Raw genomic sequence first — 111105 nt, forward strand, 5'->3', positions numbered from 1 at the left:
CAGACGCCCTTTTGTGCTCCTTCACACCGACATCCACGGCGGAAACCTCATCGTCGGGACGGACGGCGGTCTCTCGCTGATCGACTGGGAGCTCGCCCTGTTCGGGGATCCGGTGTACGAGATCGCCTCCCACCTGGCCCGGATGCGGTACGCCAGGCGTGCGGAACGGCGGGCGGCGCTGCACGCCTGGGGCGCCGCCCTCGCCCGCAGCCGCCCCGAGGCGCTGCCGGGGCATCGCCGGGCGCTGCGGATCTATCTCGACTTCGAGCGCCTTCAGTCGGTCTACATCGACGTCATCCGGCTCGCGCAGGGTTTCGCCCGCCGCCCCGACCGGGCCGGCCGGGAAAGGGCGGCCGAGGGGATCGAGACGGTCCTGCGGGCCGCACGCGGGCCGCTCGGGGTGCTGCGGACACCGCACCGGCGGCGCATAGAGGAGGCCCTGACGCGGGCGGCGCCCACACTGCAGGGCGGCGGTCCCGTGGCCTGACGCGCGGCCGTGCTGGTTAGGCTGATCGACATGAACTCCCTTCAGGTGAACGGCATTTCCCTCGGTTACGACGACCGCGGCCCGGCGGACGGCCTGCCCGTCGTCCTCGTCCACGGGCACCCGTTCAACCGCAGCATGTGGGACCACCAGGCCGCCGCGCTCACACGCGCGGGCCACCGCGTCATCACCGCGGACCTGCGCGGCTACGGCGCCAGCGAGGTCGTCCCCGGTACGACACTGTTCTCCGTCTTCGCGCAGGACACCGCCGCGCTGCTGGACCGGCTCGGTGTCGAACGGGCCGTGATCGGCGGCCTGTCGATGGGCGGGCAGATCACCATGGAGTTCAACCGGCTGTTCCCCGAGCGGGTCCGCGCCCTGATCCTCGCGGACACCTCGCCGGCCCCCGAGACGCACGAGGGCAAGGCGTTCCGCAACGCCCTGGCCGACCGGCTGCTGGCCGAGGGGATCGGCGGGTACGCCGACGAGGTGATCGACAAGATGGTCGCCCCGTACAACGTCACCGGCCTGCCCGACGTCGCCCGGCACGTCCTCGCGATGATGCGCGCGACCTCCCCGGAAGGCGCCGCGGCCGCTCTGCGGGGCCGGGCCGAACGCCCCGACTACCGCCCCTCGCTGGCCGCGGCACAGGTGCCCGCACTGGTCGTGGTCGGCGTGGACGACACGTACACCCCGGTCGCCGAGGCCCGCGCCCTGCACGCCCTGCTGCCCGACGCGACACTGGCGATCGTCGAAGGCGCCGCGCACATGCCCAACCTGGAGCGTCCGGCGGACTTCGACGCGGCGGTCCTGGACTTCCTGGGGCGCGTCGCGCCCTAGGGGGTGTCTTGTCGATCAGGCCGGATGAGGGAGTGGGGGTCCCCCCACGCCCGCAGGGCGTAGGGGGAGGGTCTGGTGCCGTGGCTCGCAAGGCGGAGGAGGGAGGCGACGTGGAGCGTCGGCGACCGACGACAACGCGGCGAGGCGCGGTGCCAGGCGTCGGGAGCCCGGCAAGATCGGCGAGACACCCCCTAGGTAGCGTCTTGGCGATCATGGGTCGAGCCAGATGAGTGTGCTGGCCAGGGTGATGGCGGCGAGGTAGCGGCCGGGCTGTTTCTCATAACGGGTGGCGATGCCGCGCCACTGCTTGAGGCGGTGGAAGCAGCGTTCGACGACGTTGCGGCGGCGGTAGACGGCCTTGTCGAAGCCGCATGGCCGTTCACGGCGTCGGCGCCGGCCCGCGAGTTGGTCCACGCGTTCGGGGATGGCCGCCTTGATTCCGCGTCTGCGCAGGTAGGCGCGGAAGGAGCGGGCCGAGTAGCCCTTGTCCGCCACCACCTGATCCGGCCGGACGCGGGGCCGTCCCGGCCCGGGCCGCGTGACGCGGATGCGGCCGATGACCGCCTCGGCCTGCGTGCAGTCGTTGCGGGTACCGGCCGTGACCGTGAAGGACAGCGGTCGCCCCCGCCCGTCGCAGGCCAGGTGGATCTTGCTGGTCAGCCCGCCGCGGGAGCGCCCGAGTCCTCGTTCCTCAAGCCCCCTTTGGCCGCGGTGTGCTGATGGGCCCGCACGATGGTGGAGTCCAGCGCGACCAGCCAGTCCACCTCCGCCCGGCTCTGGGCTTCGGCCAGGAGCCGGTCGAAGGTGCCGTCGGCCGCCCAGCGGGCGAAGCGTCCGTGCACCGTCTGCCAGGGCCCGAACCGCTCGGGCAGATCCCTCCAAGGCACACCGGTCCGGAACTTGAACACGATGCCCTCCAGCACCTGGCGGTGATCGCGCCACCTGCCTCGGGCACGACCCGCAGGCGGCAGCAGCGGCTCGACCACCGCCCATGCGGCGTCAGACATCTCCCGATCCCTCACAGCCAGCCCAACGATCAGATGATCGGAAAGACACTCCCTAGGGGCTGTCTCGCCGATCTTGCCGGGCTCGCGACGCCTGGCACCGCGCCTCTCCCCCGTAGCCGGACCACGACGCGGCGGTCCAGGACTACAGGGCCACGACCGACCCCCAGTTGACCGCCCGCCTGGTCGGCGAGATCCATGAACTGCTGGCCCTGGATCTGGAGGAGCACGAGTACGTGATCGGCGCCGCCGAACTCGGCATGGAGATGGAGCCGCCCGCGCCGCTCTCGGTCAGCCGCTGGCTGGAGACGCTGGCGGACGGCCTCGCCACACCGCGGCCCGACTACGGACAGGGCGGCTGAGGGGGCGCGCCCGGAGGAGCGGGACCTCCAGGCGGACGGGCGTTGCGGCGGGGACGCCGCCGAGCGCGGCGGAACAGGCGACAAGACCGGTCAGGAATCGAGGGCCGCATCGCCGGCACCCACGCCGTGAGGCGTCACTGCTCCGCCCTGCCCGGTCGGACCTCCGTGCTCTCAGCCGGAGTGAAGGATCCGAAAGCGATCGGGTTCCGCCGGATCTCGATCGACGACTTGGATCGGCGTCGAAGTTCATTGCCACACGCCGATGCCCGGCGTGCGGGAGAACCGGATCTTCCCGCGGGTGCCTTCGACTGCGACGTGCGGCCAGGATGCGGCAGTGCCCGCCCGGTCCGTGCCGTGAGAACGCAGCACATCGGCGAGGACAGCGACCGTGTCGTAGCCCTCGAAGGCGACGAAGGACGGCGCTTCGGCCAGCCGCTCGCGGAGGGCCGTCTCGACTCGCGCACCGAGTGGGCTGAGGCGCTCGGGCAGGTAGCGCAGGAACGGGATCGCGGCGCCGTCGTCGCCCAGCAGCGCCGCCCATTCGGCGAACTCCGGTTGCCCGGCCGGAGCACCGATCATGATCTCGGCGAGGCGCCGGTCGCGGCGGACGGACTTGACGATCGGCACTGCCGGCTCCGGGTGGCCGACCAGAAGCAGGAGGGCTGTCGCGCGATGGCCGACCAGTTCGCCGCACACGGCCGTGGGGGTGAGCGCGCCCATGTCGAGCTCGATGACGGTGCCGCCGCGTGGAGCGAGGTAGTCGCGCAGAATGCGCACCCCGGACGCCCAGTAGACACTCGACTGGGCCGCTACGGCGATTCGGCTGTGGCCCGCGCCGAGGAGGAGGTCCGCGTAGATCTGCCAGCCGCGGGACTGCGGCGGGCAGAGGCGCGCGACCCATTTGGTCGGCCGTTCGGTGAGCGCGTCGAGAACCGCTGACGAGCAGAGGAACGGCAGGCCGAGGGCGTCGGCCCTGGCGGCAGCGGCGCGAGCGACGACGCTGTGATACTCCCCGGCCAAGGCAGCCACGCCCAGGCGAGCCAATTCGTCCACGGCCGCCGCGGCTCTCTGTGGATCAGCCGCGGTGTCCCGGACCACCAGTTCGAGTGGTCTTCCGCCGATCCCGCCGGCGTCATTGACGTCGCGCACGGCCAGCTCGAGTCCGGCGAGCAAGTGGTGGCCTGCCTCGACCCAGCCGGGCCGGGTCAGCGGAACGAGAGCACCGATCCGGACGGATGATCCGTCAGTCCGCTCCGCAGTCCGCTCCGCTCCAGGTGGCGATGGTGGCGTATTCATGCGTGAGCGTCTCCCGAATCCGCGGTCGTCTCATCTCGCCGTGGCGGGCGCACCTGGGTGACCATGCCGGACATTGCATCCCTCACCATCGCCGACAGGCAACCGATTATGTGTTCGCCGAGCTGCCGGGCTTCGAGAAGCCTTCACCGGCGTGCACGGGCCGACAGCGCCCGGGCGTGGCGTGGAACACTCTTGCAAGCAGTTGCTTGCAATTGTTAGCGCTCGTGGGGCACCATCGAACCATGGCATCGCTCAACGTCGGCAACCTCGGTGACTACCTCCGCGAGCAGCGGCGCAACGCGCAGCTCTCGCTGCGGCAGCTCGCCGACGCCGCCGGGGTGTCCAATCCGTACCTGAGCCAGATCGAGCGCGGACTGCGCAAGCCGAGCGCGGAAGTGCTCCAGCAGGTCGCCAAGGCCCTGCGGATCTCCGCCGAGACCCTCTACGTCCGGGCGGGGATCCTCGACGAGCAGGAACGGGACGAGCTGGAGACGCGCGCCGTCATTCTGGCCGACCCCTCGATCAACGAGCGGCAGAAGCAGGTGCTGCTGCAGATCTACGAGTCCTTCCGCAAGGAGAACGGGCTCGAGAGCGGCAATGGATCCGCGAGCACCTCCGAGGACACCACCGCTGACGGCCCCCGCACGGCCGGCGCGAGCGATGCCGATCCGAAGAACGACTGAGACATACCGATCTGCCTTCCGGGAGGACGACAGTCATGGCCATCACCGATGACCTGCGCAAGACCTTCAGCGACCCGACTCCCCTCTACTTCGCCGCCGGCACCGCGGACCTCGCCGTGCAGCAGGCCAAGAAGGTGCCGGCGCTGATCGAGCAGCTCGCCGCCGAGGCGCCCGGCCGCTTCGAGGCCGTGCGCAACACCGACCCCAAGACCGTGCAGGAGAAGGTGACCGCGCAGGCCAAGGAGGCGCAGGCCACCGTGCAGGCCAAGGTCACCGAGGTGCTCGGCAACATCGACACCGACCTGAAGAAGCTCGGGGAGAGCGCCCAGGACCTCGCCCTGCGCAGTGTGGGTGTCGCGGCCGAGTACGTCGTCAAGGCGCGTGAGACGTACGAGAAGGTGGCCGAGCACGGCGAGCAGACCGTGCGGTCCTGGCGCGGCGAGGCCGCCGAGGAGCTCACCGAGATCGCCGTGGCTGTCGAGCCGGAGCCCGCCGGTGCCGCCGGCACCGCGCAGGACACGAAGCCCGCCGAGGCCGAGGCGGAGACGAAGAAGCCCGCCCCGGCGCGCAAGCAGCCCGTCGCCCGCAAGACCGCGGCCAAGAAGGCGACGCCTTCGGCCGAGTGACGCCAGGAGCGGGGGCGCCGCGGTGATGCGGCGCCCCGCCCCGGTCACGCTCATCGCCTCGGGGGCGTTCCCGGAGGTACCTTGGCCGCTAGGCGCCACAACCACTGACTAGGCGGTGTTCGGGATGCTGGCAGACAACTTCGACTTCGGGCTGTGGATGATCACCAGGCTCGTCTTCCTCGTGACGTCCGTGACCGCGCTTGTCATGGCCGCCGTGGCCCGTGAGGACGCCTACCGGGCGGCGGACAAGAAGACGAAGTCCTTCTGGCTGATCATCCTCGGTGTCGCGGTCGCGGTGAACCTCTTCATCCCGATGCTGTTCCTGTCGATCGCCGGTCTCATCGCGGCCATCGTCTTCTTCGTCGACGTGCGCCCGGCGCTGGCGCAGGTGTCCGGCGGCGGCCGCCGCCGCGGCGGATCCAGCAGTGACGGGCCGTACGGGCCGTACAACGGCGGCCGGTAGCCCGCAGCTCGCAGCTCTCAGCCAGGACCTGGCGCCGCCCGGTCCTGGCCGTTTCGCGCGCCGGGTCCCTTACGGCCGGCCGGCATGCCCCCGACCCTGCGGTGGGCCGTCCCCGCCCGTCAGCCGGGGGTAGCTGTCGCGCCCGCGTCCCCGAGCCGCCCCGCCCGGGAGCCCTCCCGCGCGTCAGGCGCGCGTGCCGCGGCTCAGCAGCAGCACCGCCACGTCGTCCGTCAGCTCGCCGCCGTTCAGCTCGCGCACCTCGCCGACGGCCGCCTCCAGCAGCGACTCGCCGTCCAGGCCCGCCGTCAGCTGCCGGTTGATCATCGCGACCATGCCGTCCTGGCCGAGGCGCTGCTTGGTGCCCGGGCCCTGGCGGCCCTCGATCAGCCCGTCCGTGTACATCATCAGGCTCCACGCGCCGCCGAGCTCCACCTGGCGGCGCGGCCAGCGGGCGCGCGGCAGCAGGCCGAGCGCCGGGCCGCCGTCGTCGTACGGCAGGAGCTGGGCGGCCCGCCCGTGCCGGGCGATCAGCGGGGTCGGGTGGCCCGCCAGGCAGAGCCCGGCCCGCCGGCCGTCCGGCGCTATGTCCACCGTGCAGAGCGTCGCGAAGATCTCGTCGCTCTCCCGCTCGTGCTCCAGCACCTGCTGGAGCGTCGACAGCAGCTCGTCGCCGCACAGCCCGGCGAAGGTCAGGGCCCGCCAGGCGATGCGCAGCTCCACGCCGAGCGCCGCCTCGTCCGGGCCGTGGCCGCAGACGTCGCCGATCATGGCGTGGACGGTGCCGTCGGGGGTGCGGACGGTGTCGTAGAAGTCGCCGCCGAGCAGCGCGCGTGAGCGCCCGGGGCGGTAGCGCGCGGCGAACCGCAGGTCCGAGCCCTCCAGCAGGGGAGTGGGCAGCAGGCCGCGCTCCAGGCGGGCGTTCTCCTGCGCGCGCAGGCGGGACTCGGCGAGCTTCACCTGCGCGGTGTCGGCGCGCTTGCGCTCGACCGCGTAGCGCACGGCGCGGCTCAGCAGCCGGCCGTCGAGCTCCTCGCGGACGAGGTGGTCCTGGGCGCCGATCCGTACGGCCTCGGAGGCCAGCTCGCTGTCGCCGGAGGCGGTCAGGGCCAGCACGGCCTGGCGCGGGGCGAGACGCAGCACGTGGGTGAGGGTGCTCAGCTCGTCGCCCGCGGCGCGGCCGGGCGCGAGGTCGACGAGCACGCAGTGCACGTCGTCGGTGAGCAGCCGCTCGGCCTCGGTGAGATTCCGGGCCGTACGGATACGGACCCCGGTACCGGCCGCGTCGAGCAGCTGGGGGACGCTGATGGTGCCCGCCGGGTCGTCCTCGATGATCAGGAGCGTGAGGTCGCCGCCGCTGATCGTCCCGCCGGGGGCGGTCTCCGCGACGGGGACGTTCCTCTGTCGCGGTACGGGTACGGGCATCGGTTCTGTTTCCTTCCCTCCCCCCGAGGGCGGCAGGGCGCCGATCGACGTCCCGCCAGACGGGGACCATAGCGGTAGGCGGTGGCCGAACGGAATGCCGATCAGCGAAGAGCCGGTGGCATATGCCGCGCATGGGGAGGTAGTTGCCCGCCGGGCCATGACGAACGTCACGCCGACATCGCCCCGGCCATCCCTTTCGCCCCATGTGCCAGGTGGCGCACGTCACTTGCGTCGCGGGACGGGTGTGCGGCCCGCGCGCGGGCGGACGCGGGCATGGGACGCACATCACGCGCCGCCGGTTCGTGCGCGGGGCGCACGTCGCAGCGCCCCTGCCAGTGGGGCCTCCGTGCGCCGGGCGCGCATGAGGCCCATGAGGCGCCGCCGGTCCCGCGGGACGCCCGTGCGCGGTGCTCCCGGTGCGGCCTACGTCACTTGTCGGGGCGTACGACTCCCAGGATGCTCATCGATCCGGCGCCCGCGACCGTGACATTCCGCCCCGGACGGGGGGCGTGGATGATCGCGCCGTCGCCGACGTACATCCCGACGTGGCTCGCGTCGGCGTGGTAGATGATCAGGTCGCCGGGGCGCATGTCCTTGATGGCGATCCGGGGCAGCAGCCGCCACTGCTCCTGCGAGGTGCGCGGGATTCCGCGCCCGGCGGCCGCCCAGGCCTGCGACGTCAGCCCCGAGCAGTCGTACGATCCCGGGCCCTCGGCGCCCCAGACGTACGGCTTGCCGAGCTGCGCGGTGGCGAACTCGATTGCCTTCCGGCCCTGTTCGCTCGCGCGGCCGTCGATCTCGTCGAGTATGCCCGAGTCGAGCCACTGGCTCTGGGCCTTGTACTGCGCCTGCTGCTCCAGCCGGAGGAGGTGCTGCAACTCCTCCTTCTCCAGCTTGTCCTCGAGCTTCTTGGCCGCGGCGATCTTGGCCTTGATCTCCTTCTTGGCCTTCTCCTGCTTGAGTCTGTTCGCCTCCAGCCTCTCCCAGTGGGCGCTGGCGTCCTTGCTGTAGGCGGCCAAATCGGCCTGCGTCTGCGTCAGTTCGGCGAGCAGGTCCTTGGTGGCCTTCTGGCCCTGCTGCATGCGGCCGACGCCGTCCAGGAACAGCTGCGGGTCGTCCACGAGCGCCAGCTGCGCCTCGGGGGGCAGGCCGCCGCCCCGGTACTGCGCACGGGCGGCGGCGCCGGCGCGGTTCTTCAGGTCCTCGATGCGGGCCTGGCCCTTCGCCATCTGCTGGGCCAGCTTCACGATTTCGGCCGACTGCTGCTCGGTCCGCTCCTCGGCCAGGTTGTACGCGTCGGTGGCGGACGCGGCCTGGCGGTAGAGCGCGTCGATCTGCAGGCGCACCGCTTCCAGCGAAGCGCTCGGCGGGGGAGGGGCCATCGGCCCGGGCACGGTGACCGAGGCGGGCGCCTGCGGCTGCGGATCCGGGGCCGCGAGGGCCTGGCCCGGGAGCGCGAGCACAGTCAGCCCGCAGACCAGGCTGATCGCTGCGGCAGTGGCACAGCGGCGTCGGTTCACGACTCCCCCTCCGGACGAACACCGGTCGATCTGTATGTGATTAACCGTCAGTAACTTGGGCGCAACGTCGTGATGGTGTCATGGAGACCGCCAAAACGACAGGGTTGACCGGCAGTTTGTCCCCCGTTGAGTCCCCACCCCGGTGAATGTCTGCCCCTCGTCCCCACCGTCACTGACGAGCGGGCCCGTCCTGATGTTCCCATGCCGCAGCTGTTCACCCGTCACGGTGTCCCGTTCACCGCAAACCAGAAGAATTTCCCCGTGCTGCTGGTTTGCCTCAGCCGGCGGCGGGTGCCAGCGCCTCCCACGCCACCGTGACCTCGCCCTGCCGCCACCGCCGCCGGTCGTCCCTCAGCGGCCACTCGCCCGCCAGATCGCCCACCGCCCTGATCCAGCGCTGGCGCGCCCCCAGCGAGGCGTACGGCGCGGCCGCCGCCCAGGCGCGGTCGAAGTCCCGCAGGAACGCGTACACCGGCTCGCCCGGCACATTGCGGTGGATGAGCGCCTTCGGCAGCCGTTCCGCCAGGTCGGAGGGGCGCTCCAGCGAGCCGAGCCGGGTCGCGAACGTCACCGTCCGCGGCCCCTCGGGCCCGAGCGCCACCCATACGTGCCGCCGCCCGATCTCGTCGCACGTGCCCTCGACGAGCAGGCCGCCGGGCGCCAGTCGCCCGCACAGCCGCGACCAGACCGCCGCGACCTCGTCCTCGTCGTACTGGCGCAGCACATTGGCCGCCCTGATCAGCAGCGGCCGGTCCGGTGTCGGAACCTCGAACCCGCCGTGCCGGAAGGTGAGTCCGTTCCGCTCGTACGGCGTCGCGGCGGTCACGCGGGCCGGGTCGATCTCGATGCCGACGACCTCGCACCGCGGTTCGGCGGTGCGCAGCCGCTGGAGGAGTTCGACGGCGGTCCAGGGGGCCGCCCCGTACCCGAGGTCGACGGCGACCGGGGCCGCGGCGCTGCGGCGCAGGGCTGGGCCGTGCGCCGCGGCGATCCAGCGGTCCATGCGGCGGAGCCGGTTGGGGTTGGTCGTCCCGCGGGTCGCGGTCCCGACGGGGCGATTCATGTCACCGAGGGTAAGCGCTCGGGGCGCGTGCCCCGGAGGACGGCCTGGAGTCCGGATCCCGGCGGCCCCGCGGGAGGGCGCGCGGCTCCAGGGGACGGCCCTGGAGTACGGGCCCGTCGGGAGGCGTGCGGCCCCAGGGGGCGCACTGGGGTACGGGGCCAGGCAGCCGGCTCGGGCCGTACGCGCTGTGATCCCGGTCGAGCCGAGGGTAATGATTTGGCAAAGTGGCATGAGCGGGGAAATGGAAGTGTCCGCTCCGCTGTTGTGCAGGCGTGCGGGACCCCAGCCCCGCATTTCGCCCTGCCCGCAGCGAGAGGACCGCCGACGTGAGCCAATATGTCTCCCGCCTCGGCAGCGCACGGATGGCACCCCGCCTCCGGTTCCCCGGCGCTCACCGCAAGCCGCGCAGGATTGCGATGCTCAGCGTCCACACCTCCCCGCTGCACCAGCCCGGCACGGGCGACGCGGGCGGCATGAACGTGTACATCGTCGAGCTCGCCAAGCGGCTCGCGGCCATCAACATCGAGGTGGAGATCTTCACCCGGGCCACCGCCGGCGGTCTGCGTCCGGTCGTCGAGCTCGCCCCGGGCGTCCTCGTCCGGCACGTCGACGCGGGCCCCTACGAGGGGCTGGCCAAGGAGGACCTGCCGCCCCAGCTGTGCGCCTTCACGCACGGCGTGATGCAGGCGTGGGCGGGCCACCGGCCCGGGCACTACGACCTCGTCCACTCCCACTACTGGCTCTCCGGGCACGTCGGCTGGCTCGCCGCCGAACGCTGGGGCGTCCCCCTCGTCCACGCCATGCACACCATGGCCAAGGTCAAGAACGCCGCGCTCGCCGAGGGCGACACCCCCGAGCCGGCCTCCCGCGTCATCGGCGAGACCCAGATAGTGGGCGCCGCCGACCGGCTGATCGCCAACACGGCGGAGGAGGCCGACGAACTCGCCCGCTTCTACGACGCCGACCCGGCGAAGGTCGCCGTCGTCCACCCGGGCGTCAACCTCGACGTCTTCCGGCCGCACGACGGGCGCGCCGCGGCGCGGTCCCGCCTCGGGCTGCCGCAGGACGCGTTCATCCCCCTGTTCGCGGGCCGCATACAGCCCTTGAAGGCCCCTGACATCCTGCTGCGCGCCGTCGCGCTGCTGCTGGAGCGGGACCCGGCCCTGCGCCACCGCATCCATGTGCCGGTGGTCGGCGGCCCCAGCGGCAGCGGCCTGGCCAAGCCCGAGGGGCTGCAGAAGCTCGCCGCCCGGCTCGGTATCGCGGACGTCGTGCACTTCCGGCCCCCGGTCCGGCAGGCCCAGCTCGCGGACTGGTTCCGGGCCGCGTCCGTGCTGGTCATGCCCTCGTACAGCGAGTCCTTCGGGCTGGTGGCGGTCGAGGCCCAGGCGACCGGCACGCCGGTGGTGGCCGCCGCGGTCGGCGGGCTCCCGGTCGCGGTGCGCGACGAGGAGACGGGCTTCCTCGTCCCCGGCCACGACCCCGCCCATTACGCGGACGTCCTGGCGAGCTTCGTGCGGAACCCGTCGCTGACCGACCGCATGGGCGCGGCCGCCGCCCGGCACGCCCAGTCCTTCGGCTGGGGCACGGCGGCGTCGGCGACGGCGGACGTGTACACGGCGGCGATGCACGACCACCGGCACCGCACGCGGGCCCACCACCTCTGACGTACGCTCCCTGCATGGCTGACGCAGAGCGCGCGACGCAGGTCATCGAGCAGACCCTGAAGGACGCGGAACTCGAATGGGAGAGCCCGGACAAGGGCTCGTACGTCGTCAAACTTCCCGGCACCCGCAAGCTGTCGACGACCTGCTCCCTGCTGGTCGGCAGGCACTCGCTCTCCGTCAACGCCTTCGTCATCCGCCACCCCGACGAGAACGACGCGGCAGTCCACCGTTGGCTCCTGGAGCGCAACCTCAAGCTGTACGGGGTCAGTTACGCCGTCGACCGGCTCGGCGACATCTATCTCGTCGGCAAACTCCCGCTGTCCGTGGTCACTCCCGAGGAACTGGACCGGCTGCTCGGCACGATCCTGGAAGCGGCGGACGGCTCGTTCAACACGCTCCTCGAACTGGGCTTCGCGAGCGCGATCCGCCGGGAGTACGCGTGGCGCGTGTCGCGCGGCGAATCGACGCGCAACCTGGACGCGTTCACCAACCTGACCCAGCGCCCCGCCGACTGACCCGCCGGGCCGCGGCCGACCGTCCTGCCGCACCGCTCTCCTCTTCCGTGCCTCCTCACCCGTGACCCGTGCGCGACCCCTTCCGCGCCCCGGGACGCCGTGGCATGCTCACCGCCGACGCAGACATGAACGTCGTTCACATGCATGAAAGGTGGGCTCATGGGGACCGACCGGCACTCCCTCAGCAGACGCACCCTGCTGGGCGGTGCGACAGCCGTTGCCGCGGCCTGGGCCGCGGGCGGCATCGCCGCACCCCCGGCGGCGGCCGCCGCACACGCCACGTCCCCCCTCTGGCGCGAGTACCGCCGCGCTCCCTGCACCCACCCGCAGATCCCGTACGTCGGACGGGCCGGACAGCGCGCCGGCGCCGAACGTCCGCCGCGCCTCCCCGTGAGGGCCGACGTCCGCGACCACGGGGCCCGCGGCGACGGGTCCACCGACGCCGCCCCCGCCATCAACCGCGCCATAGCCGAAGTGGGGGAGCGAGGCGGAGGCACGGTCGTCGTCCCGCCCGGCACCTACCGCGTCGACGACGTCATCCGCATCGGCCACAGCAACGTCGTCCTGCGCGGCGCCGGCAGCGGCCGCACCACGCTCCTCGCCACCAGGAACCTCACCGAACTCATCGGCGCCTACGGGTCCCGCTACGGCGGCGACAAGTCGTCCTGGTCCTGGGCGGGCGGCCTCATCTGGCTCTGTCCGCAGGGCCGTTGGGACTCCCTCACCGAGGCCATCAGGTCGAAGGCATGGCCCTTCGAGGGCTGGACCGGCAACAGGCGCGACGAGTGGACCACGCTCACCACCGTCGCCCCCGCCCGCCGCGGCGACCGGTCGATCACCGTCCACGACACCTCGAAGCTGCGCCGCGGACAGCTCGTGCTGCTGCGTGTGGCCGACGACGCCGGCCACACGCTGCTGGCGCACATGGCGGGCGACGGCGAGGGCGCGGCGTCCTATGTCTGGGACGACAAGACCAAGTTGACCTCGTACGTCCCCTACGAGTGGCCTGTGCGCATCACGGCCGTCGCGCGCGACCGCGTGACCCTCGAACGCCCGCTGCCGCTGGACGTACGCCCCGAGTGGGACCCCCGGCTGACGACCCTTGTCTCCCCGCTCACCGGCTCCGGCGTCGAGGGACTGACCCTGGAGGCCGTCCTGACCCCGCAGGCCCCGCACCTGCTGGACAAGGGCTACAACGGCGTCATCTTCCAGTGTGCGTACGACTGCTGGGCCGACGACGTCATCGTCCGCCACGTCGACAACGGCTTCGGCCTCGTCGCCGCCTCCGCGTGCACCCTGCGGCGCACCCGGGTCGAGGGCCGCGGCAGCCACCACCCGTACTTCTGCCGCGAGGGCTCGCACGACAACCTGACCGAGGACTTCACGATCGCGCAGCGCACGGTCCCCGCGCCCGCCGGGACCCAGTTGCACGGCATCAACGTGGAAGGGCTGTCGAGTCACAACGTCTGGTCCCGCGGCGTGATGGAGATGGGCACCTTCGACACCCACCGCGGGATGCCGTTCGCCAACGTCCGCACCGAGATCACGGTGAACAACAACGGCAGGCACGGCGGCGACGCCGGCGCGGGACCGCTGTACGGGGCGCGCTTCACCCACTGGAACGTGACCGTCACCAACGAGCGCGCCGGTCTGATCAGGATCGACGGGATCGCCCCGTACAGCGCGACCGTCGCGATCAGCACCGTGCGCGAGTTCGACCAGATCGACGTGCCGGACTTCACCGGGGATCTCCGTACCCGGCTGGAGGCGTACGGCTGCCCGGGCGGCGTGCGCCCCGCGAACCTCTACGAGGCCCAGCGCGAGCTGACCAGGTAGCCCGTGCAGGGCGCGGCGCCCGGGCCGCGCCCTGCACGGACGCGCGGCGGTCAGCCGGCGACGGGCTCGGTCTTCTCCGGGGCGGCGCCGGCCGGCTCGGGCTCTGTGCCGTTCTCGGCCAGCGCCCGGCGCAGCAGGAGCGTGTAGCCCGCCGCGGCGACACAGCCCACGATCGCGCAGCCGATCCACAGGACGTCCGGGCCGGGGCCGTCGACCACCCAGCCGGCCAGGATCGGGGCGACGAAACCGGCGACCGCCCACGACATGCCCATCACCCCCTGGTACCGGCCGCGGGCGTGCTCGGGGGCGAGGCGGGCCGTCGCGGCCGCGTTCGTCGGCACGTGCACCATCTCGCCGATCGTCCACACCACCACGGTGACCGCGAACACCACAGGCGTGCCGGCCAGTGCCGTCGCTCCCGTACCGGCGGCGAAGAGCAGCGAGGAGACGGTGAGCAGCGCGGCCGGCGAACGCTTCTCGGTGATCCGGTTGACCAGCAGCTGGAACGCGACGATCACCACGCCGTTGACCGCGATGACCATGCCGTACGCGTTGGCCGAGAGGCCCTCGTCCGCCATGGTCAGGGGAAGGCCCACCCACGGGGCCGTGAAGATCAGGCAGACGAGCAGGTTGAGCAGGACCAGGGTCCGGAAGGGCGCGTCCTTCAGCACGTCGAGCACGGTGAGCTGCTTGTCGTCCGAGGGGCCCGTGGCGGCGTCGGACCGCTTCTCGGGACGGGTCTCGGGCAGCCGCAGGAAGACGATCAGCGCACACAGGGCGGTGGCGAAGGCGTCGACCACGAACAGTGTCCGGTAGCCGAGGAAGACGGCGGCGCCGCCGCCGAGGGCGGCGATGGCGAAGCCGAGGTTGAGCGCCCAGTAGTTCAGCGCGTAGGCCCGGCGCAGCCCGGACTCCGGCACCAGATCGGCGATGGTGGCGCTGATCGCGGGCCGTACGGCCTGCATCGCCACGCCCATCAGCAGCACCACGACCGCGATGCCCCAGGCGCTGGTCACCACGGCGAGGCCGGCGGCGCACGCGCCACCGGCCAGGTGCATCGAGATCATCGTGGGCCGCCGGCCCCACCGGTCGGTGAGCATGCCGCCCAGCGGCGACCCGGCGATGCCGCCGAGTCCGTGCAGCGCGACGACGAGGCCCGCGTACCAGGCGGAGTAGCCCAGTTCCTGCGTCAGATACAGCGACAGGAAGGTGAGGACGAACGCGCCCGTACGGTTCACCAGCGTCGAGGTCCACAGCCACCAGAAGCCCCCGGGCAGCCCCGAGACGGTCCCGCGCAAGGCGCGTCTGAACGAGGCGACGGACATGGCGGGACCCCCGGTGTGTAAGCGGCTGAGGCTGCGTCCGTAACTTACTGAGACGCGGCTCCCGGGCGCCATCGAATTGACGGCGACCGTCAATCGACCGTCGGTCGAGTCCGCTCCTCGGGCACCCGCGCGGGGTACGAGCGGTGTCGATTAGGCTCGGGCCCATGGCCGACGCACCGTACAAGCTGATCCTCCTCCGCCACGGCGAGAGCGAATGGAACGCGAAGAACCTGTTCACCGGCTGGGTGGACGTCAACCTCACGGAGAAGGGCGAGAAGGAGGCAGTCCGCGGCGGTGAGCTGCTCAAGGACGCCGGCCTGCTCCCCGACGTCCTCCACACCTCGCTCCAGAAGCGCGCCATCCGCACCGCCCAGCTCGCGCTGGAGGCCGCGGACCGCCACTGGATCCCGGTCCACCGCACCTGGCGTCTGAACGAGCGCCACTACGGCGCCCTTCAGGGCAAGGACAAGGCGCAGACGCTGGCCGAGTTCGGCGAGGAGCAGTTCATGCTCTGGCGCCGCTCGTACGACACCCCGCCGCCGGCCCTGGCCGACGACAGCGAGTTCTCCCAGGCGAACGACGCCCGCTACGCGACGATCCCCAGCGAGCTGCGCCCGCGCACCGAGTGCCTCAAGGACGTCGTCGAGCGCATGCTGCCGTACTGGTACGACGGCATCGTCCCCGACCTGCTGACCGGCCGCACGGTCCTGATCGCCGCCCACGGCAACAGCCTGCGCGCGCTGGTCAAGCACCTGGACGGCATCTCGGACGCCGACATCGCGGGCCTGAACATCCCGACGGGCATCCCGCTGGTCTACGAGCTCGACGCCGACTTCAACCCGGTCACCAAGGGCGGCACCTACCTCGACCCGGACGCGGCGGCGGCGGCGATCGAGGCCGTGAAGAACCAGGGCAAGAAGAAGTAGCACGACCGAACAAGCCCCCTGCCTGCGGTTTCTCCGCGGGCAGGGGGCTTGTTGCTGTCCTGGGCCGTCGCTGGGCCGTCAGGTCAAGCCCCGAAATGTCGTGACCTGACGTGCTTCGCGAGCAGTGGGCTTACTGAAATCGCCCGATTCGCCCGATCCCACTCAAGGGGAACTCTCATGCCTCGCACCTCTCGGAAGCAGCGCCTCGTGATGCTTGCCCTTTCGACCGCACTCGTCGGAGGAGGCGCGCTGCTGCCCTCGAGCGCATTCGCTGCTCCGGCAACGCCGCACCCCAACGACGTAACGTCAAGCGCAGCCAGTCACGTCGACTGCGCCAAGGGCGATCGCGACGGCAAGGGCAAGAAAGTCAAGAAGGACAAGCGGGGCAACAAGGGCAAGAAGAGCAGGGACAGTGAGCCTCGGGACGTGGAGAACATGCCAGGGTGCAAGTTCTACAAGGGCAAGGTGTACTGCGAGCACAAGCCCGACAAGCCGGAGCCGAAGCCGGAGCCGAACCCCAAACCGGAGCCGAACCCGAAGCCGAAGCCGGGCAGCATAAAGATCGGCGTCATCAAGCCCGAGCTCTGCAAGTCCTGAAAGTGAGCTCTCGTGACGGTCCGTCGGATACTCCGGCGGACCGTTTCGGCTGTTTGGGCCGCTCAGCGTAAACGCAGGTCGCCTGACACCGCCGCACCGGCCGCTGCAGCTCCGGCCGCGGCCGTACGGCGCAGGCGGCTCATGCGCTGGGACATGGGGACTCCCTCGACATCGACTCGTGAAACGCGGTCGACAAGGGGACGGCCGCCGCGCCGCCGCCGTATGAGTGCCCGGGCCGCGCCGGCCGGGGAGAACGAAAGAGGCCCCGCCCCCCTTCCCCGGGGACGGGCCTCGTCCGTGTGCCGTCGCCGGTCGCTACCCGCAGCAGCTGCCGCACTGGCAGGGCGCGCCCTGCTGGCAGCCGCAGCCGCAGCCCGAGCCGCAGCCGCAGGCGCCGAGGACGGGCAGGAAGACCACTTCGACGGAGCTCGCTTCCTGCGGGGAGTCGGTCATGGGGGACTCGGCCATGGGTGCCTCCTCATGGGCGCGCGCAGCAGGGCGCACGCATCACCGGCATACGGAAATGCCGCCTTCGCCCATTGCATGCCCGGCAGGCCCGGCGCATCAACGGCGCACACGCGCAAGCGCCCCCCAGTGCGCCGCCGGATGCCGCAACGCGCCCTCGACTACGCCCCTTCGACGGCAGTCGGGTGCTGGAGCTCGTCCGCGTGCTCACCCGTCACCAGGTACACCACGCGCTTGGCCACCGACACCGCGTGGTCCGCGAAACGCTCGTAGTAGCGGCCGAGCAGCGTCACGTCGACGGCCGTCTCGATGCCGTGCTTCCAGCGGTCGTCCATCAGGTGCTGGAAGAGCGCGCGGTGCAGCAGGTCCATCTCGTCGTCGTCCTGCTCCAGCTGGAGCGCCAGGTCGACGTCCTTGGTGATGATGACCTCCGCCGCCTTCGCCATCAGGCGCTGCGCCAGCTGACCCATCTGCAGGATCGTCGCGTGCAGGTCGTCCGGCACCGCGCGGTCCGGGAAGCGCAGCCGCGCCAGCTTCGCCACGTGCTGCGCGAGGTCTCCCGAGCGCTCCAGGTCGGCGCTCATCCGCAGCGAGGTCACCACGATCCGCAGATCCGTCGCAACCGGCTGCTGCCGGGCCAGCAGGGCGATCGCACGCGCCTCCAGGTCGTGCTGGAGGTCGTCGACCTTCTGGTCGGCGGCGATCACATTCTCGGCCAGCTTCAGGTCGGCGTCGAGCATGGCCGTCGTGGCGCGCCCGATCGCCGACCCGACCAGCCGGGCCATCTCGACCAGGCCCTCGCCGATCGAGTCCAGTTCCTCGTGGTACGCGTCCCGCATTGGGTGTCCCTCTCTTGATGCGACCGGGGTCCGGGTGGGGCTCCGAACCCCCACGCTCCCACGTTCGGTCCTTTAGTGGTCCGAACGCTCCCCCGCAAATGAACCACCACTTTCCCCTTGGTGAACTCTGGGCGACGACTGTTCGAGGTGCCACCCGTTTGGCTGGGAGAGTGTCCGCGACCCCGCATAACCTGGGATGCATGGACGTGAACGCGGCGGTCGCCGCAGCGGCAGCGATCGCCGGTCTTTGCACCGGCGTCATCGCGGTGCTGGCGTTCCGCTGGAGCGAGCGGGAACAGAAGCGCCCCACCCGCACCTCGCTCCACACCGATGCCGTGCTGCCGCCCGGCGTCGACACCGTGCTGTCCGTGCTCCGCTCCTCCGCGGTCGTCCTCGACGAGTCCGACTCGGTCGTCAAGGCCAGCTCCGCGGCGTACGCGCTCGGTCTGGTCCGCGGCGGGAAGCTCGCCGTCGAACCGATGCTGCACATGGCCCGCGACACCCGGCGGGACGGCGAGATACGGCAGGTCGAGCTCGACCTGCCCCGCCGCGGCACCGGCCGCGGCGACGCCCTGGCCGTCTCCGCCCGCGTCGCCCCGCTCGGCTCGCGCCTCGTCCTCCTGCTCGTCGAGGACCTCACCGAGGCCCGCCGCATAGAGGCGGTACGGCGCGACTTCGTCGCCAATGTCAGCCATGAGCTCAAGACCCCGGTCGGTGCGCTCTCCCTGCTCTCCGAGGCGGTCATGGACGCCTCGGACGACCCCGAGGCGGTCATGCGCTTCGCCGGCCGCATGCAGATCGAGGCGACCCGGCTGACCAACCTCGTGCAGGAGCTCATCGACCTCTCCCGCGTCCAGAACGACGACCCGCTGGAGGACTCCGAGCCCGTGCGCGTGGACGAGCTGGTCGCCGAGGCCATCGACCGCTCCCGGCACACCGCGTCCACCAAGCAGATCACCATGGCCTCGAATGTAGGGGCGCCCGCAGGGCTCGAGCAGGGTGGCGGTGGGCGACGGGCGGGGACCGCCGACCTCAGCATCTGGGGCAACCGCGGCCAGCTCGCCGCCGCCCTCGGCAACCTCGTCGAGAACGCGGTCAACTACTCACCGGCCCGTACACGCGTCGGCATCTCCGCCCGCCGGGTCGGCGCACCCGGGGGCGACCTCATCGAGATCGCCGTCACCGACCAGGGCATCGGTATCTCCGAGAAGGACCGTGAGCGGATCTTCGAGCGGTTCTACCGCGTCGACCCCGCCCGCTCCCGTGCCACCGGAGGCACCGGCCTCGGACTGGCCATCGTCAAGCACGTGGCCGCCTCGCACGGCGGGGAGGTCACGGTGTGGAGCTCCGAGGGACAGGGCTCCACGTTCACCCTGCGGCTGCCCGAGGCGGGCGCCGCGCGGGACCGCTCCACCACCGGCCCGGATCGCGTCGACGAGGACGACGACCGGCCTTACGACACCGATCCGAATAGCGAAATTCCTGCCCCGGAGGTCCTTCCGTGACCCGAGTGCTCGTCGTCGAGGATGAGGAATCCTTCAGCGACGCCCTGTCCTACATGCTCCGCAAGGAGGGCTTCGAGGTCGCCGTGGCGACCACGGGTCCCGAGGGACTCGACGAGTTCGAGCGCAACGGCGCCGACCTCGTCCTCCTCGACCTGATGCTGCCCGGCCTGCCCGGTACCGAGGTCTGCCGCCAGCTGCGCGGCCGCTCGAACGTCCCGGTCATCATGGTGACCGCCAAGGACAGCGAGATCGACAAGGTCGTCGGGCTGGAAATAGGAGCCGACGACTACGTCACCAAGCCCTTCTCCTCGCGGGAGCTGGTTGCCCGCATCCGCGCGGTGCTGCGCCGCCGCGGTGAGCCGGAGGAGGTCACGCCCGCCGCCCTGGAGGCCGGCCCGGTCCGGATGGATGTGGACCGCCACGTCGTCACCGTCTCCGGCGGCAAGGTCGACCTCCCGCTCAAGGAGTTCGACCTGCTGGAGATGCTGCTGCGCAACGCGGGCCGGGTACTGACCCGGATGCAGCTCATCGACCGGGTCTGGGGCGCGGACTACGTCGGCGACACCAAGACGCTCGACGTCCACGTCAAGCGCCTGCGCGCGAAGATCGAGCCGGACCCGGGCGCCCCGCGCTACCTGGTGACGGTCCGCGGCCTGGGCTACAAGTTCGAGCCGTAGGCCGAAGACGGCTGACGGCTGACGGAAGACTGCAGGCCATCCGGACGCGGGCCCCGGCGGAACAGGCGCCGGACCTCGCTTCCGGCGCCTGCGCACGCATCGAGCGCCTCCGGTACGCATACGGGAAGGGCGCCCACCGCGACCGGTGGGCGCCCTTCCCGTTATGCCTGGTGCGTCAGTGGGCCGAGCCGTGCGACGCCGACGCCGAGTCCGACGGGGTCGCCGCCTCGCCGCCCGCGGCCTCGCGCTGCTCGTCCTCGCCGGCCGGCGTGCCCGACGGCGACTGGCCGGCCGGCTGCTCGGCGGGCTTCTCGGCCGGCGGCTTGGGCGCCGAGGACGGGCCGTAGCCCTCGTAGTAGCCGGTGGCCGGGACGACGAACGCCAGCAGCTTCACGTCGCCGGTCTCGCTGAAGCGGAAGACGACCTCCTGCGTGCCGCCGTCCTCCAACGCCTCGCGGCCGCCCGCGATCACGGCGGACGCGTTGCCCTTGCCGCCGATGATCACCGAGCCGCCGGCGGGGACGGTGACGGGGCCCGAGCCCTTGGCCGGCTTGAGCTCGACCTTCGCGTCGGAGCCCGGCAGCGTGATCGCTTCGAGGGTCTGCTGCTGGGTGCCGTCGTTGAAGACCGTGACGCTGACGACGGCCGGGCCCTTGGCCTCGGCGTCGGCCTGCGTGATGACGGTCCCGTTCTGGAGCTTGAGGTTGTCGACGGCCGTCGCGGCGTTGTCCGGCCTGACGCCGAGGGTCTGCGCGTCGTTGCCCGCACCGCAGGCGGAGAGCGAGGCGATCGAGAAGACGATGGCAGCGCCGGCGAGGGCACCGCGTCGAAGGCTGCTGCTCACGGCGGCGGCATCTCCTAGGACGTACGGACTGTTGGACGGCTGTCACCGGCCTGTGGCGTCAGCTCGCGCTTAGGTTACCGAGCCGCTGGTCGCGCCCCGCACCCGACCCGCCCTTTGCCCGTACGGCCCGCGGGGCGGCGACTCGCGGCGGGCGGCGGCGCCGTGGCCGGGGTGGGTTTTCGGACGTCGGACAGGTGTTCCGATCATGTCGATACGCACGCCGTTCACATAACGCGGGTGATCAATTTTCCGGACCGTCATGCTTTCCTTGCGAATAGCCCGAGGTGATCAATTCGGGATTCGGTGTCGCCGGGGGCCGTACGGGTGACCGATCCTCGAACGGACTACACGAACTCGGCCATCGGGAACCCGGCAAATCAGGACGTTCGGGCCCTTGGAAGGGGGGTGTGCGGTGTGTAACGTGTGCGTTTCTGTGTGCCCGCGCAGCCGCTCCGACCTGCGAATACCCCCCTCCACAAGCCGCCCGCAGCACGTTCGAGTCGCTGTTGTCAAGCCCCGAGATATGCCCTGACCTGCGAAAACGCCATTCAGAAGAAGCCGTATCCGTGTTACCCTGGATAGCCACGGAAGGGGTACCTGTCACATGACGTTCAAGGTTGGCGACACCGTGGTCTATCCCCATCACGGGGCCGCGCTGATCGAGGCCATCGAAACTCGCCAGATCAAAGGCGTGGACAAGACCTACTTGGTGCTCAAGGTCGCCCAGGGCGACCTGACGGTCCGCGTGCCGGCGGACAATGCGGAGTTCGTGGGCGTTCGCGATGTGGTCGGTCAAGACGGGCTCGACCGGGTCTTCGAGGTTCTTCGCGCACCCTACGCGGAAGAGCCGACGAACTGGTCCCGGCGCTACAAGGCAAATCTCGAGAAGCTCGCCTCCGGCGATGTCATCAAGGTCGCCGAAGTAGTACGTGACCTGTGGCGTCGCGAGCGTGAGCGCGGGCTTTCCGCCGGTGAGAAGCGGATGCTCGCAAAGGCGCGCCAGATTCTGGTGAGCGAGCTCGCCCTCGCTGAGAACACCAACGAGGACAAGGCCGAGGCCCTGCTCGACGAGGTCCTCGCGTCCTGACGCACGATTGATGCCGCGGTGCCCGCTGACATGCTGGAACATCCAGCCTGTCGCCGGGCGCTGCGGCATGTTCGTCCACGGAGTGCCCTGCCGATGGGTCCATCGAGCGCCCGCCGCTCGAAACACCGCACCGTGCGCTGTTGTGGTGTGCCGGGCCCGGGCGGCTGGCGCAGACCAGTGTCACGGAAGGGTCCGGTCAAGGCGCCGCGCCCGGCACTCCCCCAACCTACGGCCGGGGGTATCCCAGGCCATACCCATGTCGGCCGAGGAAACAAACCTGCCGGAGTGCAACCGATGCCAGACCAACCACGCCCCCACCGCACCGCGGCCGTGATCCCGGCCGCCGGCCGGGGCGTGCGCCTCGGACCGGGCGCCCCCAAGGCCCTGCGCACGCTGAACGGCACGCCCATGCTCGTCCACGCCGTCCGCGCCATGGCCGCGTCCCGCGCCGTCTCCCTCGTCGTCGTCGTGGCACCGCCCGACGGCGCCCCCGACGTCAAGCGCCTCCTCGACGCCCACGCCCTGCCCGAGCGGACGGACTACCTCGTCGTCCCCGGCGGCGACACCCGCCAGGAATCCGTACGCCTCGGCCTCGACGCGCTCCCCGAGGGCATCGACATCGTCCTCGTCCACGACGCGGCGCGCCCGCTCGTGCCCGTCGACACCGTGGACGCCGTCATCGAGGCCGTGCGCGACGGCGCTCCCGCCGTCGTACCGGCGCTGCCGCTCGCCGACACCGTCAAGGAGATCGAGCCGGCGCCCGAGGGCGAGCCCGAGCCGGTCGTCGCCACGCCCGAGCGCGCCAGGCTGCGCGCCGTGCAGACCCCCCAGGGCTTCGACCACGACACCCTCGTGCGCGCGCACGAGACCGTCACCGGCGACGTCACCGACGACGCGAGCATGGTCGAGCAGCTCGGCCTGAAGGTCGTCGTCGTCCCCGGCCACGAAGAGGCCTTCAAGGTGACCCGGCCGCTCGACCTCGTTCTCGCCGAGGCCGTACTCGCCCGCAGGAGGGTCACCGATGGCTTCTGAGCCGCTGAATCTTCCCCTGGTGGGCATCGGCACCGACGTGCACGCCTTCGAGAAAGGCCGCGAACTGTGGTGCGCGGGCCTGCTCTGGGAGGACGCCGACGGGTACGGACTCGCCGGGCACTCGGACGGTGACGTCGCCGCGCACGCCGCGTGCGACGCCCTGTTCTCCGCCGCCGGCATCGGCGACCTCGGCGCCCACTTCGGTACTTCCCGGCCCGAGTGGTCCGGCGCCTCGGGCGTCAGCCTCCTAGCGGAGGCCGCCCGCATCGTGCGCGCCGAGGGGTTCGAGATCGGCAATGTCTCCGTTCAGGTGATCGGCGTACGGCCCAAGATCGGCAAGCGGCGCGACGAGGCACAGAAGGCGCTCTCGGCTGCCGCGGGCGCCCCCGTCTCCGTGTCCGGCACGACCACCGACGGGCTCGGCCTGACCGGGCGGGCCGAGGGGCTCGCCGCCATCGCGACCGCGCTGGTCGTGCGGACCACCTGATCCCGCTGCGAGGCATCGCCAGGCGCCGCCCGACGTGACAGGGGGACACAGGGCGACACCTGGCGATATCACGAGTTGCCCTGCGTTACCCACAGGGGGCGCGGGGCACTGTCCGGCGCCCACTACCCTTGTTGCGTGACTATTCGCCTGTACGACACCAGCGCCCGGCAGATCCGTGACTTCACCCCCCTCGTGCCGGGTTGTGTCTCGATCTACCTGTGTGGCGCCACCGTGCAGGCCGCACCGCACATCGGGCACATCAGGTCCGGCCTCAACTTCGACATCCTGCGCCGCTGGTTCGAGTACCGCGGCTACGACGTGACGTTCGTCCGCAACGTCACGGACATCGACGACAAGATCATCAAGAAGTCGGCCGAGCAGAACCGGCCGTGGTGGTCCATCGGCTACGAGAACGAGCGCGCGTTCAACGACGGCTACGAGGCACTCGGCTGCCTCCCGCCCACCTACGAACCGCGCGCCACCGGCCACGTCACCGAGATGGTCGAGATGATGCGCGGCCTCATCGAGCGCGGGCACGCGTACGAGGCCGACGGCAGCGTCTACTTCGACGTGCGCTCCTTCCCCGACTACCTGGCGCTGTCCAACCAGGACATCGACGACCTGCGCCAGCCCGCCGAGGAAGGCATCACCGGCAAGCGCGACCCGCGCGACTTCGCCATGTGGAAGGCGACCAAGCCGGGCGAGCCCGACTGGGAGACGCCGTGGGGACGCGGCCGCCCCGGCTGGCACCTGGAGTGCTCGGCCATGGCCCACAAGTACCTGGGCTCCGCGTTCGACATCCACGGCGGCGGCCTCGACCTGATCTTCCCGCACCACGAGAACGAGATCGCCCAGGCCAAGGCGTACGGAGACGACTTCGCCTCCTACTGGGTGCACAACGCCTGGGTCACCATGAGCGGCGAGAAGATGTCCAAGTCGCTCGGCAACTCGGTGCTCGTCAGCGAGATGGTCAAGAAGTGGCGCCCGATCGTCCTGCGCTACTACCTCGGCACCCCGCACTACCGCTCGATGATCGAGTACAGCGAGGAGGCGCTGCGCGAGGCCGAGTCCGCGTTCGCCCGCATCGAGGGCTTCGTGCAGCGCGTCGTGGAGAAGGCGGGGGGCGTCGTCGCGCCCGCCGACGACGTGCCGCTCGCGTTCGCCGAGGCCATGGACGACGACCTCGGCGTGCCGCAGGCGCTCGCGATCGTCCACACCACCGTCCGCCAGGGCAATTCCGCCCTGGCCGCCGACGACAAGGAAGCCGCCGTGGCCCGCCTCGCCGAGGTCCGTGCCATGCTCGGTGTCCTCGGCCTCGACCCGCTCGACGAGCGCTGGGCGGGCGAGAGCGACCGCGGCGACGACCTCCACGGCGTGGTCGACTCCCTGGTGCGCCTGGTGCTCGAACAGCGCGAGGCCGCCCGGTCCCGCAAGGACTGGGCCACCGCCGACGCCATCCGCGACCAGCTCGGCCAGTCCGGGCTCGTCATCGAGGACAGTCCCGACGGCCCCCGGTGGACCCTCGGAGCCCGCTGAGCCGGCGGCGCGATGTGCCGCACGGACCCCCGGGCGGCACACTTCCTTACATACACACTTTTGTTTGAGCGAGCTTTACAGAAACAGGTAGGTCATGGCCGGGAACAGCCAGCGCAGGAACCGCCGCACGTCCAACAAGAAGGGCGCGCAGGTCGGCAGCGGTGGCAAGCGGCGCCGCTCACTCGAGGGCAAGGGGCCGACGCCGCCCGCGTCCGCGCGCAAGGGACACGTCAAGAACCGCATCGCCAACGCCAAGGCCAAGCAGGCCCAGCGCCGTCCCGTCGCACGCCGCGGCGGCAAGGGCACCTCGGAGATGGTCGTCGGCCGCAACCCGGTCTTCGAGGCGCTGCGTGACGGCGTGCCCGCCTCCACGCTCTACGTCCAGCAGTTCATCGACAACGACGAGCGCGTCCGCGAGGCCCTCCAGCTCGCGACCGGCCGCGGCAACATTCACATCATGGAGGCGCCGCGCCCCGAGCTCGACCGCATGACGAACGGGCTCAACCACCAGGGCATGGTGCTCCAGGTCCCGCCGTACGAGTACGCGCACCCCGAGGACCTCGCGGCCGCCGCCTTCGACGACGGCGAGGACCCGCTCATCGTCGCCCTCGACGGCGTGACCGACCCTCGCAACCTGGGCGCGGTTGTCCGCTCCGTGTCCGCGTTCGGCGGCCACGGCGTCGTCGTGCCCGAGCGCCGGGCGGCCGGCATGACCGCGGGCGCCTGGAAGACCTCGGCCGGCACGGCCGCGCGGACGCCGGTGGCACGCGCCACCAACCTGACCCGCGCGCTGGAGTCGTACCAGAAGGCCGGCCTCACCGTCGTCGGCCTCGCCGCCGACGGCGAGACCGAGGTCGGCGAGCTGGAGGCACTCGGCGGGCCCGTCGTGATCGTGGTCGGCAGCGAGGGCAAGGGCCTGTCCCGCCTGGTCGGCGAGACCTGCGACTACCTGGTCCGCATCCCGATGCCCGGCGGCGCGGAGTCGCTGAACGCGGGCGTCGCGGCGGGTGTCGTGCTCTACGAGGCGGCCAAGCGCCGCTGAAGCGTTTGCCCGGGCCGTGGCGAGCCAGGGCAGGGGCCGTTGGCGGTTGCTGTGCGGGGGTGGTTTCCCCGGGGCGGGCCAGTGTGCCCGGGCCGTGGCGAGCCAGGGCAGGGGTTGTTGGCGGTGCTGTGCGGGGGTGGTTTCCCCGGGGCGGGCCGCAGCGGTACGTGCCCCGGGAACGCATGTGCTCCCGGGGCACGCGCGGATCGGGCAGACCCGGTAAAGGGCGGTCGAAAAGGCTCAAGAGGCGCGCTTGACGGGTCTCGGACAGATCGGGCCCGCCGGGGCCGTGCCCTAAACACACGTCACTCGGTTAGATGAGTGTGGACACCAGAACGCCCCGGTCCGGGTTCGATGATCAGCCTGCACTGAGCATGGTCAAGGTGGACTGCGATCCCGCGCAGGTCATCGTCAACCACGCCAGCTTCCGGGTGCAGCTCGCCCAGAGCCCGCGCCCCGCACGTGCCCTGGCGGACACCTCACGGCTCGCCTCCGTCGGCGCGGGCACCGCGCGGCGCAGGGCGCCCGTCGTGTGGAGCGGCAGGTCCGCGCCCGGGGACTCCGGCGCCACCGGGCTCCTCCAGGCCGTGCGCAACTCCACCCTGGAGCACGACCCCTACAACACCGGCGCCACCCAGGTCATGCCGCGCATCGACCTCGGCGACGACACGGTGCAGCACCCTGCCGTCACCGACGCGCGACCTCTGCTGCCGCCCATGCGCCAGGCCGTCGGCGCCTACGACTCGTACGACTCCTACAGCCACGGGCAGGACGGCCCGGACAGCCGCGAGGGGCAGGACGGCCCGGACACGTACGGCGGCTACGGCCAGGACACCTACGACCCCGAGCCGTACGCCGAGATCGCGCCCACCGCCGCCGGTGCGCCCGCCGGCCACCGGCCCACAGGCGACCCCACCCGGCACGCCTACTACCCCGACCGCCGCCTGAACCTCGGCGTGGTGCTCCTGCCGCTGCGCCTGCTCCTCGGGCTGATCTCCGTGTACGCCGGCATGGGCAAACTCTGCGACCCCGTCTACTTCGACGGCGGCGACCGCGGGTCCATGGTCATGTGGCTGAACTCGCTCCACCCCTGGGCGCTGGCCGCTCCGCTGCGCGACTTCGCACTCGCGCACCCCGTCGGCGCCGGACTCACCGTCGCCTTCCTCCAGGTCGTCGTCGGCGTCCTCACCGTCCTCGGCCTGTGGCAGCGCGTCGCCGCCGTCATCGGCGCCCTGCTGTCCGCGGCACTGATCCTCACCGTGACCTGGCGGACCGTCCCCGTCTACGACGCGCCCGACTTCATCTTCCTCGCCGCCTGGTCCCCGCTGATCATCGCGGGCGCCCCCGTCTACTCCATCGACGGCCGCCTCGCCGGCGAGGCCTGGCGCACCCTCGGCCCGCGCTCCGAGATCTGGGACCTGCGCCGCCGTGTCCTGCGCCGCGGCGGCCTCGTCGCCGCCGTCGTCGTGGGCCTCACCATGCTCATCGGCTCCATGCTCGGCGGCGCCGTCCGCTCCACCGAGGTCGTCACCGTGCCCGGCCCCGACCAGAACCCCAGCAACCACCTGCCCGGCGCCCCGCTCCCGCAGGAACCCGGCACGGAACGCAGCTCCTCCGGCACGCGCACGGACAAGCCCTCCCCGTCCGCCAGCCGCTCCGGCACCCCCACCTCGAAGACCTCGGCACCCGCCGAGGACACCGTCCGCGAGACCGGCCAGGTCGGCGGCACCCCCAGCGAGACCCAGGGCACCGGCCAGCAGGCCCCCACGGGCTCGCAGCCCGCACCGCCGCCGACCACCAGCTCCGGGCCCACGTCCAGCGGCGGCACCGGCTCCGGAGGCACCTCGGGCGGCTCCGGCGGGGGCTCCGGCGGCTCCTCCGAGGGCGGCGGCGTCATCGGCGGCCTGCTGGGCTGAGGCCCTACGCGCCGAGAGGGCGGTCACCGGGTGCATCCGGTGACCGCCCTCTTCCGCATGGTCCTCGCGTACGGGCCTCGGCCCTACAGGCCGGCTCAGCGCACCTGCGAGGCGAGCTCCTTCGCGGCCTCGGTCAGGTCCTTGGCAGTGTCGATCGCCCGCCAGTACGCCCCCTGCGGCAGCGGGAAGCCCGCCAGACGCCGCTCACGCGCCAGCCGCGGGAACGTCGTGCGCTCGTGGTCGCCGACGTCCGGCAGCAGGCCCGTGAAGGCCGCCGAGAACACGTACACACCCGCGTTGATCAGATACGGCGACGGCGGCGACTCGATGAAGTCCGTGATGTGCCCGAATGCATCCGTCTCCACCGCCCCCCACGGAATCCGGGGGCGCGCCAGCGCCAGCGTCGCCGTCGCGTCGCGCTCCCCGTGGAACGCCGCCATCTCCCGCAGCGAGAACCGCGTCCAGATGTCACCGTTCGTCGCGTACCACGGCTGGTCCGGATGCGGCAGGCTCGCCGCCGCGTACTTCAGACCACCGCCCCGGCCCAGCGGCTCCGTCTCCACCACCGTCGTGACCCGCAGCGGCAGATCGGCGCTCTCGAGCCACTTCTGGAGCACCTCGGCCAGATGCCCGCACGAGACCACGGCGTCGGTCACGCCCTCCGCCGCGAGCCAGGCCAGCTGATGCCCGATGATCGGCATCCCCGTGCCGGGAATCTCCACCATCGGCTTCGGGCGGTCGTCGGTGTACGGGCGCAGCCGCGAGCCCTGGCCACCGGCCAGGACCACGGCCTGCGTCGGATACGTAGGCATCTGCATGCCGTGAACGATATGCGCACCGCCGGACACGACACGGACCGGACCCGCGGGTGCGGGCCCGGTCCGTGTCGTGTCCGGCCGTGCGGCGCCGTCGGCTGCTGGCGGCGCCGCGACGGCCCCTCAGTGCCCGAGCGCCTGCTGCTGGACGCCGGTGGCGAAGGAGGTGTCGCAGACGGGCCGCGAGAACCGCTGGGCGCGCGTGGGCCCGTAGCGGTCCACGGCGGCCCGGCCCAGGGCGCGGGCGATCGACATGCAGTGGTGGGCGAGCGAGGGACGCGCCTCGACCTCGCGCTGCAGATGCGTGAGCGCGACGCCCGGGTCCTTCGCCTGCAGCTCCGTGAGCAGCTTGTCGCGCAGAACGTCCTGCGGCGCACGGGACTTGGCGCGCACCGAGACATGCTCGGAGGATGCGGTGAGCATCTGCGACTCGGTGGCGGCCTGCCCGGCCCACGGGACGCTGGAGACCGCGAGGGTTCCGGAGAGCACCAGGACGACAGGCAGGACGAGGGCGAGAGTGCGGCCGATTCGGCGGGCTGTGTGGGTCACGCGAGTGAGCGTAGCGGCCAGTGATGATTTGGCGACATTCAGTCACTCACGTGGGGGATGGTTCGAGGGCTCTTTTCGAATCGCATGTTGACGCCCGGGGGTGAAATGCCAGTGAACGCCCGGGATTTGTCCGACTGCACGAAAAGCCGGGCCCCGCATGTCGAGTGCGGAGCCCGGCCTCTGTGCTATCGAGCCGGAGAACTGCCCGGCGCGTCAGTCGCTCAGTCGCTCAGGCGCTCGCCCGTCGACGTCGAGAAGACGTGGATCTCGCCCGGACGCGGCACGACGTGCAGCTCGCTGCCCTTGTCCGGCACGCTGCGGCCGCCGACACGGACGACCAGGTCCTTGTGCTCGCCGCCGACCTGGGCGGAGCCGTACACGTAGCCGTCGGCGCCGAGCTCCTCGACGACGTTCACCGACACGGCGAGACCGGCCGGGGCGTCCTTGGAGAGCGTCTTGGTCTCCGCGCCGCCGTGCTCGACGACGTCGAAGTGCTCGGGGCGGACGCCGACCGTGACGGTCGTGTCGCCCTTGTCGGCGGCGGCGGACAGGGCCTCGCGGGAGACCGGGACGACGCTGTTGCCGAACTTCACGCCGCCTTCGGTGATCGGGACCTCGACCAGGTTCATGGCCGGGGAGCCGATGAAGCCGGCGACGAAGAGATTGGCCGGGCGGTCGTACATGTTGCGCGGCGAGTCGACCTGCTGGAGCAGCCCGTCCTTGAGCACTGCCACACGGTCGCCCATGGTCATGGCCTCGACCTGGTCGTGCGTGACGTACACGGTGGTGATGCCGAGGCGGCGCTGGAGGCTCGCGATCTGCGTACGCGTCGACACACGGAGCTTGGCGTCGAGGTTCGACAGCGGCTCGTCCATGAGGAAGACCTGCGGCTCACGCACGATGGCCCGCCCCATGGCGACACGCTGGCGCTGACCGCCGGAGAGCGCCTTGGGCTTGCGGTCCAGGTAGTCGGTGAGGTCGAGGATCTTCGCGGCCTCCTCGACCTTCTTGCGGATCTCGCTCTTGTTGACGCCGGCGATCTTGAGGGCGAAGCCCATGTTGTCGGCGACGCTCATGTGCGGGTAGAGCGCGTAGTTCTGGAACACCATGGCGATGTCCCGGTCCTTGGGCGGCAGGTGCGTGACGTCGCGGTCACCGATCCGGATGGCGCCGCCGTTGACGTCCTCGAGCCCGGCGAGCATGCGCAGGGAGGTGGACTTGCCACAGCCGGAGGGGCCGACGAGGACGAGGAACTCGCCGTCCTCGGTCTGGATGTCGAGCTGGTCGACGGCGGGCTTGTCGGAACCCGGATAGATCCGGGTCGCCTTGTCGAACGTGACAGTAGCCATGGTGAATGGCTCCCTTCACCGGCAGGAACGTGCCGGACGATCCGTTGTAGAGGGAGTGGTCCAGTCCACCCCGTGGGTGGACTGGCGGTGACGCTACCTGGCGATGTCGGATCTGTCAGCAGTCGATGGGCGACGAAATTTTCGAACGAGGCGGTGCCTCGGCCCGAACGGTTGGCTTTTGATCTCGCCGCGCGGGTGCCAGAGCACCCGACTTTTGACCTCGCAGGCGCGCGTAAGCAGAGCAACGGATTGTGAGCTTGCCGCTCCTTGCGCGCATTTGCGCCCTCACGAGCAGCGCTTCCTGCTTCGACGCCCATCGCCGACTGCGCACAGCCCTCAGGGGCCACACCAGACCGGTCTTACGCGGGCTCCACAGGCATGACGGCCGACGGCCCGTCGGTCCGTACCTCTCTCCAGCACTCCCTACGCCGTCAGATGGACCTCCGGCAGCTCCGACGCCCTGATCACGGACGGCATCCCTCTGCCCGGCGGCAGCGCCATCGCCGCCAGCCAGTACAGCCGCATCCCCTCGTCCCGGAGATTCACCGCCGCGTTCACGTCCCGGTCGTGCACCACACCGCACTCCTGACAGGTCCACTCCCGCGCCGACACATCGAGGCGAGGGCCCTTCGCGTGGCATGAAGAACAACGACGCGTGGACGGGAAGAACCGGTCCACGATCACCAGCGTCCGCCCGTACCACGCGCACTTGTACCGCAGCTGCCGCAGCAGCTCACCCCATGCCGCATCGGTGATCGACTGGTTCAGTTTCGCCTTCCGTCGCCGTCCCTTGCCCGGCGCTGAGCGCAGGAGATTGGCAACGGGAAGGTCCTCCACCACGAGCACTTGGTTCTCGCGCACGAGGCGAGTCGTCAACTGATCCAGCGCGTCCCTGCGGGCATCACTGATGAGCGCGTACAACCTGGCGATACGCTCACGGGCCTTCCCCCTGTTCTTCGACCCCTTCTCCTTGCGGTGCAGCTCCCGCTGCCGCCGCGCCAGCTCATCCGCGTACTTCCGCAACAGCCTGGGATGCTCCAGCTTCGAACCGTCGTCCATCGTGACCAACGTGGCCAGACCAAGATCCAGACCGACCGCCTTCGGCTCGCATCCACCCGGCAGAAACACGGCCGGCAGCGGTTCTATCCGCTCTTCCACCAGCACCGACAGGAAATAGCGGCCGCCCCGATCACGGGTCACCGTCAGCTTCACCGGCACCTGACCACCGGGCAAGGGACGCGACCACCGCACATCCAACGGCTCGCCCTGCTTTGCCAGCGTCACCGACCCCGTCCCCGGCCGCTCCGGATCCTCCACCCACCGGAACCCGGTCCGCACATACGTCGCCGAATCCCGCGACCGACGCTTCCTCTTCGGCTTCGGGTACCTCGCAGCACCCCGGAAGAACCGCGAAAACGCCCCCTCCAGATGCCGCAACGCCTGCTGCAGCACTGTCGACGACACCTCCCGCAACCACGACGTCCCCTCCGCCCGACGCCACCCCGTCAATGCCCGACACGTCTCCGCGAACCCGAGCGACACCCGATGCTGCTCCCAGGCACGCGCCCGTAGGGCAAGCCCTTCGTTGTAGACCCAGCGGCAGGCGCCGAAGGTCCGCTCGAGCTGCTCGGCCTGGGACGCGGTCGGATAGAAGCGGAACCGGTAGACACGCTGCTGGGTGCCGGCCTCTTCGGTCCGGCTCTTCAGAGGCGTCGCGACACGGGCGTGATGCTTGCGCCGGTCGGCGATGCCGAGGTCCTCCCGCTTGACGCGCTTGGCTTCCTCGCCCACGACGCGCACAGGCTGCTCGGATGACCCCATCACACCCCCCTGCCGTCCGATAGCCGGAACAGCACTCCTGTCCGTTCAACGAACGTGTGGGCGGGTGGTTACGGTGGGCGTGAAGTTCTTCGCGGGCGGTTCGTGGTGCTGTGTAGAGTGGGGGAGCCTCGCGCGCGTGAGTGACCGCGAGCAATGCCGCCTTAGCTCAGTTGGTAGAGCCACTGCCTTGTAATCAGTAGGTCGCCGGTTCGATTCCGGCAGGCGGCTCCACGAAACACGTGTCCCGGACCTCTCAGGTCCGGGACACTTGCGTTTTGCGGGGGTGTGTTCGGGGTGTACCTGGGGAGGGGTGCGTCGGATGGGGCGTCGTTCGGGTGGATTCATCGGAACCTGGGCGGAGGCACAACGGCAGCAGCAGCGGCAGCGCGAAGCGCAGCACTCGGCGGTTGTCCGACAGCAGAGGGAGCAGGAGCGACAGCAGCGGGCGTACGCGCGGGACATGGCGCGGATGCACCGGGAGCAGCAGGCCGCTTATCGGCGGCAGCGGGAGCAGGATGTTCTGCGGCGTACGCAGGAGCTGGATACACGGGTGGCTGCCTTGGAAGGGCTGCTCGTCGCTGGGTGTGAGGCGCCTCGGTTCCGTGTTGCGACGTTGCGGCGGACGGAGGAGGTGGAGGCCTTCGCGCCGGGGCCTTTGGCGCAGCCGGTGAGGATGCCGGATCCGGCCCATTACCAGTCGCGGGGCGGTTGGACGGCTGCTGGGCGGGCGCAGGCGGAGCAGGAGGCGCGGGCGCGTTTCGAGCGGGACTGGTATGCGGCGCAGGCGGCCGAGGAGAGGCGTCGGCAGGATCTGGCGGCGTATCGGCAGCAGTACGACGACTGGGCGCGTGCGCGGCTGGCGGAGATCCGGGAGCACAACGCCGGAATCGAGGGTATGGCCCGTGCTTTGCGTGCGAGTGAGCCGGAGACGGTGGTGGAGTACTTCTCGGCTGCTCTGTATGCGTCGACGGCTTGGCCGGAGGGGTTTCCGCGGCAGGTGTCGGCGGCGTACGACCGGGCGGCGCGGCAACTCGTGCTCGATTGGGAGCTGCCCGGCTACGAGGTTGTTCCTGAGGCGAAGGGCGTGCGTTATCTGGTCGGGACGGACCAGGAGAAGGAGATCGCCCGGCCGGCGGCCCAGCGGAGGGCACTGTACCGGGACGTTCTTGCGCAGAGTGTGTTGCTGGCGTTGCGGGAGTTGTTTGCGGCGGATGAATGCGAAGTGCTGCGTTCTGTGGCGCTGAATGGCTTCGTGGATGACGTGGATCCGGCGACGGGCCGGCCGTCGCGGGTGGTTCTGGCGTCGGTGATGGTGGATCGCGCGGAGTTCGAAGCGGTGCATTTGGAGCTGGTCGGTGCGGTGGAGTGTCTGACCGGGGGGCTTCGGGGGCAGTTGTCGGCGCGTCCTGATCAGCGGGTCGCGGTGCGGCCGGGCCGCGTTCCGGAGCAGGTGGGTTCGGGGGGGGGGGGGGGGGTTCCCGCGGGAGCGGCGGTGAACCGGACCTGCTGGCGATGGATCCGATCGAGTTCGAGGGCTTGGTGGCGGAGCTGTTCCGCGCGCGTGGGTTTCAGGCGATGACAACGCAGCGGTCGAACGACGGTGGGGTGGATGTGGATGCGGTCGATCCTGATCCGATCAGCGGCGGGAAGATCGTTGTGCAGGTGAAGCGCTACCGTGGCACGGTTCCGGTGGCTGCGGTGCGGGAGTTGTTCGGCACTGTTCAGGCGACGGGTGCCAACAAGGGTGTTCTGGTGACTACGTCGGGTTTCGGTCCGGGTGCGTACACCTTTGCCAATGGCAAGCCTTTGACGCTCGTGTCGGGGACGGAACTGGTTGATCTGCTGCACCGGCACGGGCTGCGTGGGCGTCTCGGTGACGGGGAGGCGGTCTCGGTTCCTGCGTCGGCTGCGGACGAGGTTCCAGGCAGTGATCACGACTACAGCGTGCTCGGGATGTCGTGGTCGGGCTCGGTGGCTCTGGATGTCTGTGCGTTGGTGTGCGCGGGGAACAGGGTGCTCGGCGACGAGTTCTTCGTTTTCTTCAACAACGAGGCGACGCCGGACGGCTCTGTGCGCATGTTGGGTTCGTTTGCCGGGGATCGGACGGCGATTCGGGTGGCGTTCGATGCGTTGCCGGAGGGGGCGGATCGACTGGTGCTGGTGGCGGCGGTCGATCCGGAGGTGAATCCGGATGCTGATCTCTCGACATTCGCGGATGCGTCGATCCGGCTCCGGGATGCGTCGGGCGTGGAGCTGGACAGGTTGGTCGTGTCGGACGGTCGGGACAGTGAGACGGCGCTGGTCCTGGGATCGTTCCGGCGGCGTTCCAGCGGAGACTGGGAGTTCGTGCTGGGCGGCAAGGGCTACCGGGGTGGTTTGGAGGAGCTGGTGGGGGATTTCGGGATCGCGGTGGAGTAAGCCGACTGCCCGGGCCGACGTGCTGTCGGCCCGGGCGCTTTTTCATGTCCCGGACACCTGGGGGTGCGGGCCAGGACGCCGTGGCCCCGGGTGGGGGTGTGCGGGCCGAGGGTGTGAGGGTCGAGGCTGAGTGCGGCGGCGATCTTCGGGGCGAGGTCGGACGCGACCCAGTCCCATTCGTCGTCGCCGCCGACCTCCGCGTGGCACCGGGTCTCGAAGGGCAGCGGGTCGCCGATGGTCAGGTCGCGTCGTCGACCGCGGCGACCGCGTCCGCGAAGCCGGTCGGCTGCGGGTCGGTGAGCTCCATCGCGTCGAGTACGGCTGTCTGGTCGCCGGTGGGGAGCGCCGGCCAGTGCAGTCGGCATGCGGTGATGGGGGCGGGGGTGTCGGTGGGCATCAGTGGCGGCCCGAGATCTTGTCCGCGAGTCTGGCCAGGCGGTCCGTCGTGGGCGTGTGGGTGGTGGCTTCGCGGCGGTCCGCGGTGCGGTAGGCCGCGTAGAGGGTGTGGACGCCGAGCCAGCGCAGCGGTTCCGGTTCCCAGTTGCGGACTTTGTGGTTCACCCAGGGCAGGGCGGTGAGGTCGGTGGGGCCGGACTGGCCGGCGTCCTGCTGGATCAGGTCGCGGAGGGTGCGGGCGGCGAGGTTGGCGGTGGCGACGCCGGAGCCGACGTAGCCGCCTGCCCAGCCGAGGCCGGTGGAGCGGTCGAGGGTGACGGTGGCGCACCAGTCGCGGGGGACGCCGAGGACGCCGGACCAGGCGTGGGCGATGCCGGTGCCGGCGAGGCGGGGGAAGAAGCGGACGAGGATGTCGCGCAGGGCGTCGATGGTGGTGGGCTGGGTGCGTCCGTCATTGTCGGTCCTGGAGCCGTAGCGGTAGGGGACGCCGCGGCCGCCGATGGCGATGCGGTCGTCGGCGGTGCGCTGGGCGTACATGTAGGCGTGCGCCATGTCGCCGAGGGTTTCGCGTCCGGACCAGCCGATGTCGGACCAGACGTGTTCGGGCAGCGGGTCCGTGACGATCATGGAGGAGTTCATGGGGAGCCAGGTGCGGTGGCGGCCCTTGAGGGAGGCGGTGAAGCCTTCGGTGCAGCGCAGGATGTAGGGGGCGCGGACGGTGCCGTACGGGGTGACGGCGTGCTTGGGCCTGATCTCGGTGACCGGGGTGGACTCGTGGATGGTGACGCCGAGCGCTTCGACGGCGGCGGCGAGGCCCTTGACGAGTTTGACCGGGTGGAGGCGGGCGCCGTGCGGGGTCCAGGTGGAGGCGACGGCTCCGGTGACGCGGATGCGTTCGGCGGTCTCGCGGGCGCCGAGCAGGAGGCGGTCCTTCTCGCCGAAGGCGATGTCGACGGCGTGGAAGGCTTTGAGGCGGGCGAGTTGGGCGGGGGTGTGGGCGATTTCGAGGACGCCGCCCTTGTGGATGTCGGCGTCGATGGATTCCTCGCCGGCGACGCGGATGACTTCGTCGACGGTGTCGTTCATCGCCTGCTGGAGGCGGACGGCGGCGTCGTGGCCGTGCAGGCGGGCGTAGCGGTCGCGTCCGGCGATGCCGTTGTAGAGCCAGCCGCCGTTGCGTCCGGAGGCGCCGTATCCGCAGAACGTGGCTTCGAGGACGGTGATGTTGAGGAAGGGGACGGCCTTCTTGAGGTAGTACGCGGTCCACAGGCCGGTGTATCCGCCGCCGACGATGCAGACGTCGGCGGTGGTGTCGCCGGGCAGGGGTTCGCGGGGGGCGGGTGTGCCGTCCTGTGCGTACCAGAACGAAATGCCGCCGTTGACGGTGCTCATGTCGATTGCTGCTTCCCTGCCGGTGGACGCGTTCGTGTGGCGGGAATTTACTGCTCCGGGCGGGGTTTCGCGACGTACGATCGCGGCGTGATCGACATTCCGGACGAGCTGGTCGCCTCCTTGCTGTCGTACGGGGAGGAGTCGGGGCGGGCTCTGGTCGAGGCGTTGCCGGGGCGGGCGGAGGCTTTTCTCGACGGGTGGGGGCTGCGGCTCGACGGGCCGTCGATGTACGGCGGGGTCTCGTTGGTGCTGCCGGTGGTGTGTGCGGACGGTACGCGGGCGGTGCTGAAGCTGCAGCAGCGTGACGAGGAGACCGAGGGCGAGTGGCTGGCGTTGCGCACGTGGGCCGGTGACGGGGTGGCGCGGTTGCTGGAGTGCGACGCGCAGACGGGGACGCTGTTGCTGGAGAGGGTGGTTCCGGGGCGGCATCTGTCGACGGTGGCGGACGACCGGGCGGCGACGGAGGTGCTGGCCGGGCTGCTGGCGCGGTTGTCGTCGGTGGCGGCGCCGGTGGGGTTGCGCAGGCTGGGGGATGTCGCGGCGCGGATGCTGGTGGGGGTGCCGGCGGCGGTCCTGGGGCTGGCGTACGAGGAGGAGCGGCGTCTGCTGCGGGACTGTGCGGCGGCGGTGCGGGAGGTGGCGGGGGAGCCGGGTGACCGGCTGCTGCACTGGGATCTGCACTTCGACAACGTCCTGGCGGCGGAGCGTGAGCCGTGGCTGGCGATCGATCCGAAGCCGCTCGCGGGGGATCCGGGGTTCGAGTTGCTGCCGGCGCTGTGGAACCGGTTCGACGAGGACGCGGTGCTGTGGCGGTTCGATCTGCTGACGGAGGTGCTGGGGCTGGACCGTGAGCGGGCGCGTGCGTGGACGCTGGGGAGGGTGCTGCAGAACGGGCTGTGGGAGGTCGAGGAGGGGGAGGACGAGCTCGACGAGGACCAGGTGTTCATCGCTCGGACACTGCTGGCACGGTAGGCGGCCGTCGGGGCAGGCTGTGCCCATGATTCGTACTGCTGCGCCTGACGACGTGCCCGTGATCCACGAGATGGTCCGGGAGCTCGCGGACTACGAGAAGGCCCTGCACGAGGTGAGGGTGACCGAGGAGCAGTTGCGTGAGGCGCTGTTCGGGGAGCGGCCCGCCGCGTTCGCGCACATCGCGGAGACGGATGCGGGGGAGGTGGCCGGGTTCGCGTTGTGGTTCCTGAACTTCTCGACGTGGCGTGGGGTGCACGGGATCTATCTGGAGGATCTGTACGTGCGGCCGCAGTTGCGGGGCGGTGGTCATGGCAAGGCGCTGCTGACGGAGTTGGCGCGGATCTGTGTGGCGCGCGGGTACGAGCGCCTGGAGTGGTCGGTGCTGGACTGGAACGCCCCGTCGATCAGTTTCTACGAGTCGCTGGGTGCGAAGCCGCAGGACGAGTGGACGGTGTACCGGCTGACGGACGGGGCGCTCGCGGCGTTGGGGTCGTAGGCCGAGGGCCTTACGGGATGAGGACGACCTTGCCGACGGTGCCGCGGGTTTCCAGGGCGCGGTGGGCGGCGGCGGCCTGGTGGAGGGGGAAGCGGGTGACGGCGGGCCGCAGTCGGCCGGCGGCGGCTTCGGTGAGGGCGCGGGTCTCCAGTGCGCGCAGGCCGCCGGCCTTTTCGAGCATGGCGGGGCCGAGGACGCCTTCGGAGGTGATGCCGCGTGCGGCGAGTTCCTCGTCGGTGAAGAGGGGGGCGGTGTCGGTCGTGATGCCCTGGCTGGACCAGCCGAAGACGATGTGCCGCCCGCCCTTGCCGAGGAGGTCGGCGGCGGTGCGGGCGGTGTCCCCGCCGACGGAGTCGTAGAGGACGGTGGCGCGGCGGTCGCCGAGGTGGGCGCGGACCGTGGCGGGCCAGTCGGGGCGCAGGTAGTCGACGGCGAGGTCGGCGCCGTTGGCGCGGACGCGGGCGGTCTTGTCGGGGCCGCCCGCGAGGCCGATGACGGTGGCGCCGGCGTTCTTGGCGTACTGGACGATCAGGGTGCCGATGCCGCCCGCGGCGGCGGGGACGATGACGGTGTCGTCGGGGCCGAGGTCGGTGAACTGGAGGATGCCGAGGGCGGTGCGGCCGGTGCCGATCATGGCGACGGCCTCGGCTTCGTCGAGGCCGTCGCAGACGGGGTGGAGGCGGTCGGCGTCGGTGACGGCGAGTTCGGCGTAGCCTCCGGGGTTCATGCCGAGGTGGGCGACGACGCGCTTGCCGAGCCAGGTCTCGTCGGTGCCGTCGCCGATGCGGTCGACGGTTCCGGCGACCTCGCGGCCGGGCACGGTGGGGAGTGCGACGGGGGCCGGGTAGGGGCCTTGGGCGCCTTGGCGCAGGGCGGCGTCGAGGAGGTGCACGCCGGCGGCGGCGACGGCGATCCGTACCTGGCCGGGGCCGGGTACGGGGTCGGCGACGCTTTCGTGGGTGAGGTTCTCGGCGGGGCCGAAGGCGTGGAGGCGGACGGCGTGCATGGTGGGCTCCCTCGTTGTCGGTTGCGGGACCCACTGTTCGACCTCAACTTTGCTTGAGGTCAAGGGCCTTTCGGGTGCCGCTGTGCCGGGTGCCCGTGTACGGGGCGACGCGCAGGGCGAGCGAGGCCGCTTCCAGGCCGCTGTTGAACGCCACCTCGGACAGGAGCCCGGGGGCCGCGACCTGGTCGCCGGCGAGGTAGACCCCGTCGCCGCGGTCGATGGCGGGCCGGTCGCGCCAGGTGGTGCCGGGCACGTCCACGGCGCCGGTGCGGCCGTTGGCCAGCGCCTCGCGGCGCCATGCGGTGCGCTCGCGCCAGCCGGGGAAGCCGAGGTCGAGGAGGGCTTCGGCGTGGGCGACGCCGTCGGCCTTGGACGCCTCGGGGGCGATCGGGAGCTGGGCCTGGAGGAGCGACTGCCCCTCGGGGGCGAGCGACCGGTCCTGGGCGGTGAAGCGTTCCAGCCAGCCGGGCGCGTCGAGGTCGGAGACGACGAACGGGTCGCCGCGCCGGCTGCGCAGCGCCAGGTCGACGAGGGTGGTACGGCCGCTGGTCCAGCGCAGGCTGTCGTCGCCGAGGAGCCGGCGGGCGGCGTCGAGGGAGGTGGCGACGATCACGGGACCGTGGCGCTCGGGCAGGGCGTCGACGCGGGAGGTGGTCTCGATGCGTACGCCGAGGTCCCAGGCGCGCGCCGCCATGCGGTCGACGACCTGGCCCCAGCCACCGCGCGGGTAGTGGGCCTCGGGCGGCAGGGCGGTGGTGCGGCGGAGCCGTTCCTGGACGAAGGCGGCGGAGAGCGAGCCGGGGTCGTGGTGGAAGAGGGCGACGCCCATGAAGTGGGCGGTGGCGCGGGCTCCTTCCTCACCGGCGACGCGGGTGGCCCAGGACAGGAAGTCGGTGTCGACGGGGGCCTCCGCGGCGGGGCGGCGGGCGATCTTCAGCAGGGCGAGCGGCGGGGTCCTGCGGAGCGCGCCGCCGCGGCGGAAGCGGAACCGGGCGCCTTCGCGGGGCGGGAGCGCGGCCATGGGGCCGAGCAGGCCGCGCTGCTTGAGCCAGGTCCAGTGGGGGCCGCGGTTGTAGAGGGCGTGCGGACCGTCGTTGGTCCGGTACGGGCCCTCCGTGGTGCGGGCCCGGCCGCCGAGCGTGTGGTGAGCCTCGTACAGGGCCACGCGGGCACCGGACTCGGCGGCGGTGATGGCGGCGGTGAGGCCGGCGAAGCCGCCGCCGACGACCGTGATCTCCTGCATTGCTGTCTCTCCCCGGATGGCTCGGCCCGCTGTCGACTCGCGCGGTTGTCTCCGATGGGACGGATCCGGTGCCGCGATGTGTGACATCGCCGCGGCCCGAGGGCGTTGTCAGTGGCACACGTCACCATGGGGACCATGGCGAAGGCGCGTGGGACGAAGGTGGCGGCGGCTCGGGTGGCGGAGGTGCGGCTGCCGCCGCTGGAGAGGTTCGGCGGCGGCGGGCTGGAGCCGGACGGGGAATACGACGGGGTGGAGTTCGCCGGGCTGGACCTCGGCGGGCAGCGGGGCGCGGGGGCGCGGTTCATCGACTGCGCGCTGCGGGAGTGCGCGCTGGACGACACGGAGCTGGTGCGGGCCCGTTTCGTGGACAGCGTGCTGGAGGGCGTACGGGGCGTGGGGACGGACCTGGCGGGGGCGTCGCTGCGGGACGTGGAGGTGAGGGACGCGCGGCTGGGCGGGGTGCAGCTGCACGGGGCGGTGCTGACGGGCGTGGCCGTGAAGGGAGGGAAGATCGACTTTCTGAATCTGCGGGAGGCGAGGCTGACGGACGTGGTGTTCGAGGGCTGTGTGCTGGTGGAGGCGGATTTCGCGGGGGCGCGGCTGGAGAGGGTCGCGTTCCGGGACTGCGCGCTGCGGCAGGTGGACTTCGGCGCGGTGCGGATGAAGGACGTCGACCTGCGGGGCGCGACGGAGCTGGACATCGCGCGGGGGGTGGAGCGGCTGGCGGGCGCGGTGATCAGCTCGGCGCAACTGCTGGACCTGGCCCCGGCGTTGGCGGCGCAGGTCGGTGTGCGGGTGGAGTGAGGGCTGTCCCGTGGCGCCGGGGGCTACTGGGTGCGGGGGAATCGGGACTGGAGGTCCCAGATCGCCGGGTTGTCGGCGAGACCCTCGTGCATGTCCGTCAGGTCCGCGATCAGGTCGTGGAGGAAGTCGCGGGCCTCGCGGCGCAGTTCGGAGTGGCTGAAGGTGAGGGGCGGTTCGTCGCCGGGCATCCAGTCCGCCTCGACGTCGACCCAGCCGAAGCGCCGCTCGAAGAGCATGCGGTCGGAGGACTCGGTGAAGTCGAGCTCGGCGTGCTGCGGCCGGGCGGCGCGGCTGCCGAGCGGGTCGCGGTCGAGCTGCTCGACGATGTCGCACAGCGCCCACGCGAAGTCGAGCACGGGCACCCATCCCCAGGCTGTGGACACTTCCCGGTCCGCCTTCGTGTCGGCGAGGTAGACGTCGCCGCAGAACAGGTCGTGGCGCAGCGCGTGGACGTCCGCGCGCCGGTAGTCGGTCTGCGGGGGGTCGGGGAAGCGGCGCGAGAGGGAGTAGCCGATGTCGAGCACGTAAGTGATGGTGTCATGGACTGCAGGTCCTGCTCAGTGCGAGTCCGACCTGCCGAAATGCATCGTTCACGCGTTCGATTGAAGAGATCCGCCTTTCAGGCCGAGGCGGCGGCATACGCTGAAAGTGTCGCTCTGCGCGAAGGAGGCCTGCCATGGCGCTGCCTGTACCCGAGTACGGGACCGAGAATGACGTGTTCGAGTCCAGGAACCCGGCAATGTCGGTTGAAGAAGCCTTCGACGTGTTCAGCGCGGCCGCCCCCGACGGGTGGCGCGTGGAATTGATCGAAGGGGAGATCCACGTGACGCCTCCGGCCAATGGTGAGCACGAAGAGATCGTCTCGGAGCTCAGTGGTCAGGTGCGCGACCACCGCAAGGATCTTGCTCGGTACACGGGAATCGGACTGTTCGTGCCCGGAGCTTCGATGACCGGAAGATCGTGCCGGACCTGGTGGTCGCGCCCAAGGGCAGCTTTGCCGACCGGCAGGAATACCATGATCCCTCCGCCGTATTGCTCGTCGCGGAAGTGACCTCGGACTCGACCGCCGGTAACGATCGTGTCAAGAAGATCCGCGGCTATGCGCGAGCCGGGATCCCGTTGTATCTGCTCATCGACCGGGAGTCGGGACAGGCTGTCCTGTGTGCCTCACCTGCGGGAGAGGACTACGAGGACAAGGTCGCGTACGAACTCTCCAAGACCGTCCCGCTGCCCGAGCCCCTCGGCTTCGACCTCGACACCAGCGAGTTCTGACGCCCGCCTGCCTCACGACAGCAGCCGCTGTTCCTTCGCCACCGCTACCGCGCCCGCGCGCGTGTCCACGCCGAGCTTGGCGTAGATGCGCCCCAGGTGCGTCTTCACCGTCGCCTCGCTGATGAACAGCGCGCGGGCGATCTCGCGGTTGCCGAGGCCGCGGGCGAGCTGGCCGAGGATGTCCCGTTCCCGTTCCGTCAGGGTCGGCCCGGCCGCGCCCCGCATCCGGTCCATGACGCGGCCCGCGACCGGTGCCGACAGCGCGGTGCGGCCCTCGGCCGCCGCGCGGATCGCGGCGAACAGCTCCTCCGGGCGTTCCGCCTTGAGCAGATAGCCGGTCGCCCCCGCCTCGATCGCGCGGGTGATGTCCGCGTCCGTGTCGTACGTCGTCAGCACCAGTACATGGACGTCGGGCGAGGCGATGCGCCGTGTCGCCTCCACCCCGTCGATGCCCGGACCCAGCTGAAGATCCATCAGGACCACGTCGGGCGTCAGCTTGGAGGCCATCGCCACCGCCTCCTCGCCGCTGCCCGCCTCGCCGACGACCTCGATGTCGCCCTCGCTGCCGAGCAGGGCCAGCAGCCCCGCCCGTACGACGGCGTGGTCGTCGCAGAGCAGGATCCGTACGGTCATGACACCTCCAGCGGGATCGCCGCCGAGAGCACCGTGCCCTCGCCCGGCGCCGACTCGACGGTCAGGGTGCCGCCGAGCTGCCGCACCCGCGCCCGTATGGCGGGCAGGCCGTGCCCGCGGACGCCGGAGGGCGCGTCCGCCACGGCGCCGGAGACGTCGCCCGGATCGAAGCCCCGGCCGTCGTCGGCGACGTCGAGGACGACCTGGTCGTCCAGGTACGTCAGGGTCACCGCGGCGGTGGTGGCGCCGGCGTGCTCGCGTACGTTCGCCAGCGCGCCCTGCGCGATGCGCACCAGCGCCGACTGGACCCGGTCGGGCAGCGCGACCGGTGTGCCGTCGACCCGGAAGCCCGCGGACTCGCGGGCCGCGACCGTGCGCAGCGCCTCCTCCAGGCTGCCGCCCTCGGCGAGGTCGGCGGGCGCCAGGTCGTGCACGAAGCGGCGGGCCTCGGCGAGGTTGTGCTCGGCGATCGACCCCGCGGTACGGACGTGGCGGCGCGCGGCCCGCGGGTCGGCGTCCCAGGTGCGGTCGGCGGCCTGCAGCAGCATCTGCTGGCTGGACAGGCCCTGGGCCAGCGTGTCGTGGATCTCCATGGCCAGGCGCTGGCGCTCGGCGAGGGTGCCCTCGCGGCGTTCGGTGGCGGCCAGTTCCCGGCGGGTCCTGATCAGGTCGTCGATGAGGGCGCGCTGGCGGGTCACGAGCCGTTCGGCGTGGACGAAGACGGCGGTGGCGATCGCGGCGACGGCGGGCGGCGCGATGACCAGGTTGGGGTCGAACCCGCCGTGCGAGAGCTGGACCTGCGCGGTGACGACGAAGACGGTGAGCAGGACGACGAGGACGAGCGCGGCGCGCATCGGCAGGATCCGCAGCCCGGTGTAGAACAGCGGCACCGCGCACCAGGCGAAGCTCGGCGCGAGCACGACGAGCACCATCCACACGGTGACGACGGTGAACAGCCACGGCCGGACGAACCGGCGGGGCGTGGCGCGCGGTCCGAAGACCGGCCCGAGGACGTACAGCAGGGTCAGCGCGGCCGACAGCCCGATGATCCACGGGGAGCGGATCTCCCAGGGGTGGCGCAGCAGGTAGCGGGCGAGCGAGGCGCCGAGCAGCAGGAAGAACGCGGCGTGCATGACCCGTGCCAGCCACCGGGCGTCGGGGTCCTGCTCGTGCACGGCTCGCTCCTCTCGGCGCTCGGGGTCCGGCCGGGTCTCGGGCCCGGTCTCGGACCTGGCCTGGACCCTCTCTCGGGCCCGTCTCGGGCATGGGTGTAGGCATCCATCGTGACCCGGGCGGACCAGGGCGGCATCAGCCGATCGGTCGACATGCCCGTCGTCCGTCACGGGGTGCAGCAGCAGCCGGACCGTGGACCGCCGGGGGCCGGGGGCGGCCGGAGGATCGATGGCAGAGCGCAACGCAGTCCTCGACCTCCCCAAGGAGCCATCCCGTGAAGAAGATTCTCATCGGTGCCGCCACTGCCGCCGTCGTCGCCGCCGGTACGTTCGGCGCGGTCTCCGCCAGCGCGTCGGCCCCGGCCGCCGAGACCAGGGCGGCCGTCACGGCCGACGCCTCGGACCGGAACCTCATGCAGTCCACGCACCTGACGGTCGAGGCCGCGACGAAGGCGGCGCAGGCGACGCTGGACGCCGCGGAGAAGGAGAACCAGCACGTCACCGTCGCCGTCGTCGACCGCAACGGCAACACGATCGTCACCCTGCGCGGTGACGGCGCGGGCCCGCAGTCGTACGAGTCCGCCGAGCGCAAGGCGTACACCGCGGTGTCGTGGAACGCGCCGACCTCCGAGCTGGCCAAGCGGCTGGAGCAGGCGCCGAACCTGAAGGACATCCCGGGCACGCTGTTCCTCGCGGGCGGCGCCCCCGTGACCGCCGGCGGCGCCCCGATCGCGGGCATCGGGGTGGCGGGTGCGCCGAGCGGCGCGCTGGACGAGAAGTTCGCGCAGGCGGGCGTGGCGGCGCTCGGCCGCTGACGCTGACGATGGGGCGCGCCCCCTGGCCCTGGGCCTCGCACGCACGGCGTGACTGCGCCTGTCCGGGGCGGCCGCCCTCGCCGGGGCGCCGCCCGGAGACCCCGCGCCTCAAACGCCGGGGCTGGATGTGCCCCGGCCTCCAGCCCCCGCGCCTCAAACGCCGGCGGGGCCGGTTATGCCCCCGGGCCCCGAGACTCGCCCCCGAGGCCCTTCCCCCACGCCCCCGCCTACGATCAGGGGGTGGAACCGCGTGCAGCACTCCGTACCGTCGCCGCCGTCGGCGTTCTCGTCCTCGCGGGTTGTACGGCCGGCTCCGCCGGGGTGCAGGGGGAGCCCGGGGCCGCCGGGGTGCGGGATCCGTACTTCCCCCGGCTCGGCAACGGCGGTTACGACGTCCAGCACTACGGCCTGGCCCTCGACTACGACCCCGCCACCGGCCGCCTCGCCGGCACCGCCGAGATCACCGCGCGGGCCACGCAGGACCTGAGCGCCTTCCATCTCGATCTGCGCGGTCTGACCGTCGAGAGCGCCACGGTCGACGGACGGCGCGCGGCGGCCAACCGGGCCGGGGACGAGCTGACCGTGCGGCCGCGCCAGGACATCGTCGACGGTGCCCGCTTCCGCACGGTCATCCGCTACTCCGGCGTCCCGCAGGCCGTCACCGACTCCGACGACGCGCACGAGGGCTGGCTCAGGACACCGGCGGGGGCGATCGCGGTCGGCGAGCCGTCCGGCTCCATGGCATGGTTCCCCGGCAACCACCACCCGGCGGACAAGGCCACCTACGACATCGCCGTCACCGTGCCCAAGGGCGTCCAGGCCGTGTCCAACGGAGAGCGGACCGGCGAGCGCACCACCGGCGCACGCACCACGCACAGCTGGCGCTCGGCCGAGCCGATGGCGAGTTACCTTGCGACCCTCGCCGTCGGGGACCTGCGCGTGACGACGTCGCGTACGGCCTCCGGGCTGCCGGTCGTCACCGCCGTCGACCCGAAGGCGGCGAAGGCGAGCGCGGACCTGCTCGCCGAACTCCCCGACTACGTCGACTGGTGTGTCCGGCAGTTCGGCCCGTACCCCTTCGCGTCGGCCGGTGCGATCGTCGTGCCCAGTGAGCGGATCGGCTACGCGCTGGAGACCCAGACCCGGCCCGTCTTCCCGCTGGACCAGTTCGACGAGGCCACCCTGGTGCACGAGTTGGCGCACCAGTGGTTCGGCAACTCCGTCACGCCCGCGTCCTGGCAGGACATCTGGCTCAACGAGAGCTTCGCCACGTACGCGGAGTGGATGTGGCGGGAGGACTTCGAGGACGTCGCGGTCGAGGACAGTTTCGAGGCGGCGTACGAGGACGACGCGAACTGGGCCTTCCCGCCCGCCGAACCGCCGGGCCCCGACGACCTGTTCGCGGCGCCGGTGTACGGGCGGGGCGCGATGGTCCTGCACCAGGTGCGCGCGGCGGTCGGCGACGACGCCTTCTTCGGGATCGTGCGCGGCTGGGCCGCGGAGCACCGCCACGGCAACGCCTCCACCGACGACTTCACCGCCTACGCCGAGGAGCGGTCGGGCAAGGACCTCGCAGAGGTGTGGGACGTCTGGCTGTACGGGGACGGGCGGCCGGCCGGGCCGTGACGGCGCGGCGCCCCCGGGCGGGGGAGGAGCAGGGGAAGGGCCCCGGCCGAAGCGGCCGGGGCCCTTGCCCTGTCGGACTCGGCCGCGTCAGATGTTGACGCCGAAGTCGCGGGCGATGCCCTCGAGACCGGAGGCGTAACCCTGGCCGACGGCGCGGAACTTCCACTCCGCTCCGTTGCGGTACAGCTCGCCGAAGACCATGGCGGTCTCGACGGCGGCGTCCTCGCTCAGGTCGTAGCGGGCGATCTCGGCGCCGCCGGCCTGGTTGATGATGCGGATGTAGGCGTTGCGCACCTGTCCGAAGTTCTGCGCGCGGGTGACCGCGTCGTAGATGGAGACCGGGAAGACGATCTTGTCGACGTCGGCCGGCAGACCCGCCAGGTTGACGTTGATCTGCTCGTCGTCGCCGCCGCCCTCGCCGGTGCGGTTGTCACCGGTGTGGACGATGGTCTGGTCCGGCGTCGACTTGTTGTTGAAGAAGACGAAGTGGGCGTCGGAGGCGACCTTCCCCGCGGGGTTGACCCCGATGGCGGAGGCGTCGAGGTCGAAGTCGGTGCCGGTGGTGGTGCGGACGTCCCAGCCGAGGCCGACCGTGACGGCGGTCAGGCCCGGTGCCTCCTTGGTGAGCGAGACGTTGCCGCCCTTGGACAGGCTTACTGCCATTGGGAAGTCCCCTTCGTTCGAGTGTGCGGGCTTCGAGTCCTTGCGAAGCTACCGTCATCCGTCATAACGCGGGCAGGGGACCGGCAGGTTCCATCCGATGCCCGGAGAAAAGCGGGTGACGGCATCCGTCCGGGCGCGGGACCATGGGTGTCATGTCCGGGCCCTACATCATCCGCGGTTCGGTCTCCCTGCCGGAGGCCGAGCTCCTGTGGCGTTTCTCGCGGTCCTCGGGGCCGGGCGGCCAGCACGTCAACACCAGTGACTCCCAGGTCGAATTGCGCTTCGACCTGGCGAGGACGGAAGCGCTGCCGCCGGTGTGGAAGGAGCGCGCGCTGGAGCGGCTCGCGAGCCGTCTGGTGGGCGGTGTGATCGCCGTACGCGCTTCGGAGCACCGCTCGCAGTGGCGCAACCGCGAGACGGCGGCGGTGCGCCTGGCGGCGCTCCTCGCGGAGGCGACGGCGCCGCCGCCGAGGCCGCGGCGGGCGACGAAGATTCCGCGGGGGATCAACGAGCGGCGGCTGCGGGAGAAGAAGCAGCGCGCGGAGACGAAGCGGGGACGGTCGGGCCGCGACTGGTAGTGGCGGGGGCGCCGCGCTTGTCGGGGGCGCTGCCCCCGGCCCCTTCCCGGGGCTACGCCCCGGTGCCCCGCGCCTCAAACTCCCCCTACGGCCTGGCGGCCGTGGGTGGGGGTACGTCCCACGCCGCCAGGCGTAGGGGGAGTGCCCCCAGCGGGGCTGGATTGGTCCCCGTCAGCTCAGATGCCGGTAGCGGCCCTTGAAGTACGTCAGTGGCCCTGTGTCCGGGCCCGTCAGGCCCACCTTCAGGACGCGGCCGATCACCAGCGTGTGGTCGCCCGCCTCCACCCGTTGTTCCGTGCGGCACTCCAGCGTCGCCAGCGCTCCCGTGATCAGCGGCGCCCCGCACACCTCACCCCGTTCGTACGCCAGGTCCTCGAACAGCAGCCGGTCGCTGACCCGGCCCTTCATCGCGAAACGGCCGGCGACCTGGCGCTGGGTCTCGGCGAGCAGCGAGACGCCCCACACGGGCTGTTCCGCGAGCAGGTCGTCCATGCGGGAGCCGCTGCGCAGGCTCACCATCACGAGCGGCGGGTCCAGGGAGACCGAAAGGAACGCCGTCGCGGTCATGCCCACGTCCTCACCGCGCGGGCCGTCGTCCGGGTCGTGCGCGGTGACCAGCACCACGCCGGCCGCCAGGCGGGACATGGCGGCGCGGAATTCCTCGTTGCTCACCCCCTCAGGATGGGGGATGGCAGGGGCCGTGGTGGAAGGGGTCGTCCGGAGCACACCCGGAACGCTAGTCTCGGCCGTCCCGCACCCGCATCGGGCCAGGGGACCAGCCGGGTCCTAGGACCATGGGGCAGACGGAAGGGCCGGCCCCACAATGGTTTTGTGTTCAAGAAAGCGACGGTGTTCCCGTGCCGGACCCATCCGACCCTTAATCACCTGATGTGACTTGAGTCACAGAGGCCGGTATTTGTTGACCCTGTGTACCGGCGGGGCAGCAGGCTGTGATTCAGTGGCCGGGATACCGCAACAAGTACGCCAATCAGAAGCCAGGAGTTTTGCTGTCGGAGTCTCGGGGAGAGCGAGCGATGGAGACCGAGTCGGAGCCCTACGTCCGTCTTGCGACCCTGCGGCAGCTGCACCAGGTGGTCGCGGACCTCAACACCGCCCGCAGCCTGGCCGACACCCTGCAGACCGTCGCCGACGGCGTCGTCGCCGGACTCGGGTACGAGCTGGCGTGCGTCAATCTCGTACGCCCCGACGGTGACCTCGTCGTCGCCGCCTTCGCCGGCAGCGCCGCCGCCGAGGCCCTGATCACCGGCCGCGTCGGCTCCCGCGAGTCCTGGGAGCGGCGGCTGTCGATGGGCGAGATGTGGGGCGAGCTCCGCTTCATCCCGCACACCGAGGGCTGGATCCTCATCGAGGACGACGTCCCCCAGTGGCACACCGAGGGCCCCGAGCCCCGCTTCGAGGACGAGTGGCACCCCCACGACCGGCTCTACGCGCCCATGTACGCGTCGGGTGGCGGGCGCGAGCTGCTCGGCGTGATCTCCGTGGACCGCCCGCGCAACGGACGCCGGCCCGGCCCCTGGGGCCAGGAAGCCCTCCAGATGTACGCGTCGCAGGCCGCGATCGCGATCAGCAACGCCCGGCTGCGCGCCAACATGCAGCGTGCCCTGGTCCGCCTGGAGCGCGAGCAGCAGGCGCTGCGGGCCAGCGAGGAATCCTTCCGGCAGGCGTTCGAGTACGCGCCGAGCGGGATGGCCATCGCCGAGATGGGCGGCGATCAGCACGGACGGCTGCTGCGGACCAACGACGCCCTGTGCCGGCTGCTCGGACGGCCCGCCTCCGCGATGCGGCGCTACTCGTTCGCGGACCTCGTCCACCCCGAGGACGTCGGGACTCTGCTGCGGACCTCCGCCGAGGGCGGGCGCGCCGAGATCAGGCTGGGGCGCAGGGACGGCACGTATGTATGGGTGTCGCTGCGCAACTCGGTGGTCGCCGACACCGCCGACGGGCCGCGTTTCCTGCTCACCCACGTCGAGGACATCGAGGACCGCAAGCGCCATGAGCTCCAGCTCGCGCACCGGGCCTCGCACGACGCGCTCACCGGGCTGCCGAACAGTGCCGAGCTGCGGGCGCGCCTGAGCGCCCGGCTGTGCGAGCGACCGCACGCGGCGTACGCGAGCGACATCGAGTCACTGGACGCCGCGTACGAGGGCGACGGCGGTTTCGGCGCGGACGGCTTCGACTTCGGCGCGGTCGCCGGCCGGCCGTACGACCACCATGTGCACACCGCCGCCCCGGACGGCGAGATCGACGACGGCACGAAGGGCCTCGCGGTGCTCTTCTGCGACCTGGACGGCTTCAAGTCGATCAACGACCGGTTCGGTCACCAGACCGGGGACGCGGTGCTGGTCGAGGTGGCCCGCCGCCTCACCACCGGCGTACGGGACGGGGACACGGTCGCCCGGCTCGGCGGCGACGAGTTCGTCGTCCTCGCCGACGGCCTCGGCGCGGCGGACGCCGCGGATCTCGCCGTACGGCTGCGGAACGCGATCATCCTGCCGATCAGGGTCGGCGGTCGCGGGGTGCGGGTCGGGGCGAGCTTCGGAATCGGCTGGGCGAGCTGCGGGATGTCCGTGGAGGAGGTCCTGCAGTCCGCCGATCAGCGGATGTACGTCGAGAAGCGTTCCCGGGCCAAGGTGCACCGCCGGGCCGGATGAGGCGCACACCACCCTTTGGGGCCACCGCGACCGGGTAGGCTCGCCGCGTCGGCGATGTGCTGACGAGATGGTGAGGAGTGACCGGTATGACGGCCGCGAACAACGGCGCGAGCACGCCCGAGGACGACGACCCGTTCGGCTACCTGTACGAAGACGGGCAGGCCGCGGGCGCCACCCCGCCCGGGCAGGGTCGCGGCTACGGCTACCCCGGTCCCGCCCCCCAGCCCGGTGTCCCGCGGACCTCGTACAACCAGGTCCGCACGGTGGGCGAGCGCCGTCAGTACGCCCAGCCCCCCGCCCAGCCGTTCCCGCAGCAGCAGGGCTACGGCCAGCAGCAGGGTTACGGCCAGCAGCCGACCGCCGCGTACGCCGCGCCCGAGACGTACCCGGGCGGTGCGCAGACCCGGCAGACGCCGGCGGCGCCCGCGCAGGGCCGCGGCCGCGGCGGCGGTCCCAACACCAGGGGGCTGCTGATCGGCGCGATCGCGGTCGTCGCCGTCGTGGTGATCGGCATCGGGGCGGCGCTGCTGACGAGCGGCGACGAGAAAGACAACGCGGGCGGTGACCCCGGCGCGGGCACGAGCCCGACGGCGGCGGACTCGGTCAAGCCGAGCGGTGAGCCCTCGGACAAGCCCGACGAGCCGGTCGAGCTGCCCAAGCAGGACGCGGCGACGCTGAAGCTGGGCGGCCCGGCGACGGCGGCGAACACGGTGCCCGGCGCCAAGGGCACCGGCGGCGGCTATGTGATGTTCAACGGCGAGGGCGGCTCGGCGAGCTGGTCCGTCGAGGTGCCCGAGGCGGGCGCGTACACGATGTACATCACCTACAGCGTGCCGGGCAAGGACGCCAAGACGTCGCTGACGATCAACGGCGGCCAGCCGCGCGAGATCAACATGGCGAACTTCGCGAAGGCCGAGGAGGGCAACTGGGAGAAGGGCTGGACCAACACCTACTCCTACGTGAACCTCGAAAAGGGCAAGAACGACCTGAAGATCTCCTGCGAGCCGGGCAACCAGTGCGAGGCGTACCTCGACCAGGTCTGGCTGGAGGCCGGTCAGAAGCAGGGCTGAGCCCGCCAGGTCCGTCGTCCCGGTCGTCGCCCCGCGACGGCCGGGACGAGATGTTTCCGGGTGCCGCCGCGGGGCGTGGTCACGGCGTGGCGGGGTGCTGCGTCACCGTGATCTGCGGCAGGAGTTTCTCGTACGCGGCGGCGTCGTACTCCCCTGCCGCGGGGGCCAGCACCGTCGCCGCCGACAGGGCGACCGCGCAGGCCAGGCGCTCGGGCCACGGGAGTCCTTCGACCAGGCCCGACAGCAGGCCGGCCACGGCCGAGTCGCCCGCGCCGGTCGGGTTGCCCCGGACGGCCGTGGGCGGGGTCGCCTGCCAGGTGCCCTCGGGCGTGGCCGCGACCAGTCCGTCGGGGCCGAGCGAGCCGACGACCGCGTGCGCGCCGCGGCGGCGGGCGTCGCGGGTGGCCCGCAGCGGTTCGCGGGAGCCGGTGAGCCGGGCGAGCTCGTCGGCGTTCGGCTTGATCAGGTCGGGTCGGGCGGCGATGCCCCGGCGCAGCGGTTCGCCGCTGGTGTCGAGGAGCACGGGCACACCGGCGGCACGGGCGCGGCGGACCAGTTCGGCGTAGGCGCCGACGTGGATGCCGGGCGGCAGGCTGCCGCAGAGCGCGACCGCGTCGGCCTCCGCGAGGAGGGAGTCGTACGCGGCCTGGAAGGCGGACCATTCCTCGGGCGTGACGGTGGGGCCCGGCTCGTTGAGCTGCGTGGTGTCGCCGCTCGCGTCGTCGACGACGGCGATGGTGCGGCGGGTGGCGCCCGCGACGGTGACGAGCGCGTCGTGCGGGGCGAGGGGCGCGAGCATCTCGCGCAGTACGGCCCCGGTGGGCCCGCCGGCGAAGCCGGTGACGACGGTCTCGTGGCCGAGGGCGCCGAGCACGCGGGCGACGTTGACGCCCTTGCCGCCGGGGCGTTCACGGACCTCGCCGACGCGGTGGGTGGCGTGCGGGGTGAGAGCGGCGACCTTGTACGTGATGTCGAGGGCGGCGTTGAGTGTGACCGTAAGGATCACCCGTCTGCACCCCCGGATAGCGCGCCTGCCGTACTCGTACGGGTCCTGATCATGCCAAACGGAAGGCGGTTGGCCCAAGACCTGGTGCCAACCGCGTCAGGCCGGGGGTGTCCCTGGCCGGCCAAGAGCGCCGCCAGGTGGCCAACCCCGTGATCAGCCCTCGCCGGGCAGCAACCGCCAACGGCCCCTGCCCAGAGCCACCACGGCCGGGCTCAAGGCCGTCGACGGCCCCTGCCGTGGCCGGCCACGACCGGGCTGCGCACCCAATCGCCACGGCGCATCACGCCCTTGAGCGTGAAGTGCTCGTCGAGGACGACCAGGTCCGCGTACTTGCCCGGCTCCAGGGAGCCGACCTCGTCGTACACGCCGAGCAGCTTGGCCGGGTTGGCCGAGATGGCGGTCACGACGTCCGCGACCGGGATGCGGTCGACGGTGACGGCCCGGCGGAAGGCGGTGTCCAGGGTCAGCGTGGACCCGGCGATCGAGTCGCCCTCCACGAGCCGCGCGACGCCGTCCTTGACCTCGACCTCCAGCGGGCCGAGCTGGTAGCGGCCGTCGCCGAAGCCCGCCGCGTCCATCGCGTCGGTGATGAACGCGACCCGGCCGGCGCCCGCGCTGCGGAAGGCGAGCTCCAGGGCCGCGGGGTGCAGGTGCGTGCCGTCGTTGATGAGCTCGACGGTGACCCGCTCGTCCTCCAGCAGCGCGGCGATCGGTCCGGGCGCCCGGTGGCCGAGCGGGGGCATGGCGTTGAACAGGTGCGTGGCGACGGTGGCGCCGGCGTCGACGGCCTCGCGGGTCTGCTCGTACGTCGCGTCCGTGTGTCCGACCGCCGCGATGACGCCGTGCTCGGCCAGCAGCCGTACGGAGTCGATGCCGCCGGGCAGTTCGGTGGCGAGCGTCATCATCTTCGCGGTGCCGCGCGCGGCGTCGACGAGCTTGCGGACCTCGGCCGGGTCCGGGTGGCGCAGCAGCGATTCGCTGTGGGCGCCCTTGCGGCAGGGCGAGATGAACGGGCCCTCGAAGTGGATGCCCGCGAGGTCGCCCTGCTCGACGAGCTCCGACAGGAAACCGGCGCGGTGCGCGAGGAAGTCCAGGTCGCCGGTGACGGTGGAGGCGACCAGAGTGGTCGTGCCGTGCTCGCGGTGGGTCCGCACGCCCCGGAGCACCTCGTCGGCGGTGCCGGAAGTGAAGGAGGCGCCGCCGCCGCCGTGGTTGTGGAGGTCGACGAAGCCGGGGACGATCCAGTGCCCGGAGAGGTCGAGCGCGGGGGCGTCGCCGGGTGCGGACGCGGCGATGCGGGTGCCCTCGACGGCGATCCGGCCGTTCTCCACGGTCCCGGTCGGCAGCACCACACGGGCTCCGGCGAGAACGGTGCTCGTGGTGCTTCCGGTGCTGGCGGCCATCAGGCGGTTACCTCCGTGGCGAGTAGATCCCAGGCGAGCAGTCCTGCGCCCAGGCATCCGGCGGTGTCCCCGAGGGCCGCCGGGACGATGTCGGGCAGCTGCTGGAACGTGACGCGTTCCTCGACGGCCGCCCGCAGCGGTGTGAACAAGGTTTCCCCTGCCTCGGCGAGTCCGCCACCGATGATGAGTGTGCGGGGGTCGAGCAGGGTGAGCGCGGTGACGAGCCCGTCGGCGAGCGCGTCCACCGCGTCCTGCCAGACCCGGCGGGCCGCCGGGTCGCCCGATTCGACGGCCTTGGCGCAGTCGGCGGCATCGGCTGCGGGGTCCCCGGAGGCTGCGGCCCAGGCGCGGCTGACGGCGGAGGCGGAGGCGAGGGTCTCCAGGCAGCCGCGGCGGCCGCAGCCGCACTCGGGGCCCTCGGGTCGTACGACGACGTGGCCGATCTCGCCGGCGCAGCCGTGTGCGCCGGCCTCGATGGTGCCGTCGATGCCGATGGCGCCCGCGATGCCCGTGCCGAGGGGGACGAACAGGAACCGGTCGGCGCCGCGGCCCGCCCCGATCCGGCCCTCGGCGAGGCCGCCGGTGCGGACGTCGTGGCCGAGGGCGACGGGCACGCCGCCGAGCCGCTCGGTGAGCAGGGCGCGGAGGGGGACGTCGCGCCAGCCGAGGTTGGCGGCGTAGACGGCGATGCCGCCTTCGGCGTCGACGATGCCGGGCACGGCGAGTCCGGCGGCCTCGGCCGGGCGGCCGAGGTGCGCCTGCCCGTGGGCGCGGAGGTCCGCAGCGAAGTCGAGGATGGACGCGACGACGGCGTCGGCCCCCCGGTCCCGGCCGGTGGCGCGCCGTGCCTCGTACAGCAGTGACCCGTCCGCCCCGACCAGGGCGGCCTTCATGCCGGTGCCGCCCACATCGAGGGCGATGACGTGTCTCACGGAGACAGTGTGGCGCGTGGACCCCAACAGGTCTAGTCCAGTAGGAGGGATTGTTGTCACGCCATACAAAACAGCCCTCCCGCCGGAGGTGCGGGCGGGGGCGTTGCGAAAGCGAGACCGACAGTGGTGTAGACCTTATGAACGAACGTGGAAGAATCGATGCTCGTCTCGCAGGACGTCACGGGGGACCGAACGGGGCATATCGACAATTGACAGCAGAGGGTGGGGGAGTGCCGTGCAGCGGCCCTTCAAAGGTCTGACCGCGGCAGTCGCCGCACTCGGCATGACGGTCGCGCTGAGCGGCTGCGGCACAGGTTCCGACGAGGTCACCCTCAAGCTGGTGGCCGCCGACTACGACGTCGCCGGCGGTGAGAGCAGCAAGAACTACTGGGCCGAGCTCACGGCCGCGTTCGAGGCCGAGAACCCCGGCATCAAGGTCGACGTCCGGATCGAGTCCTGGAACGACGTCGACCGCACGGTCGCCGAGATGGTCGAGGCCGGCGAGGCCCCCGACATCGCGCAGATCGGCGCCTACGCCGACTACGCGGCCGCCGACAAGCTCTACTCCGCGGACCAGCTGCTCTCCATACCCGTGCAGTCCAACTTCCTCGGCCCGCTGACCGAGGCGGGCGAGCAGAAGCGCACCCAGTACGGGCTGCCCTTCGTCGCCTCGACCCGCCTGCTCTTCTACAACAAGAAGCTGTTCGCCGAGGCCGGCATCGACGACGAGCCGAAGACCTGGGCCGACCTCGCGGAGGACGCCAGGAAGCTGAAGGCCGGCACCGACGCCGCATACCCCTTCGCCCTGCCGCTCGGCCCCGAGGAGGCCCAGGCCGAGACGATGATGTGGCTGCTCAGCGGCGGTGACGGCTACACGGACTCGGTCGACAAGTACACGATCGACTCGCAGCGCAACATCGACACCTTCGCGTGGCTGAAGGACAACCTTGTCGAGGAGGGCCTGACCGGACCGGTCGCGCCCGGCAAGCTCAACCGCAAGGACGCCTTCGCGGCCTTCACGCGCGGCGAGGTCGGCATGCTCAACGGGCACCCCTCCCTCATGCAGGCCGCCGAGAAGCAGGGCATCGAGGTCGGCAAGGTCGCGCTGCCGGGCCGGGACGGCGAGGCCCAGGCGTCGATGGGCGTGGCCGACTGGATCATGGGCTTCAAGGAGAACGGGCACCGCAAGGAGATCGGGAAGTTCCTCGACTTCGTCTTCACCGACAAGAACGTCCTGGACTTCGCCGACCAGAACGACCTGCTCCCCGTGACCGTCTCCGCCTCCGAGGCGATGGAACAGGACCCGGCGCACGCGAAGCTGAAGGCGTTCCTCCAGGAGCTCCCGGGCTCGGTGCTCCCGCCGGTCGGCAAGACGTCGTGGGCGGCGGTCAGCGAGAGCATCAAGAAGAACATCGGCAGGGCCGTCGAGCCGGGCGGCAGCCCGGCCGCCACGCTCGGCCGCATCGCCCGTGAGGCCGCCGCGGCGGAAGCGGCGGAGTAGCCGGCCCGGCCGGGGCGAGTGGGGACCGGATGTCCCCGCGCACCGCCGTGCGGCGATAGGTTGGATCGTATGACCGACGAGCCCACGCTGTCCGAGCGTGAGCGCGCCGTCCTAGGGGTGGAGCGACGGTCCTGGGCCGGGCCCGGGGCCAAGGAGCGGGCGATCAGGGAGCAGCTGGGGATGTCCCCGGTGCGCTACTACCAGCTCCTCAACGCCCTCCTCGACGACCCGCGCGCCCTCGCCCACGACCCCGTCACCGTCAACCGGCTTCGCCGTGTGAGGGACGCCAGGAGAAGTCGCCGATAAGGTCGGATGCATGGGCAGCTCCCCGTACGCACACACCCTGCCGACGCCGTCCACCCCCGCAGGCCGCGACGGTCTCGCGGCTCTGCTCGACCGGCCCGCAGGAGCCGTCGTGGCCCTCGACTTCGACGGCACGCTCGCCGAGATCGTGCCCGACCCCGAACAGGCCCGCGCCCACCCCCGCGCCGTTCCCGCACTCGCCGCGCTCGCCCCGAGGATCGCGTCCGTCGCGGTGATCACCGGCCGGCCCGCCGGGGTCGCCGTGCGCTACGGCGGCTTCGCGGGCGTCGAGGGCCTCGACCACCTGGTGGTCCTCGGGCACTACGGCGCCGAGCGCTGGGACGCCGTCACCGGGACCGTGAACGCGCCCGCGCCGCACCCCGGTGTCGCCGCCGCCCGCGCCGAGCTGCCCGGTTTCCTCCATGGCCAGGGCGCCTGGCGGGGCACGTGGATCGAGGAGAAGGGCCGGGCCGTCGCCGTGCACACGCGCCGCGCGGAGGACCCACAGGGCGCCTTCGACGCCCTGCGCGAACCGCTCGCCGCGCTCGCCTCCCGCCACGGTCTGATCCTGGAGCCGGGCCGCATGGTCCTGGAACTGCGCCCGCCGGGCATGGACAAGGGCGTGGCGCTGGCTGAGTACGTCCGCGAGGTGGGCGCCACGGCCGTGCTCTACGCCGGGGACGACCTGGGCGACCTGCCCGCGTACGGCGCGGTCGACAAGCTGCGCTCGGACGGGGTGCCGGGGCTGCTGGTGTGCAGCGGGAACGAGGTGCCGGAGCTGGCGGAACGCGCGGACCTGGTGGTGCCGGGGCCGGGCGCGGTGGCCGACTTGCTGGCGGCGCTGGCGGAGCGGGTGTAGCGGGGGCGGGCCCTGCGGGCGGCGTTTCCCCACCCCGCCCCTTCCCGAACCGGGGGCTCCGCCCCCGGGCCCCCGCGCCTCAATCGCCGGCGGGGCTGGAAGTTGCCCTGCGGGCAACTCCAGCCCGTCTGGGGGCACCTCCCACGGCCGCCAGGCCGTAGGGGGAGTTTGAGGACACCGCGCGAAGCGCGGTAACGGTCCGGGCGGAGCCCGGTTTCGGGAAGGGGCGGGGTGGGGAAACGGCCCCGCGCAGCGGCTACCCCCGCAGCGCCTCAAGCTGGTCCAGGAACCAGCGGCGCGGTGGCAGGGACGTGGACGCCGCCGCGAGCCGCTTCGTGCGCTCCGCGCGCTCGTCGTCCGGCATCGACAGGGCGCGGTGCAGCGCCTCCGCCGTGCCGCTCACGTCGTACGGGTTGACGACGATCGCGTCCTCGCCCAGGTCCCAGTACGCCCCCGCCTCCCGCGACAGCACCAGCGCGCAGCCCGTGTCGGAGACGACCGGGACCTCCTTGGCGACGAGGTTCATGCCGTCCCGGATGGGGTTGACGAGGGCGACGTCGGCCAGGCGGTAGGCCGCAAGGGAGCGGGCGAAGTCGTCCTTGACGTGGATGACGACCGGGGTCCAGCCGGGGGTCCCGTATCGCTCGTTGATCTCGGTGGCGAGCCGGAAGACCTCTGCCGTGTAGTCCCGGTACACGGCGAGGTCCTGCCGTGACGGGTACGCGAGCGCGATGTGCACGACCCGCTCGCGCCACTCGGGGCGGGTCTCCAGCAGCTCCTCGTAGGCCAGCAGACCGCGCACGATGTTCTTGGACAGCTCGGTCCGGTCGACGCGCACGATCGTCCTGCGGTCCGCCCCGACGGCCTCGCGGAGTTCGGCGAGGCGCTCCTCGACGTCCGGCCGCCGCGCCCGCTCGCGCAGGAAGTCCCCGTCGGCGCCGAGCCCGTGGACCCCGATCTCGGTCGTGCCGGTGCCGCCGACGGCCCGCTCGCAGCAGGCGGCGAACGCGTCCGCCCACCGCCGCGTCAGGAACCCAAGGCGGTCCGCGCCCAGCATCCCCCGCAGCAGCTCCTCGGCGATGTCGTCCGGCAGCAGCCCGAAGTAGTCGGCCGGCGCCCACGGCGTGTGCGAGAAGTGCCCGATCCGCAGGTCAGGCCGCAGCTCCCGCAGCATCCCCGGCACCAGCGCGAGGTGGTAGTCCTGCACGAGCACCGCGGCGCCCTCGGCCGCGTCGGCGGCCAGCGCCTCGGCGAAGGCGCGGTTGTAGGACCGGTAGGCGTCCCACTGCCGCCGGAACTCCCGGCCGAAGACCGGCTCCAGCGGGGTCTGGTAGAGCATGTGGTGCACGAACCACAGCACCGAGTTCGCGATGCCGTTGTACGCGTCGGCGTGGACGGCCGCGTCGATGTCGAGCATCCGGACGCCCGGCTCGCTCACGCCGCGCCGCACGGCCTCGCGGTCGCCCTCGCCGAGGGCGGCGCACACCCACAGCGTCTGCGCGTCGGAGCCGATCGCGGAGAGGCCGGAGACGAGGCCGCCCCCGCCGCGGCGGGCGTCGAGCCCGCCGCTCCCGTCCAGCGAGTAGGAGACCGGGCCGCGGTTGGAGGCGACGAGGATCTGAGCAGCGTCGGTGACCATGTGGCGAACCTAGCCCGTCCCGCATTCCCTCAAACGTGCGTACGGCCGCGCCGCGGGTCAGTGGTCACGGTTCCGGCCACGGACCGCCGCGACGGCGATCACGCCCGCCGCGGTGAGACTGAGCGCGACCCCGCCGAGCAGCCACAGCTGCTCGGCCGTGGAACCGGTGCGGGCCAGCTCACCGGTGTGCCGGGGTACCTCGGCGGCCAGGGCCGGCGCCGTGCCCTGGATCCCGTGCATGACGTCCATCAGATCCATGAGGTCCATAAATAGGAAAGGTAGACAAAATGGGCGCCGGTTCCGGCTTATGCCGCGCGACGCGCCGCGTACTCACCGATCTCGCGCATCGGCGGCCGCTCCTCGGTGTCCACCGGGTGGGTCCTGGGGACGAATCCGTGCTGCCCGCGCTCGAACTGGGTGAGCGCCGGCCGCACCAAATGGCCGCGCGCAAGCCGCAGTTGCGCGGTGCGGTAGATCGTCGCGGCCATCCGGCCCAGCGCCTGCCCGTCCTGATGGCGGTGCCTGCGCGTGCCCACGTCGACCTGTGCCAGGGCGTCGAGGCCCACCAGGTTGAGGGCGTCCACCAGCAGGGCCAACTCCACTCCGTAACCGACCGGGAACGGCAGTTGCTCCAGCAGGGAGCGCCGGGCCGCGTACTCGCCGCCCAGCGGCTGGACGAAACCGGCCAGTTGCGGCCAGTGCAGATTCAGCAGGGGCCGCGCCACCAGTTCGGTCACCCGGCCGCCCTGACCGGCGGCGCCACCGAGCGGACGGTCGTACATCGCCTTGACGAAATGCACCTCGGGATCGGTCAGCAGCGGCCCCACGATGCCGGAGACGAAGTCCGGGGAGAACGCGCGCAGATCGGCGTCCACGAAGCACACGATGTCACCACTGGTCACCATCAGTGACCGCCACAGCACCTCGCCCTTGCCCGGCACCGCCGGTATGCGCGGCAGGACGGCGTCCCGGTGGACCACCCGCGCGCCCGCCGCGGCGGCCACCTCGGCCGTGCGGTCGCTCGACGCCGAGTCGATCACCACCAGCTCGTCGACCAGCGGAACGGGCCCGGACATCAGCGTGCCGCGTATCGCGGAGACGATCTCCCCGACCGTCTCCTGCTCGTTCAGGGCCGGGAGCACGACGCTGACCGTGGTGTTCTTCTTGGCGGCCAGCAGCCGGCCGAGTGGGCGGTCGGCCACCGACCAGGACCGCCGGGAGAGCCAGCGCTCCACCTCATCCAGCACGTGATCTCCATCTCGCGGATCGGACGACCATCTCAAGCGTCCGGGGGTTCGGTTACAGTCTTGAACAACGCGCAGGACCCTCGCATGTCGGGGGGCCGCGCCGACAACCGAATACCGCTCATCCAGAGGGGCAGAGGGATACGGCCCGTTGAAGCCCCGGCAACCCTCCAGCCGATCTCTGCGCTCATCGCGCGAGGCTCACGGCTAGGGAAGGTGCCAATTCCGTCTCGCGGCGAGATGCGCCGCGGGGAAGATGAGGAGAAAGGGCCTCGCCTCCATGGCTGTGCAGACTGTTGCCACCACCAACGACTCCGCCGGTTCCGCCGGATCCGTCGACCTGGGCCCCGCCTCCGGGCTCTCCTGCCGCGAGTGCGGCGAGCGGTTCGACCTCGGCCCGATCTTCGCGTGCGAGGCGTGTTTCGGGCCGCTCGAAGTCGCGTACGACGTGCCGAGCGGCGACCCCGAAGCCCTGCGCAAGCGGATCGAGTCCGGGCCCGAGAACATCTGGCGCTACGCCCCGCTGCTGCCCGTCCCGGCCGACGTCGCGGACAAGCCCAACCTGAACCCGGGCTGGACCAAGCTCGTCAAGGCCGACAACCTCGCGCGTGAGCTGGGCTTCGAGGCCGGCAAGCTGTTCGTCAAGGACGACTCGGGCAACCCCACGCACTCCTTCAAGGACCGTGTCGTCGCCCAGGCCCTGGAGGCCGCCCGCGCCTTCGGCTTCACGACCCTGTCCTGCTCCTCCACCGGCAACCTCGCGGGCGCGGTCGGCGCCGCGGCGGCCCGCGCGGGCTTCCGCTCCTGCGTGTTCATCCCGCACGACCTGGAGCAGGGCAAGATCGTCATGGCCGCGGTCTACGGCGGTGAACTGGTCGGCATCGAGGGCAACTACGACGACGTCAACCGCTTCTGCTCCGAGCTCATCGGCGACCCGGCCGGCGAGGGCTGGGGCTTCGTGAACGTCAACCTGCGGCCGTACTACGCCGAGGGCTCCAAGACGCTCGCGTACGAGATCTGCGAGCAGCTCGGCTGGCAGCTGCCCGACCAGATCGTCATCCCGATCGCCTCCGGCTCCCAGCTCACCAAGATCGACAAGGGTCTGCAGGAGCTGATCAAGCTCGGCCTGGTCGAGGACAAGCCGTACAAGATCTTCGGCGCCCAGGCCGAGGGCTGCTCCCCGGTGTCCGTCGCCTTCAAGGCGGGCCACGACGTGGTCAGGCCGCAGAAGCCCGACACCATCGCCAAGTCCCTGGCGATCGGCAACCCGGCGGACGGCCCGTACGTCCTGGACATCTGCCGCCGCACCGGCGGCGCGGTCGAGGACGTCACGGACGAGCAGATCGTGGACGCGATCAAGCTGCTGGCCCGTACGGAGGGCATCTTCACGGAGACCGCCGGCGGCACGACCCTCGGTGTGGCGAAGAAGCTGATCGAGGCCGGTGCCATCGACCCGACCCTCACCACGGTCGTCGTCAACACGGGTGACGGCCTCAAGACCCTCGACGCGGTGGCGCCCACGACGGGTATGACCGCAGTCATCCGACCCAACCTGGACTCTTTCCGAGAGGCTGGCCTCGCATGAGCGTCAACGTCCGTATCCCCACCATCCTCCGCACGTACACGGGCGGCCGGGCCGAGGTTGCCGCCGAGGGCGCGACCCTGGCCGAGGTCATCGCCGACCTGGAGAAGAACCACACCGGCATCGCGGCCCGCGTCCTGGACGACCAGGGCAAGCTGCGCCGCTTCGTCAACGTGTACGTGAACGACGACGACGTCCGCTTCGAGCAGGGCCTCGAGACGGCGACGCCGGACGGTGCGGGCGTCTCGATCATCCCCGCCGTCGCCGGCGGCTGATCTCCACCGCGTTACCCCGCGTTACCGATATTGCCCCCTCCGCCGGAGAAGCGGAGGGGGCAATTCTGCATGGTTGAGCGCGGTAGAGTCTGGGAAGCCCCCTCCGCCGGCCGCTCGGCAATGCGTTACCGCCCCGCCTGAGGGCACAAGAATGCGGTCAAAGTAAGCGATCGAATTGCGTCGAAAGTGGCGCTTTGCCGGGCCCGACTTGCCCCGGAATTCAATGAATTCGCATGGATCGGCCGATCGGTCCTGCCCAGATTTCTCGTCCGATTGACCTGTTGCAGAGGGCAGTTGGGCAGATACATTCAGCCGCGGTCGACGCGTTCCGGCGCACACCCCTCCTGCTGGGGTGAGGTCTGACCCGGGTCCGCGAAGTGCGGTCCTGTGCAAGGGCCAGTAATAGGGGAGTTAGGCATGGCTCAGGGCACCGTCAAGTGGTTCAACGCGGAGAAGGGGTACGGCTTCATCGCGGTCGACGGTGGTGCGGATGTTTTCGTCCACTACAGCGCGATCCAGATGGACGGATACCGCACCCTTGAAGAGGGTCAGCGAGTCGAGTTCGAGATCTCGCAGGGCCAGAAGGGTCCGCAGGCGGACATGGTCAAGCTCGCCGTCTGATCCAACTGATCGAAGGCGCGATCGGCCACCGACGCACTCACGCACGAGGGGTCCGCATCCCACAGACCGGGATGCGGGCCCCTCGTGCGTGTCCGCGCCACCGCGATCCACCGGATCCGCTTGCACTCTCCTATGGCGAGTGCTAATCATTGGCGTTAGCACTCTCCGAGTGAGAGTGACAGAACTTGGATCGGGTCGGTGAGGTCCGCAGGCCGGGTGGGGCAAGGAACCACGCGGCACGCAGACCGTCCGTCGCGGGCGCAGGCGCGATCCGAAGGCAATCCTCCCCCGCAGCTTTGCGCGGGGGGACCCCCATGTCCGGGAGGACACTTCACATGGCCAAGATCATCGCGTTCGACGAGGAGGCACGGCGCGGTCTCGAGCGCGGGATGAACCAGCTCGCCGACGCCGTCAAGGTCACCCTTGGTCCCAAGGGTCGCAACGTCGTCCTCGAGAAGAAGTGGGGCGCCCCCACGATCACCAACGATGGTGTGTCCATCGCCAAGGAGATCGAGCTCGAGGACCCGTACGAGAAGATCGGCGCCGAGCTGGTCAAGGAAGTCGCCAAGAAGACGGACGACGTCGCCGGTGACGGTACGACCACCGCGACCGTTCTCGCCCAGGCGCTCGTCCGCGAGGGCCTGCGCAACGTGGCCGCCGGCGCCAACCCGATGGCCCTCAAGCGTGGCATCGAGAGGGCCGTCGAGGCCGTCTCCGGCGCGCTGCTCGAGCAGGCGAAGGATGTCGAGACCAAGGAGCAGATCGCTTCCACGGCCTCCATCTCCGCCGCCGACACCCAGATCGGTGAGCTCATCGCCGAGGCCATGGACAAGGTCGGCAAGGAAGGCGTCATCACCGTCGAGGAGTCCCAGACCTTCGGTCTGGAGCTGGAGCTCACCGAGGGTATGCGCTTCGACAAGGGCTACATCTCGGCGTACTTCGCCACCGACATGGAGCGTATGGAGGCGTCCCTGGACGACCCGTACATCCTGATCGTCAACTCCAAGGTCGGCAACGTGAAGGACCTCCTTCCGCTGCTGGAGAAGGTCATGCAGTCCGGCAAGCCGCTGCTGATCATCGCCGAGGACGTCGAGGGCGAGGCCCTGTCCACGCTCGTCGTGAACAAGATCCGCGGCACCTTCAAGTCCGTCGCCGTCAAGGCCCCGGGCTTCGGCGACCGCCGCAAGGCCATGCTGAACGACATCGCCATCCTCACGGGCGGCACGGTCATCTCCGAGGAGGTCGGCCTCAAGCTCGAGAACGCCGGCCTGGACCTGCTGGGCCGCGCCCGCAAGGTCGTCATCACCAAGGACGAGACCACGATCGTCGACGGTGCCGGTGAGAGCGACCAGGTCGCCGGCCGGGTCAACCAGATCCGCGCCGAGATCGAGAACAGCGACTCGGACTACGACCGCGAGAAGCTCCAGGAGCGCCTCGCGAAGCTGGCCGGCGGCGTGGCCGTCATCAAGGCCGGTGCCGCGACCGAGGTCGAGCTCAAGGAGCGCAAGCACCGCATCGAGGACGCCGTTCGCAACGCGAAGGCGGCCGTCGAGGAGGGCATCGTCGCCGGTGGTGGCGTGGCGCTGCTCCAGGCCTCCTCGGTCTTCGAGAAGCTCGAGCTCCAGGGCGACGAGGCGACCGGCGCCAACGCCGTGAAGCTCGCGCTGGAGGCCCCGCTGAAGCAGATCGCCGTCAACGGTGGTCTCGAGGGTGGCGTCATCGTCGAGAAGGTGCGCAACCTGCCCGTCGGCCACGGCCTGAACGCCGCGACCGGCGAGTACGTCGACATGATCGCCGAGGGCATCATCGACCCCGCGAAGGTCACCCGTTCCGCTCTGCAGAACGCGGCCTCCATCGCGGCGCTGTTCCTCACCACCGAGGCCGTCATCGCCGACAAGCCGGAGAAGGCCGCCGCGCCTGCCGGTGGCGGCATGCCGGGCGGTGACATGGACTTCTGATCCGTTCCCGGATCGGATCCGTCCGTCAGGACCGAGGGCGGCACCCCACTCCCAGGGGTGCCGCCCTCGGGCGTTCCCGGTGGCCGCCCGCGGCCGTCCGCCTCAGCGCTCGTAGTGGTACCGGCAGACGGCGACGCGGATTTCGTCGTCGACGACCTTGTGGACGAGACGGTGTTCGTCGGTGATGCGGCGGAACCAGTAGCCCTGGAAGCCGTGCTTCAGGGGTTCGGGCTTGCCGATGCCCTCGTTGCCGTTGCGGGCGATGTCCTGGAGCAGGGTGTTGAGCCGCTGGAGGACCCTGCGGTCCTGGGCCTGCCACCAGACGTAGTCCGCCCAACTGGACTCGTCCCACACGAACTTCATTCGACAGGCTCCCGGACCGTGCCGCCGCCGTTCTCCAGGCGGTCGATGGACGCCAGCAGTCGGCGGGCGTTCTCGGGGCTGCGCAGCAGGTAGGCCGTCTCCTTCAGGGACTCGTACTCCGCGAGGGCCACGATCACCCTGTAGGTCATGGTGCGCATCGTCGACTCCCTCTGCTGTAGAAAATCCTGTACGTACAGAAAACTGCACGCGCGAAGTGAGGGGTGCGGCAAGCGAGGATCACCGGCCGCCGGCTGCCGGTGTGCGCCGCAGCCGTGCCAGCACCCATTTCCGGTGGGCGACCGCCTTGGCGATCCCGAGCAGCCCGGTGCCCCATACGACCACTCCGGCTCCCATGCCCAGCACGGCGTCGTAGATCGTGCGCGCCTCGGCCGCGGTCCCGAAGGACACCCAGAGGCCGAGCCCGCACGGCACGAAGGACAGCAGCAGCCAGGTCAGGCTGAAACCAGGTGCGCGCAGGCGGGCATCGAGGCCGGCGTCGCGGTCCAGCTCCAGCCACAGGTCCATCAGGTCGCGCACCTCCCGGTCACGTCGGACGCCGCGCACCATCACGAAGACAGCGGGCACCAGCGCCCCGAGGCCCAGGGGTACGAGCAACGGTGCCGCGATCAGCATCATGCGGTCGCCGTTCGGGCCAAGTCCCTGTAGTGGCAGGGTGAACGAGATCCAGCCCACGAGTCCCAGTGTCCCCACGAGCCAGAGCAGGGCCAGCCGCCCAAGCCCCAAACTGCGCTTCCGCAGCGCGTCGAGCGCGATCCGCCGGTCGGCGAGCAGGGCGGTCCGGTTGGGCCACGTGCTCATGTGTGGCGGGGGAAAGGGCGGGTGGGGCACAGGGATCCTCGAATGGGAGTGCTTGGCGTCAGGCCCAACGCTAACGCGTCGCCGGCGGACCCCGAGTCCGGGCGGACCGATCCTCGCCTGTCGACCGTTGCCCACGGGCGAGCAGAAGTGACTGTTCCAGGTGTTGTTAGGGTGACACAAGCGACCAGTGGTGCTTGACAGTTGACCGATATGCACGGGGGACGAATGGAGCAGCCCAGGCTCAAGGCGAAGCATGACAAGCTCACCGCCCTGGCCGACGACCTCGACGACATGCAGGCGTACCTCGACAAGCAGGTCAAGCGCATGGACGAGATTGTCGACAGCGTCGAGGCCGGCTGGCGCGGCCCGTCCGCCAAGGCGTACCGGGCGCTGCACCGGGGTGCAGCCGAGGACGCCGTGCGGATCCGGATGGTCATGCAGCGGCTCGAGCAGGCCGTCCGCCTCAGCCGGGACGGCTTCTCGCAGCAGGACCTCGACATCATGGAGCGCCTGCGGGCGGTCCAGGCCGGGGTGGACGTGGCCGCCGAGGCGCGCGAGCTCTCCACGCCGAACCCGGACGTTCCTGACGCGGCGCGCAGCAGGATCGCCGACTTCTGAGTACGGGGGAAACATGTCGGACGACGAGCACATAACCGTCAACTTCGCTACCCTGCAGCGACTTTCGGGTGACCTCGAGGACATCCTCAAGAAGCTGAACGAAAGGTTGGACCTGCTCTACGGCCGGGTCGAGAAGCTCGTCCTGACCTGGGAGGGCGAGGCCCGTGAGGTCTTCGTCGACGAGCTCGACAAGTGGGACCGGTCGGCGCAGGACCTGCAGGCCGCCCAGGCCTGGCTGCACGAGGTCGTCACCAAGGGCCACATCAACTATGCGGCGGCGCACCAGGCGGTGCTGCGGGGCTGGGGCGCCCGCTGATGGCCGGTCCGCAGCCGGGCGCACAGGGACCCGGCCAGAACGGCACCATCGACGTCAAGCCCTCAGACCTGTACCGGGTTTCCGGCGGAGTGGCGGCCCAACAGTCACCCATGGACAAGGGCGCCAAGGAGCTCCTCGACAAGCTGCGGGAGTACCCGGATGCCGGTGGCTACGGCACCGCTCCGCAGGCCTTCGCGACCTCGTACGTCAAGGTGGGCAACCGCTTCCTCGACGTGTGGGCGAAGAGCGTCGTCAGCATCGGCGGCGCCGCGGTCGGCTTCACCGCTACGGCCAACAGCTACGCCAAGGCGGAGGCGGCCAACGACCCGTCGGGCAAGACGAAGGCCGTCACCCAGCCACTACCCGTGGTCATCGAGAAGGCACCGGACTACGGGTCCGTACCGAACCTCAAGTGGGGCGACGACGACGGCGGCGACGACGTCATCCGAACCCTCCTCGAGTGGGTGCCTGAGCCCGTGCGGGAGGTCCTGCGCCCCATCGTGAAGCACGCTTTCCGGATGGGGAAGGTCGCCGAGGTCTACCCGTATCCCCAGCAGCACTACCTCAACTCGCTGTCCAAGGCCTGGATGGCGATGACCGCGACCCTCTCCACGGCCGAGATCGCGCTGACCGGGAACGTCAGCAGCATCACCCAGCAGAGCAACAGCGAATGGCACAACGCCATGCGCCACTTCTGCAGTTCGCTGTGGGGCACGACGGCATGGGGCAAGAACACCGCGGGCTACCAGTGGAAGCACGATTCGGCCTCCTCGCAGACCGCCACGCACCCGGTGATGACGGTCCTCTTCGACACCGCGCAGAAGGTCAGCGACCTCCTTTACCAGTTCGCCGAGGCGGCCGTCTACATCAACCACGAGGTGTGGGAGGTCTACAAGGACGCGATTCGCGAGGCGATCCCCAAGGTCGAGTTGAACCTCAAGGACGGCGTCGGAATGGACGACCTCAAGGGGCTCGTCAAGGGCGTGGTGAAGGGCGTGGCCAAGGGAGCGAGCCAGCTCGGCGCGGGCATCGTCCTCAACATCGACACCGCGAAGCTGAACGCGATCGTCACCGAGTACAACCGGCGTGTCAATGCGCTGGTGCCTCGGATGGACGCACTCATGGGGCCGTTGGACGAGGCCCACCGCAGCGCCCCGAAGTTCGAGGCGCAGGAGGCGCGGGCGGAGGCCTTCGGCAGGCGGGCGCTCAACGAGTTCAAGAAGGAACACCAGTGGACCAACTCTGAGGACGCCAAGAACGGCATCTACAAGGTCGACCTGGCCAGTTCGGAATGGATGGCCAACGGCCACACGCTGGACAAGCACGTCGGCAAGTCCCCGGAGCAGCTCGCCCAGCGCCTGCGCGACCAGGGCGATCCCCCCACCGCGAACTGGCCGCACGGCAAGCCCACCGTCGGCGCGGCCTCCAGCTTCGCCGACCTGCAGAGCGCCCAGCGGTACACGCAGTACAACATCGACCAGCACTCCACCGAGATCAAGCAGTGGCTGGAAGGCCCGCCCCCGCCCGCCGAGGGCGATGTCAGGAAGTTCGTCGGCGCGGGGCCCAATGGGGAGGTCACGGGAACGAGCGTCACCAAGCAGCCGTACGACCCGAGCGACCCGATGACCGGGTTCAAGCAGGGCGGTATGGAGGCCAAGCCCATCGACGTGAAGAACGTCGACACGCGGCTGAAGTACGATTCCAGCCTCGATCCCCCCTTCGTCGTCATCACTTCCATGCCGGCGCGCTGACCGAGAGCGGAATGCGAATGGACCATGTGAATCAGGCCGCATGGGAAGCTGCTGCCCTGCGCCTCCTCGACGATGTCTACGCGTTCGCGGCGACCGGCCCCAGGGCGCACTCCGACTGGCGGGACGACGTCTTGGCCGTGATGAACCGTGAGGTGAGCGACCCGCGCGGCTGGGCCACGCTCGACTGGGACAGGGACAAGGAGGAGCGAGCGGCGAACGGCCCGTCCTTCCCCTTCGTCTCACCCTCCCGCGAGGCCCTGGCAGAGAAGCTGTTCCTCATCGTGCCCGATGCGGCCGTGCAACTGCTGGTGACGATGACGTACGAGTGGGGTCCGGTCCCGTCGGCGGAGGCACCGGACTCGTTCGCAGACGCCCGGACCGTGCTGGGCCGGTACGGGGAGCATTTCTCCTGCTACAGCAACATCACCCAGGCCCGCAATGGTCCGTCGCCGGACCTCAGCTCCGGAGTCACGGGCTGGGTGCCACTCACCCCGTACGACGGCGACTTCGGGTTCGTCGTCGTCTCGCCCGATGAGGTCGGCGTCTTCTGGTCGTTCAACCCCATCTGACGGAGACCAGCACCGTGCGTACTCGTAGTTCCACCTACCCCGATCGCGAAACCGCCCAATGGGCCACTCAGGAGGTCGTCACCCGCAACGAGCAGGCCATCCACCGGTGGCTTGCCCAGGGCACCCGGCCGCGCCTGGCGATCGAGGCCGCGTGGCCGTCCCGGGACGAGCCGGTCGGCCGTGTACTGCTGCAGGCGATGATGCTCGCCGGGCGCGAGCCCGTGGACGTACGGGCCGCGCGGGTCGTGCTGCGGCGCGAGCCGATGAGTCCACACGGCTTCGTCGTGCACGCCACCTTCCCCGTCTACCTCTAGGAAAGCGCCGCCGTGTCCATGAAGCCTCTCGAATTCGACCGTCGCTACGGCGAGTTGGACCAGGTGATCAGCGCCTACGTCGGCCGGTCGGCAGACGACGCGGAGGACGAGCCGAGTGAGGCGCTCCAGGCCTACCTGCGCCACACTTGGCACACTCGCCCCTGGGCCCTGGGCGTCGCCGAGCAGCAGGTCCGCGAGTACGCCCGCAACCCGCCCGGCCGCCTCCGGATGCGCCTCGGCGAGTTCTACCCGGTGCCGGACGTCGGACTGTCCGAGTCGGAGATCCAGGACTGGCTCTTCCGTATCGCCGACCACATCAAACGGTCCATCGAGGAAGGCGAAGTCCCGCAGCCGGACGCACCCCGCACCCACTGGGAGTGGCGCACCCGCTTCCACGAACTCGCCCAGTTCCTCGGCGGCTGGTTCTCCCAGGACATGCCGGACGAGTTCCCCGACCACGATGCGGCGGTGCGTGACTACTCCGAGTCCACGGACCCGCAGCTCGTGGCCCGTCTCGTCGGCGAGCTGAACGAACTCCTCGCCCTCGACCTGGATGACGCCGACTACGCTCTGGCGTTGGCGGAGCTGGGCATGGAGGTCGATCCACCGGCGCCCTACGCCCCGAGTGCCTGGCTCGCTCTGGTCGCCGACCGCCTCGCCGTCCCGCGGGCGGACTACGGGCCTCCGGCGAACGCCGAGCATTGAGATCGTCGAACATCGCTGCAGCCGGGCCGAGCGCCTCGCCTTGGGCGCGGCCGCGCGGGGTGGGGCTTCAGCCGGCGTAGTCCTTGAGCTTCTCGGTGTCGAGGGTGATGTTCACGGGGTGCGGGAGCTCGGCCGTCTCGCCGTACCCGTAGGTCCGCACGAGGTGGTAGAAGCCCTCCTTGGGCTCACTGTGGACGACGACGGTATGCGAGTCGCGGTCGACCAGCAGGTAGACGGGGATCTCGGCCCGTGCGTAGCCGTCGCGCTTCTCGACCCGGTCGCGTCGCTCGGTGTCGTAGTCGTGCGAGGTGATGTCGGCGGTCATGAGCACGCCCTCTGTGCCTGACCACTCGCCGTGCCCGGCGAAGTGGGCTGACGGCGCGAGCGTGCCGTCCGGGCGGCAGCGACCCTTGCGGTAGCCCTCGATCATGAGTCCACGTTCGGGGTAGAGGCGCAGGTCCGGTCGGTGCTGCATGCACTGTTCCAGCAGCCACATGAAGATCTCTCCGTGGTCACCGTCGGGCACAGGCTTGACCCTCAGCTTTCCGTTGATGAGTTCGAGCGTCACCGTCTCGGGGGCATTGCGGGCGAGGTCCTCGAAGTCCTGGACGGACATCTCGGGGTTGTCGGCGCTGATGTGGGTCATGGCTTCGCCTCCTCCCCACCATCCTGCCCCGCTTATGGGGTGGGTGAGCTGCAATGTCATGAAGGTGTCCTCTCGGGTGGGCGGGACGCCGCAGCGCGGGCCTCGGCCGCGAGGGCGCGGACGCGGGTGGGTGGGAGTGTCGGGGGTGGGGCCGACCGGGTCCCTCGGCAGTGGGCGCACGTGCCGGACCGCAGGCCATCCGCCCCGGTCGGGCGGCCGCATTCGCCGCACTCGAGGATGCGGACCGGGCGGGGCTTCGGAGGAGGCGCGGGCGGGAGCTTGTCGATCAGGCGGCGGCGGGCGAGGGCGGCCGGGTGGTGGACCGGGACCGGGAGCCCGGTCGTGAGGGCGTGCAGCACCTGCCACTCGGTGGCCTCCCGCGCGAACCACTCGTCCACCAGCGGCGAGAGCGCCGCGCAGTCCGCGTGCGACAGGGACATCACCGGGTTCTCGCGCCCCAGCGCGGCCAGCAGGATGTACGCCCGTGAGCGGGTGGGCCTGCGCGTCTCCACCGGTACGTCGCCGCGCTGGTACGCCGCCCACCACGCGTCGTCCCGCGCCGTACGCGACCACCAGGTGCGCGTCACCCACAGCGTGCTGCCGGACTCGGAGTTGACGGCTTCGAGCCCGCGCCGCAGATGCCCGGCCCGGATCAGGTGGTTGAGGGCCTTGCCGATGGCCGTCTGGCCGTACGGGGTGTGCTTGGCCAGCGTCTTCACGGAGATGTCGCTGTTGTCGGCGAGCCGGTCGATGTACGCGGCGACGGCGGCCTCGCGAGCCGGGAGGTGCGTGAAGTCATCGGCGGTACGGGGAAGTTGGTCGGAGACCGTCCGTTTGCCGTAGCCGGGGTTGGCGAGGGGATGCGGGGCAGCACTAAAGTGGCCGTCAGCCATGGGATCTCCCTTGAAGATCTCGATGGTCAGGCCCCCGCAGGTGTTGGTAGCACCTGGTGGGGGCCGTTCGTTTATCGGAACGGTAGGGCCCGATGACGCTGCGTGGCAAGTCGGTCGCGAAAAGTCAGCGTGCATGCCAACGGGCAGGGTGGGAGGGTGGGTTGAGGCCCATCCACCCCATCCTTGTCGAGAGCGCTCGAATCTCGGAGCCCGAGACTCGGGACGTCGGGTCAGGCGCGCTTGAGGTCCGTGACGAAGGCGGACCACGCGGCGGACCGGAAGGCGAGCTTCGGGCCGTCGGGGTTCTTGGAGTCGCGGACGGGGACGACGCCGGGGTGACCGTCGGCGACTTCGAGGCAGTTGCCGCCTTCGCCACCGCTGTAGCTGGACTTGTGCCAGACGGCCGTCGTCAGGTCGTACGGCGGGGCGGCTGCCGTAGCGGTCAGGAATGGTGCCGGCGCTCGGCCGGTTGGGACGGCTCCGACTCCTGCGAGGGGGCCGGGCGGGTGGGGCGGCCCAGTGCGCAGCCCACCCACAGGTACGGCAGCGCCAGCAGCGCGAACACCGCGCCGTGCGATGCGCCGCGCGTGGACAGCGCCGCGTAGGCGCCGTAGGCCAGCAGGGACGTCAGGCCGGTGCCCAGGCCGGACAGCGAGGTGACCGTCGCGCGGCTCGGGCCGGTGATCGCCGCCTGGAGGCGTACGTCGGCGAGCACGTCCGCCAGCTGGAAGACGAGGAACGCGGCGCCGACCAGCGCGAAACCGGAGGGTGTGCCGGAGAGGGCACCCGCCGCGAGCGCGCACGCAGCGGCGGCGACCAGTGTGCCGAGCGCACGCGCGGAGAGCCGTTCGCCGGCCGTCACCAGCAGCGAGCCGAGCGTCACGCCGACCCACACCACCAGGACCAGCAGCGGCACCGTCTCGGTCGCCACGCCCGTCGACGCGGCCAGCAGCGGTACGTACTCGTCCAGCGCGCCCCACAGCGAGGTGATCACGACGCCGAGCACCATCGCGCGCCGGACAGGCCGGCTGCCGCGCACCTCGGACAGGCCGGCCCGCAGCGTCGCCAGATAGCCGGGGGCCTCCACCCCCTTGGAGCGGGCGGCGTCCCGGTCCCGGTGCTCGGGCAGCGTCGCGCCGACCGCCGCGCACAGCACGCAGGCGCCGATGCTCGCCCCCCACAGCAGCGCGTGGCCGCCGAAGACGAGGGCGGGGGCGGCGGCCGCGGTCGCGGCGGCCGTCGCGACCATGCTCACGGCGGCTGCCCTGCCCATGACCCGGCCGTAGCGGTCGGCGGCGCCGAGGCGTTCGAGTTCGTCGTGGACGAGGGCCTCCATGGCCCCCGAGCGCAGGGAGCCGCCGATGCCCCAGAGCGCGAAACCGGCGGCGTAGGCGGCGTACGACGGTGTCACGGCCCACAGCGCGAAGCCGGCGGCCGACAGCAGCGGGCCGGCGACCATCATGGCCCGGCGCGAGACGACGTCGGCCCAGACGCCCGACGGCACCTCCACCAGCAGGCCGACGACGCTCCAGACGGCGAAGAGGGACGAGATCTCGGCGGTGGTCAGGCCGTTCTCGGCGAACAGCAGCGCGTACACCGGGTAGAGCAGGACGAAGTCCTCAAGGCCCGCGTAGGCGTAGAGCTTTCGCGTCAGGGTGCGGACGCGCGCGGCGGACGGGCACGGCGAAGCGGTGAGCATGGTGTGTGGTCCTTCTGCGGAACGGACGGGGACGCCGGGTGCTCACCCGCGCGGCGGCCCGCGACAGCCCGTTCCTGGACCTGCTGCCGTGGATCAATGTCGTCGTCGGCTCATACGGTCGAGGGTACGCCGGTGCGTGCCCGACGGCTCCCCGTTTTCGCGCCCTGCCGCATCTGCCGTGATTCCGCCGGAAGTTGACTCTCTCCCGGTATCCAGCATGATCGTCCCCCGGCACACTCACCGCAGGGAGGAATCCGGCGTGACCTTCGGGGGACAGAACCCTTACGGCCCGACGCGGCAGCCGAACGGGGGCCCGCCACCGCCGCCGCCCGGTGTGCCACCGCACCCCCATGTGCCGCCGCCGTACGTCCCGCCGCCCTCGCCGTACGTGCCGCCGCCGTACCGGCCGCCCGCCACCACGCTGTGGCAGCGGTTCCGCGAGGACGAGTGGCCGCCGCTGCGGGAGGTGATGAGCCGGGTTCCGGTTCCGGGCTGTGCGTGGGTCGCGATCCTCTTCTGCGTCTGGCCGGTGCTCTTCCTGGTGATCTGCTACCCGGTCGCCCGCTCGGCCCGGCGGAAGGCCCGCTCGGTCTTCCCCGCGCACAGCCACCGCCGACTCCTGGACCCGGACGTCCTGCGGGTGCAGAAGATCCGCGCCTGGATCGCGCTCGCGGCCTCCTGCGCGATCCTGGTGGCGTACGGCACCGAGGCGGACTGGTCACAGGCGCAGGACCAGGCCCTCTTCCGGCTCGCGGTCACGCCCTGGCTGCTGCTGCTCACGGCGCCCGTCGTGATCGCCGTCCTGTTCCGCCTCGCGCCCGCGCATGCGCGGGCGGCGATGCGGGCGCGGGTGCGCCCCGCGGTCCGCCTGGCGCTGCGGTACTTCGGCGCCTTCACGGCGGTGCCGGTCCTGTTCGCGGGCGTGATGTTCCTCAGCCGGGCCCTGCCCGACGGCGTACTCGGCACGCTGCTCACCTTCGCGCTGCTCGTGCCGGTCCTGTGGGTGCTGTTCTTCGTCGTCTTCGCGTCGTCGACGGTCGTACGGGGCGCGTTCGACACGGCCGAGATCCATGCCGCGCTCCCCGCACTGCTGACGGGTGTGCTGGTGTGGGAGCTCGCGGCGATCAACCTGGTGACGGCCGGGATGCCGCCCGGGCCGCCGCTCGTCCAGATCTGCGCCCTGTTCGGTGGCCCGGCGTCGGTGTCGGCGGTGGCGTGGTGGGAGATCGACCGCCTGCGCACGCGGTACGGAGTGACGCTGCGGGGCCGGGGCGCGTGAGGCGGGACGACTTTCGTGAGGCGCGATGACTTTCGAACAGTCCGGCAGTCTCTTCTGCCGTAACCACCGCAGTGATGAAGAGGAGCAAGTCCCGTGCGTATCGTGATCACCGAGTTCATGAGTCTGGACGGCGTCGTGCAGGCGCCCGGCGGCCCCGGCGAGGACACCGACGGCGGCTTCGCGCACGGTGGTTGGACGCATCCGTTCTTCGACCCGGAGGTCGTGGGCGGCACCTTCGACGACGCGCTGTCCAAGGCCGAGGCCCTGCTGTTCGGACGCCGCACCTGGCAGGCGATGGCCACGGCGTGGCCCGAGCGCGCCGGTGATCCGTTCGCCGACCGGCTGAACTCCCTGCCGAAGTACGTCGTCTCGCGCACGCTCGGCGACGACGAGCTGACGTGGGCCAACACCACCCGCATACCCGGCGACGAGGCCGTGGCCCACATCCGGAAGCTGCGTGAGGCCGACGGTGGCGACCTGCTGGTCATGGGGAGCTCGGCCCTGGCACGCATGCTCCTGGCAGAGGGACTGGCGGACGAGCTCCGGCTCATGATCATGCCGGTGCTCGTCGGCGGCGGGAAGAAGATCTTCCCCGACGACGGGGGGCTGCGGACGCTGGAGCTGGTCTCCACGGTCACCAGCGGTACGGGCGTGAACGTGTGCACGTACCGGCCGGTGGCCGAGGCGTAGTCCGGGCGGGCCCGGTCGCGGGTGAAGGGGCCCGGCCTCACTCGCGGGTGAAGGTGCCCAGGCCGTTCTGGTCGAGGCTTTCCACCCTCACCCGCGACGCCTGTCCGTCGCCGCCGACGGTGAACGTGACGCCCGTGCGGCCGACCGCGTTCTCGCCCACCGTCTCGAAGCTGAACGTGTCACCGCTGTAGTGGGTGAGCGCGAACCGCAGGGGCTTCGGCCCCAGGTGCACTGACAGCGCGCCGTTGTCGGCGGTGACCGTCAGCGGACCGTAGTAGTCGTTGCGGTACGTCCCGGTGTACGCGTCGTCGGCCTTGGCGTCGGCCGCGCCGGACGGGGGTTTCGTGTAGTCGGTGGGGGAGCGGTCGGCGTTGAACTCCTGCTCGTAGATCCGGGCGATCAGGGGGAGCCAGTCCTGCGTCGGCCCGCCCTGCTGTGCCGTGTCGAAGAAGTTCAGGGCGACGGAGTCGGCGAGACCCACCGGCTTGCCGTTGGTGAGCACGACGATGCCGAGCTGCTCGGCCGGCACCATCGTCACGTTGGTGTTCGCGCCGAGCTCGAACCCGCCGGAGTGGCTCAGGCGCAGGCGGCCCTGGTCGTTGTAACTGACGTTCCAGCCGAGGCCGTAGAAGCCGGCCCTGTTCGCCGGGGGCGCGGGCGGCTGGGAGACGATCTCCGGAAGGTGGGTGCGCTGCAGCTGCTCGGCGGGGACGATCTGGTCGCCCGCGAGCTTGCCGTTCGCGAGTTGCAGGCGCAGCCACCGCGCCATGTCACGGGCCGTGGAGCTGACCCCGCCGGCCGGCGACTGGGCGTCGGCGTCGCGTACGAACTTCGCCTCCCAATCGCCCTGTGCGTTCTGCACGTGGGTGACCGCCTTGTTCGCGGCCTTCTCGTAGTCGGCGAAGGACGAGCTGGTCGAGTCCATGCGGGCCGGCCCGTACAGCGAGTCCTCGGACAGCTTCGCCCACGTCGTGTCCTTCGCGTCGGCGACCGCCTCGGCAGCGGCGGTGAATCCGAAGTTGGTGTACGCGTAGCTTGCGCGGAACGGCGACAGGGGCTCGAACCGGAGGTGCCCGAGGATGTACTGCTGGTCGTAGCCGAGGTCTTCGAGCAGGTCACCCGCGTGGTCGGGCAGTCCGCTGCGGTGGGACAGCAGGTCGGCGACCGTCACGTGCCGCGTCACCCACGGCTCCTTGAGCGTGAAGTCGGGCAGATGCCGGGTCACGGGGGTGCCCCAGTCAATGGCCTTGTCGCCGACCGCGTCGGCGACGACGGTCGAGGCGATCGGCTTCGACACGCTGGCGAGCTGGAACACCGTGTCCGGGGACACGGCGCCCGCCTTGCCGACCTCACGTTCGCCGAAGCCCTTCATGTACACGACCTTGTCCTTGTGGACAACAGCCACGGCGACACCCGGTACGCCGGTCTTCTCCATGCCCGCCCGGATCTGCTCGTCGAGCTTCGCGACCGCGTCGGCCACCTGCTTGTCGGTGAGCAGCGGGGCGGTGCGGGGCGCGGGATGCGCGGTGAGCGCTGTGGACCGGGGCGGGGGTTCGGCCGCCGCCGCCGTCGCGTACGTCGCCACCAGCACAGAGGCCAGACCTGCCGCGGCATACGCGCGGGCCCTGCCCCTGCGGTGCCTTCTGACTCGTCGGACACCCATGCGTTCCATTCAACGCCCGGCGGCCGCCTCTGTCGCGTGGAGCGGATCCGCCGCGAGCGGGGGGCGCGGAGCGGGGCGGCGGGCCCACAGCAGCGCTCCCGCGCACAGGACCGCGCCGCCCAGGAGCCACGCGGGCGGGCCGGCCGGCAGGGCGCCCGCGACCACGCCCGCCAGCGCGCCGACCGACTGCAGCGCGAGGGACCGCACGGACAGGGCCGTGGCGCGGACGGTGCTGTCGACGCGGTGGTGCAGCAGGTCGGTCTCGTTGGGGCCCGCCGCGCCGAGGCCCAGGTAGATCAGGCTGTAACCGAGAGCAGCGAGCGCGAGGGCCACCCGGCCGTCCGACGCGGCGGTCACACCGAGCAGGACCAGACCGGCGGCGCTCAGCCCGATGCTCGCGAGCACCGCGTGCTCGCCGCTGCCCGTCACCCGGGCCGCAAGGGGCGCGAAGTGGCTGCCGATCGCGGTGCAGACGAACCCCGCGCAGGCGAGCGCGGCGAACAGCACCGCGCCCGTCTCGGGCGCCCCGGTCAGGTCCGCGGCGCGGCCCGGGGTGAGCAGTTCGACGGTGGCCAGGCCGGCGCCCACCGCACCCGACGTCAGCAGGAGCCGCCGGATCAGGCCGTCCCCCGCCCCCAGGCGCAGCCCGCCCAGCACGGTGGCGGGTACGCCGCGGAGCACCGCGCTCAGGGTGGTGCGCGGGCGGGGCGGCTCGGGGAGGGCGATCAGGACGTACACGACGTAGCCGGCGCCGACGGCCGCGCCGAGCAGGGCCGGGACGGAGAGCGGCAGCACCACGCCGCCGGTGGCCGCGCCGATGTCGGGGCCGAGGCCCAGGAGGAGCGGCAGCCCTCCGCCGACGAGGGTCCCGGCGGCGAGGGCGACGGCGCAGGCGGTGCCCGCGCGGGCGAGCCCGGTGCGCAGTTCGGCCCCGGGCCCCGAGTGGGCCTGGACCGTGTCGACGTACCAGGCCTCCGCCGGTCCGCTGGACAGGGCGCGGCCGGAGCCCATCAGGAGCATGGCAGCGGCCAGCGCCCAGACGGTGGTGCCGAGCGCGAGCACGGTGAGGGCGGCGAGGTTGAGCAGCCCGGCGGCGGCGAGGACGGGCCGGCGGCCGACGACGTCGGCGAGGCCGCCGGTGGGCAGCTCCATGGCGGAGACCGTGAGCGAGTGGACGGCGAACAGGGCCGCGACAACGGCGAGGCTCATGCCGCGCTCGGTCATGAGCAGGACCTGGGAAGGGATGTAGAGGCCGACCGGGAGCCAGAAGAGGCCGGTGACGGCGACAAAGCGGCGGCGCGCGGAACGGGGATCGAGGCGGCGCCCTGTGCCCGCCCGGAGGTGCCGTGAGGTGCTCATCGTGCCCAGGATGCGGTCGGGCATGTCCCTGACGCACCTCGATATCGGCGACGAGACCCTGGAGACGGCCACACGTCCGGGGCGCAGGACAAGGAGCGCCCCCGTGGTGAAGGTGCTGGAGGGAACACTCATCCCTCTCTCATCCGGCCCTTAACCCGCCATCACACCCCGCCCTTAGCTTCGCGCCATGTTCTTCACCTACCTCCGGCGCGAGTTGCGCCGTCGCAGGAGAGCGGCGCTCGTCGTCGCCTCGGGGCTCGCCCTCGGGATCGCGCTGGTCATCGTCGTCAACTCCGTCTCGTCCGGCATGAACCGCGCCCAGGACAAGGTCCTGGAGTCGCTCTACGGACTCGGTACCGACATGACCGTCACCAAGGCCGCCGAACCGCCCGAGGAGGGCGGGACCGTGCGGCGGCCGAGGTTCCGGTTCGACGCCGAGGACGACGGGGAGGGCGGCGAGCAGAGCCAGGACATCGTCATGGTCCAGGGCTTCGAGACCCTCGCCGCCTCCACGGTCGGCAAGGTCGCCGGCCAGGACGGCGTCGCCGAAGCCGTGGGCGGCCTCAACGTACGCGTGATGAAGGTCGACGGGCAGTTCACGCGCGGTGAGGTGCAGCAGCAGCCCGGTCAGGGCGGCCCCGGCGGCGGGCCCGGTGGCGGCGCCGTCCGCGGCGGCGGCGCGGACTTCGGCGTCGCCTCGTACACCGCGTACGGAACGGACGTCACGCAGCAGGGACTTGGCCCGCTGACCTCCTCGAAGATCACCGCCGGCCGGACGTTCACGGCGAATGAGACCGACGCGAAGGTCGCCGTCCTCGACAGCGCCTACGCCAAGGAGAACGCGCTCACCGTCGGCAAGACGCTCACCGTCTCCGGAACGGCGTACGAGGTCATCGGCATCGCCACGGCCGACAGCGGCGACGCGGCCGCCGACGTCTACCTGCCGCTCGCGCAGGCGCAGACCCTCGCCGACGCGAAGGACAAGGTCACGACCGTCTACGTCAGGACCTCCGACTCGCAGCGGATCGACGGCGTCAAGGCGGCCGTCCAGAAGAACATCCCCGGTACGACGGTGACCACGTCGGCCGACCTCGCCGACACGGTCTCCGGCTCCCTGTCCACCGCCTCCGGCCTTGCCTCGGGCGTCGGCAAGTGGCTCTCCGTTCTCGTGCTGGCCGCGGCCTTCCTCGTCGCCGGGCTGCTGACGTCCTCCGCTGTGAGCCGGCGCGTACGGGAGTTCGGCACGCTCAAGGCCCTCGGCTGGAAGAGCGGGCGCGTCACCCGCCAGGTCGCCGGCGAGGCGCTCGTCAACGGGCTCGTCGGCGGTGCGCTCGGCATCGCGGTCGGGGTGGGCGGGGCATGGCTCATCACCACGTTCAGCCCCACGTTGACGGCGGAGTTGGGCGCGGGGGCCGGGCAAGGCGCGGGCGCCGGCGGCGGGGCACGGCTGATCGGGCCCGGCGGCGGAGCGGGCGGCGGGGCGGGCGGTGGCTCCCGCACGCTCGACATCGCCCTCACCGCGCCCGTCTCGCTCACCACCATCGCGCTCGCCGTCGCCCTGGCGGTGGCCGGCGGGCTCGTCGCGGGCGGCTTCGGCGGCTGGCGCGCGTCCCGGCTGCGGCCCGCCGACGCGCTGCGCCGCGTCGAGTGACCCGCTTTTCTTCCACGGACAACAGGAGTTGACGATGTACCAGCTCAGTGGCGTCACCAAGCGCTACCGGCGAGGCAAGGACACGGTGAACGCCCTCGACGGCGTCGACCTGACCATCGAGGACGGCGGCCGCCTGGTCGTCCAGGGACCGACCGGCGGCGGCAAGTCCACGCTGCTGCAGATGCTGGGCGGCCTGGACCGGCCGACCGAGGGCAGCGTGGTCCTGGACGGGACGGACCTGGCGAGCCTGCCGGAGGCGCGGCTCACGAAGGTGCGCGCGGAGAAGATCGGCTTCGTCTTCCAGAGCTTCAACCTGATCCCGACGCTCACGGCCCAGGAGAACGTGGAAACGGCCCTGGTCCCGCTCGGCCTGCGCGCCGCCGAGCGAAGAGAACGCGCGGGCGAGGCGCTGGCGTCGGTCGGGCTCGGGGAGCGGCTGCGGCACCTGCCCGGTGAGCTGTCCGGCGGCCAGCAGCAGCGGGTGGCGATCGCGCGGGCCCTGGTCAAGCGGCCGGCGGTGCTGCTGGCGGACGAACCGACCGGAAATCTGGACGAGTCGATGCGGGACGAGGTGATGGAGGTGCTGGAGGGGTTGTGGCAGGAGCACGCCTTCACGTTCGTGATGGTGACGCATGACTCGGCGCTGGCGCGGAGGGCGGTGAGGGTGGCGACGATTCGCCGGGGGCGGGTGAGTGTGTCGAGCCCGTCGGGCGTGTGAGTGCCGCTTGTGGGCGCTGAGGGCACGGGGTGGGCCCGGTTGCGGGGCTCTGCCCCGGACCCCGCTCCTCAAACGCCGGAGGGGCTGAATACGGCCCCGCTCCTCAAAGGCCGGAGGGGCTGAAACGCCCCCGCTCCTTTGGCGCCGCAGGGGCGGGGAGTGGCCCCGCCCTCACGCCTCAGGAGCCGGAAGCGCCCCCCTCACGCCCCCTCGGGGGTGTGCGAGGCCAGCGCCGCGCGGAGGTGGCCGTTCGTGGTCGTCAGCAAGGCGGACGCCGTAGCCGCGTCGACTCCCCCCAGGATCATCAGGATCGCGTTCTTCACCTCTCCCCCCGTCGCCTCCAGCGCCGCCTCGATCTCCTCGTCCGCCGCGCCCGTCGCCAGCAGCACGATCCGCCGCGACCTCGCCCGGAGCTTGTCGTTCGACGCGCGCACGTCCACCATCAGGTTCCCGTACGTCTTGCCGAGGCGGATCATCGTGATCGTCGAGATCATGTTGAGGACCAGCTTCTGTGCCGTGCCCGCCTTCAACCGCGTCGATCCGGTGAGCAGTTCGGGGCCGACCACGACCTCGATGCCGTGGTCCGCCGCCGCGCCCAGCGCGCTCCCCGCGTTGCACGACAGGCCGATCGTCAGCGCGCCCAGCGACCTCGCGTGCTCCACCGCGCCGATCGCGTACGGCGTGCGGCCCGACGCCGAGATGCCGACCACCGTGTCGTCCTCGGTCGGCTTCAGCGCGTCCAGGTCGCCCGCGGCCAGCTCCTTGCTGTCCTCCGCGCCCTCGACCGCCGTGAACATCGCCGTCGGGCCGCCCGCGATCAGGCCCGTGACCTCCGACGGGTCCGTGTTGAACGTCGGCGGGCACTCGCTGGCGTCCAGGACGCCGAGGCGGCCCGCCGTGCCCGCGCCCGCGTAGATCAGGCGGCCGCCGCGGGCCATGCGCTCGGCCGTGGCGTCGATCGCGGCGGCGATGACGGGCAGTCGGGCGGCGACCGCGGCGGGGACGGTCTCGTCCTCGTCGTTCATGATGCGCGCGATCTCCAGTGTGGGCAGCCGGTCGATGTCGGCGAGCTCGGGACGGAACGCCTCGGTCGTGAGCGTGTCCAGCTGGGCGCGGAGTTCACCGTAGGTGGAGGTCATGAGGAGCGGCTCTGCTTTCTCGGGACGTACGGCGGTGGGGGGTTCAGCGCGTGCGTGGGCTGTGGCGGTGTGCGAGGGCCTCGTACGAGGCGGCGAGGGCAGGGGCCGCCGACTCGTACGTACGCTGCGCCACGCCGATGAACAGGCAGTCGACGACCAGGAGTTGGCTGGTGCGCGAGGACATCGCGGCGGGCCGCAGCTCGCTCTCGCGTGCCGTGGAGGTCGTCAGGATGTGGTCGGCGTACTGCGACACCGGGCCGTCCGGGCGGCCGGTGATCGCGATCGTCGTCGCGCCCCGGTCGAACGCCACCCGCAGCGGCTCGATCACGTCCCCCGTCGAGCCCGAGTGCGTGATGGCGACGGCGACGTCGCCGGAGCGCAGCTGCACGGCGTTGGTCACGGCGAGGTGCGGGTCGCTGTGCGCGTGCGCGATCAGGCCGATGCGCAGCAGCTTCTGTGCGAGGTCCATGCCGACGAGGGCGGAGGCGCCGACGCCGTAGATGTCGATGCGGCGGGCCGTGGACGCGGCGGCCACGGCCGCGCCGAGCTGCACGGTGTCGAGGCCGGCCGCGGTGTCGGCGAGCGTCTGCTGCTCGTCGTAGGCGAGCTTGGCGACGACGTCCCCGATCGGGTCGTCGACGGCGATGTCGGTGGTGAGGGCGGGCGCGCGGCCCGACTCCTGGTGGGCGGCGAGACCGGCGAGCGCCAGGCGCAGGTCGCGGTAGCCGGGGTAGCCGAGGAGGCGGGCGGTGCGGACGACGGTCGCCTCGCTCGTGCCCGTGAGCTCGGCGAGTCCGGTGACCGTGAGGGCGGCGCAGCCGGCCGGATCGTCGGCGACGGCTTCGGCGACCCGCTGCATGGAGCGGGTCATGGACGGCGACAGCGTGCGCACCTTCGCCGCGAGGGCGGCGGGAGGGGGGACCTCGCGCGCGCCGGGCGCGGCGCGGGAGGGCAGTGCCTCACCGTTGAAAATTTCCTTCACTGGATTGGTCACCTCTGAAAGATATTTTCGAATTTCGGGTGCCGTCAAGACCCGGGGACAATGGGGGCATGGACCGGACGAACCCGCTGGAGCAGGCACTGCACGCTGCCCGCGCGCTGGTGCTCGCCGACCTCGCCGCCCGTGACGTGGCCGACGCCGGTGTCGTCTCGATGGTCGAGGAGGCGGTGGCACACCGCCGGTGGTGGGCCGAGCAGTGGCCCGAGGGCATCGCCTACGTCGCCGGGCTCGTCGCCCAGGACGTCCAGGACGCCCTGCTGGAGCGGCACGGCCGCTGGCCCCTGTGCCCGGTCTGCGACGCCGGCGACCCGCACGCGCTGGAGATCGAACCCGAACTGGGGCCGGACCCGCACTGGGTGTGCGGCAAGGCCCGGGTCGTGGTGGCGCCGGTGGGCGGCCTGAGGTGACGGTCTACATCGACCCGCCGAGCTGGCCGGGCCACGGGCGCATGTGGTCGCACATGGTCAGCGACGTGTCCTTCGACGAACTGCACGCCTTCGCCGAGTCGATCGGCTGCCCGCGCCGCGCGTTCGAACGCGACCACTACGACGTGCCCTCGCACCGGTACGCGGACGCGGTGGCGTCGGGCGCGGTCGAGATCGGCTCCAAGGAGCTCGTACGCCGCCTCACGGAGGCGGGCCTGCGCAGGCCCAAGAACCGGCCCCTGGGGTAGGGGCCCCTCGGGTGGGGCCCTCCCCGTCAGGCGCCGCCCGTCCGGTCAGACGTCCTGACGGGGTCTGCGCCCGGTCACGCGTGCTCCGCCACGTCCGCCGCCGCGCCGCGCGGGTCCGCCGCCGAGCCCGTCACCAGGCGCGACCTGCTGTGCAGCCGCAGCGACACGGCGACGAGCGCGATGGCCACGACGGTCATCGCCGCGCCCGCCCAGGCCGTCGACGCGAAGCCGAGGTCCGCGTCGATGACCGTGCCGCCGAGCCACGGGCCGCCCGTGTTGCCCAGGTTGAACGCGGCGGTCGTCGTCGCGCCCGCGAGCGTGGGCGCGGCACCGGCGACGTTGAACATCCGGGCGTTGAGCGCCGGGGCCGTGTAGAAGGCCGAGACGCCGAGCAGGAACGACAGCGCGATCACGGCGACAGGGCTGCCCGCGAACAGCGCGAGCGCCGCGAGCAGCACGGTCGACGCGGCGATCCCGCTGAGCAGCACGCCGAACAGGTGCGCGTCGGCGACCCGGCCGCCGATCGTGGTGCCGATCAGCGCCCCGATGCCGAAGAGTGCGAGCACGGTCGGCACCCAGCCGTCCGCCAGCCCCGCCACGTCCGTCAGCAGCGGCGCGAGATACGAGAACGCGCAGAAGACGCCGCCCGCCGCCAGTGCCGTGATCGCGATGGACAGCCACACCTGGCGGTCGCGGTAGATGGACAGTTCCCGCTTGAGCCGCGGTCGCCGCTCGGGCAGCGGGATCCGCGGGATCAGCGTCACCACGCCGACGAGGGCGACGGCGGACGCGGCGCCGACGGCCCAGAACGCCGACCGCCAGCCCAGGTGCTCCCCGAGGAACGCGCCCGCGGGGACGCCGAGGACGTTGGCGATCGACAGCCCGCCGATCATGACGGCCATCGCCCGGGCCCGCGAGGTCATGGGCACCATGGCGATCGCGACCGCCGCGCCGACGGCCCAGAACCCGGCGCAGGCCAGCGCGCTCACCACGCGGGAGGCGAAGAGGATCTCGTACGAGGGAGCCAGCGCACCGGCGGCCTGTCCGAGGCCGAACACCGAGATCAACGCGATCAGCGTCGTCTTGCGCGGCAGCCGCAGCGTCGCCACCGCGAGCAGCGGCGCGCCGACGACCATGCCGATCGCGAAGGCGGAGATCAGCAGCCCGGCCCGGGGGATCGAGACGTTCATGTCGTCGGCGATGGGCGGCAGCAGCCCGGAGAGCATGAACTCGCTCGTGCCGAGGGCGAAGACGGACAGGCCGAGCATGTAGACGGCGAGCGGCATACGGGCGCCGGCGTGCCGTTCGGTAGGGGCGGGCATGACAGGTGCCAACAGGAGGTTGGTCCCTGTCATTCCCCGGCGGGCCGGCGTCTCACGATGCGGCCAGCAGCTCCAGCTCCACCGTCAGGTTGTGGCGGGCCGGCTCCTCCCACTCGCGCGCGCCGTGGGGCGTGTGGAAAAGGCGCGGCAGCCGCAGCAATTGGCGCAGCACCGCCGCCCTCCCGTCGCGGAACGCCTCCTCGGGCACGAAGGCGTACTCCTCGCGCACCGCCGCCGCGTATGCCGCGTACGCCTCCGGGGCCGCGGCCAGGATCGCCAGGTCGGCGTCGCACAGGACCTGGCCGTTGCTGTCGTCGTCGGCCGGGTCGTGCGTGACGGTGAGGCGGACGAGGCGGGCGACCTCGGCGGTGGTCTCTGTGCTCAGCCCGGCCTCGGGCAGGGCGCGCTCGGCGAGCCGGGCGGAGCGCTCCTCGTTCTCGGACCGGTCCGGCAGGTACACGGCGTCGTGGAACCAGGCCGCGAGCCGCACGAGGTCGGGGTCGGCGGCGTGACCGGCCAGGGTGTCGACATGGTCCAGCACCGCGATCAGGTGCGCCGTGGTGTGGTAGCGCCGCTGCGGCTCGGCCCAGCGGGCGAGGAGGTTGTCGGCGTACGGCCCCGGGTCGGGCCCGTCCGCCCCCGCCCGGGCGGCGACGAGGGTCCGGGTCCAGCGGGCGCGGAGGTCGGCGACGACGGCATCGGTCATGTGCCGACTCTAGAGTCGTGCTCGCGGGAGCGGGCCGGGCGGTGGGTGAAGCCGGGGTCGGCCGAGTGGCTCTTTTGCGAGCACAGATGCCCTCGGCCGCAGTGATCTCGCTGCGGCCGAGGGCATGTGGCCGTGGTGGGCCGGGTGTCAGCCGGCGGCCTTGAAGCCGCGCAGGCGCAGCGAGTTGCCGACGACGAACACTGACGAGAAGGCCATCGCGGCTCCGGCGATCATCGGGTTGAGGAGGCCGGCGGCGGCGAGGGGGAGGGCCGCGACGTTGTAGGCGAAGGCCCAGAACAGGTTGGACTTGATGGTGCCGAGCGTCCTGCGGGAGAGGCGGATGGCGTCGGCGGCGGCGTTGAGGTCGCCCCGGACGAGGGTGAGGTCGCCGGCCTCGATGGCCGCGTCGGTGCCGGTGCCCATGGCGAGTCCGAGGTCTGCCTTGGCGAGGGCTGCGGCGTCGTTGACGCCGTCGCCGACCATGGCGACGCTGCGTCCCCCGGCCTGGAGCCGCCTGACGACGTCGACCTTGTCCTCGGGCATGACCTCCGCGATCACCTCGTCGATGCCGACCTCGGCGGCGACGGTCTCGGCGACGGCCTGGTTGTCGCCGGTGAGCAGGATCGGGGTGAGGCCGAGGGCGCGCAGCCGGCGGATCGCTTCCGGGCTGGTGTCCTTGACGGCGTCGGCGACCTCCAGGACCGCGCGGGCCTGGCCGTCCCAGGCGACGGCGATCGCGGTGCGGCCGGCGGCTTCGGCCTCGGCCTTGGCGCGCTCCAGCGTGAGGGGGAGGTGGATCTCCCATTCCTGGAGCAGCTTTTGCCGGCCGACGAGGACGGCGTGGCCCTCGACGACGCCCTGGACGCCGAGGCCGGGGACGTTGGCGAAGTCCTCGGGCGTGGGCAGGGCCCCGACCTTCTCGGCGGCGCCGGCGGCGACGGCCTGGGCGACGGGGTGCTCCGAGGCGTGCTCCAGCGCACCCGCGAGCCGCAGGACGTCGGTCTCGGTGCTGCCCTCATGGGTGTGGACGGCGAGCAGGGTCATCTTCCCGGTGGTGACGGTGCCGGTCTTGTCGAGGACGATCGTGTCGACCTTGCGGGTGGTCTCCAGGACCTCGGGCCCCTTGATCAGGATGCCGAGCTGGGCGCCGCGGCCGGTGCCGACCATGAGCGCGGTCGGCGTGGCCAGCCCCAGGGCGCAGGGGCAGGCGATGATCAGGACGGCGACGGCGGCGGTGAACGCGGCGGTCCAGCCGGAGCCGTTGCCGAGCCAGAACCCGAGCGTGGCGAGGGCGAGGCCGATGACGACGGGGACGAAGACGGCGGAGATCCGGTCGGCGAGCCGCTGGGCGGCGGCCTTGCCGTTCTGCGCGTCCTCCACGAGCTTGGCCATGCGGGCCAGCTGGGTGTCGGCGCCGACGCGGGTGGCCTCGACGACCAGGCGGCCGCCGGCGTTGAGGGTGGCGCCGGTGACGCTGTCGCCGGTGGCGACCTCCACCGGCACGGACTCGCCGGTGAGCATCGAGGCGTCCACGGCGGAGGTGCCCTCGACCACGGTGCCGTCCGTGGCGATCTTCTCGCCCGGGCGGACCAGGAACCGGTCGCCGACCCGGAGTTCGGGGGTCGGGACGGTGTGCTCGCGCCCGTCGCGCAGGACCGTGACCTCCTTGGCGCCCAGCTCCAGCAGCGCCTTCAGCGCCGCGCCCGCCTTGCGCTTGGAGCGGGCCTCGAAGTACCGCCCGGCCAGGATGAACGCGGTCACCCCGGCGGCCGCCTCCAGGTAGATGTTCCCCGCGCCGTCGCTGCGGCCGATCGTGAGCTCGAAGGGGTGCGTCATGCCGGGCGTGCCGGCGGTCCCGAAGAACAGGGCCCACAGCGACCACAGGAACGCCGCCGAGGTGCCGACCGAGATCAGCGTGTCCATGGTGGCCGCGCCGTGGCGTGCGTTGGTGAACGCGGCACGGTGGAAGGGCCAGGCGGCGTAGGTGACCACGGGGGCGGCGAGGGTGAGGCTGAGCCACTGCCAGTACTCGATCTGGAGGGCCGGGACCATGGCCATCGCGACGACCGGGACGGAGAGCACCACGGCTGTGATCAGCCGCTGGCGCAGGGGCGCGAGCTCGTCGGTCTCCGGTGGTTCGTCCGCCGGGTCGGCGCTCCGGGGCGGGGCGGGCTCGTGGGCGGTGTAGCCGGTGGCCTCGACGGTGGCGATGAGATCCGCGACCTCGGTCCCGTCGGCGAAGGTGACCTTCGCCTTCTCGGTCGCGTAGTTCACGGTCGCCTCGACGCCGTCCATGCGGTTCAGCTTCTTCTCGATACGGGCCGCGCAGGAGGCGCAGGTCATGCCGCCGATGGCGAGCTCGACCTCGCGTGCTGAGGTGGTGGCCGGGTGGGCGGCGGCTGTGGTCGGCATTCCTGCTCCCAGGTGAGTCCAATACCCCTAGGGGGTATCTACGCTTCCCTCTTGTATACCCCCTCCCCGTAGTTCCGGGCAAGGGGTTGCGAGGGGCGCTGCCGGGAACCCGTCGTGTCCGAGTGCCGTGCGCGGCTGCGGTGGGGGCGTGCGGGGCATTAGGCTGGACATTGGACTAGACCTCTCGGCCCGCAGGGGGCCGAGTGCCGCCGCAGCCGTCTCTCCTGGAGGAATGGGCCCATGAGCAACCGTGCACTCCTGGAGGTGATCGCTCTCGACGCGGAGGACGCGATCGCCGCCCGGTCCGGAGGGGCCGACCGGCTGGAGCTGGTCGCCGACATGGCGGCCGACGGTCTGACCCCGACGAGAGAGACCTTCGCCCGCGTGCGCGCGGCCGTGGACCTCCCGGTGCGCGTCATGCTCCGCCTCGCGGACGGCTTCTCGGCCGGCGGGCCGGAGGGCGTCGAGGCCCTGGTGCGGGCGGCGGAGGGGCTGCGGGCGGAGGGCGCGGACGAGTTCGTGTTCGGCTTCCTCGACGACCACGGCCACCCCGACCTCGTGACCGTGGAACGGCTGGTGGCGGTACTGGACGGCTGCCGCTGGACGTTCCACCGGGCGATCGACCGCGCGGCGGACCGCGACGCGCTGCGCAAGCAGCTGGCGGACGTGCCGGGCCTGGACACGTACCTGACGGCGGGCTCGCCGGAGGGCGTCGACACGGGCCTGCCGACGCTGCTCGCGGAGGCGGCGCGGCAGGGTGAACCGGGCTACGAGCCGGCGCTCCTCGTCGGGGGCGGCCTGCGCCTCACCCACGTCCCGGCCCTGCGGGCCGCGGGAGTGCGGGGCTTCCACATCGGCGGCGCGTCCCGCCCGGCGGGCTGGTCGTCACCGGTCGCCCCGTCCGCGGTCCGCGAGTGGCGCGAGGCGCTGGACGCGTAGACGCCGCTGGGGCGTGGCGCCCCCGGGGTCATGGCCCTGGGGCGCCGGCGGTCGCCGCCCGGTCCGGCCCGGCACGAGAAGTCGGACGCTCCCGGGGCGGTGTCGAACGCACACGCCCGGACCGGCCCGGCACGAGAGCGCCGCACACGTCACGCCAACTGCACCGGCAGCGCCTCCCTGTGCAGCACCGTCAAACCCGACACCGCCCTCGTCAGGGCCACGTACAGGCGGCGCAGGCCCGTGCGTTCGTCCGGCTCGGCCGACACCACCGCGGCCGGCTCGTCCAGCACCACGTAGTCGTACTCCAGGCCCTTCGCCAGCGACGCCGGAACCAGCGTCAGGCGGGACTCGTGCGTCGTCTCCTCACCGGGGGACAGGAACGGCAGGCCGGCCGACGCCAGGGCCGCCGACAGCGCCGGGATGCGCGCGTCCGCCGCGATCAGGCCGATGGAGCCCTCATGGCGCAGGGACTCGATGCACGCCGACACGACGGACGCGTCCAGGTCCGGCACCCGGCGCACCGAGAGGGCGCCCGGGTTCTCGCGGACCGAGGACACCGGGGCCAGGCCCGGGGACATGTGCGGGAGGAGGCGGGAGGCGTACGCGATCACCTCGCGCGGCACACGGAAGCCCGCCGTCAGCTCCTCGACCGCCGCGTCCGGCTTGCCGAGGTGGGACAGGGCCTCCGCCCACGACGCCGTCGCCCACGGCGTCGTGCCCTGGGCCAGGTCGCCCAGTACCGTCGCCGAGCCCGTCGAGCAGCGGCGGCCCACCGCCCGGTACTGCATCGGCGACAGGTCCTGCGCCTCGTCGAGCACGACGTGCCCGAGCGACTGCGTGCGCTGCACCAGGTCCGTCGCCTCGTCGATCAGCACCGCGTCGGCGGGGGACCACCGCGCGGACCGAGGGCTGCGGGGCGGTTTCGGAAGCAGGATCGTGGCCTGCTCCTCGGCGGTGAGGACCCCGTCGGCGTGTGCGGCGAGGAAGTCCGCGTCGGACAGCAGCCGCAGGACGAGCTTCGCCGGATCCACCGGCGGCCAGATCGCCTTGACCGCTGCCTTGACCGCCGCGTTGCGCGCCACGGCGTCCTGGACTCGGTCGTCCGGGGCCTCGCCCGCCTGCTCCATGCGGACGAGCACCGCGTGGGCGATCCGCTGGGGCAGCGCGTCGCGCGCAGCGCCGTACCGGACGTTCCGGTCCAGCAACTCGCGGACGATCTCCTCCAGTTCGTACGCCGGGATCCGCCAGCGCCGCGATCCGCGCACCACCATCAGCGGCTCGGTAGGCAGCGTGACGTGCGAGCGGACCGCGCGGCGCAGCACCTCGGCCATCCGCGCGTCCCCCTTGACGACCGCCGCCGCGGCCGTGTCCTCGCCGCGCACCTCGACATGGGCGACGAGGTCGTCGACGGTGGACTGCCTGACCTCCAACTCGCCGAGCGCGGGCAGCACCTGCTCGATGTAGTGGAGGAAGGAGCGGTTCGGCCCGATGACGAGTGTGCCGGTGCGGGCGAGGCGTTCCCGGTGGGCGTACAGGAGGTAGGCGACACGGTGCAGGCCCACGGCCGTCTTGCCGGTGCCGGGCCCGCCCTGGACGCACACCGTGCCGGACAGGCCGCTGCGGACGATCTCGTCCTGCTCGGGCTGGATCGTCGCCACGATGTCCCGCATCGGGCCCACGCGCGGCCGCTCGATCTCCGCCTGGAGCAGCCGGGAGGTCTGTTCGGCCTCCGAAGGGTCGGTGAGGTGCTCGTCCTCGTACGCGGTGAGATCGCCGCCCGTGTAGCCGAAGCGCCGCCGCAGGCCCACGTCCTGCGGATCCTTGCGCGAGGCGCGGTAGAACGGCTGGGAGACGGGCGCGCGCCAGTCGATGACCATCGGGTCGCCCGCGGCGTCGTGCACATGCCGGCGGCCGATGTAGAAGCTCTGCCCCTCCTGCGTGGTGTGCAGGTAGTCGAGGCGGCCGAAGAAGAGCGGGGTGTGCGACAGGTCGGCGAGCGCCTTGATGCGCTGCTCGATCTGCGCTTCCAGGACGGCCGCGTTGACCCAGTTCGCGGTGACGTCCTTGATGTCGAGGGACTCGACGTCCTCGCGCATCGCGCGCAACGCGGCGCGCGAGGCGGCCAGATGGGACCGCTCGCGGCCGAGCGGATCGCCGTCGGTCGTGGGTGCTGTCGCCGTGGCGGGAGAGACGTCGGGTACGGGTGCGTGCGCGGGCACGGGTGGCCTCCGGGCTGATGCTGCGTGATCACGACATGGCAGACCGGCCGGTTTCCGTCCGGGCGGTGGCGCTCCTCGAAGGAGGCGGGAGGGGGCCCCGAGCGTGTCGGGGCAAGCCCGCGATTTTAGTCAGGGCCAGGGAGCGGGGCGAACGGTTTTTCCGTCCCGTCCTCCCCGTACGGGCCGTCCCGTCCTCCCCGTAGGGGACGCCGTCTGTCTGGAGGAGGACGCGCCCGCGTGCGCGGTTCAGCCCGCGGGGCGATGCTCCGTACGGGTGAGGAGGACCACCATGGAGACATGAGCACAGCGACTTTCGCCCCAGGCACCACGCCCCATGGCGGCGCCACCGCCACGGGTGCCGTCCACCACTCACCCCACCGCGTCGGCAACGCCCTGCGCGCGATCAAGGTCTTCGCCGAGGCGCTGTTCTCGGTGACCGTCCTCGGCGAGTACGCGGAGGAGGCCGGGGTCCGCCGCTGAGATCAGCGGTGGACGCCCCGCCCCTGCGCGGACCGGATCCGCAAGAGCGGCGGACGCCCCCTCAGCGGACCGAGGTCCTCAGTGGACCGGGTCCGCAGGGCCCTCCGGTTCGCCCGCCAGCAGCTCGTCCGCGTCGACGATCCGGTACGCGTAGCCCTGCTCGGCCAGGAACCGCTGACGGTGCGCCGCGAAGTCCTGGTCGATCGTGTCCCGCGCCACCACCGAGTAGAAGTGCGCCTGGTGTCCGTCGGCCTTCGGCCGCAGCACCCGGCCCAGGCGCTGCGCCTCCTCCTGCCGCGACCCGAAGGTGCCGGACACCTGGATCGCGACCGTCGCCTCCGGCAGGTCGATCGAGAAGTTCGCGACCTTGGACACCACCAGCACGCTGATCTCGCCGTTCCGGAACGCGTCGAAGAGCTTCTCGCGCTGCGTGTTCGACGTCTCGCCCTTGATGACCGGCGCGTCCAGGTGCTCGCCCAGCTCGTCCAGCTGGTCGATGTACTGGCCGATGACGAGGATCTGCTGTCCGGCGAACTTCCTCACCAGCGCCTCGGTCACCTTCCGCTTCGTCGCCGTCGTCGCGCAGAAGCGGTACTTCTCCTCCGTCTCGGCGGTCGCATAGGCGAGCCGCTCCGCGTCGGTGAGGTTGACCCGCACCTCCACGCAGTCGGCCGGCGCGATGTAGCCCTGCGCCTCGATCTCCTTCCAGGGGGCGTCGAACCGCTTCGGGCCGATGAGGGAGAAGACGTCGGACTCGCGGCCGTCCTCGCGGACGAGGGTGGCCGTGAGCCCGAGGCGGCGGCGGGCCTGGAGGTCGGCGGTGAACTTGAAGACCGGTGCGGGCAGCAGGTGCACCTCGTCGTAGAGGATCAGACCCCAGTCCCGGGAGTCGAACAGCTCCAGGTGCGGGTAGATGCCCTTCCGCTTGGTCGTCAGCACCTGGTAGGTGGCGATCGTGACCGGGCGGATCTCCTTCCTCGTGCCGCTGTACTCGCCGATCTCGTCCTCGGTCAGCGACGTGCGCCGCACCAGCTCGTGCTTCCACTGCCGGGCGGAGACGGTGTTGGTGACGAGGATCAGCGTCGTGGCCTTGGCCTGCGCCATCGCGCCCGCCCCGACCAGCGTCTTCCCCGCGCCGCAGGGCAGGACGATGACACCGGAACCGCCGTGCCAGAAGCCCTCGACGGCCTGCCTCTGGTACGGGCGCAGCGCCCAGTCCGTCTCGTCGAGGTCGATGCGGTGCGCCTCGCCGTCGACGTAGCCCGCGAGGTCCTCCGCCGGCCAGCCCAGCTTCAGCAGCGTCTGCTTGATCTGCCCGCGCTCGGAAGGGTGCACGGCGACCGTGTCCGGGTCGATCCGGGCGCCGACGAGCGGCTGGACCTTCTTGGACCGCAGGATCTCCTCCAGCACCGGCCGGTCGGTGGAGGTCAGGACGAGTCCGTGGGTGGGGTGCTTGCTGAGGGTGAGCCGGCCGTAGCGGGCCATCGTCTCGGCGACGTCGACGAGCAGGGCGTGCGGGACCGGGTAGCGGGAGAACTCGACCAGCGCGTCGACGACCTGCTCGGCGTCGTGGCCCGCGGCGCGCGCGTTCCACAGGCCGAGCGGGGTTACCCGGTAGGTGTGGATGTGCTCGGGTGCCCGCTCCAGCTCCGCGAACGGCGCGATGGCACGACGGCAGGCGTCCGCCAGCTCGTGGTCGACTTCGAGAAGGAGGGTCTTGTCGCTCTGGACGATGAGGGGACCGTTCACACCTGCGCCCTTTCGGTGAGGCTCGGGGCCGGAGGCCGGTGAGGCCAAACCTCAAGTGTGCCGCATGGCGGCGGACACGGGCTCAGGTCGAGTCGTCGGCCAGTTCCGCCACGCCCGTGATGCGGTGCAGCGGGTACGTGCGCACCTCGTCCGCCGTGTGGTCGTACGCCGTCACGAAGCCGCCCTCCACCCGGACCGGGGCGATCACACGCTGGCTCGCCGCGCCGTCCGCGTTGACGTAGCCGATCCACACCGCCGAGCCGGTCAGGGCGGCCGCCTGCACGGTGGCCAGGGTCTCGGCGGGGGTGGTGCGGGGCAGTTCGCCGTGGGGGACGGGCACGGCCGCCTCGGCGACCGGCTTGCGCTCCACCGTGGCCGCGAGGTCGCCCGCCCGGATCGCCTTCACGGCCGCGCCGAGCAGTGTGCCGTCGGGCACGGGCGGCCCGTCCGGGACCGGCGCCGGGGCCGTGCGCGGCGGGGTGCGGCGGGCGTGGGCCCGGGTGATCAGGACGTCGCCCTCGGCGGACTCGGCGGCCGGCGCGTACCCCATCGTCCGCAACCCTTCGAGCAGCGCCGCCGGATCCGCCTGGGCGGCCAGGACGCTGGGCGCGAGGCGGCGCAGACGCAGGTTCTGGGAGCGCTTGTCCGCCAGGATCTCGCCGAGGAGCGCGTCGTCGTCGCAGCGCACGTAGGCGGAGGCGGCGCCGACGCGCAGGTGGCCGTGGCGGCGGGCGACGTCGTCGATGAGGTACGCCAGCGGCTGCGGCACGGGCGTGCGGGAGTGCGTGGCGAGGAACGTGTGCAGGTCGGCCGCGGCCCGTCCGGCGTCGAGCGCGCGGCGTACGGAGGCGGGCGTGAAGCGGTAGACGGTGGCGCCGCCCTTGGACTCGACGTCGGCGAGTACGGCGAGCGTCTCGGCCAGCGGGCGCTCCAGCGGCCCCGGCGCGACGGCCGTCAGATCGGCCTGGAGGAGGACGTGGTCCAGCGGCTCGGGCAGCAGCGGCGCCAGCAGCGAGACGGCGCGGGCGCGGCGGTCGGCGGCCGAGCCGTCGGGTCCGGCGGCCGCGGCACGGTAGGCGACGGGCCCGGGGCGCGGCACGGCGGGCGTGGCCGCCCCCTCGGGCCGGGCCGGGTCCGGCAGGTCCAGCAGCGCGCGGGCGTGGGAGGCCAGCGCACCCCGGCCCGTCACGCCCAGCAGCTCCGCCTCCGCGAGCGTCCAGGTCGCCAGGCGCGCCCGCAGGTCCGGCCCGCCCGCCGCCGAGTCGGCGCGCAACGGCCGCTCCCACCGCAGCCGGTCCAGCAGCGTCTCCGGTTCCGGGACGGCGCCCGCCGGCAGGGACGCCATCAGCTCCAGCACCCGCCGCCGCACCTCCAGCGCGGCCGAGCGGTCCAGGTCGGGGCCGAGCGCCGAGAGCGTACGGCCCTTGGAGTCCTGGGTGCCGACGAGCCCCGGGACACGGGTCGCCGTCAACCACGCGTCCGCGAGCTCCGCCCACCGCTGCGCCGGGGGCAGCTCCAGCCACTCGTCGTACGCGGGTGTCGGTGCGTACCGCTCGTCCGCCTCGCCGTCCGACGCCAACAGGCCGGCGGTGTAAGCCAGTTCGAGCCAGAACGCGGCGAGCTGCTCGGTCGTGTCCAGCGCGGCGGCCGTGCGCTTGAGGTCGCGTACGGACAGGCCGCCCGCGCGCAGCACCGGCGGACCGCCCTCGTGCCAGTCCTTCAGCAGGTCCTCGACCGTCGTCAGAGCCGTGTACGCCTGCCCGGCCGCCGCACTGTCCACAACCTGTGGACGACGCTCGGCCGCCTGCCCCACCGACGGCGGCACCGGCTCCGGCACCCGGTGCGCCCGGCCCGCCCGCAGGTGCAGCGCCGCCTCCCTCGGCAGCACCACCGTCCGCGGCGACGCGGGCAGCAGCAGCCCGCGGTCCCGCAGCCACTGCACGGGCGGAGCGGGGGAGGACGTCACCTCCCCGTACGGCGGGCCCCACACCAGCCGGTCCAGCACCGCCAGCGCCTGCGGCGGAGCCGTGTCCAGCAGCAGCGCCATCCGGCGCCGGTCGGTAAACAGCTCCGTCAGCGCCGCCACCGCGGACACCGGGTCGTGCGTGGGCGGCAGCCCGGCCGCCGTCAGGATCTCCTGCAGCCGGCCCGGCGACATGCCCGCCGTCGCCTCGGCGACCGACGGGCCGAGACCGGTGGGCGAGGGACGCGTCGGGGAGGGCGCGAGCAGTTCGCGCGCGGTGCGCACCAGCCGCAGCCGGTCGTCACCGCCCCACACCAGGGCCTGCCCGCGCAGGACCTCCAGCGCGGCGGGCAGCGCGGCCTCGACCTCCGGTTCGCCCTCGTCGCCGGCCATCAGCGCGAGCAGCGTCGCGTACGGGGCGGGGTCCGGCGCCACGGCCAGCGCCTCGGCGGTCTGCAGCGCGAACCGGTCCAGCCGCTCCAGGGCACGGACGACGGAGGCGCGGGTACCGGCACGGGTGGCGAGCTGAGTGACATCGGTGGGCACCGGGCTCAGCAGATCGGGACGGGCACGCAGCAGTGCGGCCAGTTCCTCGTCGGTGCGGGCGCGCAGCGCTTCCGCGAGCGTGCGCGGGGCGGCGCCGCCGCTTGGTTCGGGCTTGGTCCCCATCCGCCCCACGTTAGCCCCTGGAGCGCTACCGTCGGGGACAGGGCGGGCCCGGGGAAGGGGCCGTGATTCGTGGGACAGGCCGGGAGCGCAGGGGAACGTCCGTGGGGATCGAGAGCGATCAGCTCGTCTACGACTATCTGAGCCGGGTCGGCGACCTGGCCCAGCAGGCCCAGCTGCCGTCGGGCACCCGGATGCGGCTCGTGACGTCGCTGCGGGGCGAGATCGACAAGCAGCGGTCGCGGTTCGGCGGGGACAGCCCGGCGGCGGTACGCCGGATCCTCGGGCGCCTCGGCGCGCCGGAGGCGGTGGTGGCCGCGGCGGCCCAGGCGCCCGCCCCGGCGCCGCCCGCGCCCGCGCCCGAGGACGCCGGCCGGCGGCCGAAGATGCCGCGGCAGCGGGGACGGCGCCGCATCCCGCGCCCGCGCACGGACCCCGCGCCCCAGGAGACGGCGGCGTCACCGCCGCACCTGGCCGGGACCGACGAACTCGGCCCCTCCGGCTCCGAGCCGGACTGGTGGCGGATCGAACCGGGCCCGTTCGGCGCGGGGGAACGCGTGGCCGGGTTCGTGGGAGGCGTGGAGGTCCCCGAGATACTGAAGCCGCCGCCCGACGAGGAGGAGGAGCCCGACGAGCCGGAGCCCGGGCCCGACCTCGACGAGGAGGTGGCGGAGGAGGCCGTTCCGACGCGGCGGCGGTGGCTGCCGCGCCGCGGGCCGGGCGGGCGTGCCGACCTGGTCCTGCTGCTGGCCGCCGCGCTGCTGCTGGCCGGTGCGGCCCTCGGCTCACTGCTGGCCCTGGCGGGCGGCTGGCTCCTCGCGTACGGCTCACGCCGCCTGTCCGCCGGCCAGTCGAAACTGGCGGTCGTCGGCCTCCCGGGAGCGGCCGCGGCGGCCGGAGCCGTCTGGCTGTGGGGCCGCATCAACGGCAACTGGGGCCCGCCGATCCCGGACGACGGAATGCGGGACGCGCTGACGGGGACGTGGCCGTGGGTGCTGAGGGGGGCGGCGGTGGGGTCGGCGCTGTACCTGGTGTGGCGCGCGAGGAGGGGGCGGGGGTAGGCCCTGCGGGCGGCCTCTCCCCTCCGCCTTCCCGTAACCGGGGGCGGAGCCCCCGGTTACCCCCCGTCACCTCACTTCGTCAGGTCCGCCTGCAGCTCGTCCAGGATCTTGGACGCCGCCGTGTACCCGATCCCCTGGATCCACAGCTCGTCCTCGACCGCGAACACCTTGTCGTTCTTCACCGCCGACATCCCCTTCCACAGCGCACCCTCCAGGGTCTGCGTCTGCTTCGCCTTCTTCGGGTCGCCGTACGTCGAGTGGAAGACCACGTCCGCGTCCGCCAGGTCGATCTTCTCCGGGCTCACGTCGTGCGAGAAGCCGTCCTTGGCCTTGTCCGTGACGGCCGGGCGGCCGAGGCCGACGTCCGCGAGGATCGTGGAGATGTAGTTCTGCTTGCCGTAGATGCGGATGTCGGCGCCCTCGACGAAGCGGACGACGTTGACCTCGGTCGCCGCCGCCTTCTCCTTGCCGCCGAGCGCGTCGGTGACCTTCTTCGTGTGGGCCTCGTAGTCCGCGACGACCTTCCCCGCCTCCGCCTTCTTGCCGAGCGCGTCGGCGTGGAGCTGGAAGTTCTCCTTCCAGGGGTAGCCGGTCGTCTCCGTCATCACCGTCGGCGCGATCTTCTTCAGCTCCGCGTACTTCGCGCCGTGCCGGATCTTGGACGTGAGGATCAGGTCGGGCTTCAGCGCCGCGATCGCCTCGAGGTTCGGCGTCATCATCTCGCCGACGTCCTTGATGCCCGCGACCTTGTCCTTCGGCAGGTAGGGCAGGAAGCCGGAATCGGTGTCGGCGTGCGTCGCACCGACCGGCTCGACGCCCAGGGTGATCGCCGAGTCCAGCTCGGCGGTGTCGAGCACGACGACGCGCTTCGGGGCGTCGGGGACCTCGACGTCGCCCATGGCCGTCTTGACCGTGTGCGTACCGCTGTCCGCGGACGGGTCCGCGGAGCCGGACTTGGAGGACGAGTCCGACGAGCCGCACGCGGTCAGCGTCAGCGCGGCGGCCAGCGCGAGCGAACCGGCGGCCAGGCCGTGGCGGCGGAGCAACGTGGTCATGAGGAGGAGACCCTTTCGGTCGGGGCGGTGGGTGTCTGCGGGGGGCTGTAGGGCGCGGCGGGCACGACGAGCGGGGAGCCGGTCACCGGGTCGGGGACGACCACGGACTCCATCCCGAAGACCTCGCGGACGAGTTCGGCGGTGACGACATCCCCCGGGCGGCCCTCGGCGACGATCCGCCCCGCCTTCATGGCGACGAGGTGGTCCGCGTAACGGGCGGCCTGGTTGAGGTCGTGCAGGACGGCGACGACCGTGCGGCCGCGCTCGTGGTTCAACTGGCGTACGAGATCGAGCACCTCGACCTGGTGGGCGATGTCGAGGTACGTCGTCGGCTCGTCCAGCAGCAGCAGATCGGTCTCCTGCGCGAGCGCCATCGCGATCCACACGCGCTGGCGCTGGCCGCCGGAGAGCTCGTCGACCGGGCGGTCGGCCAGGGCGGTGACGTCGGTGCGGTCCATCGCGTCGGTGACCGCGCGCTCGTCCTCGTCGGACCACTGCTTCCACCACGCCTGGTGCGGCTGGCGGCCGCGCGAGACGAGGTCGGCGACGGTGATGGCCTCCGGGGCGACCGGGGACTGCGGCAGCAGCCCGATCGACTGCGCGATCCGCTTCGTCGGGATCCTCGCGAGCTCCTGGCCGTCGAGCAGCACCGCGCCGCCCTTCGGCTTCAGCAGCCGTCCCAGGGCCCGCAGCGTCGTCGACTTGCCGCAGGCGTTGGGGCCGACGATGACGGTGACCTGCCCGTCGGGCACGGCGAGGTCGAGCTCGTGCACGACCGTGCGGTCCTCGTAGGCGAGCGTCAGCTCGCGCGCCGTCAGCCTGCTCACGAATTGCCTCCAGCGGTCCGGCCGGTGTGGCTGCGGATGATCAGCCAGATCAGATACGGGGCACCGACGGCGGCCGTGAGCACGCCCACGGGAAGCTCGGTCGGCGAGAACATCCGCCGCGCCAGCAGGTCGGCGACGACGACGATCACCGCGCCCGTCAGGGCGGAGCCGAGCAGCGGGATCTGCGCGGTGCGGGTCATGCGGCGGGCGATCTGCGGCGCGAGCAGGGCGACGAAGTCGACGGGCCCGGCGGCGCCGGTCGCGACGGACGCGAGCACGACGCCGAGGAGCACGAGCCCGAGCCGCACGCGCCCGAGCGGCACGCCCAGCGCGGTCGCGGTGTCGTCGTCCATCGAGACGGTGCGCTGGGCGCGGGCCGCCCACAGCACGGCCGGAAGCAGGACCAGCAGCGTCCAGCCGAGCGGCGCGACCTCGTCCCAGCCGCGGCCGTTGAGGGAGCCGGTCATCCAGATCTGGGCCTGCTGCGCGACCAGGTAGTCGCCCTTGGTCATGACCAGGGTGGTGACGGAGCGGAGCGCGATCGCGAAGCCGATGCCGATGAGGACGAAGCGGGTGGCGTGCAGACCGCCGCGCCAGGCGAAGACGTACACGAGCGCGGCGGCGAGGATGCCGCCGGTGACGGACACATACGGCAGCGCGGTGTACGAGGTGACGCCGAAGGTCATCGCGGCGACGGTGAGCGCGCTCGCGCCCTGGCTGATGCCGATGATGTCCGGGCTGGCGAGCGGATTGCGCGCGACGGTCTGGATGAGCGCCCCGGCGACCCCGAACGCGGCGCCGACGAGCAGCCCGGCGACGAGCCGGGGCAGCCGCAGGGTGCCGACGACGAGCTCGTCGGGGGACGGCTGCCCGAGGACCACCTTCAGCACCTCGGCGGGCGCGACGAAGCTCTCGCCGACGCTGAGGTAGGCGACGCAGGCCACGGCGAGCGCGACGGTGAGCCCGGCGGCGGTGAACGCGGCGCGCCGGTGCAGCAGGAAGCTGGCCCGGCCGGCGCGGGCGAGGGAGTATCCGGCGGGCCGGACGCGGGTGGCGGTCTCAGCGGTCATGCGAGGCCCTTCCGTGTGTGCGCGCCGGGGGCGCTGCCCCCGGACCCCCGCGCCTCAAACGCCGGCGGGGCTGGATTTTCCAGCCCGTCCGGCGTTTGAGGACTCCGCGCGAAGCGCGGTACGAGGTCCGGGGCTTGCCCCGGTTTCGGGAAGGGGCGGGTAGGGGAATACCTCACGCCGGCACCGCCTTCCGGCGCACCAGCGCCACCAGGAACGGCACCCCGATCAGCGCCGTCATCACGCCCGCCGGGACCTCGCTCGGCGGGAACACCACGCGGCCCAGCACGTCCGAGACGAGCAGCATCACGGGGCCGATCAGCGCCGCCATCGGCAGCATCCAGCGGTGATCGGACCCCACGATCGCGCGGGCGATGTGCGGGACGGCCAGGCCGATGAAGGCGATCGGGCCCGCGGCCGCCACGCCCACGCCCGTCAGCACCGTCGCGCCGACGCCGCCCACGATCCGTACCGTCGCCACGTTCTGGCCGAGGCCCTTCGCGACGTCCTCGCCCAGCGCCAGCGCGTCCAGGCCGCGGGCCACCGCGACCACCAGCACCGTGCCGACCAGCAGGAAAGGCCAGACCTGGCTGACGATCTCCGCGTCGCGTCCGGCGACCGAGCCGACCTGCCAGAAGCGGAACTCGTCCAGCGCCGCGGCCTTCGTCGTCAGGACGCCCATCGTCACCGACACCAGCAGCGCGTTGATCGCCGCGCCGCCCAGCGCCAGTTTCACCGGCGTCGCGCCGCCGCGGCCGCTGGAGGCGATCGCGTACACCGCGAACGACGCGAGGGCCGCGCCGGCGAACGCGAACCACACGTACCCCGTCAGCGTGTGGATCCCGGCGAACGCGATCGCCAGCACCACGCCCACCGACGCGCCCTGGCTGATGCCGAGGATGCCCGGGTCGGCGATCGGGTTGCGGGTGATGCCCTGCAGCGCCGTGCCCGCGAGCGCCAGCGCCGTGCCGACCATCACGCCGATGAGGGTGCGCGGTACGCGCAGTTCGCGGACGACTTCGGCGTCCGGGCCGGCGCCGCCGTTCAGCAGGGCGTCGAGCACCGCGGTGGGCGCGACCGGGCGCGCCCCGACCGCGAGGCTGAGCAGGACCGCCAGCAGCAGAGCCGCCACGGCCGCCGCCGTCCACCCGATACGGCGGACGGCCTGAGCGCGTCTGGCTGACATGAAGACCTATCGCAGAGAGGGACCCAGGATTGGTAAGGCTTGGCTAAGTCTATGCGGCCGGATTCAGCGCTTCCGAGGGGCCCGGGCGCCCCGGGCAGCACAATGGCTGCCATGGCCATCCAGACCGCACCGCAGCCGCCCACCGTCGGGTTCGACCTCGACATGACCCTCATCGACTCGCGCCCCGGCATCCACGCCGCCTACCGGGCGCTGTCCGCCGAGACCGGGGTGTGGATCGATGCCGACCTGGCGATCACCCGACTCGGACCGCCGCTGGAGCAGGAGCTGGCGCACTGGTTCCCGGACGAGCTGATCCAGGAGATGGGCGACCGCTACCGGGAGATCTACCCGGACCACGCGATAGCGCCGACCCTCGCGATGCCCGGCGCCCGTGAGGCCATCGAGGCGGTCCAGGCGCTCGGCGGACGCGCGATCGTCGTCACCGCCAAGCACGAACCCAACGCCAAACTGCACCTCGCGCACCTCGGCATCGCCCCGGACGAGGTCGTCGGCTGGCTGTGGGCGGAGGCCAAGGCGGAGGCCCTGCGCGAGCACGGCGCGAGCGTGTACGTCGGTGACCACATCGGCGACGTACGCGGCGCCCAGGTCGCCGGCGCGTTCTCGGTGGCCGTGCCGACCGGGCCCTGCGACGCGGACGAACTGCGCGGGGCGGGCGCGGACGTGATCCTGGACGACCTCACCGCGTTCCCGGACTGGCTGCGGGGCTACGGCCGGTCCTGACACCGCCCCCGCGTCACCCGGTCCGCATATCCGAATCCCGTTGCGGTCGTTAGCGCGACCGAGCGGATTTGGCCTGACGCCGCTGCGCCGCGACCGACCGCAGCACCCCGGTCGCGGCGACCAGGAATCCGACGCCCATCAGCATGCTCACGGCGTACGCGACCGTCGGGAACGGCTCGGTGCCCAGGAACAACGGGGCAACGGTGACCAGAGTGGCGACGGCACCGATGGCGAAGACGATGCCGCCGGCGCGCACCAGTCCGTCACCCGGGGCGGGAGCGGTGGCCGGAGGAGTAGCAGTCATTCGGCCAGGGTAGTTCCCTTGCGCGTAGGAACCGATCGGGGACGTCTTGTCACCAGCCTCTGGACCATTAGCCTTGGGGGTGGCGGGTCAGGCGACCCGCTGTAGTGCTATCCAGAGCCGTTTTTCGGCGCCCGACCTGCGGTGCCCCCAGCGCCCGACGAGTACGAGGACGAGGACAGACGTGCCCACCGGCAAAGTCAAGTGGTTCAACAGCGAGAAGGGCTTCGGCTTTCTCTCACGCGATGACGGCGGCGACGTCTTCGTGCACTCCTCCGTGCTCCCCTCCGGCGTGGACGTTCTCAAGCCGGGACAGCGCGTCGAGTTCGGCGTGGTGGCGGGGCAGCGCGGCGACCAGGCGTTGTCGGTGACGCTGCTCGACCCGACCCCCTCGGTCGCGGCGGCCCAGCGCCGCAAGCCCGACGAGCTGGCGTCCATCGTGCAGGACCTGACGACCCTGCTGGAGAACATCACGCCGATGCTGGAGCGCGGCCGCTACCCCGACAAGGTGCACGGCAAGAAGATCGCCGGCCTGCTGCGGGCGGTGGCGGACCAGCTGGACGTGTGACGCCCGGCGCGTCGCTGAGGCGACCGCGTCAGACGAACGACAGCGCATCCCGGCCGAGGGGCGGTACGAGCCCCTCGGCCGCCGCGCGTGTCAGCAGACCGCGCACGGCCGCGTAGCCGTCGTCGCCGAGGTTGTACGTGAACTCGTTCACGTACAGCCCGATGTGCTGGTCGGCGACCGCCGGGTCCATCTCCTGGGCGTGCTCCAGGACGTACGGCCGTGACGCGTCCGGGTCGTCCCAGGCCATGCGGACGGACGTGCGTGCCGCATCGGCCAGCCTGCGCAGCATGTCGGGGCCCAGAGAGCGCTTGGCGATGATCGCGCCGAGCGGGATCGGCAGCCCGGTCGTCCGCTCCCAGTGCTCGCCCATGTCCGCGAGCGCGTGGAGCCCGTACTGCTGATAGGTGAAACGGGCCTCGTGGATGACGAGCCCGGCGTCCACCTTGCCGTCGCGCACGGCGGGCATGATCTCGTGGAACGGCATCACGACCACGTCGCCGACCCCGGCCGGGACGACATCGGCGGCCCAGAGCCGGAACAGCAGGTAGGCGGTCGAGCGTTCGCTCGGCACCGCGATCGTCCTGCCCTCCAGGTCGGCGCCCGGTTCGCGGGTCAGTACGAGCGGGCCGCAGCCGCGGCCGAGCGCGCCGCCGCAGGGCAGCAGCGTGTACTCGTCGAGGACCCACGGCAGCACCGCGTACGACACCTTCAGTACGTCGAACTCCTCCCCTCGCTTCTCCCCCAGACTCCGTCCGGGAGGTGCCCCCAGGGAGGCCCCACTCCGCTCGGCCCATGCGTTCGTGACGTCGATGTCCGCGAACGTCACGTCCAGCTCGGGCGCGCCCGGCACACGGCCGTGCGCCCAGGCGTCGAAGACGAAGGTGTCGTTCGGACAGGGCGAGTAGGCGATCTTCAGGGTCACGGTTGCTCCTGGAGGACGGGGGCGAGCTGCCGGAACGCCTGTCGCAGCGCGCCGAGCGCCTCGCCGATGCGCCAGGCGTCGCGGTCGCGGGGCCCCACGGCGTTGGATACGGCGCGGATCTCGACCACCGGCACGCCGTGGGCGGCGGCCGCCTCGGCGACCCCGAAGCCCTCCATGGCCTCGGCGGCGGCGCGGGGGTGACGTGCGGCCAGCTCCTCGGCGCGGGCGGCGGTGCCGGTGACCGTGGAGACGGTGAGGACGGGCGCGTGCACCGCGCCGACCGCCTTCGCGATGCGGGCGGACAGCCCGGCGGGCGGCAGGTGGACCGTGCGGCCGAAGCCGAGGGCGTCGACGGGGAGATAGCCGTCGGGGGTCTCGGCGCCGAGGTCGGCGGCGACGATCGCGTCGGAGACGACGAGGGAGCCGACCGGACAGTGCACGGCGAAGCCGCCGCCGATGCCGGCGGAGACGACGAGACCGTACGGCTCGGGCGCGGACGTCAGCGCGGTGGCGGTGGCGGCGGCCGCGGCGGCCGGTCCCACACCGGCGACGAGGACGTCGAGCGAGGGCGTACGGGTGAGGGCGTAGCCGCCGGGGAGGACACCGGGGTCCCCCGTGGCGACGGCTTCGGCCTCCGCCGCCACGGCGGTCACGACAAGGACGCGCACGAGGGTGCCCTCCGGGTCAGGAGTCCTGGCTCAGGACTCCTTCTCGAACTGGAAGCGGTAGATGCCGATGACCTTCTTGCCCTTCGTCTCCATGATGTTGACGTCGGCCTTGGTGGTCGGCTCACCGGTCTGCGAGGAGAAGAAGGCGTTGCCCGGGATGGTCCGGTACGACTTCTTGTAGGGCTCCTGCTCGACGGGCTGCACGCCGAAGAGGAGCGTCCAGCCGTTCTCGGCGATCTCCGGGTCGACGCCCATGCGGACCTTGTCGTCGACAGCGAACTTGATCTTGGTGGGGGTGCCCTTGGTGAGGCACTTCTGGACCTCGGACTCCTTGAGCGCCTCGCCGTCGTTGTAGCAGGTCGCTTCGGTGTGGACCGAGTCCGATCCGACCGTCACGGTCGCGAGCGGGGTCGGCTTGTCGCCACAGGCGGAGAGAACGAGGAGCCCGGCCGAGACAGCGCCGAGAGCGGCGGCGGTCCGGCGGCGCTTGCCGGAGAAGAACGCAACGGTCATGGCCCGAAGGCTATCGGGCCCGCGGCGCGGGGCGGCGCGGGGGTGCGACGCGCGTGTCTCCGACGCAGGTCGGGGGGCGTTCATTTCCAGCCCGTCCGCCGCTTGAGGACACGGCCGCAGGCCGTGCCGTGTCACCGGGCGGTGGTCGGGTCCGATGCCTCGGCCGGGTCGCCGGGGCGCTGCCCCGGACCCCGCGCCTCAATCTCCCCCTATGGCCTGGCGGCCGTGGGAGGTGCCCCCAGCGGGGCTGGTTGTGACCCGGAGCGCATTTCAGCCCGTCCGGCGCTTGAGGACACGGCCGCAGGCCGTGCCGTGGCACCGGGCGGTGGTCGGGTCCGATGCCTCGGCCGGGTCGCCGGGGGGCGGCCCCCCCCCCCCCCCCCCCCCCCCCCGCGGGGGCGCGTTTGGCCCGGCCCCGGCACGCGCCGCGGGCGCGCGGGGGGGGGGGGGGGCGCGCTCTCGTGGGGCTCGTACCCCCGGGCCCCCCCCCCCCCCCCGCCCCCCCCCCCCCCCCACGGCCGCAGGCCGTGCCGTGGCACCGGGCGGTGGTCGGGTCCGATGCCTCGGCCGGGTCGCCGGGGCGCTGCCCCGGACCCCGCGCCTCAATTGCCGGCGGGGCCGATTTTGCCGCGGACGCTTCAGGCGACGCGGGCGCGAGGGGTGTCGCCGCGGCGGGACGCCGAGAGCAGGCCCCGGCCCGCCGACACCGCCCCCACCGCCACGATCGCCGCCGCCACCGACATGCCCAGCGAGCCGTTCAGCGGCAGCGAGATGCCGATCGCCCCGCCCACCACCCACGACATCTGCAGCAGCGTCTCCGAGCGCGCGAACGCCGACGTACGCACCTGTTCCGGCACGTCCCGCTGGATCAGCGCGTCCAGAGACAGCTTCGACAGCGCCTGCGTGAACCCCGCCGCCGCGCCCAGCACCGCCACCATGCCCGCGCTGAAGAACACCGCCGCCAGGATCCCCGCGGACAGCACCAGCGCCAGCATCGTGGCGATGATCAGCTCCGGGCCGCGCGCCTTCAGCCACGCACCCACCGCCGTGCCGAGCGCGTTGCCCACGCCCGCCGCCACGCCCACCATCCCGAGCGACACCGCGGCCGACTGGCCGCCCAGCGGATGCTCGCGGAGCAGGAACGCCAGGAAGAAGATCAGGAACCCGGACAGCGCGCGGTGCGACGCGTTCGCCTGGAGGCCGTGGAGCACCGAGGGGCCCACCGTCCGCAGGCTCGGCTTCTGCTCGCCGTGCGTCAGCATGTGCGCCTTGCGCTCACCCTTCGCCGAGTCCACCTTGTGCGGCATCGTGAAGGCCCAGTACGTGCCCAGCAGGAACAGCGCGCACGCCCCGTACAGCGGCCACTGCGGCCCGATCTGCTGGAGCCCCACTCCTGCGGGCGCGGCGATCCCGGTCGCGAGCAGGCTCGCGAGCGTGACCCGCGAGTTCGCCTTCACCAGTGAGAACTTCGGCGGCAGCAGCCGTGGCACGACGGCGCTGCGCACGACGCCGTACGCCTTGGACGAGACGAGTACGCCCAGCGCCGCCGGGTACAGCTCCAGGCTTCCCGACACGACCGCGCCCGAAATCAGCACGGCCAGCAGCGCGCGGGCGAGCATCGCGCCCGCCATCGCCGCACGCCGCCCGTGCGGGATGTGGTCGAGCAGCGGGCCGATGACGGGGGCGAGCAGCGTGAAGGGCGCCATCGTGACGGCGAGGTAGAGCGCGACGCGGCCGCGGGCCTCGTCCGTCGGTACGGAGAAGAACACCGTGGAGGCGAGCGCCACAGTGATCATGACGTCACCGGCGCCGTTGACCGCGTGCAGTTCGATCAGCTTTCCGAGGCCGGACTCGCCCGCGCCGTGCGCGTGCGTGGCCTTGCGGATGCCGCGCGCCGTGCCGGTGAACGGCAGGTGCAGGGCACGCCCGAACTTCCGGCCCGCTCGTCGGAGCGGCCCGGACGTCTCGGACGACCTCGCGGCTGCCACCTCGTCATAGTGCCCCAACCCCTCTCGGCACGAACCGTGATCCGCGCCGACGGACCGCGTGTTGGACGTCGAACGCGTCCGCGATGCGGACAGTGGGGCTTGTCGGTTCGTCCCGTGTTGGGACGGGCAGGTGGGCGGGGAGCTGCGAAGGGGGTAGCGTGCGTAGCGCGCCACCGGCGGTTGTTCTCGGCCGCGCGCCTCTTCGGCATCCCGCAGAATGGATGACGTCAGGTGTGCCCGAAAACGGATCGGTCCGGGCGTGGACGTCGATGCGGCCCTCTGGTCCGCTCCGCCCGCGGCCCCGTACCTGCCGGCCCGGAAGGCGCACCCGTGAGACGGCGTAGGAGAGAAGCGAGACCTGTGAGTGCGACGACGCGAAGCCGTACCCCCGACCGTCTGTGCGCCGAGGCGGTAGACCTCGCCCGGGAGGCGGCCGAGGAGGCCGCGGCACCCGGAGTGGTCGGCGAGCATGTGTCCCTCGTCTCCGAGGGGGACCGGGTCGTCACCCACTTCTTCGAGTGCAAGGAACCGGGCTACCGGGGCTGGCGCTGGGCCGTGACGGTCGCGCGGGCCTCCCGCGCCAAGGTCGTCACGCTCGACGAAGCCGTCCTGCTGCCCGGCCCCGACGCGCTCCTCGCACCGGAGTGGGTGCCGTGGAGCGAGCGCCTGCGCCCGGGCGACATGGGGCCGGGGGACCTGCTGCCGACCGAGGCGGACGACCTGCGGCTGGAGCCGGGCTACACCGGCGAGGACGAGCCCCCGCCGAACTCGGTGCTCGCGGAGCACCCGCCCTCGCACGACCTGGCCGAACGGGTCGACGCCGAGGACGCGGAGCTCACGGACCGCAGACCGGCGATCGAGGCGACCGACAACAACGGGCGGGGCCAGATCGCGGCGCTCGCCGAGGAGCTCGGCATGCGCCGGGCCAGGGTGCTGTCCCGGTACGGGCTGCACACGGCGGCGGACCGCTGGGACGAGTCCTACGGCCCCAAGACCGCGATGGCGCAGGCGGCTCCGGCGGCGTGCGTGACGTGCGCCTTCCTGGTGCCGATCGCCGGGTCGCTGCGGCAGGCGTTCGGCATCTGCGCGAACGAGTTCTCGCCGGCGGACGGGCACGTGGTGTCCCTGGCGTACGGCTGCGGCGGGCACTCGGAGGCGGCTGTGATGCCGAAGCCACCGGTGCCGCCGCCGCCGGTGCTGGACTCGATGGCGGCGGACGAGTTCCCGCTGCGGCCGGCGCGGGACAGTGGGTCGGTGTCGCCGGAAACGGACGCGGAGTCGGAGGACCTGGGCCACTCCTAGGGTCTTTCGTTTGGATCATGCCGGATCAGTGAGCGGGGTCTGGTGCGTGCGATCGCAAGGCGGAGGAGGGAGCAATGGCGGAGCCATGGCGACCGACGACAACGCGGCGAGCGTGCGTGCCAGGGCCCGCGAGCCCGGCATGATCCAAACGAGAGGCCCTAGCCTCTCCGTCCGGCAGGCCCGCCCCTACGGGACCATGTCCCGGCCCGGCGACGCGTCGCCTGGGCCCGCCGGCGTCCGAGTGGCCGCTGTGCCGGACCCGGCTGCCGCCCGGTGGTCGCAGCACGCCCTGCGGGCGTGTCCTCGAACGCCCGCCGCCGGACGGCTGGAGAGGCGCGCCGACAGCGTCCGGACGGGCTGAAAGCAGGACGGCCGCTACGTTACGGAACTCCCGTACGCGGTACCTTCGGCCCCAGCAGCAACACACAGGCCGCCGCATGCACACGCATGCGGCACCGGCAGGGCGGAGTCACAGCGTGAGCGTCAGGACGACCGAGTGGGCCGACCCGTTCGGGACGGCGCGGCTGCGGCGCGGTGTGCTCGACGCGTGGGGGGCCAGCCCCGCCCGCTTCCGTGAGGACGCCAACGCCGAGGAGGACCTCGCGCTCGGCGGCTACCGGGACCGGCTCGTCGTCGAGCTGGCGCAGAACGCCGCCGACGCCGCCGCCCGCGCCCACGTGCCCGGGCGGCTGCGCCTCACACTGCGGCCGGGTACGGGCGGCGAGCCCAGCGTGCTGGCCGCCGCGAACACCGGCGCGCCGCTCGACGCGACCGGCGTCGAGTCGCTGAGCACCCTGCGTGCCTCCGCCAAGCGCGAGGGCCACGAGACGTCCGTAGGCCGCTTCGGCGTCGGCTTCGCCGCCGTCCTCGCGGTCAGTGACGAGCCCGCCGTCGTCGGCCGCCACGGCGGCGTGCGCTGGTCCCTCGCCGAGGCGCGGGAGCTCGCCTGGCAGGCGGCCAAGGCCAGTCCGGGACTCGGCGACGAGCTGCGCCGCCGTGACGGACACGTACCGCTGCTGCGGCTGCCGCTGCCCGCCGAGGGCAGCGCGCCCGAGGGGTACGACACCGTCGTGGTGCTGCCGCTGCGGGACGGCGCAGCGGTCGACCTGGTCGAGCGGCTGCTCGCCGGGATCGACGACGCGCTCCTGCTGACGCTCCCCGGCCTGGCCGAGATCGTCGTCGAAACGCCGGACGGCGTACGGGAGTTGCGACGCTCGGAGGACGGCGCGTACGTCCGCGTGGACGACAGCGAGCGCGGCGTACGGCGCTGGCGCGTGGTCAGCCACGCGGGCGCGATCGAGCCCACGCTGCTCGCGGACCGGCCCGTCGAGGAGCGGCTGCGCCCGCACTGGGCCGTGACCTGGGCCGTGCCCGTCGATGGGGAGGGCGCGCCCGCCCGCCCGGGCACCGCGCCCGTCGTCCACGCGCCGACCCCCACCGACGAACCCCTGGGCGTGCCCGCGCTGCTGATCGCCTCCCTGCCGCTGGACACGACGCGTCGGCACCCGGCGCCCGGCCCGCTGACGGACTTCCTGGTGGAGCGCGCGGCCGACGCGTACGCCGAACTCCTGGGCGGCTGGCAGCCGGTGAGCACCGGCACGATCGACCTGGTGCCCGGGCCGCTCGGCAAGGGCGAGCTGGACGGGGCGCTGCGGGCGGCGATCCTCACGCGGCTGCCGCGTACGGCGTTCCTGGAGGCCGCCGCGCCGCGGGAGCACGAGGAGGACGACTCCGGCCTGCCCGGCCGCGAGGCACCCCGGGGCCTGCGGCCCATCGAGGCGGAGGTCCTGGAGGGCGCGGGCGCGGAGACCGTACGCGTCCTGGCCGAGGTGCTGCCGAGTCTTCTGCCCGCCGGTCTGGAGCGCCGGGTCGAGCTGCGCACGCTCGGCGTCGCGCGGGTCCCGCTGACCGAGGCGATCGACCGGCTCGCCGGTCTGGAACGCGAACCGGGCTGGTGGCGACGGCTCTACGACAGCCTCGCGGGCGTCGACCCGGACTGGCTGTCGGGCCTGCCCGTGCCGCTCGCGGACAACCGGACGACCATCGGCCCGCGCCAGACCCTGCTCCCTCTCGCGGACACCCCGCCCCACCTGGCCCGCCTCGGGCTGAAGGTCGTCCACCCCGACGCCGCGCACCCGCTGCTGGAGAAGCTCGGCGCGCTGCCCGCCACGCCGCGCGCCGTGCTGACGACCCCGCAGGTGCGGACGGCGGTAGCGGCCTCGCTGGACGAGGGCGAGGTCTGGTACGACGGAGTCGGGGAGGGAGCGGTCGAGGCCCTCGACGCCGAGGAGCTGGCGGAGACGGTCCTCGCGCTCGTGCGGGACGCGGAGCTGGAGCCCGGTGACGAGCCCTGGCTGGGCGCGCTGGCGCTGACGGACGAGGACGGTGAACTCGCACCCGCGGGCGAACTCGTCCTGCCCGGGAGCCCGTTCGCCTCGGTC

At 72.0% G+C, this 111105-nt stretch carries 104 protein-coding genes, 1 tRNA gene, 5 pseudogenes and 1 riboswitch (2 of these 111 cut by a window edge); of the genes and pseudogenes, 56 read left to right on the forward strand and 54 right to left on the reverse strand.

Annotated features, from left to right (window positions below; all coding sequences use genetic code 11):
* Both ACF08N_RS23695 and ACF08N_RS23700 read left to right on the forward strand, forming a co-directional pair.
* On the forward strand, positions 1–487 hold the end of the coding sequence (locus ACF08N_RS23695; protein WP_392326670.1) for a phosphotransferase. The gene continues 578 nt to the left of window position 1, outside the view; 487 of the gene's 1065 nt are visible here — the last part of the coding sequence; its start codon lies off the left edge, out of view; the stop codon is at positions 485–487.
* Between the two features lie 30 nt (positions 488–517).
* The gene (locus ACF08N_RS23700; RefSeq protein WP_392326671.1) at positions 518–1324 is read left to right on the forward strand and encodes an alpha/beta fold hydrolase; all 807 of its coding nucleotides are present in this window, start codon (positions 518–520) and stop codon (positions 1322–1324) included.
* Between the two features lie 210 nt (positions 1325–1534).
* Here the strand turns inward: ACF08N_RS23700 and ACF08N_RS23705 are convergent.
* A protein-coding gene (locus ACF08N_RS23705; RefSeq protein WP_392326672.1) for an IS5 family transposase occupies positions 1535–2331 on the reverse strand; the annotation gives its coding sequence in 2 pieces (ribosomal slippage) (positions 1535–2034 and positions 2034–2331; 798 coding nt in all).
* Between the two features lie 131 nt (positions 2332–2462).
* Between ACF08N_RS23705 and ACF08N_RS23710 the strand changes: the two are divergent.
* Positions 2463–2690, forward strand: a pseudogene (locus tag ACF08N_RS23710) (contact-dependent growth inhibition system immunity protein); the annotation flags it as partial.
* A 171-nt stretch (positions 2691–2861) separates the two neighbouring features.
* Here the strand turns inward: ACF08N_RS23710 and ACF08N_RS23715 are convergent.
* Positions 2862–3986, reverse strand: a pseudogene (locus ACF08N_RS23715) (ABC transporter substrate-binding protein).
* Positions 3987–4228: 242 nt separating this feature from the next.
* On the opposite strand from ACF08N_RS23715, the gene ACF08N_RS23720 reads away from it, so the two are divergent.
* From ACF08N_RS23720 to ACF08N_RS23730, 3 genes are all read left to right on the forward strand, one after another.
* The gene (locus tag ACF08N_RS23720) at positions 4229–4669 is read left to right on the forward strand and encodes a helix-turn-helix domain-containing protein (protein ID WP_392326673.1); all 441 of its coding nucleotides are present in this window, start codon (positions 4229–4231) and stop codon (positions 4667–4669) included.
* 35 nt (positions 4670–4704) lie between these two features.
* Positions 4705–5295 carry a hypothetical protein gene (locus tag ACF08N_RS23725; RefSeq protein ID WP_392326674.1) on the forward strand — a complete coding sequence of 197 codons (591 nt, stop codon included), beginning with the start codon at positions 4705–4707 and terminating at the stop codon, positions 5293–5295.
* A gap of 124 nt (positions 5296–5419) precedes the next feature.
* Complete coding sequence (locus tag ACF08N_RS23730) at positions 5420–5758, forward strand: DUF2516 family protein (RefSeq protein ID WP_177150248.1); 339 nt, start codon at positions 5420–5422, stop codon at positions 5756–5758.
* Between the two features lie 183 nt (positions 5759–5941).
* On the opposite strand, the gene ACF08N_RS23735 is transcribed toward ACF08N_RS23730, so the two are convergent.
* From ACF08N_RS23735 to ACF08N_RS23745, 3 genes are all read right to left on the reverse strand, one after another.
* A complete protein-coding gene (locus tag ACF08N_RS23735; RefSeq protein WP_392326675.1) occupies positions 5942–7180 on the reverse strand; it encodes a PP2C family protein-serine/threonine phosphatase in 1239 nt (412 codons plus the stop codon).
* 428 nt (positions 7181–7608) lie between these two features.
* On the reverse strand, positions 7609–8700 hold the full coding sequence (locus ACF08N_RS23740; RefSeq protein ID WP_392326676.1) for a C40 family peptidase: 1092 nt from the start codon (positions 8698–8700) through the stop codon (positions 7609–7611).
* A gap of 277 nt (positions 8701–8977) precedes the next feature.
* The gene (locus tag ACF08N_RS23745; RefSeq protein WP_392326677.1) at positions 8978–9763 is read right to left on the reverse strand and encodes a class I SAM-dependent methyltransferase; all 786 of its coding nucleotides are present in this window, start codon (positions 9761–9763) and stop codon (positions 8978–8980) included.
* A gap of 326 nt (positions 9764–10089) precedes the next feature.
* Here ACF08N_RS23745 and mshA point away from each other — a divergent pair, with 326 nt between their 5' ends.
* The 3 genes from mshA to ACF08N_RS23760 all read left to right on the forward strand — a co-directional run bounded on the left by mshA (position 10090) and on the right by ACF08N_RS23760 (position 13781).
* Positions 10090–11430 (forward strand): D-inositol-3-phosphate glycosyltransferase, encoded by a 1341-nt coding sequence (gene mshA / locus ACF08N_RS23750; RefSeq protein ID WP_392326678.1) that lies wholly within the window; start codon positions 10090–10092, stop codon positions 11428–11430.
* A gap of 14 nt (positions 11431–11444) precedes the next feature.
* Positions 11445–11945: a YbjN domain-containing protein gene (locus ACF08N_RS23755; RefSeq protein WP_392326679.1), complete on the forward strand. Its 501-nt coding sequence runs from the start codon at positions 11445–11447 to the stop codon at positions 11943–11945.
* A gap of 159 nt (positions 11946–12104) precedes the next feature.
* Positions 12105–13781 carry a glycoside hydrolase family 55 protein gene (locus ACF08N_RS23760; RefSeq protein WP_392326680.1) on the forward strand — a complete coding sequence of 559 codons (1677 nt, stop codon included), beginning with the start codon at positions 12105–12107 and terminating at the stop codon, positions 13779–13781.
* A 50-nt stretch (positions 13782–13831) separates the two neighbouring features.
* Here the strand turns inward: ACF08N_RS23760 and ACF08N_RS23765 are convergent, their stop codons facing one another.
* Positions 13832–15106 carry an MDR family MFS transporter gene (locus ACF08N_RS23765; protein WP_392326681.1) on the reverse strand — a complete coding sequence of 425 codons (1275 nt, stop codon included), beginning with the start codon at positions 15104–15106 and terminating at the stop codon, positions 13832–13834.
* A gap of 164 nt (positions 15107–15270) precedes the next feature.
* Between ACF08N_RS23765 and ACF08N_RS23770 the strand changes: the two genes are divergently transcribed.
* Complete coding sequence (locus tag ACF08N_RS23770) at positions 15271–16032, forward strand: phosphoglyceromutase (RefSeq protein ID WP_392326682.1); 762 nt, start codon at positions 15271–15273, stop codon at positions 16030–16032.
* A gap of 177 nt (positions 16033–16209) precedes the next feature.
* Positions 16210–16629 (forward strand): hypothetical protein, encoded by a 420-nt coding sequence (locus ACF08N_RS23775; protein ID WP_392326683.1) that lies wholly within the window; start codon positions 16210–16212, stop codon positions 16627–16629.
* A gap of 315 nt (positions 16630–16944) precedes the next feature.
* Here the strand turns inward: ACF08N_RS23775 and ACF08N_RS23780 are convergent, their stop codons facing one another.
* Together ACF08N_RS23780 and phoU are read right to left on the reverse strand one after the other, a co-directional pair.
* Entirely contained in the window at positions 16945–17097 is a 153-nt protein-coding gene (locus ACF08N_RS23780) for a hypothetical protein (protein ID WP_392326684.1), read from the reverse strand.
* A gap of 158 nt (positions 17098–17255) precedes the next feature.
* Positions 17256–17933 (reverse strand): phosphate signaling complex protein PhoU, encoded by a 678-nt coding sequence (gene phoU, locus ACF08N_RS23785; RefSeq protein ID WP_392326685.1) that lies wholly within the window; start codon positions 17931–17933, stop codon positions 17256–17258.
* Between the two features lie 200 nt (positions 17934–18133).
* On the opposite strand from phoU, the gene ACF08N_RS23790 reads away from it, so the two are divergent.
* Both ACF08N_RS23790 and ACF08N_RS23795 read left to right on the forward strand, forming a co-directional pair.
* Positions 18134–19438, forward strand: a complete 1305-nt coding sequence (locus tag ACF08N_RS23790; protein WP_392326686.1) for a sensor histidine kinase — start codon at positions 18134–18136, stop codon at positions 19436–19438.
* On the forward strand, positions 19435–20115 hold the full coding sequence (locus ACF08N_RS23795; protein ID WP_018847140.1) for a response regulator transcription factor: 681 nt from the start codon (positions 19435–19437) through the stop codon (positions 20113–20115). Before ACF08N_RS23790 ends, ACF08N_RS23795 begins: the two co-directional genes overlap by 4 nt.
* 175 nt (positions 20116–20290) lie before the next feature.
* On the opposite strand, the gene ACF08N_RS23800 is transcribed toward ACF08N_RS23795, so the two are convergent.
* Positions 20291–20959 (reverse strand): DUF461 domain-containing protein, encoded by a 669-nt coding sequence (locus tag ACF08N_RS23800; protein WP_392326687.1) that lies wholly within the window; start codon positions 20957–20959, stop codon positions 20291–20293.
* A 604-nt stretch (positions 20960–21563) separates the two neighbouring features.
* Between ACF08N_RS23800 and ACF08N_RS23805 the strand changes: the two genes are divergently transcribed.
* From ACF08N_RS23805 to ACF08N_RS23830, 6 genes are all read left to right on the forward strand, one after another.
* A complete protein-coding gene (locus ACF08N_RS23805) occupies positions 21564–22046 on the forward strand; it encodes a CarD family transcriptional regulator (protein ID WP_003953493.1) in 483 nt (160 codons plus the stop codon).
* A gap of 294 nt (positions 22047–22340) precedes the next feature.
* Complete coding sequence (gene ispD / locus ACF08N_RS23810) at positions 22341–23078, forward strand: 2-C-methyl-D-erythritol 4-phosphate cytidylyltransferase (RefSeq protein ID WP_392326688.1); 738 nt, start codon at positions 22341–22343, stop codon at positions 23076–23078.
* Positions 23068–23565: a 2-C-methyl-D-erythritol 2,4-cyclodiphosphate synthase gene (gene ispF / locus ACF08N_RS23815; RefSeq protein WP_392326689.1), complete on the forward strand. Its 498-nt coding sequence runs from the start codon at positions 23068–23070 to the stop codon at positions 23563–23565. Before ispD ends, ispF begins: the two co-directional genes overlap by 11 nt.
* Positions 23566–23700: 135 nt before the next feature.
* A complete protein-coding gene (gene cysS / locus ACF08N_RS23820) occupies positions 23701–25101 on the forward strand; it encodes a cysteine--tRNA ligase (RefSeq protein WP_392326690.1) in 1401 nt (466 codons plus the stop codon).
* Between the two features lie 94 nt (positions 25102–25195).
* Positions 25196–26143 (forward strand): 23S rRNA (guanosine(2251)-2'-O)-methyltransferase RlmB, encoded by a 948-nt coding sequence (gene rlmB / locus ACF08N_RS23825; RefSeq protein ID WP_392326691.1) that lies wholly within the window; start codon positions 25196–25198, stop codon positions 26141–26143.
* Positions 26144–26460: 317 nt separating this feature from the next.
* Positions 26461–28059 (forward strand): DoxX family membrane protein, encoded by a 1599-nt coding sequence (locus tag ACF08N_RS23830; RefSeq protein WP_392326692.1) that lies wholly within the window; start codon positions 26461–26463, stop codon positions 28057–28059.
* 95 nt (positions 28060–28154) lie between these two features.
* Here the strand turns inward: ACF08N_RS23830 and ACF08N_RS23835 are convergent, their stop codons facing one another.
* From ACF08N_RS23835 to ACF08N_RS23850, 4 genes are all read right to left on the reverse strand, one after another.
* Positions 28155–28871, reverse strand: coding sequence for an NDP-sugar synthase (locus ACF08N_RS23835; protein WP_392326894.1), 717 nt, complete (start codon positions 28869–28871; stop codon positions 28155–28157).
* Between the two features lie 126 nt (positions 28872–28997).
* On the reverse strand, positions 28998–29423 hold the full coding sequence (locus tag ACF08N_RS23840) for a hypothetical protein (protein ID WP_392326693.1): 426 nt from the start codon (positions 29421–29423) through the stop codon (positions 28998–29000).
* Between the two features lie 221 nt (positions 29424–29644).
* Positions 29645–30772 (reverse strand): ABC transporter ATP-binding protein, encoded by a 1128-nt coding sequence (locus ACF08N_RS23845; protein ID WP_392326694.1) that lies wholly within the window; start codon positions 30770–30772, stop codon positions 29645–29647.
* A gap of 423 nt (positions 30773–31195) precedes the next feature.
* Positions 31196–32593, reverse strand: coding sequence for an RNA-guided endonuclease InsQ/TnpB family protein (locus ACF08N_RS23850; protein WP_392326695.1), 1398 nt, complete (start codon positions 32591–32593; stop codon positions 31196–31198).
* A gap of 155 nt (positions 32594–32748) precedes the next feature.
* Between ACF08N_RS23850 and ACF08N_RS23855 the strand changes: the two genes are divergently transcribed.
* Both ACF08N_RS23855 and ACF08N_RS23860 read left to right on the forward strand, forming a co-directional pair.
* A tRNA-Thr gene (locus ACF08N_RS23855) sits at positions 32749–32824 on the forward strand.
* An 88-nt stretch (positions 32825–32912) separates the two neighbouring features.
* Positions 32913–35011, forward strand: a pseudogene (locus ACF08N_RS23860) (restriction endonuclease).
* A 238-nt stretch (positions 35012–35249) separates the two neighbouring features.
* On the opposite strand, the gene ACF08N_RS23865 reads toward ACF08N_RS23860, so the two are convergent.
* Positions 35250–35408 (reverse strand): hypothetical protein, encoded by a 159-nt coding sequence (locus ACF08N_RS23865; protein WP_392326696.1) that lies wholly within the window; start codon positions 35406–35408, stop codon positions 35250–35252.
* Positions 35408–36799 carry an NAD(P)/FAD-dependent oxidoreductase gene (locus ACF08N_RS23870; protein ID WP_392326697.1) on the reverse strand — a complete coding sequence of 464 codons (1392 nt, stop codon included), beginning with the start codon at positions 36797–36799 and terminating at the stop codon, positions 35408–35410. The genes ACF08N_RS23865 and ACF08N_RS23870 overlap by 1 nt, the downstream gene beginning before the upstream one ends.
* 87 nt (positions 36800–36886) lie before the next feature.
* Here ACF08N_RS23870 and ACF08N_RS23875 point away from each other — a divergent pair, with 87 nt between their 5' ends.
* Positions 36887–37771, forward strand: a complete 885-nt coding sequence (locus ACF08N_RS23875; protein ID WP_392326698.1) for an aminoglycoside phosphotransferase family protein — start codon at positions 36887–36889, stop codon at positions 37769–37771.
* 25 nt (positions 37772–37796) lie between these two features.
* Positions 37797–38267, forward strand: coding sequence for a GNAT family N-acetyltransferase (locus ACF08N_RS23880; protein ID WP_392326699.1), 471 nt, complete (start codon positions 37797–37799; stop codon positions 38265–38267).
* Positions 38268–38277: 10 nt separating this feature from the next.
* Here the strand turns inward: ACF08N_RS23880 and ACF08N_RS23885 are convergent, their stop codons facing one another.
* Complete coding sequence (locus tag ACF08N_RS23885; RefSeq protein ID WP_392326700.1) at positions 38278–39273, reverse strand: zinc-binding dehydrogenase; 996 nt, start codon at positions 39271–39273, stop codon at positions 38278–38280.
* Between the two features lie 43 nt (positions 39274–39316).
* Positions 39317–40516, reverse strand: a complete 1200-nt coding sequence (locus ACF08N_RS23890; RefSeq protein WP_392326701.1) for an FAD-dependent oxidoreductase — start codon at positions 40514–40516, stop codon at positions 39317–39319.
* Positions 40517–40675: 159 nt separating this feature from the next.
* Here ACF08N_RS23890 and ACF08N_RS23895 point away from each other — a divergent pair, with 159 nt between their 5' ends.
* Positions 40676–41320: a pentapeptide repeat-containing protein gene (locus tag ACF08N_RS23895; RefSeq protein ID WP_392326895.1), complete on the forward strand. Its 645-nt coding sequence runs from the start codon at positions 40676–40678 to the stop codon at positions 41318–41320.
* Positions 41321–41343: 23 nt separating this feature from the next.
* On the opposite strand, the gene ACF08N_RS23900 is transcribed toward ACF08N_RS23895, so the two are convergent.
* A complete protein-coding gene (locus tag ACF08N_RS23900; protein ID WP_392326702.1) occupies positions 41344–41844 on the reverse strand; it encodes a hypothetical protein in 501 nt (166 codons plus the stop codon).
* Positions 41845–42059: 215 nt separating this feature from the next.
* Between ACF08N_RS23900 and ACF08N_RS23905 the strand changes: the two are divergent.
* Positions 42060–42592, forward strand: a pseudogene (locus ACF08N_RS23905) (Uma2 family endonuclease).
* 12 nt (positions 42593–42604) lie between these two features.
* Here ACF08N_RS23905 and ACF08N_RS23910 read toward each other — a convergent pair.
* Positions 42605–43225, reverse strand: coding sequence for a response regulator (locus ACF08N_RS23910; RefSeq protein ID WP_392326703.1), 621 nt, complete (start codon positions 43223–43225; stop codon positions 42605–42607).
* The gene (locus ACF08N_RS23915) at positions 43222–44358 is read right to left on the reverse strand and encodes a sensor histidine kinase (protein ID WP_392326896.1); all 1137 of its coding nucleotides are present in this window, start codon (positions 44356–44358) and stop codon (positions 43222–43224) included. The genes ACF08N_RS23910 and ACF08N_RS23915 overlap by 4 nt, the downstream gene beginning before the upstream one ends.
* Positions 44359–44672: 314 nt before the next feature.
* Between ACF08N_RS23915 and ACF08N_RS23920 the strand changes: the two genes are divergently transcribed.
* Positions 44673–45212, forward strand: coding sequence for a heme-binding protein (locus ACF08N_RS23920; RefSeq protein ID WP_392326704.1), 540 nt, complete (start codon positions 44673–44675; stop codon positions 45210–45212).
* Between the two features lie 240 nt (positions 45213–45452).
* Positions 45453–46838 (forward strand): M1 family metallopeptidase, encoded by a 1386-nt coding sequence (locus tag ACF08N_RS23925; protein WP_392326705.1) that lies wholly within the window; start codon positions 45453–45455, stop codon positions 46836–46838.
* Between the two features lie 87 nt (positions 46839–46925).
* Here ACF08N_RS23925 and ACF08N_RS23930 read toward each other — a convergent pair whose 3' ends face one another.
* Entirely contained in the window at positions 46926–47501 is a 576-nt protein-coding gene (locus tag ACF08N_RS23930; RefSeq protein ID WP_392326706.1) for a TerD family protein, read from the reverse strand.
* Between the two features lie 143 nt (positions 47502–47644).
* Here ACF08N_RS23930 and arfB point away from each other — a divergent pair, with 143 nt between their 5' ends.
* A complete protein-coding gene (gene arfB / locus ACF08N_RS23935; protein WP_392326707.1) occupies positions 47645–48079 on the forward strand; it encodes an alternative ribosome rescue aminoacyl-tRNA hydrolase ArfB in 435 nt (144 codons plus the stop codon).
* 171 nt (positions 48080–48250) lie between these two features.
* On the opposite strand, the gene ACF08N_RS23940 is transcribed toward arfB, so the two are convergent.
* Positions 48251–48751 carry a flavin reductase family protein gene (locus ACF08N_RS23940; RefSeq protein ID WP_392326708.1) on the reverse strand — a complete coding sequence of 167 codons (501 nt, stop codon included), beginning with the start codon at positions 48749–48751 and terminating at the stop codon, positions 48251–48253.
* A 362-nt stretch (positions 48752–49113) separates the two neighbouring features.
* On the opposite strand from ACF08N_RS23940, the gene cdgB reads away from it, so the two are divergent.
* Positions 49114–50751: a diguanylate cyclase CdgB gene (gene cdgB / locus ACF08N_RS23945; RefSeq protein WP_392326709.1), complete on the forward strand. Its 1638-nt coding sequence runs from the start codon at positions 49114–49116 to the stop codon at positions 50749–50751.
* An 86-nt stretch (positions 50752–50837) separates the two neighbouring features.
* A complete protein-coding gene (locus ACF08N_RS23950) occupies positions 50838–51821 on the forward strand; it encodes a carbohydrate-binding protein (RefSeq protein ID WP_392326710.1) in 984 nt (327 codons plus the stop codon).
* Positions 51822–51900: 79 nt separating this feature from the next.
* Here ACF08N_RS23950 and ACF08N_RS23955 read toward each other — a convergent pair whose 3' ends face one another.
* From ACF08N_RS23955 to ACF08N_RS23965, 3 genes are all read right to left on the reverse strand, one after another.
* The gene (locus tag ACF08N_RS23955) at positions 51901–52827 is read right to left on the reverse strand and encodes a 1-phosphofructokinase family hexose kinase (RefSeq protein ID WP_392326711.1); all 927 of its coding nucleotides are present in this window, start codon (positions 52825–52827) and stop codon (positions 51901–51903) included.
* 212 nt (positions 52828–53039) lie between these two features.
* Positions 53040–54230, reverse strand: coding sequence for an N-acetylglucosamine-6-phosphate deacetylase (gene nagA / locus ACF08N_RS23960; protein WP_392326712.1), 1191 nt, complete (start codon positions 54228–54230; stop codon positions 53040–53042).
* Complete coding sequence (locus ACF08N_RS23965) at positions 54230–55162, reverse strand: ROK family protein (protein ID WP_392326713.1); 933 nt, start codon at positions 55160–55162, stop codon at positions 54230–54232. Before ACF08N_RS23965 ends, nagA begins: the two co-directional genes overlap by 1 nt.
* A 235-nt stretch (positions 55163–55397) precedes the next feature.
* Here ACF08N_RS23965 and ACF08N_RS23970 point away from each other — a divergent pair, with 235 nt between their 5' ends.
* The 3 genes from ACF08N_RS23970 (at position 55398) to otsB (ending at position 57825) form a co-directional block, all read left to right on the forward strand.
* Positions 55398–56663 carry an extracellular solute-binding protein gene (locus tag ACF08N_RS23970; protein ID WP_392326714.1) on the forward strand — a complete coding sequence of 422 codons (1266 nt, stop codon included), beginning with the start codon at positions 55398–55400 and terminating at the stop codon, positions 56661–56663.
* Between the two features lie 69 nt (positions 56664–56732).
* Positions 56733–56969, forward strand: a complete 237-nt coding sequence (locus ACF08N_RS23975) for a DUF3263 domain-containing protein (protein ID WP_392326715.1) — start codon at positions 56733–56735, stop codon at positions 56967–56969.
* A gap of 10 nt (positions 56970–56979) precedes the next feature.
* The gene (otsB, locus tag ACF08N_RS23980) at positions 56980–57825 is read left to right on the forward strand and encodes a trehalose-phosphatase (RefSeq protein WP_392326716.1); all 846 of its coding nucleotides are present in this window, start codon (positions 56980–56982) and stop codon (positions 57823–57825) included.
* A 256-nt stretch (positions 57826–58081) separates the two neighbouring features.
* On the opposite strand, the gene ACF08N_RS23985 is transcribed toward otsB, so the two are convergent.
* Genes ACF08N_RS23985 through ACF08N_RS23995 form a run of 3 tightly spaced genes read right to left on the reverse strand, consistent with a single transcriptional unit; the run spans position 58082 to position 60711 of the window.
* A complete protein-coding gene (locus tag ACF08N_RS23985; protein ID WP_392326717.1) occupies positions 58082–59464 on the reverse strand; it encodes a trehalose-6-phosphate synthase in 1383 nt (460 codons plus the stop codon).
* A 57-nt stretch (positions 59465–59521) separates the two neighbouring features.
* Positions 59522–59731 carry a hypothetical protein gene (locus tag ACF08N_RS23990; protein ID WP_392326718.1) on the reverse strand — a complete coding sequence of 70 codons (210 nt, stop codon included), beginning with the start codon at positions 59729–59731 and terminating at the stop codon, positions 59522–59524.
* A 38-nt stretch (positions 59732–59769) separates the two neighbouring features.
* Positions 59770–60711, reverse strand: a complete 942-nt coding sequence (locus ACF08N_RS23995; RefSeq protein WP_392326719.1) for a glucosyl-3-phosphoglycerate synthase — start codon at positions 60709–60711, stop codon at positions 59770–59772.
* A gap of 115 nt (positions 60712–60826) precedes the next feature.
* Positions 60827–60971: riboswitch (SAM riboswitch) on the forward strand.
* Positions 60972–60988: 17 nt separating this feature from the next.
* On the opposite strand from ACF08N_RS23995, the gene thrC reads away from it, so the two are divergent.
* The 4 genes from thrC (at position 60989) to groL (ending at position 65144) form a co-directional block, all read left to right on the forward strand.
* Positions 60989–62293, forward strand: coding sequence for a threonine synthase (gene thrC / locus ACF08N_RS24000; RefSeq protein ID WP_392326720.1), 1305 nt, complete (start codon positions 60989–60991; stop codon positions 62291–62293).
* Positions 62290–62565, forward strand: a complete 276-nt coding sequence (locus ACF08N_RS24005) for a MoaD/ThiS family protein (RefSeq protein ID WP_388730264.1) — start codon at positions 62290–62292, stop codon at positions 62563–62565. The genes thrC and ACF08N_RS24005 overlap by 4 nt, the downstream gene beginning before the upstream one ends.
* Positions 62566–62982: 417 nt before the next feature.
* Positions 62983–63186 carry a cold-shock protein gene (locus tag ACF08N_RS24010; RefSeq protein WP_005315736.1) on the forward strand — a complete coding sequence of 68 codons (204 nt, stop codon included), beginning with the start codon at positions 62983–62985 and terminating at the stop codon, positions 63184–63186.
* Positions 63187–63521: 335 nt separating this feature from the next.
* Positions 63522–65144 (forward strand): chaperonin GroEL, encoded by a 1623-nt coding sequence (groL, locus tag ACF08N_RS24015; RefSeq protein WP_392326721.1) that lies wholly within the window; start codon positions 63522–63524, stop codon positions 65142–65144.
* A 102-nt stretch (positions 65145–65246) separates the two neighbouring features.
* Here the strand turns inward: groL and ACF08N_RS24020 are convergent, their stop codons facing one another.
* The 3 genes and pseudogenes from ACF08N_RS24020 to ACF08N_RS24030 all read right to left on the reverse strand — a co-directional run bounded on the left by ACF08N_RS24020 (position 65247) and on the right by ACF08N_RS24030 (position 66326).
* Entirely contained in the window at positions 65247–65507 is a 261-nt protein-coding gene (locus ACF08N_RS24020; RefSeq protein WP_392326722.1) for a Txe/YoeB family addiction module toxin, read from the reverse strand.
* Positions 65504–65644: pseudogene (locus ACF08N_RS24025) on the reverse strand (type II toxin-antitoxin system Phd/YefM family antitoxin); the annotation flags it as partial. The gene ACF08N_RS24020 and the pseudogene ACF08N_RS24025, both read right to left, overlap by 4 nt.
* A gap of 100 nt (positions 65645–65744) precedes the next feature.
* A complete protein-coding gene (locus ACF08N_RS24030) occupies positions 65745–66326 on the reverse strand; it encodes a hypothetical protein (RefSeq protein WP_392326723.1) in 582 nt (193 codons plus the stop codon).
* Positions 66327–66551: 225 nt separating this feature from the next.
* Here ACF08N_RS24030 and ACF08N_RS24035 point away from each other — a divergent pair, with 225 nt between their 5' ends.
* Genes ACF08N_RS24035 through ACF08N_RS24060 form a run of 6 tightly spaced genes read left to right on the forward strand, consistent with a single transcriptional unit; the run spans position 66552 to position 70599 of the window.
* Positions 66552–66944 (forward strand): WXG100 family type VII secretion target, encoded by a 393-nt coding sequence (locus tag ACF08N_RS24035; RefSeq protein WP_392326724.1) that lies wholly within the window; start codon positions 66552–66554, stop codon positions 66942–66944.
* A 13-nt stretch (positions 66945–66957) separates the two neighbouring features.
* The gene (locus ACF08N_RS24040; protein WP_392326725.1) at positions 66958–67260 is read left to right on the forward strand and encodes a WXG100 family type VII secretion target; all 303 of its coding nucleotides are present in this window, start codon (positions 66958–66960) and stop codon (positions 67258–67260) included.
* Positions 67260–69011: an RNase A-like domain-containing protein gene (locus ACF08N_RS24045; protein WP_392326726.1), complete on the forward strand. Its 1752-nt coding sequence runs from the start codon at positions 67260–67262 to the stop codon at positions 69009–69011. The genes ACF08N_RS24040 and ACF08N_RS24045 overlap by 1 nt, the downstream gene beginning before the upstream one ends.
* A gap of 17 nt (positions 69012–69028) precedes the next feature.
* Positions 69029–69580 carry a hypothetical protein gene (locus ACF08N_RS24050; protein WP_392326727.1) on the forward strand — a complete coding sequence of 184 codons (552 nt, stop codon included), beginning with the start codon at positions 69029–69031 and terminating at the stop codon, positions 69578–69580.
* A gap of 14 nt (positions 69581–69594) precedes the next feature.
* On the forward strand, positions 69595–69894 hold the full coding sequence (locus tag ACF08N_RS24055; RefSeq protein ID WP_392326728.1) for an RNase A-like domain-containing protein: 300 nt from the start codon (positions 69595–69597) through the stop codon (positions 69892–69894).
* A 12-nt stretch (positions 69895–69906) separates the two neighbouring features.
* Positions 69907–70599, forward strand: coding sequence for a contact-dependent growth inhibition system immunity protein (locus ACF08N_RS24060; RefSeq protein WP_392326729.1), 693 nt, complete (start codon positions 69907–69909; stop codon positions 70597–70599).
* A 67-nt stretch (positions 70600–70666) separates the two neighbouring features.
* Here the strand turns inward: ACF08N_RS24060 and ACF08N_RS24065 are convergent, their stop codons facing one another.
* The 4 genes from ACF08N_RS24065 to ACF08N_RS24080 form a co-directional block, all read right to left on the reverse strand.
* Positions 70667–71245 carry a Uma2 family endonuclease gene (locus tag ACF08N_RS24065; protein WP_392326730.1) on the reverse strand — a complete coding sequence of 193 codons (579 nt, stop codon included), beginning with the start codon at positions 71243–71245 and terminating at the stop codon, positions 70667–70669.
* 56 nt (positions 71246–71301) lie between these two features.
* Positions 71302–72138 carry a helix-turn-helix domain-containing protein gene (locus tag ACF08N_RS24070; protein ID WP_392326731.1) on the reverse strand — a complete coding sequence of 279 codons (837 nt, stop codon included), beginning with the start codon at positions 72136–72138 and terminating at the stop codon, positions 71302–71304.
* A 230-nt stretch (positions 72139–72368) separates the two neighbouring features.
* The gene (locus ACF08N_RS24075) at positions 72369–72584 is read right to left on the reverse strand and encodes a DUF397 domain-containing protein (protein WP_392326897.1); all 216 of its coding nucleotides are present in this window, start codon (positions 72582–72584) and stop codon (positions 72369–72371) included.
* Positions 72581–73837, reverse strand: coding sequence for an MFS transporter (locus ACF08N_RS24080; protein WP_392326732.1), 1257 nt, complete (start codon positions 73835–73837; stop codon positions 72581–72583). Before ACF08N_RS24080 ends, ACF08N_RS24075 begins: the two co-directional genes overlap by 4 nt.
* 259 nt (positions 73838–74096) lie before the next feature.
* Between ACF08N_RS24080 and ACF08N_RS24085 the strand changes: the two genes are divergently transcribed.
* Positions 74097–75116 carry a hypothetical protein gene (locus tag ACF08N_RS24085; protein ID WP_392326733.1) on the forward strand — a complete coding sequence of 340 codons (1020 nt, stop codon included), beginning with the start codon at positions 74097–74099 and terminating at the stop codon, positions 75114–75116.
* Between the two features lie 93 nt (positions 75117–75209).
* A complete protein-coding gene (locus ACF08N_RS24090; RefSeq protein WP_392326734.1) occupies positions 75210–75806 on the forward strand; it encodes a dihydrofolate reductase family protein in 597 nt (198 codons plus the stop codon).
* Between the two features lie 37 nt (positions 75807–75843).
* On the opposite strand, the gene ACF08N_RS24095 is transcribed toward ACF08N_RS24090, so the two are convergent.
* The gene (locus ACF08N_RS24095) at positions 75844–77469 is read right to left on the reverse strand and encodes a serine hydrolase (RefSeq protein WP_392326735.1); all 1626 of its coding nucleotides are present in this window, start codon (positions 77467–77469) and stop codon (positions 75844–75846) included.
* Between the two features lie 9 nt (positions 77470–77478).
* Positions 77479–78828, reverse strand: a complete 1350-nt coding sequence (locus tag ACF08N_RS24100; protein ID WP_392326898.1) for an MFS transporter — start codon at positions 78826–78828, stop codon at positions 77479–77481.
* Positions 78829–79015: 187 nt separating this feature from the next.
* Between ACF08N_RS24100 and ACF08N_RS24105 the strand changes: the two genes are divergently transcribed.
* Together ACF08N_RS24105 and ACF08N_RS24110 are read left to right on the forward strand one after the other, a co-directional pair.
* Positions 79016–80479 (forward strand): ABC transporter permease, encoded by a 1464-nt coding sequence (locus ACF08N_RS24105; protein WP_392326736.1) that lies wholly within the window; start codon positions 79016–79018, stop codon positions 80477–80479.
* 34 nt (positions 80480–80513) lie between these two features.
* Positions 80514–81197 carry an ABC transporter ATP-binding protein gene (locus ACF08N_RS24110; protein WP_392326737.1) on the forward strand — a complete coding sequence of 228 codons (684 nt, stop codon included), beginning with the start codon at positions 80514–80516 and terminating at the stop codon, positions 81195–81197.
* 200 nt (positions 81198–81397) lie between these two features.
* Here the strand turns inward: ACF08N_RS24110 and murQ are convergent, their stop codons facing one another.
* On the reverse strand, positions 81398–82336 hold the full coding sequence (gene murQ, locus ACF08N_RS24115) for an N-acetylmuramic acid 6-phosphate etherase (RefSeq protein WP_392326738.1): 939 nt from the start codon (positions 82334–82336) through the stop codon (positions 81398–81400).
* 43 nt (positions 82337–82379) lie between these two features.
* A complete protein-coding gene (locus ACF08N_RS24120; RefSeq protein WP_392326739.1) occupies positions 82380–83330 on the reverse strand; it encodes a MurR/RpiR family transcriptional regulator in 951 nt (316 codons plus the stop codon).
* A gap of 56 nt (positions 83331–83386) precedes the next feature.
* Between ACF08N_RS24120 and ACF08N_RS24125 the strand changes: the two genes are divergently transcribed.
* Complete coding sequence (locus tag ACF08N_RS24125; protein ID WP_392326740.1) at positions 83387–83743, forward strand: hypothetical protein; 357 nt, start codon at positions 83387–83389, stop codon at positions 83741–83743.
* A complete protein-coding gene (locus ACF08N_RS24130; RefSeq protein WP_392326741.1) occupies positions 83740–84009 on the forward strand; it encodes a DUF4031 domain-containing protein in 270 nt (89 codons plus the stop codon). Before ACF08N_RS24125 ends, ACF08N_RS24130 begins: the two co-directional genes overlap by 4 nt.
* 74 nt (positions 84010–84083) lie before the next feature.
* Here ACF08N_RS24130 and ACF08N_RS24135 read toward each other — a convergent pair whose 3' ends face one another.
* The 3 genes from ACF08N_RS24135 to ACF08N_RS24145 all read right to left on the reverse strand — a co-directional run bounded on the left by ACF08N_RS24135 (position 84084) and on the right by ACF08N_RS24145 (position 88449).
* Positions 84084–85295: a Cmx/CmrA family chloramphenicol efflux MFS transporter gene (locus ACF08N_RS24135; protein ID WP_392326899.1), complete on the reverse strand. Its 1212-nt coding sequence runs from the start codon at positions 85293–85295 to the stop codon at positions 84084–84086.
* 88 nt (positions 85296–85383) lie between these two features.
* A complete protein-coding gene (locus ACF08N_RS24140; protein ID WP_392326742.1) occupies positions 85384–86037 on the reverse strand; it encodes a hypothetical protein in 654 nt (217 codons plus the stop codon).
* A 147-nt stretch (positions 86038–86184) separates the two neighbouring features.
* Positions 86185–88449 carry a heavy metal translocating P-type ATPase gene (locus tag ACF08N_RS24145; RefSeq protein WP_392326743.1) on the reverse strand — a complete coding sequence of 755 codons (2265 nt, stop codon included), beginning with the start codon at positions 88447–88449 and terminating at the stop codon, positions 86185–86187.
* Between the two features lie 240 nt (positions 88450–88689).
* On the opposite strand from ACF08N_RS24145, the gene ACF08N_RS24150 reads away from it, so the two are divergent.
* On the forward strand, positions 88690–89388 hold the full coding sequence (locus tag ACF08N_RS24150) for a copper homeostasis protein CutC (protein ID WP_392326744.1): 699 nt from the start codon (positions 88690–88692) through the stop codon (positions 89386–89388).
* A gap of 149 nt (positions 89389–89537) precedes the next feature.
* Here the strand turns inward: ACF08N_RS24150 and ACF08N_RS24155 are convergent, their stop codons facing one another.
* Complete coding sequence (locus tag ACF08N_RS24155) at positions 89538–91607, reverse strand: HelD family protein (protein WP_392326745.1); 2070 nt, start codon at positions 91605–91607, stop codon at positions 89538–89540.
* A 297-nt stretch (positions 91608–91904) separates the two neighbouring features.
* On the opposite strand from ACF08N_RS24155, the gene ACF08N_RS24160 reads away from it, so the two are divergent.
* On the forward strand, positions 91905–92087 hold the full coding sequence (locus ACF08N_RS24160; protein WP_392326746.1) for a hypothetical protein: 183 nt from the start codon (positions 91905–91907) through the stop codon (positions 92085–92087).
* A gap of 78 nt (positions 92088–92165) precedes the next feature.
* On the opposite strand, the gene ACF08N_RS24165 is transcribed toward ACF08N_RS24160, so the two are convergent.
* Positions 92166–93836 carry a DNA repair helicase XPB gene (locus tag ACF08N_RS24165; RefSeq protein ID WP_392326747.1) on the reverse strand — a complete coding sequence of 557 codons (1671 nt, stop codon included), beginning with the start codon at positions 93834–93836 and terminating at the stop codon, positions 92166–92168.
* A gap of 82 nt (positions 93837–93918) precedes the next feature.
* A complete protein-coding gene (locus ACF08N_RS24170; protein ID WP_392326748.1) occupies positions 93919–96468 on the reverse strand; it encodes a helicase-associated domain-containing protein in 2550 nt (849 codons plus the stop codon).
* 101 nt (positions 96469–96569) lie between these two features.
* On the opposite strand from ACF08N_RS24170, the gene ACF08N_RS24175 reads away from it, so the two are divergent.
* Positions 96570–97526, forward strand: coding sequence for a hypothetical protein (locus ACF08N_RS24175; RefSeq protein WP_392326749.1), 957 nt, complete (start codon positions 96570–96572; stop codon positions 97524–97526).
* Between the two features lie 71 nt (positions 97527–97597).
* Here ACF08N_RS24175 and ACF08N_RS24180 read toward each other — a convergent pair whose 3' ends face one another.
* The 4 genes from ACF08N_RS24180 to ACF08N_RS24195 all read right to left on the reverse strand — a co-directional run bounded on the left by ACF08N_RS24180 (position 97598) and on the right by ACF08N_RS24195 (position 101661).
* The gene (locus ACF08N_RS24180; protein WP_392326750.1) at positions 97598–98581 is read right to left on the reverse strand and encodes an ABC transporter substrate-binding protein; all 984 of its coding nucleotides are present in this window, start codon (positions 98579–98581) and stop codon (positions 97598–97600) included.
* The gene (locus ACF08N_RS24185; protein WP_392326751.1) at positions 98578–99408 is read right to left on the reverse strand and encodes an ABC transporter ATP-binding protein; all 831 of its coding nucleotides are present in this window, start codon (positions 99406–99408) and stop codon (positions 98578–98580) included. Before ACF08N_RS24185 ends, ACF08N_RS24180 begins: the two co-directional genes overlap by 4 nt.
* Positions 99405–100478, reverse strand: a complete 1074-nt coding sequence (locus ACF08N_RS24190) for a FecCD family ABC transporter permease (RefSeq protein ID WP_392326752.1) — start codon at positions 100476–100478, stop codon at positions 99405–99407. The genes ACF08N_RS24185 and ACF08N_RS24190 overlap by 4 nt, the downstream gene beginning before the upstream one ends.
* A 172-nt stretch (positions 100479–100650) precedes the next feature.
* Positions 100651–101661: a FecCD family ABC transporter permease gene (locus ACF08N_RS24195; protein ID WP_392326753.1), complete on the reverse strand. Its 1011-nt coding sequence runs from the start codon at positions 101659–101661 to the stop codon at positions 100651–100653.
* A gap of 111 nt (positions 101662–101772) precedes the next feature.
* Here ACF08N_RS24195 and ACF08N_RS24200 point away from each other — a divergent pair, with 111 nt between their 5' ends.
* Positions 101773–102402 carry an HAD family hydrolase gene (locus ACF08N_RS24200; protein WP_392326754.1) on the forward strand — a complete coding sequence of 210 codons (630 nt, stop codon included), beginning with the start codon at positions 101773–101775 and terminating at the stop codon, positions 102400–102402.
* 49 nt (positions 102403–102451) lie between these two features.
* Here ACF08N_RS24200 and ACF08N_RS24205 read toward each other — a convergent pair whose 3' ends face one another.
* A complete protein-coding gene (locus ACF08N_RS24205; RefSeq protein ID WP_392326755.1) occupies positions 102452–102706 on the reverse strand; it encodes a hypothetical protein in 255 nt (84 codons plus the stop codon).
* 181 nt (positions 102707–102887) lie between these two features.
* Between ACF08N_RS24205 and ACF08N_RS24210 the strand changes: the two genes are divergently transcribed.
* On the forward strand, positions 102888–103271 hold the full coding sequence (locus tag ACF08N_RS24210; RefSeq protein WP_215177820.1) for a cold-shock protein: 384 nt from the start codon (positions 102888–102890) through the stop codon (positions 103269–103271).
* A 28-nt stretch (positions 103272–103299) separates the two neighbouring features.
* Here ACF08N_RS24210 and ACF08N_RS24215 read toward each other — a convergent pair whose 3' ends face one another.
* The 4 genes from ACF08N_RS24215 to ACF08N_RS24230 all read right to left on the reverse strand — a co-directional run bounded on the left by ACF08N_RS24215 (position 103300) and on the right by ACF08N_RS24230 (position 107362).
* On the reverse strand, positions 103300–104193 hold the full coding sequence (locus ACF08N_RS24215; RefSeq protein ID WP_392326756.1) for a 1,4-dihydroxy-6-naphthoate synthase: 894 nt from the start codon (positions 104191–104193) through the stop codon (positions 103300–103302).
* Complete coding sequence (locus ACF08N_RS24220) at positions 104190–104861, reverse strand: futalosine hydrolase (protein WP_392326757.1); 672 nt, start codon at positions 104859–104861, stop codon at positions 104190–104192. Before ACF08N_RS24220 ends, ACF08N_RS24215 begins: the two co-directional genes overlap by 4 nt.
* A 30-nt stretch (positions 104862–104891) precedes the next feature.
* Complete coding sequence (locus ACF08N_RS24225; RefSeq protein WP_392326758.1) at positions 104892–105374, reverse strand: DUF2771 domain-containing protein; 483 nt, start codon at positions 105372–105374, stop codon at positions 104892–104894.
* 638 nt (positions 105375–106012) lie between these two features.
* A complete protein-coding gene (locus ACF08N_RS24230; RefSeq protein ID WP_392326759.1) occupies positions 106013–107362 on the reverse strand; it encodes an MFS transporter in 1350 nt (449 codons plus the stop codon).
* Between the two features lie 360 nt (positions 107363–107722).
* Between ACF08N_RS24230 and ACF08N_RS24235 the strand changes: the two genes are divergently transcribed.
* Positions 107723–108664, forward strand: a complete 942-nt coding sequence (locus ACF08N_RS24235) for a DUF3027 domain-containing protein (RefSeq protein WP_392326760.1) — start codon at positions 107723–107725, stop codon at positions 108662–108664.
* A 437-nt stretch (positions 108665–109101) separates the two neighbouring features.
* Positions 109102–111105: the 5' portion of a sacsin N-terminal ATP-binding-like domain-containing protein gene (locus ACF08N_RS24240; RefSeq protein WP_392326761.1), read on the forward strand. Its footprint extends 1194 nt past the window's final position; 2004 of the gene's 3198 nt are visible here — the first part of the coding sequence; its start codon is at positions 109102–109104; its stop codon lies off the right edge, out of view.

The organism is Streptomyces sp. NPDC015127, assembly GCF_043080095.1.
GTDB lineage: Bacteria > Actinomycetota > Actinomycetes > Streptomycetales > Streptomycetaceae > Streptomyces.

Coding starts and splice junctions, on each gene's coding strand:
- ACF08N_RS24205 (WP_392326755.1), bottom strand. CDS start 102,706: ATGACTGCTACTCCTCCGGCCACCGCTCCCGCCCCGGGTGACGGACTG.
- ACF08N_RS24200 (WP_392326754.1), top strand. CDS start 101,773: ATGGCCATCCAGACCGCACCGCAGCCGCCCACCGTCGGGTTCGACCTC.
- ACF08N_RS24070 (WP_392326731.1), bottom strand. CDS start 72,138: ATGGCTGACGGCCACTTTAGTGCTGCCCCGCATCCCCTCGCCAACCCC.
- ACF08N_RS23880 (WP_392326699.1), top strand. CDS start 37,797: ATGATTCGTACTGCTGCGCCTGACGACGTGCCCGTGATCCACGAGATG.
- ACF08N_RS23765 (WP_392326681.1), bottom strand. CDS start 15,106: ATGTCCGTCGCCTCGTTCAGACGCGCCTTGCGCGGGACCGTCTCGGGG.
- ACF08N_RS24020 (WP_392326722.1), bottom strand. CDS start 65,507: ATGAAGTTCGTGTGGGACGAGTCCAGTTGGGCGGACTACGTCTGGTGG.
- ACF08N_RS24045 (WP_392326726.1), top strand. CDS start 67,260: ATGGCCGGTCCGCAGCCGGGCGCACAGGGACCCGGCCAGAACGGCACC.
- ACF08N_RS23755 (WP_392326679.1), top strand. CDS start 11,445: ATGGCTGACGCAGAGCGCGCGACGCAGGTCATCGAGCAGACCCTGAAG.
- ACF08N_RS24095 (WP_392326735.1), bottom strand. CDS start 77,469: ATGGGTGTCCGACGAGTCAGAAGGCACCGCAGGGGCAGGGCCCGCGCG.
- ACF08N_RS23735 (WP_392326675.1), bottom strand. CDS start 7,180: ATGCCCGTACCCGTACCGCGACAGAGGAACGTCCCCGTCGCGGAGACC.
- cdgB (WP_392326709.1), top strand. CDS start 49,114: ATGGAGACCGAGTCGGAGCCCTACGTCCGTCTTGCGACCCTGCGGCAG.
- ACF08N_RS24170 (WP_392326748.1), bottom strand. CDS start 96,468: ATGGGGACCAAGCCCGAACCAAGCGGCGGCGCCGCCCCGCGCACGCTC.
- ACF08N_RS24040 (WP_392326725.1), top strand. CDS start 66,958: ATGTCGGACGACGAGCACATAACCGTCAACTTCGCTACCCTGCAGCGA.
- ACF08N_RS23845 (WP_392326694.1), bottom strand. CDS start 30,772: ATGGCTACTGTCACGTTCGACAAGGCGACCCGGATCTATCCGGGTTCC.
- ACF08N_RS23745 (WP_392326677.1), bottom strand. CDS start 9,763: ATGAATCGCCCCGTCGGGACCGCGACCCGCGGGACGACCAACCCCAAC.
- ACF08N_RS23990 (WP_392326718.1), bottom strand. CDS start 59,731: ATGGACCTCATGGATCTGATGGACGTCATGCACGGGATCCAGGGCACG.
- ACF08N_RS24105 (WP_392326736.1), top strand. CDS start 79,016: ATGTTCTTCACCTACCTCCGGCGCGAGTTGCGCCGTCGCAGGAGAGCG.
- ACF08N_RS24030 (WP_392326723.1), bottom strand. CDS start 66,326: ATGAGCACGTGGCCCAACCGGACCGCCCTGCTCGCCGACCGGCGGATC.
- ACF08N_RS24005 (WP_388730264.1), top strand. CDS start 62,290: ATGAGCGTCAACGTCCGTATCCCCACCATCCTCCGCACGTACACGGGC.
- rlmB (WP_392326691.1), top strand. CDS start 25,196: ATGGCCGGGAACAGCCAGCGCAGGAACCGCCGCACGTCCAACAAGAAG.
- ACF08N_RS23870 (WP_392326697.1), bottom strand. CDS start 36,799: ATGAGCACCGTCAACGGCGGCATTTCGTTCTGGTACGCACAGGACGGC.
- murQ (WP_392326738.1), bottom strand. CDS start 82,336: ATGACCTCCACCTACGGTGAACTCCGCGCCCAGCTGGACACGCTCACG.
- ACF08N_RS23890 (WP_392326701.1), bottom strand. CDS start 40,516: ATGCAGGAGATCACGGTCGTCGGCGGCGGCTTCGCCGGCCTCACCGCC.
- ACF08N_RS24180 (WP_392326750.1), bottom strand. CDS start 98,581: ATGACCACGTTGCTCCGCCGCCACGGCCTGGCCGCCGGTTCGCTCGCG.
- ACF08N_RS24035 (WP_392326724.1), top strand. CDS start 66,552: ATGGAGCAGCCCAGGCTCAAGGCGAAGCATGACAAGCTCACCGCCCTG.
- ACF08N_RS23850 (WP_392326695.1), bottom strand. CDS start 32,593: ATGGGGTCATCCGAGCAGCCTGTGCGCGTCGTGGGCGAGGAAGCCAAG.
- ACF08N_RS24140 (WP_392326742.1), bottom strand. CDS start 86,037: ATGACCGATGCCGTCGTCGCCGACCTCCGCGCCCGCTGGACCCGGACC.
- ACF08N_RS23985 (WP_392326717.1), bottom strand. CDS start 59,464: ATGGTCACCGACGCTGCTCAGATCCTCGTCGCCTCCAACCGCGGCCCG.
- ACF08N_RS23865 (WP_392326696.1), bottom strand. CDS start 35,408: ATGCCCACCGACACCCCCGCCCCCATCACCGCATGCCGACTGCACTGG.
- ispF (WP_392326689.1), top strand. CDS start 23,068: ATGGCTTCTGAGCCGCTGAATCTTCCCCTGGTGGGCATCGGCACCGAC.
- ACF08N_RS23725 (WP_392326674.1), top strand. CDS start 4,705: ATGGCCATCACCGATGACCTGCGCAAGACCTTCAGCGACCCGACTCCC.
- ACF08N_RS24145 (WP_392326743.1), bottom strand. CDS start 88,449: ATGCCGACCACAGCCGCCGCCCACCCGGCCACCACCTCAGCACGCGAG.
- groL (WP_392326721.1), top strand. CDS start 63,522: ATGGCCAAGATCATCGCGTTCGACGAGGAGGCACGGCGCGGTCTCGAG.
- ACF08N_RS23915 (WP_392326896.1), bottom strand. CDS start 44,358: ATGCACGCCGCGTTCTTCCTGCTGCTCGGCGCCTCGCTCGCCCGCTAC.
- ispD (WP_392326688.1), top strand. CDS start 22,341: ATGCCAGACCAACCACGCCCCCACCGCACCGCGGCCGTGATCCCGGCC.
- ACF08N_RS24150 (WP_392326744.1), top strand. CDS start 88,690: ATGAGCAACCGTGCACTCCTGGAGGTGATCGCTCTCGACGCGGAGGAC.
- ACF08N_RS23790 (WP_392326686.1), top strand. CDS start 18,134: ATGGACGTGAACGCGGCGGTCGCCGCAGCGGCAGCGATCGCCGGTCTT.
- ACF08N_RS24050 (WP_392326727.1), top strand. CDS start 69,029: ATGGACCATGTGAATCAGGCCGCATGGGAAGCTGCTGCCCTGCGCCTC.
- otsB (WP_392326716.1), top strand. CDS start 56,980: ATGGGCAGCTCCCCGTACGCACACACCCTGCCGACGCCGTCCACCCCC.
- ACF08N_RS24125 (WP_392326740.1), top strand. CDS start 83,387: ATGGACCGGACGAACCCGCTGGAGCAGGCACTGCACGCTGCCCGCGCG.
- ACF08N_RS24100 (WP_392326898.1), bottom strand. CDS start 78,828: ATGAGCACCTCACGGCACCTCCGGGCGGGCACAGGGCGCCGCCTCGAT.
- nagA (WP_392326712.1), bottom strand. CDS start 54,230: ATGGCCGCCAGCACCGGAAGCACCACGAGCACCGTTCTCGCCGGAGCC.
- ACF08N_RS23775 (WP_392326683.1), top strand. CDS start 16,210: ATGCCTCGCACCTCTCGGAAGCAGCGCCTCGTGATGCTTGCCCTTTCG.
- ACF08N_RS24190 (WP_392326752.1), bottom strand. CDS start 100,478: ATGACCGCTGAGACCGCCACCCGCGTCCGGCCCGCCGGATACTCCCTC.
- ACF08N_RS23835 (WP_392326894.1), bottom strand. CDS start 28,871: ATGCCTACGTATCCGACGCAGGCCGTGGTCCTGGCCGGTGGCCAGGGC.
- ACF08N_RS23930 (WP_392326706.1), bottom strand. CDS start 47,501: ATGGCAGTAAGCCTGTCCAAGGGCGGCAACGTCTCGCTCACCAAGGAG.
- ACF08N_RS23700 (WP_392326671.1), top strand. CDS start 518: ATGAACTCCCTTCAGGTGAACGGCATTTCCCTCGGTTACGACGACCGC.
- ACF08N_RS23730 (WP_177150248.1), top strand. CDS start 5,420: ATGCTGGCAGACAACTTCGACTTCGGGCTGTGGATGATCACCAGGCTC.
- ACF08N_RS24225 (WP_392326758.1), bottom strand. CDS start 105,374: ATGACCGTTGCGTTCTTCTCCGGCAAGCGCCGCCGGACCGCCGCCGCT.
- ACF08N_RS23805 (WP_003953493.1), top strand. CDS start 21,564: ATGACGTTCAAGGTTGGCGACACCGTGGTCTATCCCCATCACGGGGCC.
- phoU (WP_392326685.1), bottom strand. CDS start 17,933: ATGCGGGACGCGTACCACGAGGAACTGGACTCGATCGGCGAGGGCCTG.
- ACF08N_RS24080 (WP_392326732.1), bottom strand. CDS start 73,837: ATGCTCACCGCTTCGCCGTGCCCGTCCGCCGCGCGCGTCCGCACCCTG.
- arfB (WP_392326707.1), top strand. CDS start 47,645: ATGGGTGTCATGTCCGGGCCCTACATCATCCGCGGTTCGGTCTCCCTG.
- ACF08N_RS24065 (WP_392326730.1), bottom strand. CDS start 71,245: ATGACCCACATCAGCGCCGACAACCCCGAGATGTCCGTCCAGGACTTC.
- ACF08N_RS23885 (WP_392326700.1), bottom strand. CDS start 39,273: ATGCACGCCGTCCGCCTCCACGCCTTCGGCCCCGCCGAGAACCTCACC.
- ACF08N_RS23720 (WP_392326673.1), top strand. CDS start 4,229: ATGGCATCGCTCAACGTCGGCAACCTCGGTGACTACCTCCGCGAGCAG.
- ACF08N_RS24110 (WP_392326737.1), top strand. CDS start 80,514: ATGTACCAGCTCAGTGGCGTCACCAAGCGCTACCGGCGAGGCAAGGAC.
- thrC (WP_392326720.1), top strand. CDS start 60,989: ATGGCTGTGCAGACTGTTGCCACCACCAACGACTCCGCCGGTTCCGCC.
- ACF08N_RS23780 (WP_392326684.1), bottom strand. CDS start 17,097: ATGGCCGAGTCCCCCATGACCGACTCCCCGCAGGAAGCGAGCTCCGTC.
- ACF08N_RS23950 (WP_392326710.1), top strand. CDS start 50,838: ATGACGGCCGCGAACAACGGCGCGAGCACGCCCGAGGACGACGACCCG.
- ACF08N_RS24160 (WP_392326746.1), top strand. CDS start 91,905: ATGAGCACAGCGACTTTCGCCCCAGGCACCACGCCCCATGGCGGCGCC.
- ACF08N_RS23975 (WP_392326715.1), top strand. CDS start 56,733: ATGACCGACGAGCCCACGCTGTCCGAGCGTGAGCGCGCCGTCCTAGGG.
- ACF08N_RS23830 (WP_392326692.1), top strand. CDS start 26,461: ATGAGTGTGGACACCAGAACGCCCCGGTCCGGGTTCGATGATCAGCCT.
- ACF08N_RS24195 (WP_392326753.1), bottom strand. CDS start 101,661: ATGTCAGCCAGACGCGCTCAGGCCGTCCGCCGTATCGGGTGGACGGCG.
- ACF08N_RS23910 (WP_392326703.1), bottom strand. CDS start 43,225: ATGACCGTACGGATCCTGCTCTGCGACGACCACGCCGTCGTACGGGCG.
- ACF08N_RS24010 (WP_005315736.1), top strand. CDS start 62,983: ATGGCTCAGGGCACCGTCAAGTGGTTCAACGCGGAGAAGGGGTACGGC.
- ACF08N_RS23760 (WP_392326680.1), top strand. CDS start 12,105: ATGGGGACCGACCGGCACTCCCTCAGCAGACGCACCCTGCTGGGCGGT.
- ACF08N_RS23770 (WP_392326682.1), top strand. CDS start 15,271: ATGGCCGACGCACCGTACAAGCTGATCCTCCTCCGCCACGGCGAGAGC.
- ACF08N_RS24135 (WP_392326899.1), bottom strand. CDS start 85,295: ATGCCGCTCGCCGTCTACATGCTCGGCCTGTCCGTCTTCGCCCTCGGC.